At 56.9% G+C, this 114,315-nt stretch carries 109 protein-coding genes and 6 pseudogenes (1 of these 115 running past the window's edge); 42 read left to right on the top strand and 73 right to left on the bottom strand.

Annotated features, from left to right (window positions below; genetic code table 11):
- From CPJ18_RS06830 to CPJ18_RS27600, 9 genes and pseudogenes are all read left to right on the top strand, one after another.
- Nucleotides 1–2: a 2-nt sliver of a hypothetical protein gene (locus CPJ18_RS06830; protein WP_103657497.1), read on the top strand. Its footprint begins 190 nt before the window's first position; only 2 of the gene's 192 nt are visible here; its start codon lies off the left edge, out of view; only part of the stop codon is in view: it crosses the left edge, with 2 bases visible at nt 1–2.
- A 180-nt stretch (nt 3–182) separates the two neighbouring features.
- On the top strand, nt 183–467 hold the full coding sequence (locus CPJ18_RS06825) for a hypothetical protein (protein ID WP_103657496.1): 285 nt from the start codon (nt 183–185) through the stop codon (nt 465–467).
- Between the two features lie 274 nt (nt 468–741).
- The gene (locus tag CPJ18_RS06820; RefSeq protein WP_103657495.1) at nt 742–1,101 is read left to right on the top strand and encodes an ArsR/SmtB family transcription factor; all 360 of its coding nucleotides are present in this window, start codon (nt 742–744) and stop codon (nt 1,099–1,101) included.
- A complete protein-coding gene (locus CPJ18_RS06815; protein ID WP_103657494.1) occupies nt 1,098–1,628 on the top strand; it encodes an arsenate reductase ArsC in 531 nt (176 codons plus the stop codon). Before CPJ18_RS06820 ends, CPJ18_RS06815 begins: the two co-directional genes overlap by 4 nt.
- Entirely contained in the window at nt 1,628–2,668 is a 1,041-nt protein-coding gene (gene arsB, locus CPJ18_RS06810; RefSeq protein WP_103587753.1) for an ACR3 family arsenite efflux transporter, read from the top strand. Before CPJ18_RS06815 ends, arsB begins: the two co-directional genes overlap by 1 nt.
- A gap of 4 nt (nt 2,669–2,672) precedes the next feature.
- Nucleotides 2,673–3,095 (top strand): arsenate reductase (glutaredoxin), encoded by a 423-nt coding sequence (gene arsC, locus CPJ18_RS06805; protein WP_103587754.1) that lies wholly within the window; start codon nt 2,673–2,675, stop codon nt 3,093–3,095.
- Nucleotides 3,070–3,795 carry an arsenical resistance protein ArsH gene (gene arsH, locus CPJ18_RS06800; protein ID WP_103587755.1) on the top strand — a complete coding sequence of 242 codons (726 nt, stop codon included), beginning with the start codon at nt 3,070–3,072 and terminating at the stop codon, nt 3,793–3,795. Before arsC ends, arsH begins: the two co-directional genes overlap by 26 nt.
- A pseudogene (locus tag CPJ18_RS06795) lies at nt 3,792–4,259 on the top strand (MFS transporter); the annotation flags it as partial. The gene arsH and the pseudogene CPJ18_RS06795, both read left to right, overlap by 4 nt.
- 205 nt (nt 4,260–4,464) lie before the next feature.
- Nucleotides 4,465–4,770: a glyoxalase superfamily protein gene (locus CPJ18_RS27600; RefSeq protein WP_407026695.1), complete on the top strand. Its 306-nt coding sequence runs from the start codon at nt 4,465–4,467 to the stop codon at nt 4,768–4,770.
- A 227-nt stretch (nt 4,771–4,997) separates the two neighbouring features.
- On the opposite strand, the gene CPJ18_RS06790 is transcribed toward CPJ18_RS27600, so the two are convergent.
- The 6 genes from CPJ18_RS06790 to CPJ18_RS06770 form a co-directional block, all read right to left on the bottom strand.
- Nucleotides 4,998–6,005: a TRAP transporter substrate-binding protein gene (locus tag CPJ18_RS06790; RefSeq protein WP_103587756.1), complete on the bottom strand. Its 1,008-nt coding sequence runs from the start codon at nt 6,003–6,005 to the stop codon at nt 4,998–5,000.
- Between the two features lie 52 nt (nt 6,006–6,057).
- A complete protein-coding gene (locus CPJ18_RS06785; protein WP_103587757.1) occupies nt 6,058–7,335 on the bottom strand; it encodes a TRAP transporter large permease in 1,278 nt (425 codons plus the stop codon).
- Nucleotides 7,335–7,868, bottom strand: a complete 534-nt coding sequence (locus CPJ18_RS06780) for a TRAP transporter small permease (protein ID WP_103657493.1) — start codon at nt 7,866–7,868, stop codon at nt 7,335–7,337. Before CPJ18_RS06780 ends, CPJ18_RS06785 begins: the two co-directional genes overlap by 1 nt.
- A gap of 22 nt (nt 7,869–7,890) precedes the next feature.
- Nucleotides 7,891–8,157 (bottom strand): hypothetical protein, encoded by a 267-nt coding sequence (locus CPJ18_RS26555; RefSeq protein WP_146258654.1) that lies wholly within the window; start codon nt 8,155–8,157, stop codon nt 7,891–7,893.
- A 132-nt stretch (nt 8,158–8,289) separates the two neighbouring features.
- The gene (locus CPJ18_RS06775; RefSeq protein ID WP_103657492.1) at nt 8,290–9,012 is read right to left on the bottom strand and encodes a FadR/GntR family transcriptional regulator; all 723 of its coding nucleotides are present in this window, start codon (nt 9,010–9,012) and stop codon (nt 8,290–8,292) included.
- Nucleotides 9,013–9,026: 14 nt separating this feature from the next.
- Nucleotides 9,027–10,481: an FAD-binding oxidoreductase gene (locus CPJ18_RS06770; RefSeq protein WP_245445353.1), complete on the bottom strand. Its 1,455-nt coding sequence runs from the start codon at nt 10,479–10,481 to the stop codon at nt 9,027–9,029.
- A gap of 197 nt (nt 10,482–10,678) precedes the next feature.
- Between CPJ18_RS06770 and denD the strand changes: the two genes are divergently transcribed.
- From denD to CPJ18_RS27590, 3 genes and pseudogenes are all read left to right on the top strand, one after another.
- Nucleotides 10,679–11,665: a D-erythronate dehydrogenase gene (denD, locus tag CPJ18_RS06765; protein ID WP_103657491.1), complete on the top strand. Its 987-nt coding sequence runs from the start codon at nt 10,679–10,681 to the stop codon at nt 11,663–11,665.
- A 267-nt stretch (nt 11,666–11,932) separates the two neighbouring features.
- Nucleotides 11,933–12,088 (top strand): annotated as a pseudogene (locus tag CPJ18_RS27595) (pentapeptide repeat-containing protein); the annotation flags it as partial.
- On the top strand, nt 12,049–12,156 hold the full coding sequence (locus tag CPJ18_RS27590) for a hypothetical protein (protein WP_407026462.1): 108 nt from the start codon (nt 12,049–12,051) through the stop codon (nt 12,154–12,156). The pseudogene CPJ18_RS27595 and the gene CPJ18_RS27590, both read left to right, overlap by 40 nt.
- 39 nt (nt 12,157–12,195) lie before the next feature.
- Here the strand turns inward: CPJ18_RS27590 and bioD are convergent.
- The 8 genes and pseudogenes from bioD to CPJ18_RS06720 all read right to left on the bottom strand — a co-directional run.
- Nucleotides 12,196–12,685, bottom strand: a pseudogene (gene bioD / locus CPJ18_RS06755) (dethiobiotin synthase); the annotation flags it as partial.
- Nucleotides 12,682–12,931: pseudogene (locus CPJ18_RS27120) on the bottom strand (8-amino-7-oxononanoate synthase); the annotation flags it as partial. The pseudogenes CPJ18_RS27120 and bioD, both read right to left, overlap by 4 nt.
- A 755-nt stretch (nt 12,932–13,686) precedes the next feature.
- Complete coding sequence (locus CPJ18_RS06745) at nt 13,687–14,418, bottom strand: amino acid ABC transporter ATP-binding protein (protein ID WP_103657571.1); 732 nt, start codon at nt 14,416–14,418, stop codon at nt 13,687–13,689.
- Complete coding sequence (locus CPJ18_RS06740) at nt 14,399–15,052, bottom strand: amino acid ABC transporter permease (RefSeq protein WP_103657489.1); 654 nt, start codon at nt 15,050–15,052, stop codon at nt 14,399–14,401. Before CPJ18_RS06740 ends, CPJ18_RS06745 begins: the two co-directional genes overlap by 20 nt.
- Nucleotides 15,052–15,762 (bottom strand): amino acid ABC transporter permease, encoded by a 711-nt coding sequence (locus CPJ18_RS06735; protein WP_103657488.1) that lies wholly within the window; start codon nt 15,760–15,762, stop codon nt 15,052–15,054. Before CPJ18_RS06735 ends, CPJ18_RS06740 begins: the two co-directional genes overlap by 1 nt.
- A 70-nt stretch (nt 15,763–15,832) precedes the next feature.
- Entirely contained in the window at nt 15,833–16,636 is an 804-nt protein-coding gene (locus CPJ18_RS06730) for a transporter substrate-binding domain-containing protein (RefSeq protein ID WP_103657487.1), read from the bottom strand.
- Nucleotides 16,637–16,707: 71 nt separating this feature from the next.
- A complete protein-coding gene (locus CPJ18_RS06725; protein ID WP_103657486.1) occupies nt 16,708–17,694 on the bottom strand; it encodes a 2-hydroxyacid dehydrogenase in 987 nt (328 codons plus the stop codon).
- Nucleotides 17,691–18,458, bottom strand: a complete 768-nt coding sequence (locus tag CPJ18_RS06720) for a GntR family transcriptional regulator (RefSeq protein WP_103657485.1) — start codon at nt 18,456–18,458, stop codon at nt 17,691–17,693. The genes CPJ18_RS06725 and CPJ18_RS06720 overlap by 4 nt, the downstream gene beginning before the upstream one ends.
- A gap of 157 nt (nt 18,459–18,615) precedes the next feature.
- Between CPJ18_RS06720 and CPJ18_RS06715 the strand changes: the two genes are divergently transcribed.
- The 4 genes and pseudogenes from CPJ18_RS06715 to CPJ18_RS06700 all read left to right on the top strand — a co-directional run bounded on the left by CPJ18_RS06715 (nt 18,616) and on the right by CPJ18_RS06700 (nt 22,146).
- The gene (locus CPJ18_RS06715) at nt 18,616–19,815 is read left to right on the top strand and encodes a mandelate racemase/muconate lactonizing enzyme family protein (RefSeq protein WP_103657570.1); all 1,200 of its coding nucleotides are present in this window, start codon (nt 18,616–18,618) and stop codon (nt 19,813–19,815) included.
- Between the two features lie 8 nt (nt 19,816–19,823).
- The gene (locus CPJ18_RS06710) at nt 19,824–20,591 is read left to right on the top strand and encodes an SDR family oxidoreductase (protein ID WP_103657484.1); all 768 of its coding nucleotides are present in this window, start codon (nt 19,824–19,826) and stop codon (nt 20,589–20,591) included.
- Nucleotides 20,592–20,625: 34 nt separating this feature from the next.
- Nucleotides 20,626–21,673: pseudogene (locus tag CPJ18_RS06705) on the top strand (L-idonate 5-dehydrogenase).
- The gene (locus CPJ18_RS06700; RefSeq protein WP_103657483.1) at nt 21,670–22,146 is read left to right on the top strand and encodes an ureidoglycolate lyase; all 477 of its coding nucleotides are present in this window, start codon (nt 21,670–21,672) and stop codon (nt 22,144–22,146) included. Before CPJ18_RS06705 ends, CPJ18_RS06700 begins: the two are co-directional and overlap by 4 nt.
- Before the next feature lie 1,031 nt (nt 22,147–23,177).
- On the opposite strand, the gene CPJ18_RS26760 is transcribed toward CPJ18_RS06700, so the two are convergent.
- Nucleotides 23,178–23,318, bottom strand: coding sequence for a hypothetical protein (locus CPJ18_RS26760; protein ID WP_153366937.1), 141 nt, complete (start codon nt 23,316–23,318; stop codon nt 23,178–23,180).
- Nucleotides 23,319–23,994: 676 nt separating this feature from the next.
- On the opposite strand from CPJ18_RS26760, the gene CPJ18_RS06690 reads away from it, so the two are divergent.
- Nucleotides 23,995–24,420, top strand: a complete 426-nt coding sequence (locus CPJ18_RS06690) for a hypothetical protein (RefSeq protein ID WP_103657481.1) — start codon at nt 23,995–23,997, stop codon at nt 24,418–24,420.
- Nucleotides 24,421–24,664: 244 nt separating this feature from the next.
- On the opposite strand, the gene CPJ18_RS06685 is transcribed toward CPJ18_RS06690, so the two are convergent.
- From CPJ18_RS06685 to CPJ18_RS06650, 7 genes are all read right to left on the bottom strand, one after another.
- A complete protein-coding gene (locus tag CPJ18_RS06685) occupies nt 24,665–26,464 on the bottom strand; it encodes a bifunctional diguanylate cyclase/phosphodiesterase (protein WP_103657480.1) in 1,800 nt (599 codons plus the stop codon).
- 458 nt (nt 26,465–26,922) lie between these two features.
- Entirely contained in the window at nt 26,923–27,975 is a 1,053-nt protein-coding gene (locus tag CPJ18_RS06675; protein ID WP_077121696.1) for an ABC transporter ATP-binding protein, read from the bottom strand.
- Nucleotides 27,976–27,991: 16 nt separating this feature from the next.
- On the bottom strand, nt 27,992–28,834 hold the full coding sequence (locus tag CPJ18_RS06670) for a carbohydrate ABC transporter permease (protein WP_103657479.1): 843 nt from the start codon (nt 28,832–28,834) through the stop codon (nt 27,992–27,994).
- A complete protein-coding gene (locus CPJ18_RS06665; protein WP_077105555.1) occupies nt 28,824–29,759 on the bottom strand; it encodes a carbohydrate ABC transporter permease in 936 nt (311 codons plus the stop codon). Before CPJ18_RS06665 ends, CPJ18_RS06670 begins: the two co-directional genes overlap by 11 nt.
- A gap of 10 nt (nt 29,760–29,769) precedes the next feature.
- A complete protein-coding gene (locus tag CPJ18_RS06660; protein ID WP_103657478.1) occupies nt 29,770–31,032 on the bottom strand; it encodes an ABC transporter substrate-binding protein in 1,263 nt (420 codons plus the stop codon).
- A gap of 49 nt (nt 31,033–31,081) precedes the next feature.
- The gene (locus tag CPJ18_RS06655; protein WP_077105557.1) at nt 31,082–32,683 is read right to left on the bottom strand and encodes an FAD-dependent oxidoreductase; all 1,602 of its coding nucleotides are present in this window, start codon (nt 32,681–32,683) and stop codon (nt 31,082–31,084) included.
- 5 nt (nt 32,684–32,688) lie between these two features.
- A complete protein-coding gene (locus tag CPJ18_RS06650; RefSeq protein WP_103657477.1) occupies nt 32,689–33,747 on the bottom strand; it encodes a LacI family DNA-binding transcriptional regulator in 1,059 nt (352 codons plus the stop codon).
- A gap of 478 nt (nt 33,748–34,225) precedes the next feature.
- Here CPJ18_RS06650 and CPJ18_RS06645 point away from each other — a divergent pair, with 478 nt between their 5' ends.
- Together CPJ18_RS06645 and CPJ18_RS06640 are read left to right on the top strand one after the other, a co-directional pair.
- Nucleotides 34,226–34,813, top strand: coding sequence for a DUF6088 family protein (locus tag CPJ18_RS06645; protein WP_103657476.1), 588 nt, complete (start codon nt 34,226–34,228; stop codon nt 34,811–34,813).
- Nucleotides 34,803–35,747 carry a nucleotidyl transferase AbiEii/AbiGii toxin family protein gene (locus tag CPJ18_RS06640; protein ID WP_103657569.1) on the top strand — a complete coding sequence of 315 codons (945 nt, stop codon included), beginning with the start codon at nt 34,803–34,805 and terminating at the stop codon, nt 35,745–35,747. Before CPJ18_RS06645 ends, CPJ18_RS06640 begins: the two co-directional genes overlap by 11 nt.
- Nucleotides 35,748–36,120: 373 nt before the next feature.
- Here CPJ18_RS06640 and CPJ18_RS06635 read toward each other — a convergent pair whose 3' ends face one another.
- From CPJ18_RS06635 to CPJ18_RS06595, 9 genes are all read right to left on the bottom strand, one after another.
- Complete coding sequence (locus CPJ18_RS06635) at nt 36,121–36,882, bottom strand: SDR family NAD(P)-dependent oxidoreductase (RefSeq protein WP_103657475.1); 762 nt, start codon at nt 36,880–36,882, stop codon at nt 36,121–36,123.
- Between the two features lie 4 nt (nt 36,883–36,886).
- Complete coding sequence (locus CPJ18_RS06630; RefSeq protein ID WP_103657568.1) at nt 36,887–38,569, bottom strand: SMP-30/gluconolactonase/LRE family protein; 1,683 nt, start codon at nt 38,567–38,569, stop codon at nt 36,887–36,889.
- Nucleotides 38,566–39,549, bottom strand: coding sequence for an NAD-dependent epimerase/dehydratase family protein (locus CPJ18_RS06625; RefSeq protein WP_103657474.1), 984 nt, complete (start codon nt 39,547–39,549; stop codon nt 38,566–38,568). The genes CPJ18_RS06630 and CPJ18_RS06625 overlap by 4 nt, the downstream gene beginning before the upstream one ends.
- Nucleotides 39,546–40,628, bottom strand: a complete 1,083-nt coding sequence (locus tag CPJ18_RS06620) for an ABC transporter ATP-binding protein (RefSeq protein WP_103657473.1) — start codon at nt 40,626–40,628, stop codon at nt 39,546–39,548. Before CPJ18_RS06620 ends, CPJ18_RS06625 begins: the two co-directional genes overlap by 4 nt.
- Before the next feature lie 2 nt (nt 40,629–40,630).
- Nucleotides 40,631–41,461, bottom strand: a complete 831-nt coding sequence (locus CPJ18_RS06615) for a carbohydrate ABC transporter permease (protein ID WP_062451857.1) — start codon at nt 41,459–41,461, stop codon at nt 40,631–40,633.
- Between the two features lie 10 nt (nt 41,462–41,471).
- Nucleotides 41,472–42,398 carry a carbohydrate ABC transporter permease gene (locus CPJ18_RS06610; RefSeq protein ID WP_062451856.1) on the bottom strand — a complete coding sequence of 309 codons (927 nt, stop codon included), beginning with the start codon at nt 42,396–42,398 and terminating at the stop codon, nt 41,472–41,474.
- 69 nt (nt 42,399–42,467) lie between these two features.
- Nucleotides 42,468–43,739 carry an ABC transporter substrate-binding protein gene (locus CPJ18_RS06605; protein WP_062451855.1) on the bottom strand — a complete coding sequence of 424 codons (1,272 nt, stop codon included), beginning with the start codon at nt 43,737–43,739 and terminating at the stop codon, nt 42,468–42,470.
- Nucleotides 43,740–43,763: 24 nt separating this feature from the next.
- Nucleotides 43,764–44,930, bottom strand: a complete 1,167-nt coding sequence (locus tag CPJ18_RS06600) for a mandelate racemase/muconate lactonizing enzyme family protein (RefSeq protein WP_103657472.1) — start codon at nt 44,928–44,930, stop codon at nt 43,764–43,766.
- A complete protein-coding gene (locus tag CPJ18_RS06595) occupies nt 44,927–45,835 on the bottom strand; it encodes a dihydrodipicolinate synthase family protein (RefSeq protein WP_103657567.1) in 909 nt (302 codons plus the stop codon). Before CPJ18_RS06595 ends, CPJ18_RS06600 begins: the two co-directional genes overlap by 4 nt.
- Before the next feature lie 113 nt (nt 45,836–45,948).
- Between CPJ18_RS06595 and CPJ18_RS06590 the strand changes: the two genes are divergently transcribed.
- The 7 genes from CPJ18_RS06590 (at nt 45,949) to CPJ18_RS06560 (ending at nt 55,577) form a co-directional block, all read left to right on the top strand.
- Nucleotides 45,949–46,860 (top strand): 2-dehydro-3-deoxygalactonokinase, encoded by a 912-nt coding sequence (locus tag CPJ18_RS06590; RefSeq protein ID WP_062451852.1) that lies wholly within the window; start codon nt 45,949–45,951, stop codon nt 46,858–46,860.
- A 66-nt stretch (nt 46,861–46,926) separates the two neighbouring features.
- Nucleotides 46,927–47,553 carry a GDSL-type esterase/lipase family protein gene (locus CPJ18_RS06585; RefSeq protein WP_103657471.1) on the top strand — a complete coding sequence of 209 codons (627 nt, stop codon included), beginning with the start codon at nt 46,927–46,929 and terminating at the stop codon, nt 47,551–47,553.
- Between the two features lie 190 nt (nt 47,554–47,743).
- Nucleotides 47,744–48,268: an RNA polymerase sigma factor gene (locus tag CPJ18_RS06580; protein ID WP_245445352.1), complete on the top strand. Its 525-nt coding sequence runs from the start codon at nt 47,744–47,746 to the stop codon at nt 48,266–48,268.
- 94 nt (nt 48,269–48,362) lie between these two features.
- On the top strand, nt 48,363–49,382 hold the full coding sequence (locus CPJ18_RS06575; RefSeq protein WP_167397850.1) for a FecR family protein: 1,020 nt from the start codon (nt 48,363–48,365) through the stop codon (nt 49,380–49,382).
- 242 nt (nt 49,383–49,624) lie between these two features.
- Entirely contained in the window at nt 49,625–52,375 is a 2,751-nt protein-coding gene (locus tag CPJ18_RS06570; protein ID WP_167397849.1) for a TonB-dependent receptor, read from the top strand.
- The gene (locus tag CPJ18_RS06565) at nt 52,375–55,131 is read left to right on the top strand and encodes a M16 family metallopeptidase (RefSeq protein WP_103657468.1); all 2,757 of its coding nucleotides are present in this window, start codon (nt 52,375–52,377) and stop codon (nt 55,129–55,131) included. Before CPJ18_RS06570 ends, CPJ18_RS06565 begins: the two co-directional genes overlap by 1 nt.
- Nucleotides 55,132–55,160: 29 nt before the next feature.
- A complete protein-coding gene (locus CPJ18_RS06560; protein ID WP_103657467.1) occupies nt 55,161–55,577 on the top strand; it encodes a hypothetical protein in 417 nt (138 codons plus the stop codon).
- A 255-nt stretch (nt 55,578–55,832) separates the two neighbouring features.
- Here CPJ18_RS06560 and CPJ18_RS06555 read toward each other — a convergent pair whose 3' ends face one another.
- The 5 genes from CPJ18_RS06555 to CPJ18_RS06535 form a co-directional block, all read right to left on the bottom strand.
- On the bottom strand, nt 55,833–57,464 hold the full coding sequence (locus CPJ18_RS06555) for an ABC transporter ATP-binding protein (protein ID WP_103657466.1): 1,632 nt from the start codon (nt 57,462–57,464) through the stop codon (nt 55,833–55,835).
- Nucleotides 57,457–58,269: an ABC transporter permease gene (locus CPJ18_RS06550; RefSeq protein WP_245445363.1), complete on the bottom strand. Its 813-nt coding sequence runs from the start codon at nt 58,267–58,269 to the stop codon at nt 57,457–57,459. Before CPJ18_RS06550 ends, CPJ18_RS06555 begins: the two co-directional genes overlap by 8 nt.
- 112 nt (nt 58,270–58,381) lie before the next feature.
- On the bottom strand, nt 58,382–59,299 hold the full coding sequence (locus CPJ18_RS06545) for an ABC transporter permease (protein ID WP_103657565.1): 918 nt from the start codon (nt 59,297–59,299) through the stop codon (nt 58,382–58,384).
- A 106-nt stretch (nt 59,300–59,405) separates the two neighbouring features.
- Nucleotides 59,406–60,920, bottom strand: a complete 1,515-nt coding sequence (locus CPJ18_RS06540) for an ABC transporter substrate-binding protein (RefSeq protein ID WP_245445351.1) — start codon at nt 60,918–60,920, stop codon at nt 59,406–59,408.
- Between the two features lie 43 nt (nt 60,921–60,963).
- A complete protein-coding gene (locus CPJ18_RS06535; RefSeq protein ID WP_103657463.1) occupies nt 60,964–61,593 on the bottom strand; it encodes an RraA family protein in 630 nt (209 codons plus the stop codon).
- A gap of 132 nt (nt 61,594–61,725) precedes the next feature.
- Between CPJ18_RS06535 and CPJ18_RS06530 the strand changes: the two genes are divergently transcribed.
- Together CPJ18_RS06530 and CPJ18_RS27050 are read left to right on the top strand one after the other, a co-directional pair.
- Nucleotides 61,726–62,619, top strand: coding sequence for a LysR family transcriptional regulator (locus CPJ18_RS06530; protein ID WP_167397848.1), 894 nt, complete (start codon nt 61,726–61,728; stop codon nt 62,617–62,619).
- A 575-nt stretch (nt 62,620–63,194) separates the two neighbouring features.
- A complete protein-coding gene (locus tag CPJ18_RS27050) occupies nt 63,195–63,371 on the top strand; it encodes a hypothetical protein (RefSeq protein WP_194287484.1) in 177 nt (58 codons plus the stop codon).
- A 250-nt stretch (nt 63,372–63,621) separates the two neighbouring features.
- On the opposite strand, the gene CPJ18_RS06520 is transcribed toward CPJ18_RS27050, so the two are convergent.
- Nucleotides 63,622–64,593, bottom strand: a complete 972-nt coding sequence (locus tag CPJ18_RS06520; protein WP_103657460.1) for a DUF808 domain-containing protein — start codon at nt 64,591–64,593, stop codon at nt 63,622–63,624.
- A gap of 51 nt (nt 64,594–64,644) precedes the next feature.
- On the bottom strand, nt 64,645–65,517 hold the full coding sequence (locus CPJ18_RS06515) for a lipid kinase (RefSeq protein WP_103657459.1): 873 nt from the start codon (nt 65,515–65,517) through the stop codon (nt 64,645–64,647).
- A 435-nt stretch (nt 65,518–65,952) separates the two neighbouring features.
- On the opposite strand from CPJ18_RS06515, the gene CPJ18_RS06510 reads away from it, so the two are divergent.
- Genes CPJ18_RS06510 through CPJ18_RS06490 form a run of 5 tightly spaced genes read left to right on the top strand, consistent with a single transcriptional unit; the run spans nt 65,953 to nt 68,464 of the window.
- Nucleotides 65,953–66,240, top strand: coding sequence for a type II toxin-antitoxin system Phd/YefM family antitoxin (locus tag CPJ18_RS06510; protein ID WP_103657564.1), 288 nt, complete (start codon nt 65,953–65,955; stop codon nt 66,238–66,240).
- A complete protein-coding gene (locus CPJ18_RS06505; protein ID WP_103587495.1) occupies nt 66,237–66,614 on the top strand; it encodes a type II toxin-antitoxin system VapC family toxin in 378 nt (125 codons plus the stop codon). Before CPJ18_RS06510 ends, CPJ18_RS06505 begins: the two co-directional genes overlap by 4 nt.
- Nucleotides 66,598–66,870, top strand: a complete 273-nt coding sequence (locus CPJ18_RS06500) for a type II toxin-antitoxin system Phd/YefM family antitoxin (protein WP_245445350.1) — start codon at nt 66,598–66,600, stop codon at nt 66,868–66,870. Before CPJ18_RS06505 ends, CPJ18_RS06500 begins: the two co-directional genes overlap by 17 nt.
- Nucleotides 66,867–67,994 carry a tyrosine-type recombinase/integrase gene (locus tag CPJ18_RS06495; RefSeq protein ID WP_103657458.1) on the top strand — a complete coding sequence of 376 codons (1,128 nt, stop codon included), beginning with the start codon at nt 66,867–66,869 and terminating at the stop codon, nt 67,992–67,994. The genes CPJ18_RS06500 and CPJ18_RS06495 overlap by 4 nt, the downstream gene beginning before the upstream one ends.
- A gap of 23 nt (nt 67,995–68,017) precedes the next feature.
- Complete coding sequence (locus tag CPJ18_RS06490; protein WP_103657457.1) at nt 68,018–68,464, top strand: hypothetical protein; 447 nt, start codon at nt 68,018–68,020, stop codon at nt 68,462–68,464.
- A 21-nt stretch (nt 68,465–68,485) separates the two neighbouring features.
- On the opposite strand, the gene CPJ18_RS06485 is transcribed toward CPJ18_RS06490, so the two are convergent.
- From CPJ18_RS06485 to CPJ18_RS06475, 3 genes are all read right to left on the bottom strand, one after another.
- Entirely contained in the window at nt 68,486–68,938 is a 453-nt protein-coding gene (locus tag CPJ18_RS06485) for a hypothetical protein (protein WP_146258653.1), read from the bottom strand.
- A gap of 226 nt (nt 68,939–69,164) precedes the next feature.
- A complete protein-coding gene (locus tag CPJ18_RS06480) occupies nt 69,165–69,452 on the bottom strand; it encodes an addiction module antidote protein (RefSeq protein ID WP_197710892.1) in 288 nt (95 codons plus the stop codon).
- Nucleotides 69,449–69,739 (bottom strand): type II toxin-antitoxin system RelE/ParE family toxin, encoded by a 291-nt coding sequence (locus CPJ18_RS06475; RefSeq protein WP_103657455.1) that lies wholly within the window; start codon nt 69,737–69,739, stop codon nt 69,449–69,451. The genes CPJ18_RS06480 and CPJ18_RS06475 overlap by 4 nt, the downstream gene beginning before the upstream one ends.
- Nucleotides 69,740–69,937: 198 nt before the next feature.
- On the opposite strand from CPJ18_RS06475, the gene CPJ18_RS06470 reads away from it, so the two are divergent.
- On the top strand, nt 69,938–70,513 hold the full coding sequence (locus tag CPJ18_RS06470; RefSeq protein WP_146258652.1) for a hypothetical protein: 576 nt from the start codon (nt 69,938–69,940) through the stop codon (nt 70,511–70,513).
- Here CPJ18_RS06470 and CPJ18_RS27115 read toward each other — a convergent pair.
- From CPJ18_RS27115 to CPJ18_RS06415, 11 genes are all read right to left on the bottom strand, one after another.
- Nucleotides 70,496–70,693, bottom strand: a complete 198-nt coding sequence (locus CPJ18_RS27115; protein ID WP_245445349.1) for a hypothetical protein — start codon at nt 70,691–70,693, stop codon at nt 70,496–70,498. The genes CPJ18_RS06470 and CPJ18_RS27115 overlap by 18 nt on opposite strands.
- Before the next feature lie 289 nt (nt 70,694–70,982).
- Complete coding sequence (locus tag CPJ18_RS06460) at nt 70,983–72,176, bottom strand: ABC transporter substrate-binding protein (RefSeq protein WP_103657452.1); 1,194 nt, start codon at nt 72,174–72,176, stop codon at nt 70,983–70,985.
- Nucleotides 72,177–72,216: 40 nt separating this feature from the next.
- The gene (locus tag CPJ18_RS06455) at nt 72,217–73,299 is read right to left on the bottom strand and encodes a branched-chain amino acid ABC transporter permease (RefSeq protein ID WP_103657451.1); all 1,083 of its coding nucleotides are present in this window, start codon (nt 73,297–73,299) and stop codon (nt 72,217–72,219) included.
- Nucleotides 73,300–73,303: 4 nt separating this feature from the next.
- Nucleotides 73,304–74,209 (bottom strand): branched-chain amino acid ABC transporter permease, encoded by a 906-nt coding sequence (locus CPJ18_RS06450; protein WP_103657450.1) that lies wholly within the window; start codon nt 74,207–74,209, stop codon nt 73,304–73,306.
- A 1-nt stretch (nt 74,210) separates the two neighbouring features.
- The gene (locus CPJ18_RS06445; RefSeq protein ID WP_103657449.1) at nt 74,211–74,945 is read right to left on the bottom strand and encodes an ABC transporter ATP-binding protein; all 735 of its coding nucleotides are present in this window, start codon (nt 74,943–74,945) and stop codon (nt 74,211–74,213) included.
- Nucleotides 74,942–75,694, bottom strand: a complete 753-nt coding sequence (locus CPJ18_RS06440) for an ABC transporter ATP-binding protein (protein WP_103657448.1) — start codon at nt 75,692–75,694, stop codon at nt 74,942–74,944. Before CPJ18_RS06440 ends, CPJ18_RS06445 begins: the two co-directional genes overlap by 4 nt.
- Before the next feature lie 258 nt (nt 75,695–75,952).
- Nucleotides 75,953–76,924, bottom strand: a complete 972-nt coding sequence (locus tag CPJ18_RS06435; protein WP_103657447.1) for a 5-oxoprolinase subunit C family protein — start codon at nt 76,922–76,924, stop codon at nt 75,953–75,955.
- Nucleotides 76,914–77,789 carry a 5-oxoprolinase subunit B family protein gene (locus tag CPJ18_RS06430; protein WP_103657446.1) on the bottom strand — a complete coding sequence of 292 codons (876 nt, stop codon included), beginning with the start codon at nt 77,787–77,789 and terminating at the stop codon, nt 76,914–76,916. The genes CPJ18_RS06435 and CPJ18_RS06430 overlap by 11 nt, the downstream gene beginning before the upstream one ends.
- A gap of 12 nt (nt 77,790–77,801) precedes the next feature.
- The gene (locus CPJ18_RS06425) at nt 77,802–79,166 is read right to left on the bottom strand and encodes an acetyl-CoA carboxylase biotin carboxylase subunit (protein WP_103657445.1); all 1,365 of its coding nucleotides are present in this window, start codon (nt 79,164–79,166) and stop codon (nt 77,802–77,804) included.
- Nucleotides 79,166–79,399 carry an acetyl-CoA carboxylase gene (locus CPJ18_RS06420; protein WP_103657561.1) on the bottom strand — a complete coding sequence of 78 codons (234 nt, stop codon included), beginning with the start codon at nt 79,397–79,399 and terminating at the stop codon, nt 79,166–79,168. Before CPJ18_RS06420 ends, CPJ18_RS06425 begins: the two co-directional genes overlap by 1 nt.
- Nucleotides 79,400–79,472: 73 nt before the next feature.
- The gene (locus tag CPJ18_RS06415) at nt 79,473–80,195 is read right to left on the bottom strand and encodes a LamB/YcsF family protein (RefSeq protein ID WP_103587467.1); all 723 of its coding nucleotides are present in this window, start codon (nt 80,193–80,195) and stop codon (nt 79,473–79,475) included.
- Nucleotides 80,196–80,331: 136 nt separating this feature from the next.
- On the opposite strand from CPJ18_RS06415, the gene CPJ18_RS06410 reads away from it, so the two are divergent.
- Nucleotides 80,332–81,237, top strand: a complete 906-nt coding sequence (locus CPJ18_RS06410) for a LysR family transcriptional regulator (RefSeq protein WP_103587465.1) — start codon at nt 80,332–80,334, stop codon at nt 81,235–81,237.
- Between the two features lie 12 nt (nt 81,238–81,249).
- Here CPJ18_RS06410 and CPJ18_RS27520 read toward each other — a convergent pair.
- The 14 genes and pseudogenes from CPJ18_RS27520 to CPJ18_RS06340 all read right to left on the bottom strand — a co-directional run bounded on the left by CPJ18_RS27520 (nt 81,250) and on the right by CPJ18_RS06340 (nt 99,357).
- A pseudogene (locus CPJ18_RS27520) lies at nt 81,250–81,657 on the bottom strand (nuclear transport factor 2 family protein).
- Nucleotides 81,657–83,039 carry an aspartate aminotransferase family protein gene (locus CPJ18_RS06400; RefSeq protein WP_103657444.1) on the bottom strand — a complete coding sequence of 461 codons (1,383 nt, stop codon included), beginning with the start codon at nt 83,037–83,039 and terminating at the stop codon, nt 81,657–81,659. Before CPJ18_RS06400 ends, CPJ18_RS27520 begins: the two are co-directional and overlap by 1 nt.
- Nucleotides 83,040–83,103: 64 nt before the next feature.
- The gene (locus tag CPJ18_RS06395; RefSeq protein ID WP_103657443.1) at nt 83,104–85,452 is read right to left on the bottom strand and encodes a xanthine dehydrogenase family protein molybdopterin-binding subunit; all 2,349 of its coding nucleotides are present in this window, start codon (nt 85,450–85,452) and stop codon (nt 83,104–83,106) included.
- Entirely contained in the window at nt 85,445–85,918 is a 474-nt protein-coding gene (locus tag CPJ18_RS06390; protein ID WP_103657442.1) for a (2Fe-2S)-binding protein, read from the bottom strand. The genes CPJ18_RS06395 and CPJ18_RS06390 overlap by 8 nt, the downstream gene beginning before the upstream one ends.
- Nucleotides 85,915–86,769 carry an FAD binding domain-containing protein gene (locus tag CPJ18_RS06385; RefSeq protein ID WP_103657441.1) on the bottom strand — a complete coding sequence of 285 codons (855 nt, stop codon included), beginning with the start codon at nt 86,767–86,769 and terminating at the stop codon, nt 85,915–85,917. The genes CPJ18_RS06390 and CPJ18_RS06385 overlap by 4 nt, the downstream gene beginning before the upstream one ends.
- 167 nt (nt 86,770–86,936) lie before the next feature.
- Nucleotides 86,937–88,904 (bottom strand): hydantoinase B/oxoprolinase family protein, encoded by a 1,968-nt coding sequence (locus CPJ18_RS06380; RefSeq protein WP_103587454.1) that lies wholly within the window; start codon nt 88,902–88,904, stop codon nt 86,937–86,939.
- 3 nt (nt 88,905–88,907) lie between these two features.
- On the bottom strand, nt 88,908–90,935 hold the full coding sequence (locus tag CPJ18_RS06375) for a hydantoinase/oxoprolinase family protein (protein ID WP_103657440.1): 2,028 nt from the start codon (nt 90,933–90,935) through the stop codon (nt 88,908–88,910).
- A 181-nt stretch (nt 90,936–91,116) separates the two neighbouring features.
- Nucleotides 91,117–92,097 carry an AraC-like ligand-binding domain-containing protein gene (locus tag CPJ18_RS06370; protein ID WP_103657439.1) on the bottom strand — a complete coding sequence of 327 codons (981 nt, stop codon included), beginning with the start codon at nt 92,095–92,097 and terminating at the stop codon, nt 91,117–91,119.
- A gap of 1,140 nt (nt 92,098–93,237) precedes the next feature.
- Nucleotides 93,238–94,308 (bottom strand): ABC transporter ATP-binding protein, encoded by a 1,071-nt coding sequence (locus CPJ18_RS06365; RefSeq protein WP_103657438.1) that lies wholly within the window; start codon nt 94,306–94,308, stop codon nt 93,238–93,240.
- A 4-nt stretch (nt 94,309–94,312) separates the two neighbouring features.
- On the bottom strand, nt 94,313–95,143 hold the full coding sequence (locus CPJ18_RS06360) for a carbohydrate ABC transporter permease (RefSeq protein WP_077106373.1): 831 nt from the start codon (nt 95,141–95,143) through the stop codon (nt 94,313–94,315).
- Between the two features lie 3 nt (nt 95,144–95,146).
- Nucleotides 95,147–96,079: a carbohydrate ABC transporter permease gene (locus tag CPJ18_RS06355; RefSeq protein ID WP_077106374.1), complete on the bottom strand. Its 933-nt coding sequence runs from the start codon at nt 96,077–96,079 to the stop codon at nt 95,147–95,149.
- 115 nt (nt 96,080–96,194) lie between these two features.
- Entirely contained in the window at nt 96,195–97,454 is a 1,260-nt protein-coding gene (locus CPJ18_RS06350; RefSeq protein ID WP_077106375.1) for an ABC transporter substrate-binding protein, read from the bottom strand.
- Between the two features lie 38 nt (nt 97,455–97,492).
- Nucleotides 97,493–98,668, bottom strand: coding sequence for a PLP-dependent transferase (locus CPJ18_RS06345; RefSeq protein WP_103657437.1), 1,176 nt, complete (start codon nt 98,666–98,668; stop codon nt 97,493–97,495).
- On the bottom strand, nt 98,665–99,357 hold the full coding sequence (locus CPJ18_RS06340) for a FadR/GntR family transcriptional regulator (RefSeq protein ID WP_077106437.1): 693 nt from the start codon (nt 99,355–99,357) through the stop codon (nt 98,665–98,667). The genes CPJ18_RS06345 and CPJ18_RS06340 overlap by 4 nt, the downstream gene beginning before the upstream one ends.
- 317 nt (nt 99,358–99,674) lie before the next feature.
- On the opposite strand from CPJ18_RS06340, the gene CPJ18_RS06335 reads away from it, so the two are divergent.
- The gene (locus CPJ18_RS06335; RefSeq protein WP_077106377.1) at nt 99,675–100,001 is read left to right on the top strand and encodes a hypothetical protein; all 327 of its coding nucleotides are present in this window, start codon (nt 99,675–99,677) and stop codon (nt 99,999–100,001) included.
- Nucleotides 100,002–100,282: 281 nt separating this feature from the next.
- Here CPJ18_RS06335 and CPJ18_RS06330 read toward each other — a convergent pair whose 3' ends face one another.
- Nucleotides 100,283–101,014 carry an SDR family NAD(P)-dependent oxidoreductase gene (locus CPJ18_RS06330; protein ID WP_077122096.1) on the bottom strand — a complete coding sequence of 244 codons (732 nt, stop codon included), beginning with the start codon at nt 101,012–101,014 and terminating at the stop codon, nt 100,283–100,285.
- An 81-nt stretch (nt 101,015–101,095) separates the two neighbouring features.
- On the opposite strand from CPJ18_RS06330, the gene CPJ18_RS06325 reads away from it, so the two are divergent.
- Nucleotides 101,096–101,488: a winged helix-turn-helix transcriptional regulator gene (locus tag CPJ18_RS06325; protein WP_077122095.1), complete on the top strand. Its 393-nt coding sequence runs from the start codon at nt 101,096–101,098 to the stop codon at nt 101,486–101,488.
- A 362-nt stretch (nt 101,489–101,850) separates the two neighbouring features.
- Here CPJ18_RS06325 and CPJ18_RS06320 read toward each other — a convergent pair whose 3' ends face one another.
- The 5 genes from CPJ18_RS06320 to CPJ18_RS06300 form a co-directional block, all read right to left on the bottom strand.
- The gene (locus CPJ18_RS06320) at nt 101,851–102,894 is read right to left on the bottom strand and encodes an alpha/beta hydrolase (RefSeq protein ID WP_181013840.1); all 1,044 of its coding nucleotides are present in this window, start codon (nt 102,892–102,894) and stop codon (nt 101,851–101,853) included.
- A 108-nt stretch (nt 102,895–103,002) separates the two neighbouring features.
- Entirely contained in the window at nt 103,003–104,340 is a 1,338-nt protein-coding gene (locus tag CPJ18_RS06315; protein WP_103587443.1) for an MFS transporter, read from the bottom strand.
- Between the two features lie 135 nt (nt 104,341–104,475).
- Nucleotides 104,476–106,602 (bottom strand): acetate--CoA ligase family protein, encoded by a 2,127-nt coding sequence (locus CPJ18_RS06310; protein WP_245445346.1) that lies wholly within the window; start codon nt 106,600–106,602, stop codon nt 104,476–104,478.
- A gap of 105 nt (nt 106,603–106,707) precedes the next feature.
- Entirely contained in the window at nt 106,708–107,553 is an 846-nt protein-coding gene (locus CPJ18_RS06305) for a p-hydroxycinnamoyl CoA hydratase/lyase (protein ID WP_103657436.1), read from the bottom strand.
- A 134-nt stretch (nt 107,554–107,687) separates the two neighbouring features.
- On the bottom strand, nt 107,688–109,121 hold the full coding sequence (locus CPJ18_RS06300) for an aldehyde dehydrogenase (RefSeq protein ID WP_077106384.1): 1,434 nt from the start codon (nt 109,119–109,121) through the stop codon (nt 107,688–107,690).
- An 87-nt stretch (nt 109,122–109,208) separates the two neighbouring features.
- Between CPJ18_RS06300 and CPJ18_RS06295 the strand changes: the two genes are divergently transcribed.
- Nucleotides 109,209–109,667: a MarR family winged helix-turn-helix transcriptional regulator gene (locus CPJ18_RS06295; protein WP_103657435.1), complete on the top strand. Its 459-nt coding sequence runs from the start codon at nt 109,209–109,211 to the stop codon at nt 109,665–109,667.
- A gap of 39 nt (nt 109,668–109,706) precedes the next feature.
- On the opposite strand, the gene CPJ18_RS06290 is transcribed toward CPJ18_RS06295, so the two are convergent.
- Nucleotides 109,707–110,621: a LysR substrate-binding domain-containing protein gene (locus CPJ18_RS06290; protein ID WP_245445345.1), complete on the bottom strand. Its 915-nt coding sequence runs from the start codon at nt 110,619–110,621 to the stop codon at nt 109,707–109,709.
- Nucleotides 110,622–110,829: 208 nt separating this feature from the next.
- Here CPJ18_RS06290 and CPJ18_RS06285 point away from each other — a divergent pair, with 208 nt between their 5' ends.
- The 4 genes from CPJ18_RS06285 to CPJ18_RS06270 all read left to right on the top strand — a co-directional run bounded on the left by CPJ18_RS06285 (nt 110,830) and on the right by CPJ18_RS06270 (nt 114,306).
- Nucleotides 110,830–111,657, top strand: a complete 828-nt coding sequence (locus CPJ18_RS06285) for a transporter substrate-binding domain-containing protein (RefSeq protein WP_077106386.1) — start codon at nt 110,830–110,832, stop codon at nt 111,655–111,657.
- Between the two features lie 61 nt (nt 111,658–111,718).
- A complete protein-coding gene (locus CPJ18_RS06280; RefSeq protein ID WP_077106387.1) occupies nt 111,719–112,381 on the top strand; it encodes an amino acid ABC transporter permease in 663 nt (220 codons plus the stop codon).
- Nucleotides 112,378–113,157, top strand: a complete 780-nt coding sequence (locus CPJ18_RS06275) for an amino acid ABC transporter ATP-binding protein (RefSeq protein ID WP_077106388.1) — start codon at nt 112,378–112,380, stop codon at nt 113,155–113,157. Before CPJ18_RS06280 ends, CPJ18_RS06275 begins: the two co-directional genes overlap by 4 nt.
- 27 nt (nt 113,158–113,184) lie before the next feature.
- A complete protein-coding gene (locus CPJ18_RS06270; RefSeq protein ID WP_077106389.1) occupies nt 113,185–114,306 on the top strand; it encodes an enolase C-terminal domain-like protein in 1,122 nt (373 codons plus the stop codon).
- Nucleotides 114,307–114,315 lie beyond the last annotated feature (9 nt).

Genomic DNA, 114,315 nt, shown 5'->3' with positions numbered 1-114,315 from the left:
GATGACAAGTTAAATGAGGAAACCCATCGATGGTTTTCTAAATCATTGGCATGTGACGTAGGACTGCCGGGGCTTACATTATCAGGCTGTTAACGCGGATCACATATTCTTTAGAGTGTCCACTTCTCGCAGCAGCTACGGAAGCCGCGCTGGACGGTTATCCGTCAGTCCGAGAAAGACCTATGTTCAGTATTGTCTATCTTATAGTTGTGACTTTCGCTTTGATCGTAGCGATGGCTTCGGGTGCCGTGATCAGTCTCCTGCTGACCCTTGCAGCCTCCGTGGTGGGAGCCATATTTGCTGCGTGTCTGCAATGGCCAGAGCCGATGATTTGGTTAGCGCAGCTGGCCGCTCCCGTCCTTCTGCTGATTGGGTTGACGGCGGCGCGGCTCTTCGACCGGCTAGGCAAAGAAGCCAACTTTCGCCACCGCCGACGGTCAGTGGAAGATTTCTGGCCAGAGGCGTAATCAATTTGAGCAAGACACGAAGTAGCGTCACCTTGAATTGGCTCGAACCTCCGACCCCCAGTTCAGTGGTTCTGTCTGTGTCAAATTCTCAAGCTAGGCATCTGTTTGCTCTGCCGAATGGCCGGTTTGGGTCGGCGAGTTCGGCGGCTTTGCGCCAACAGCGGTGATGTCACCCTGGATTTTATGCTGAAAGTACAAGCTTACCAATATGAGGTCGTACCGCAAACGAGCTGAAGATGCTTGACAATAGCCATATATCCAATAATCTGGATGCATGGAATCAGATGATGCTATCGCGGCGCTTGCCGCCCTTGCCCAATCCACCCGTCTGGACACCTTCCGACTGCTGGTCCGTCACGAACCGGAGGGCGTGCCCGCGGGTGAACTCGCCCGCCTGCTCGGGGTGCCACAGAACACTATGTCAGCCCACCTTGCGATCCTGTCGCGCGCCGGTCTGATTAGAGGCGAGCGCCACAGCCGCTCGATCATCTACCGCGCCGAGATCGATGCGCTGCGCGACCTGACCCTGTACCTTGTCAAGGACTGCTGCGGCGGCAGCGCCGAACTCTGTGTGCCCCTGATTACCGCTCTCACCCCCTGCTGCGACCTGTCCACTTCGGAGAACCTGCGATGATCAGCGACCGCATCTTTAGTGTCCTGTTCCTATGCACCGGCAATTCCGCCCGCTCGATCCTTGCCGAGTCCATCCTCAACGGCGAAGGAAAGGGGCGCTTCAAGGCCTATTCGGCAGGTCGCCGACCCAAGGGGCAAGTGCACCCGCTGGCCCTCGATACGCTGCGCGCCCTCGGTTACGAGTCCACCGGCTTTCGCTCAAAAACCTGGGATGAGTTCGCCGAACCCGGCGCCCCGCAAATGGATTTCATTTTCACGGTCTGCGACAACGCCGCTGGCGAAGCCCGCCCTGTGTGGCTTGGCCACCCGATGGCCGCTCACTGGGGTGTCGAGGACCCGGCCGCCGTTGAAGGCACAGAGATCGAGAAGGACCGAGCATTCTCCAAGACCGCGCGCTTCCTCAAAAACCGGATCTCCGCGTTTCTCAGTCTGCCACTGACGTCGATCGACAAGCTGGCGCTGGAAACCCGCCTTCGCGAGATTGGCGCGCTTGAAGGCGGCACCCGCCCGCAGGGGCAGGTCGCCTGATGTCCACGTTCGAGCGTTACCTAACCGTATGGGTCGCCCTGTGCATCGTTGTCGGAATTGGGCTCGGGCACCTGATGCCGAACGTGTTCCAAGCCATCGGTGCGGTGGAAGTCGCCAAGGTCAACCTGCCAGTAGCGGTGCTGATCTGGCTGATGATCATCCCGATGCTGCTCAAGATCGATTTTACATCTCTGGCCCAGGTCGGTCGCCACTGGCGCGGTATCGGCGTCACCCTGTTCATCAACTGGGCGGTCAAGCCATTCTCCATGGCGCTGCTTGGCTGGCTGTTCATCGGCTGGCTGTTCCGACCGTATCTGCCGGAAACCCAGATCGACAGCTACATCGCAGGCCTGATCATTCTTGCGGCGGCACCCTGCACGGCTATGGTGTTCGTCTGGTCCAACCTGACCAAAGGCGAGCCACACTTCACGCTGAGCCAGGTGGCGCTCAACGACGCGATCATGGTAGTGGCGTTTGCGCCAATCGTAGCCCTCCTGTTGGGACTTTCCGCCATCACCGTGCCGTGGGATACGCTCATCCTCTCGGTGGTGCTCTATATCGTCCTGCCCGTGATCGTCGCCCAGGTTCTGCGCCGGAGCACGGACGTCGAACGCATGGCCGGTCGTCTGCAGCCGGTCTCGCTGGTGGCACTGCTCACAACCCTCGTGCTGCTGTTCGGCTTCCAGGGTGAGCAGATCATTGCGCAACCGATGGTCATCGCGCTCCTTGCCGTGCCGATCCTGATCCAGGTCTATTTCAACTCAGGCCTCGCCTATGTGCTGAACCGCGTCAGCGGCGAGGAGCATTGCGTGGCCGGTCCCTCGGCGCTGATCGGCGCCTCGAACTTCTTCGAGCTGGCCGTGGCTGCCGCCATCAGCCTGTTCGGGTTTACCTCCGGCGCGGCGCTGGCCACTGTCGTCGGCGTCCTTGTCGAGGTGCCGGTGATGCTGTCGGTAGTCTGGATCGTCAACCGCAGCAAGGGCTGGTACGAGCGCGGCGCTGCCGTCCGGACAAACGCTGCCACCATCAGAAAGGCCTGAGATCATGGACGTCACCATCTACCACAATCCCGCTTGCGGCACGTCGCGCAACACCTTGGAGCTGATCCGTAATGCCGGCATCGAGCCGACCGTTGTCGAGTACCTGACTTCCCCGCCGAGCCGTAGTCAGCTTCAAAAGATGATCGCCGACGCAGGCCTCACGGTGCGCGAAGCCATTCGCGAGAAGGGCACGCCCTATGCCGAGCTTGGTCTCAACAATCCTGACCTTTCCGATAACCAATTGCTCGACGCCATGCTGAAGGCCCCGATCCTGATCAACCGCCCCTTCGTGGTGACACCACTTGGAACGCGGCTGTCACGCCCGTCCGAAGTCGTACTCGACATCCTGCCGGAGACGCACAAGGGTGCGTTTACCAAGGAAGACGGCGAGCAGGTTCTCGATGGGGAGGGCAAGCGCATTGGCTGATCTGTCTGCTCTCGACTGCGACCACCTGCGCCAGCCGGACCTCGACGCGCTGCGGCCGGCATTTTCGACCCACAAGCCGCGCATCCTGATCCTTTACGGCTCGCTGCGCACGGTATCGTACAGTCGCTTGCTCGCGTTCGAGGCGGGCAGGTTGCTGGAAGAACTGGGCTGTGAGGTGAAGATCTTCGATCCCACAGATTTGCCGTTGCCTGATGCCGCACCGATCACCCACCCCAAAGTCCAAGAACTGCGCGACCTGGCGCAATGGTCGGAAGGCCATGTCTGGATCTCGCCGGAGCGTCACGGCGCGATGACCGGTATCATGAAGGCGCAGATCGATTGGATTCCGCTGGCCGTGGGCTCGATCCGCCCAACGCAGGGCAAGACGCTGGCGGTGATGCAGGTGTCCGGCGGCTCCCAGTCATTCAACACGGTGAACCACCTGCGCGTACTTGGCCGCTGGATGCGAATGATCACCATCCCCAACCAGTCCTCGGTTGCGAAGGCCTTTCAGGAATTCGATGCAGACGGGCGTATGAAGCCCTCGTCCTATTACGACCGGGTCGTCGACGTTTGCGAGGAGCTGGTAAAGTTCACGCTGCTGACGCGGGACGCATCTAGCTACCTGACCGATCGCTACAGCGAGCGGAAGGAAGACGCTGAGAAGCTGGAGCAGCGCGTGAGCCTCAAGTCCATATGATCGCAAGACTTCCAATCGCGGCCATCCTGGCACTCGGTGTCACCCAGATCATCGGTAACGGCACCCTCTATTACAGCTTCAGCATCCTGGCACCGGATATGGGCGCAAGCCTCGGCTGGTCGCAGGAATGGGTCTTCGGCGCACTTTCAGTTGCCCTGCTGATCGGCGGCTTCACCGCGTCGTGGCTCGGCAGCCTCATTGACCGCGTCGGCGCAGGCGTGATGATGAGCATTGGCTCCGCCGTAGCTGCCGCAGCACTGATCGCCTGCGCATATGCGCCCGGCAGAATCACCTATGTCGCCGCCCTAATCGGCATCGGGGTCGCCGCCAACCTTGTGCAGTACGGGGCCACCTTTGTGCTCTTGGTTCAGCTTCAGCCGACGGTGGCCAAGCGCAACATCACCTATCTGACCCTGATCGCGGGTTTCGCCTCCACACTGTTCTGGCCCCTCACCTCGAGCCTGTAGGAATTGTGTTCGCGAGCGCTGGCTCACAGAAAGAAGCCTCCCCTGCCGTTCAGCGATAATGGCTAATTTGTCCAACGCTAATGCTGCTGCTGCGTTAACGTTGCATATGCGCATCCGAACGTCGACAACGATCGCAAGGTCGTCGCCCCTGTTAGCCAATGCAGCGCGTGCTATCTGACGTTCGGTCTCCTGCTGGAGATGACTGGCTTCCAACCACCGCTCCTGGCCGCGTCAAGAACGTTGGCGACCGCATCCCAAGCCGGATAGGCGATCACGGTACTACGGAAGCGCGCCTGGCAAAAACGGCTCAGTTCTGCGTGGAACCCAACAGCTTGCGAAAGCCCTGCGACAGGCTCTTAGTGATCGCAAGATCGACCGTTCTCACAGCAATCACCTCGAATTACTCGCGAAGCAATTCGGCGTGAAAGATTGGAACGCCCTTGCGGCTGCGGCGGGACAGGATTCAGGCGACAAGCCGCTTCTTTTCTCCGTCATGGCGATGAGATAACTCTCCATCGAACGACGGAAAGCGACTGTCACAGGCATATGCGAAGGAGCTATAATTCTCTCCAAGTTGTTCGCCAAATTCGAAGACAGTGCGAATTTGGTCTCCCCGAGGGCCAGAAGCCAATCAGCCCGACACATGTTTGGCTTTTGAAGGTAGCGGCGTAAAACGAATGGGCCCGCATCACATCCGACGCGGGCCTGTTAAATTTCCATATTGGCGTGCGCGCCCTATTTTGCGCGGATCGTCTTCAGCTCTGCCAAGATACCATCAACGACGTCAGCGCCGATCTGCTCCTTGTGCTTCTCATACACCACCATTGACTTCTCGCGGATACGGACTTGCTCCTCCGCTGAGAGCTGGTTCACCTCAAGGCCTGCTTCCTTGATCTTTTCCAGCGACTTCTTGTTCAGTTCCGCGATGACCTGACGCTCGACATCACGGCCGACGACCGCGCATTCACGCAACGCCGCCTGCTCATCCGGAGTATAGGTATTAAAGATTGGCTTGGAGAAAAGGAACAAGAACGGCGTGTAGGCGTGATTGGTCTCGGTGATGTACTTCTGCACTTCGAAGAATTTTGAGGTGTCGATGGTCACGTAGGGATTTTCTTGCGCGTCGATCGCCTTGGTTTCCAGTGCCGAGTAAACTTCGCCGAACGCCATGGGTGTAGCGTTGGCCCCAAGATTCTGGAAGGTGTCGAGGAAAATGTTGTTCTGCATGACCCTGACCTTCAGGCCTGAAAAGTCTTCCCACTTCTTCACTGGTCGCTGTGAATTGGAGAGATTACGGAAACCATTTTCCCAATAGGCCAGATTGATTAGACCGGCGGCATCGAGCTTCTCGTTCATGTTGTCGCCGAACTTGCCGTCGAGAACCTTATACGCCTCGTCGGGGCTTGCAAAAAGGAATGGCAGATCAAAAACGCCGAGTGCAGGAATGATGCCAACGAGCGGCGAGGACGAGGTTACCACGGCTTCCTGGACGCCGGAACGCAGCGCCTGTGTTGCCTGAAGGTCGCCGCCCAGAGCGCCACCCCAAAAGGCCGTCAATTTGAGCTTGCCGCCGGACTTTTCATCCAGGCATTGCTGCATGGCCTTGATGCCGTTGCCGACCGGGTGATCGGAGTTTATGCCGTTTGAAACGCGAATGGTTCGGCTATTGAACTCGGCAAAGGCCGGAACCGAGCCCGATATTGCCATGGCGATGGCGGTCGTCGCAAAAAGTAGCTTCTTCATGATTTATTCCTCCCAGTTTGAACGTTAATTGGCACGGTTTGTAGCGAGACAGTCAGTACAACCATCTGGCCGGGACGATCACGAGATCGGGAAACAGAACGAGCAGGAAAAGCACGAGCGTTTCGGCGATCAGGAACGGCAGAACGCCGACCGTGACCTTGCCAAGCGGAATTCTCCCAACTCCACTGACAACGTTTAGAACGACGCCCACGGGCGGCGTGATAAGGCCGATACAGTTGTTCATGATGAACATGACTCCGAAATAGACGGGGTCGATGCCCGCCTGCTTGATGATCGGCATCAGGACCGGCGTCAGAATGAGGATTGTCGGCGTCAAGTCCAGCGCTGTGCCGACGATCAGGACCAGGACCATGATGGCGAACATAAGCAGGATTGGACGGTCGATCAGAGGCTCTATGTAACCAGTGATTTCGGCAGGAATGTTCGCTGCCGTAATCAGCCACGCCGAGACAAGCGCTGCGCAAACCAGGAACATGATGACCGATGTCGTTTTGGCCGCTCGCAATATGACGTGTGGCAGGTCGCGAGGCTTGAGTTCGCGATAGACGAACATTCCGACGAAAAGTGCGTAGATCGCCGCAATAACGGCTGCTTCAGTAGGTGTCACGACGCCGGCCTTGATGCCGCCGAGGATGATCACCGGCATTCCCAGTGCCCATAAGGCGCGGCCTGTGGCCTGTAGGCGCTCTTTGCCGGACGTTTTCGGCAGTGCCTTAACCTTGTCCTTGCGCACGACGATCAGCCAGGTAATGACGAGAGAAACACCCATCAGTATACCAGGAAATATGCCCGCCATGAAAAGTTGGGTGATCGACACATTGGCGGCGACACCAAACACAATGAAGGCCATGGACGGAGGAATGACGGGTGCGATAATGCCACCCGCAGCAATCAAGCCACCCGAGCGGGGAACATTGTAGCCAGCTTTGGCCATCATCGGGATGAGGATGGCGGCAAGGGCCGCCGTGTCAGCCGCGGCCGAACCAGAAATTGACGCCATGATGAGGGCGGCAACAATGGCGACGATTCCGAGACCACCACGGATGTGGCCGACAAGTGCAATTGCAAATTCGATAATACGCTTTGACAGTCCGCCGGAGTTCATCAGTTCGCCTGCAAGGATGAAAAACGGAATTGCCAGCAATGTGAATGTGTCGGCACCCGCAATCATGTTTTGGGCAATGATCTGGCTGTTGAACATTCCCATGTACCACATGAGGATGACGCCGCAGAACATCAGGGAAAAAGCGACTGGTACGCCGATGGCCATGGCGCCAAGCAAGGAGCCGATAAAGACGAGGAGTGTCATCAGGTGCGCTCCGCCATCTGTTCGATTGACAGATTTTCACCTGTAAAGGCCGCAATTTCATCTTCGGTGACACGGCCGGTCAGGAGGCGAAAGAGGCGTTCGAGCGAAATCAGCACGCAGCCAGCGCCTGTGAAAAATCCGATGCCATAGACCCAGGCCATCGAAAGCCCGGTCACCGGAGCGACCATGCTGGAATTGATCGGAAGCTGGACCCAAGTGCCCCAGAAAAAAATGGCGGAGCACAGGATAATGACCATGTTGGTGAGGATCATGCAGGCGATGCGACCCTTGCGCCCGAGGATGGCCACTAAAGATTCGACGCCGAGATGGGAATGTTCACGAAATGCCACCACTGCACCGATGAAGGTGAGCCAAACGAAAAAGTAGCGCGACATCTCGTCTGATACGTTTATGCCCTGATTAAAGCCGTAGCGCAGCACGACATTTCCGAACACCATCAGCGCCATGCCTGCCAGAAGAAGGATCAGCAGTATTTCAAGGAACTTGTAAAATAGATCGTTTAGCTTTTGCATTTTCCCCTCCCCCCGAGGTCTGTTACAAACGCCCAAGCCGCGCTTGTTCCCGACCCGAGTGAGCATAGTGCCATTCGGGTGTGGTGATTTCTGTTGAGTGGTGCGAGCTCAGGTTTTGCGATGAACGGCTGATCACCAGTACAGGGCTGATACCGGTCATCTCGCCTCCGTCACCACTTTTTAAATTAAGGCTGATTTTGGCATATCGTGCAGCCATGAGCGTAAAGCCACCACTCGCAATGTGGTTCGGCACGATGGTAGTGGCAGATACTGTCACCGAATTTGCCAAGAAACCCTCCAATTTCTCAAGGGAGAGCCTCCACTCTCCCCATGTTGTCGGATGTCCGACAACATGGTGTTGTCTTAGTCCGCCTTTTTGCATCTGTCTAGACGATCGTAGAACTAATCCAAAAAGTGACCGCTAGTATATGTGTCGCGGCCCCAATTCCAGATTCAATCGTCCAGCCGCGCCCTCCAAATGGTCAGTCATTGCAGTCTTGGCTTTGTCAGGATCGCCGCTCGCAATCGAATCCCTGATCGCCACATGTTCGGCGATTGTTATCTCGACGATCTTTTCAAGCACTGCCGATGCTCGCGCTGCGTTGATGGCGATATGCGTTTTTTCGGCAATGAAACTTATGAATTGAAGAAAATACTCATTATGAGTTGCTCCGGCGACCGCCTTGTGAAAGGCCAGATCTGCGACGATGCCCTGCTCGGTCCATTTTTCAGCGCCGGTCATTTGCGCTAGTGCCACGTCGAGTTTAGCGATGTCCTCGCGTTTGTGATGAAGTGCGGCCAACCGCGCAGCCTCTATCTCCAAAGCGAACCGGATGTGGAACAGGCTGCGGAAGTTTTCGCGGTCGTCCAGTTGGCTCGCTCCGATGCGGATTGACTGCCGATGCTGGATTTCCGTTGCGAAGGCACCCACGCCTTGCCGCGACTCTACCAGTCCCTCGTTGCGAAGGTGAGCGATCGCCTCGCGCACAACCGAGCGGCTGACGCCAAATGTTTGCGCTAGGCTATGTTCCGTTGGCAGCTTCTGGCCGGGAAGGATACGGCGTTCGTCAATCTCACGACCGATGTCGGCAGCGATGCGCGTTGGCAGGTGCTCACTTCGTTTGATATGGGTGAAGTCTGACATGGCAGGTCCCTATGTTAATCCGACTCGTCGATAACCGCGCTAAGGTGGATCTGGCAATGGGGATTGAAAAGCAAGTCCGGGTCTATCGCCCGCTTGATGGCGATCAGCAGGCGTCGCTTGGTATCCGACAAGCGTTCCTCGAAGTCTTTGCGTTTCAAGCGACCAATACCGTGTTCAGCGCTAATGCTGCCCTGATATGTGTCGACGACGGCATTGACGACATTCTTCGCCTTATAGATCCGATCATGCCGCTCTTCCGGTGTTGCGCCATTTGGCGGCATTACATTCAGATGCACGTTGCCATCTCCGACATGGCCATATGAAACACTGATACAATCAGGCAGTGCCTGTTTGACGGCGGCTTCGGCATCCGCCACGAACGAGGCGAGCTGTGACAGCGAGACCGAAATATCGGTGCGCATATGGGTGCCGCGCTTGGCTTGGCCCTCATTCATACCTTCACGGATGAGCCAGAGGTTGCGGGCTTGCGAGCGGGATGACGCAATGGTTCCATTGACAACAAGCCCACTCTCCATGACGCCTTCCAGAAAGCGCTGCATCAGATCGTCGATATCGACCAAGCCAGAGCCTGAAATCTCGATCAGGACATAGGCGGGGTAATCGGCACGAAGCGGGATTGGAAGGTCTGGAATTGCCTCCTTCGCAAGCGTGAACGCGAGTGGCGGCAAGAATTCGAAAGCCGACATCAGGTCGCAGCAGTCCCTTCGCGCGCGGCGGTATAGCGTGATTGCGTCATTCAGCGAATTGAGGGCCAAAAGGGCGGTAGCGACATGGTCAGGGTACGGCGTAAGTTTGACGGATACAGCTGTGATAATGCCGAGTGTACCTTCGGCACCGATGAACAGTTGCTTGAGATCAACGCCCCTATTGTCCTTGCGCAGCGTTGACAGGCCATCAAAAACGCTGCCGTCCGGCAAGACGACTTCCAGGCCAAGCACCAGTTCACGGGTCATGCCGTACCGCAGAACGTTGATGCCGCCAGCGTTGGTAGAGACGTTTCCACCAATGTGGCAACTGCCTTGCGCGCCGAGTGCCAGTGGGAAAAACATTCCTTTTTCGGCGATCGCGTCCTTCAATTGCGTCAATATACAGCCTGCTTCGACCACGGCGGAAAAATCGTCAGAGTCGATATTGCGGATGCGGGACATCCGCTCAAGGCTGAGAACGACCTGGCTTTCCCGCTCGTCGGGTGTCCCGCCCAGCACCAGCCCGGTGTTGCCGCCCTGCGGCACGATAGAGAGGCCAAGCGTGCGGCAGGTTCTGATCGCTGCCTGCACGTCTGCTGTCGACCTTGGCCGGATCACGGCAACCGCGCCACTGGTAACATCGCCATGCCAGTCCGTGCAGTAACGCAACATATCGTCTGCTTCGGTCAGGACAAGGTCATCACCTAGGGCGGCGCTCAGCGCGTCGCGCTTGTCAGCAATAGATGCTTTTGTCTCTGTCACGCGCTTCTCTCCTGCGGCTAGAACCGGTCAGAAACTGTGCTGGCAGTCCCCGGACCGTATTCGCTTTTTAACAGAGCTTGCCGTTAGCTTTTTGCCGATGACAAACTCTTCTGTTTTAAAATTGACTATAGAAGGTTATCAGACAACCTTACAAGATGAATTGCTTTAGGCTATCGAAGATTGAATGGAGGAAAGACATGCATGTTTTGATCATCGGAGCGGCTGGTATGGTTGGCCGCAAGCTCACACAGCGCCTCGTGTTAGAGGGAGAGCTGAAAGGCACGCCGATAAGCGCGCTGACGCTGGTTGATGTGGTCAAGCCCGATGCACCAACCGGGTTTTCCGGTCGAGTCGTTTCCCGTGAGTGCGACTTCAGCTCCCCTGGTGAGGCCAAGGTGTTGATTGGCTCTCGGCCCGACGTGATCTTCCATCTGGCCGCCATCGTTTCCGGCGAGGCAGAACTCGACTTCGATAAGGGATATCGGATCAATCTCGATGGAACTCGTTACCTCTTCGATGCAATCCGTGTCGCAAACCAGAATGAAGGTTACTTTCCAAGAGTCGTCTTCACGTCATCGATCGCCGTCGTCGGCGCACCTTTGCCATTTCCCATCCCGGATGAGTACCATCTGACGCCGTTGACCAGCTATGGCACGCAGAAGGCGATGAGCGAACTATTGCTTGCCGATTACAGCCGCCGCGGCTTCTTTGACGGCATCGGAATTCGTCTGCCAACGGTGTGCATCCGCCCTGGCAAGCCAAACAAGGCGGCTTCGGGCTTCTTCTCCAGCATTCTTCGCGAGCCACTCGTCGGCCAAGAGGCGGTTCTTCCTGTGTCCGATGACGTTCGTCACTGGCATACTTCGCCGCGATCTGCTGTTGGTTTTCTGTTGCACGCCACAGGTCTTGACCTGTCGAAGCTTGGCTGGTGCCGTAGCCTTGCCATGCCGGGGGTGAGCGCGACCGTCGGCGAGCAGATAGAAGCTCTAAGACGAGTGGCTGGCGACGATGCGGTCAAGCTCATCCGACGAGAACCAGATGAAATGATCATGAAAATGGTCGCAGGCTGGGCTGCAGGCTTCGAAGCCAAACGCGCTACCAAACTGGGGTTTACTTCGGAGAAGAATTTCGAGGAAATCATACAGGTTCATATTCAGGATGAACTGGATGCCAAGACCACCTAACCTGTTCTCCTCGTATTGTAGGTTTTCAACCTGTTCAACAATAGATCCTAACTCTGGATCGGTAGGTTGCAGCTTACAGGCACAGAGTAACAATTATCCATGTCACGACCGCCGGCGAACACAAGCTTTCAAGCGGATATGGTCACTTCACTTGAATGATTGTCAAAGCGGAGCTGGCAATTTCCAAATGTGCATCGAGCGTACAAACAGGGATTTTGTGGCAAACGCTTATTGAGCAGTTCTTGAAGCCATTGATGCCGAGACGCCAATCTTTCAGGAACACGGTTCAATCAGATCAACTTCTCAGGTGCCAAGTTTAACGACAGCAACATGACCGGCTGGCGCGTGACGACCTCAATTTGTCCAGCTCGCAATTTCAGAACATCAATCTATCTGGTGTCACCTTTTCCAACTGCCGCCTAAGCGGTGCTACCCTCGGCGGGGTTCCGCTCGAAATAGTTGCAGCCTATAGAAAATCGCAGATTGCCTGATTGAGCCATTAAAAAAGGATTCCCTGCCATGATGATAGTTTCTGCCTGATCATTACCGATGAAGGCAATTCCGAAAATCCGAATCGCGCGGTGGCGTAGAGCTTCGAGCGACAGTAGCGTGTGGTTGCTCGTGCCGAGCCCTGTGCGGGCGCAGAAGATGACGGCGAACTGCCAGCGTGCGAAGACATCGGCAAAGACATCCGTTTCTGTGAGCGCAATCAGCAAGCCGCCAGCACCCTCAATGACGAGCGGCGCGTCTGTGGCTGGCGGCGTCAATTGCTCGGTATCGATCGCCACATGATCTATCCGCGCAGCAAGATGCGGCGGAGCCGGTGTCCGCAAACGATAGGTTTCGGGAAGGATCCGATGCGGCACCTGGCGGCCAAGCCGGTGAACAGCCTGACTGTCGTTTCCTCATCCAGCCCCGATTGCACCGGTTTCCAGTAATATCCGCCAAGCGCGGCGAGGGCAGCGAAAAAGATCCTTTTCCAATGCCGGTATCTGTGCCCGTTACCACTAAGCGCATCATGGTTTTTCCTCAGTGAGAATGGTGGCCAGCCAGGAGAACATGCGGGATATCGTTGAACGATCGACATTCGACGTGATGGCGATCCGCAACCTCGCAGTGACTACAGGCACCGTTGGCGGCCGGATGGCGCGGATATCGAAGCCTTCCGCACGCATGCGCTGCAATCCGCACGGCCCGGCCATTATCGCCGATCAGCACCGGCAGGATCTGTGATCCGCTGCCTGCCACGCCGAGCTTTTCTGCAATAAAGGCCTGCGAGATCGCGACCAGCTTCTTGCTGCGGCCTTGCTTCTACTAAAGTGATGAAACGTTAAATGAGAAAACCCGTTGATGGTGTTCTAAATCCTTGGCATGTGACGTAGGACTGCCGGGGCTCACAGTATCAGGATGTTAACGCAGAGCACATATCTGTGAGTGCCCGCTGCCGCAGCAGCTACGAAAGCCGCGCTGGACGGTTAGCCGTCAGTCCGAGAAAGACCTATGTTAAGTATTGTCTATCTTATAGTTGTGACTGTCGCTTTGATCGTAGCTATCTCTTCAGGTGCCGTGTTCAGTCTCTTGCTGGCCCTTGCAGCCTCCGTGGTGGGAGCCACATTTGCTGCGTGTCTGCGATGGCCAGAGCCGATGATTTGGTTAGCGCAACTGGCCGCCCCCGTCCTTCTGCTGTTTGGGTTGACGGCGGCGCGGCTCTTCGACCGGCTAGGCAGAGAAGCCAACTTTCGCCGCAGCCGACCGTCAGCGGAAGATTTTTGGTCAGACACGTAATCAATTGAGCAAAAGACGTAATAGCCTGCTCTTGAGCGGATATGACCCGCCGATCTATTAACTGAAACGCGACCTGCTTGAGTCCGGATTGTTGCCCGGGGTGTTTAGACGAGTGTAACGGAGTCGGCACAACCTACGTATTTCTGGTGATTAATAACATCTATCGAGACAAGTATCGGCCGTGCCTCCCACCAACCTAGCGCGGTTCACTCTGTCCAATGTTGAAACTCACGCGCTCATTTCACACCGTTCGACAGGAATCCCTGAAGCTCTGGCGTCTTTGGATTTCCGAACAATTCTGGAGAAGGACCGGCCTCCCAGATCTTGCCCTGATGCATGAAGACCGTGATATTGGCGACGCTACGGGCGAAATTCATTTCATGGGTCACTAGCAGCATGGTCATGCCTTCACGAGCCAGCTCTTCAATCACGAGAAGAACTTCACCGGTCAGTTCTGGGTCGAGAGCCGATGTGACCTCATCGAATAGCATCACCTTGGGTCGCATTGCCAAAGATCGGGCAATGGCAACGCGCTGCTGCTGGCCGCCAGACAGCATTTCTGGATAGACTTGGAATTTGTCGGCAAGGCCAACGCGCTCTAATGCCTTTCGGGCCAAAGCGTCAGCGTCGGCTTTTGACACCCCTTGAGTGATGCGCGGCGACAGCATGATGTTTTCGCCAACAGTTAGATGTGGAAACAGGTTATAGCTTTGAAAGACGATGCCGACATCCTTGCGCAAGGCCCGCAGCTTGGCCTGATCCTGCTCCACATTATGGCCAGCCGCTTGGATGCTTCCAGACTGGAACGCCTCCAGCCCGTTGATGCAGCGCAACATCGTGCTTTTTCCCGAACCGCTGCGGCCTATGAGTGCGACGACCTGTCCCGTTTCCACCCGCATCGAGACGCCCTTGAGAACTTCCAGCGCACCGTAACGTTTGTGAACCTGATTAATGGCTACGACCGACATGGAGAACCCTTTCGAGATAACGGCTTAAGCGCGACAGCGGAAAGCAGATAAAGAAATAGATGAGCGCAACCACCATGAAGACCTTGAACGGTTCGAAGGTGGCGTTGTTGATCAACTGACCAGCCCGCGACAGCTCTATGAAACCGACGACCGAGACGATGGACGTATTCTTGACCAGTTGAACGAGAAACCCGACCGTTGGTGGCAAGGATATCCTCAGCGCCTGGGGCAGGATGATATAGCGATATTGCTGGGTGCGAGTTAGCGCCAGCGAAGCCGAAGCTTCCCATTGCTGTAACGGGACCGCCTGGATCGATCCACGCCAAATCTCTGCCAGATAGGCCGAAACATAGATCGCCAGCGACGCAGATGCCGCCAACAGAGGCGGGATATCAAAGCCGATCAGCGTCAGGCCGTAATAGGACATGAACAGGATCATCAAGACTGGAATGGCCTGGATGACCAGAATATAGCCGATAGCGATGGCACGAAGAACGCCGTTTTGCGCCAGGCGCATGATGGCAATAGCGCCACCGAACGCGGCGCCGATGCTGAAGGCGACCGCTGTCAAAACGACGGTCCATCCAGCCGAGCGCAGCAGGAAAAGAAATTCAGGCCAACCGAAAGAGGTCATCAAGCGGTACTCCCTTTGCTGGCGATTGCGGGAATGACATCTGGCTTGACACGCTTGCCGAAGAGGACGTGACCCAACCCGATCAAACCGAGCTTCAACGTCAGCGCAATGACCAGATAGGCAATGGTCACGATGATGTAGCTTTCGAAGCTGCGGAACGTGCGCTGCTCCACGATGGCAGCGGAACCGGAAAGTTCCGGCACGGAAATGAAAGAGCAAATACTGGAGGCCAAAAGCATCAGGACGAACTGACTGGACAGTGCTGGCCAGACCTTAGCAAACGCTGGCTTCAGCACGATGTAGCGGAACACTTGCAGCCTGCTGAGTGCCAGTGACAGGCCTGCCTCAAGTTGGGACTTGTGGGTGGAATCGACACCTGCCCGGATGATTTCGGTCGAATAGGCCGAGAGGTTGAGCGTCATGGCAAGCAGCCCCGCCTCTATACCCGACATCCGCAGACCCAAGAGGGGAAGTCCGAAAAATATCATGAACAGTTGCACAAGAAACGGCGTGTTGCGGAGAAGCTCGACATAAGTGTCAACACAAAAGGCAACGATGCCACCAGCCAGACTGCGAAGCCCGACGAGCAGAATAGCCAGAGCCGTTCCCAGAATAATAGCGCCGGCGGAAAGCAAGATGGTTAGCTTGATCCCGTTCAGGATCAGGTCGGTTTCAGCCAACACGGGTTCGAACTGAAGTGTGAAGCTCATGATCTATGTCCTTGATCTGGCCGCTCGCCATAGAAGGCCCTGGTGCCGCCAACGCGCCACCAGAATCACCTTAGTAAGTCGGCAGCTTCGGGAGAGGCGATCCGACCCATTTCTTGGAGATCGCGTCGAGCTCGCCACTGGCTTTCATCTTCTCGATGGTGCCGTTCAACCATTGCTGAAGCTCCACGGCATCCTTTCGAACAGCCATCGAGTTGGGCTGCATGGAGAAAAAGAACTTCGCTTCGATGGTGGTCTCGTCGCGTGCCTTCATCGCAGCATTGGATTGCGCTTCAGGACTGGCAACAGCCTTGACCTGATGCGAGAACAAAGCCTGCATAGTTGTCGCATCATCATCGAAACGCAAAACCGTCAACCCAAGCTCCCGTTCGCGATCAACCAGTTGATGTTCGACGCTGGAGCCGCGGTTGACGCCAACCATCATGCCCTTCAGGCCCGCCCAGTCAGTGATTTTCTCGTCCTTGCTGGCATAAATACCAACCTGGAACGCGCTGTAGGGATTGGTGAATGTAACGGCTTTCTCACGTTCCGGGGTTTTGGCAAGCGTTGCGACCAGAAAATCAACCTTGCGTGCCTCAAGTGCAGGAATACGCGACGGTGGCGTCAGTTGCACCATCTCGACCGGGACACCCATATATTTGCCGACCAGTGCCGCGACGTCGGCGTCATATCCGATGGCGTTACCCATGGCGTCTACAGATCCAAACGGTGGAGCACCTACCAGCACGCCGATCTTCACCTTACCCCGTTTGACGATTTCATCGACGCTTTGCGCATGCGTCACAGTGGCTGTCAGTACGCTGGCGCAAATTGCGACCATGGCACCGGCCAGTTTAAATGATTTAGAAATGCTCATCACTCTCTCCCTTGTTGATTGAGCTTACGGTCTTGTCGTCCTGTCGAATCCGGCCTCCCCGCCGGATGTCGTCAGCTGTCCTTTCTGACGATGTTGATACAGGGTGAGCCTGCCAAACGATGTGCGATATTGTCCGCGATCGTTTGCTGGCGTCGGCGCACCGTGCCGTGGGTCCATCCCGACATGTGCGGCGTCATGATCAAATTTTTCAACGTATGGAACGGCAGACTGGACGGCAACTGTGTCGGCTTGCCGGGACCTGGATAGGTGTACCAGGTGTCGATAACCGCGCCGCCGATCTTTCCTTCATTCAGCGCATCGTAAAGCGCTTGTTCATCGATGGTCGGGCCGCGACCAACGTTGAAAATGACCGCACCGGGCTTCATTTTGCTGAAGGAGTCAGCGTCGACGATCCCGGTCGTCGAAGGCGTCATCGGCACTGAAATCACGATGTAGTCAGCCGTCGGCCAGAAGTCGGCCAGTTCATTCAGCGTAAAGGATTGGTCCACCATATCAGATTTCGCAACGGGGCTACGGTTAGCGACGCTGACCTGCATACCAAACGCCTTGGCGCGCCGGGCAATGGCTTGGCCGATGTGGCCAAAGCCCAGCAGACCAATCGTCTTGCCACAGATTTCGTCATGGAGACGGTCTCGCGAGCCGGATGAATAGGCCCAGTTGCCCTGTCGCAGCTTCGTATCGGCATCGTCCAGCGGTACATGACGGTTGAGGATGCCAGCGAAAACATATTCCGCAATCGCCGGGTCATGCCCGAAGCAGTTGCAAACCACGGCACTTGCAGGCAGCAAGTCCAAATTGACGGCGTCATATCCAGCACCCGGGACATGGAACAGCGCCAGGTTCTCGGGCTGCGGCAGGGTGGCATCGAACTTAACGCCGACGATCATGTCGGCTGTGGCATAGGTCTTCTTCTGCTGGTCCGTTTCCAGCACATCCGGCAACAGGGTGATCTGTGCATCTTTCGGTGCCAGGTCGGCAAAACCATGACTGAAGCAGGCTGCATTTTCACCGTGAAACACGATGCGTGGCATTGTCATTCCCTCCCCTGAATTCTGAAAATTGGCTCGATACTGCAATCCAGCAGACGCGGGTCCAGGCCTGATTCCATCGTATCGAACATCGAATCCACGAATGCTATGAGCTGGTTTGAGGCGGAGACCGCCGCATCCATATGCCGGTTGGCGACAGCGCTCAGCACCGCAAGATGGCAATCGATTGTCGGCGTGAGATCGATCTGCACCGAGCAATGGGTGTGATGGATGAAGCCGATGCGACGGAAGATGGTATGGAGTGGGCGCAGTGTGTGTTCGAGGAACGGTTCGCTTGCGGCAGCAAGCAGGATCTGATCGATCCGCCGGTCGATATCATTGAAATCCGCCAGCGTGATCTCGTCACGTTTGGCCTTCAGTGCCCGCTCGATATGCAGCATTTGATTGCGATGCGAGAGACTGGCGCGCTCGATTGCAAGTTTGACGACGAAGCGCTCCATGTCGCCGCGCAGTTGCAGAAGCATCCGCTCCCGCGCAAGGTCGATCGGGGCAACTTTCAGTCCATGGCGAGGGACGATGGTAAAAAGCGTATCTGCGGCGAGACGATTCACGGCGTTATGAACCGGGGTGCGCCCCAGACCCGTCAAGTCCTGCAACTCCTGCACGGTCAAGGATTGACCGGGCTTCAGCTCGCACTTGATCAGCATTTCTTCGATGCGCTGGTAAGCAAGCTCGAAGAAATTCACGCGGTTGCGCCGCGGCAAGGCCTCACCTTCCACCACCAGGGATGGAGCCGTCCGTTTTTTCGCCATGAACGATTTCCTCCCGTCACGACAAAGCCCACTTGGCTCATCTATAGAAATGGTTAAAACATGTTGTGAAATATTACAAGCATGATTATTGTCTGCATCCAAGGGAGAGGTGCAACAGGCAACAGGGCCGGCATCGCAGCGGGTAGGAGAAAACACCGTGAAGATCACGCAGATCGAGACGCTGAAAACCGAAGAGTTTTCCAATGTCCTATGGGTTCGCATACACACAGATGCCGGGATCATCGGGCTCGGGGAGACGTTTTATGGTGCGGGAGCCGTCGAAGCGCATATCCACGACACATTGGCGATGCGCCTGTTAGGCAAAAACCCACTCCATATCGAGGCGCTGCACAGGGAGATGACCAATCTTCCCATGGCGCAGGCTTCGACCGGGGCGGAATCCCGTGCAACATCGGCGATCGACATTGGCCTGTGGGATATCTTCGGCAAGGTCTGTGATCAGCCCGTCCATCAGATGTTGGGCGGTTTGTGCCGCGATAAGCAGCGTGTCTATAACACCTGCGCTGGCTACAAATATGTGCGGTCCCACAACATCAAGCCGGTTTCCACCTGGAACCTTGGCGATGCGAACGGTCCCTACGAAGATCTCGACGGGTTTATGAACCGCGCCGACGCCGTGGCTGAAAGCTTACTGGAAAGCGGCATCACGGCCATGAAAATCTGGCCATTTGATCCGGCCGCCATCGAGAACCACGGCGTGCACATCACCCCTGAGCAGATGAAGAAAGCGGTCGAGCCGTTCGAGAAAATCCGCAAGGCGGTGGGTGACAAGATAGAGATTATGGTCGAATTCCACTCGCTGTGGAACCTGCCGACAGCGATCAAGATCGCGCGCGTGTTAGAGCAATATCAGCCGACTTGGTACGAAGATCCCATCCGCATGAATTCACCGCAGGCACTGAGCGAGTTTGCACGCTCCACGACCGTTCCCGTCTGCGCAAGCGAAACGCTCGGTTCGCGTTTTCCCTACAAGGATATGCTCGACCGCGATGCGATGCAAATCGTGATGGCCGATCTCTGCTGGACCGGTGGCCTAACGGAGGGGCGGAAGATCGCCGCACTAGCCGACACCTATCATCGCCCCTTCGCCCCACATGATTGCATCGGCCCTGTCGGCTTCATCGCCGCGATCCACGCGTCATTCAGCCAGCCCAACACGCTGATCCAGGAATCCGTGCGTGCCTTCTATACCGGATGGTACAAGGAACTTGTCGACAATGTCCCGGTCATAAAGGATGGCTACGTCCTGCCTATGGAAGGTCCAGGACTGGGTGTCGATCTTCTTCCTGCCGTTTATGAACGTTCGGACCTCAGCGTCCGTCGCAGCACATTGTGAGGCCCATCATGACTAATCCACTTTTCGATCTCAAGGGGCGCAACGCGCTCGTTACCGGGTCTTCACGCGGCCTTGGTCGTGCCATGGCGGAAGGCTTCGCTGCTGCCGGTGCGCATGTCATTCTTAACGGCACAAACGGCGAACGCGTCGCAACTGCCGTGGCCGACTTTACTGCAAACGGCTATCACGCCAGCGCCTCCGTCTTTGATGTCACCTCGGAAGAGGCCATCAAAGCGGCCTTTGCTGATTTCGACGCACAAGGTTTAGACATCGATATTCTCGTCAACAATGCCGGCATTCAGTTCCGCAAACCGATGGTCGACCTGGAAACGGCAGACTGGCAACGGGTGATTGACAACAACTTGACCAGCGCCTTCATGCTGGGCCGCGAGGCGGCGCGCCGCATGATACCGCGCGGCCGCGGCAAGATAATCAATATCGGCTCACTGACCAGCGAACTAGCACGCGCCACCGTGGCACCCTACACGGTTGCCAAGGGCGGCATCAAAATGCTGACCCGCGCCATGGCCGCCGAATGGGCGCAGTTCGGCATCCAGGCCAACGCCATCGGACCGGGATACATGATCACGGACATGAACCAAGCCCTGATCGACAATCCTGAATTCGACGCATGGGTCAAAGGCCGCACACCCGCGAAACGTTGGGGCAAACCAGAGGAACTGGCAGGAACCGCGGTTTTCCTGGCATCGTCGGCATCGGACTATGTCAACGGCCAGATCATCTACGTCGATGGCGGGATGCTTTCGGTGCTGTGACTCAGCAAAAACGAATACGGGAGGAGACAAGACTATGCGAGGGATCATCATCCACGCATCCAAAGACCTGCGTGTCGAAGAGCTGGAGGAACCGGAACTGGCTTCGAACGAGGTCCGTGTCCAGGTTTCGACAGGTGGCATCTGCGGGTCGGACTTGCACTATTATCACCATGGCGGGTTCGGAACGATCCGCGTTTTGCAGCCGATGGCACTCGGCCATGAGTTTGCTGGCGTCGTGGCCCAGGTCGCCGCCGGCGTGTCGCATCTCGCTCCGGGCATGCGCGTCGCCGTAAACCCCAGCCGGGCCTGTGGACACTGCCGCTTTTGTGCTGAAGGCATGCAGAACCAGTGCCTCGATATGCGCTTCATGGGCAGCGCCATGCGCGTTCCCCACGTGCAGGGGGGGCTTTCGCGAAACCGTGACGGTCGATGCGTCACAATGCGTGCCGATTGCCGACAGTCTGTCCATGGGCGAGGCTGCGATGGCTGAACCCTTGGCTGTCTGCCTTCATGCGGCAAAACCGGCGGGCTCATTGCTGGGCAAACAGGTACTGATTACCGGTGCAGGGCCAATCGGCGCACTCTGCGTTCTCGTGGCGCGTTTTGCCGGTGCAGCCTGCATCGTGGTCACAGATGTGGCCGACGAACCACTGGTCATCGCAACAAAAATCGGTGCCGACGAGGTCATCAATGTTGTTAAAAACAGCAGGACCCTTCAAGTTTACGGCAAGGAAAAGGGAACATACGATGTGCTCTTTGAGGCGTCGGGCAATCAGGCCGCACTTGCATCGGCGTTGGATGTGTTGCGACCCGGCGCCGTGATCGTGCAGCTTGGGCTGGGCGGGCAGATGACACTTCCGGTCAACACGATCGTCACCAAGGAACTTCAGCTTCGTGGCACGTTCCGTTTCCACACCGAATTCGCTGAAGCCGTCGATCTGATGAGCAAAGGCGTCATCGATGTAAAACCACTTATCTCGGCAACCTTGCCATTTACATCAGCAACAGAAGCCTTCGACTTGGCCAGTGACCGGTCACGCAGCATGAAGGTTCAGCTTGATTTTACGCGGAGCAATCCATGATTTCGATTGTCCCCCAAGCCTTGACGCAGAAAAAATTTGCGCCTTACGGATTGGTTTCCGGTCTGACGGCGGCAGGTTCCCTGCTCATCGAAGGCGCTTTTGAGGCTACGGAAAACGCGCAACGACCGATGCTTCAAATCGTCAAAATCACCTCGGTTCATGAGCCTGTTGTCATCAAGCAACTTGAGGCGCACCCATTTTCGGCGCAAACCTTTCTACCCCTGGACATGGCGCCGTCTTTGATCGTTGTATGTGACTTGAGTGAAGCCGAAGTGCCTGATGTGGCGACGCTCAAAGCCTTCATCGCCCTGCCAGATCAGATCGTTACCTACCATCGGGGCGTCCTGCATCACAAAATCACGCCACTCGCACCATCCTCGACATTCGCCATGACGATGCGCCAAACGGGTAGCGGCGACGACACGATGCTTTACGCCCTTGCTGAACCGGTGAGTGTCAATCTAGTTGTCTAGAGAACTGGCTCCTACCGAATTCTTGAGGCATAAATGCTCCGAATATAAGCGTGGGTAGCTAGCGCTGCTTCTCGCGGGGCTTCCATATTGCGCGACTGAATTCTGGTTCACATGCCACAAATGGTCTCGCGAAATTGCCGCTTTGGACATTGGCATCCAAAGTGAATAGGCCGAGGCGTGGCAGATCTCCGAGAATTCAAAGCCCTGCATCGGACATTGATTTGCCTCCCAGATATCGCTGTCCCTCGCCTTGAAGGGATTGGAACCGTCGACCTGTCCACGTGCGCCCGAAAAACGTAGGCAGGTCACCGCATTAATCCTTTGCTAAACCTGAATTGTCCACCTCAAGATCACTAGGCAATTTGTGCGAGGGAATTTACACAGCACGATGATTGCTGAGGCGGGCTGCCTTTTAGATGTGTAAGAAGAGTGAAATAGGTAAACCTTTCCGCGTGTTTGATCAATCGTCATCTGTTCGGCTAGTAGCCCTCGATTAGGCCTAACGCCCCCCTTAAACCGCCCACCAATAGCCACTCTTGCGCCAGCCGATTGCCAACCATCGCCCTCGATGTTGAACAGCAAGCCGAAGTCATCGAACTCCTGGCTTGTTTGCATGGACAGTCCTGCGGACACCTGTTTGACTGCACCGGAGCCGTCGAGCCGGAGAAACCGGCTGTGGCACCGATCTTCGGCGTCAGAAGTTGCTGGCTGGTGAAGCTGTCGAGATCAAGGATATCGCCAGTGCCGTTCGTAACCTCGTAGTCATCGAAAGTGTCCGACATGACGACTGCTCAGAGCTTTGGTGTGAGCACTGTCACCTCATCGAGTTCAACTGCCCGTTGATGGAGGTATCGACCAGCCAGCGGATGGTATTGAAGACACCGTCCCAGAACTATTGCCGGCCTGGTTTGCGTCTTTATTAGACGAGTCTGCCATTCGCTTATGGTGGAAATAGACACCAATCAGCACCTTGTCTTAAAGCATGTAGTCTGAGTTCGAAAAGCACGACTTCGCCGGTTCAGTTTCCAGCTCTAAGCGTCCTTTTTTGGAATGTCAGCGGTCGCTTTTTTCAGGCCTTTAGCCGCTTCCTCAATCAGCTGCTCGCGGTTCCCTTCAGCATTTTTCCCAGTCCGTTCTGCGTCGCTCGTTAAATCCGTTTTTTTATCGGTCATGGTGGTCTCCTTTACTCCACAACATGGCGCACGCGGCATAGTTCCATGGCGCATGATATCGATCGTGGCGGAACTTTATGATCATTGAGCGAGCTTGTCTCCACGCAACTCAAGACAACGACGACTCCTTTTTCAAACCAAACGTAAGCTATAATTCCACCCAACTGTACAGATACTCTCCGCTTGGGCAGTTTGCTACCGTAGCCTTTAGCGCCATTTGGAGGCTCCACAGCAGGCCCGCCGCGCTCGGTCCACGTTAACGTCACTTCGTCATCGTTTGGGACACCTGACAGATCAAGGGTACTGGTCTCTAAGGACAGAGCGGCGTACTTCATCGAGTTGGTCGCCAGTTCATAAAATACTAGCGATAAAGCAGTCGCTGCGACTTCGCCTATAGTGGTAGCTACCGCTGTGGTTACGCTTGAATATCGATTGCATTTTTTATGCAAGAGCTCTTAACAATCGGCGCAGTTTGGCCCCTGCCATCATGTTCCTTCAACTGACAGATCGCGATGATGAAGGCTCCTCGCCAACGTCTACTGTGTATGACGTCGAAGGAACTTCTGCGGAGCGCACTTGTTACCAATTAGTACCGATGCTGGTGCGATCGCAGTCACGGCTTTGCTGTCTCGAAAGTCACAATCTAGGGCAGAAGCCTAACAAATTGGAGATAAAGATGACTAATGTGACAAGACGAGGCGACGGCGAAAAGACGAGTGGCACAAATTTCGGAAAATCTGTTGAAAGCCAAGCCCAAATCCACGACAGCGCCCCCAAGGTTGAGGTTGCTGGCGAACTGCTTAACATCTACCGCCTGGAGGCAACTGCGGCCATTGATGATCCAAGATGGCAAGGCAATCGACCAGGTGGCCCGATAACGGTTGCTGCTCGTACGTCTGGAGACGCGCGAGTTGTCGCATCAGATCGCGAAGTCGACTTCATGGAAATCGATTCCGCGCCTGCGGAAGATGTAACAACTGTCAACGCCAGCGCATTTCGCGACGAGAAGCTCTATACCGTGATCGAGATCGAACACGGTCGATCGGATGTGACCAGAGGCGTACTCGATGGTGTAGTCGAAAGCGGTGTCATTCGGTCGTAGCGGATCCAAGTCCGGTAATGCGTTGCGTTGCATCAGATGAATACAGCCCATCCAAACGAGGAGAGGCTTGTCGGCGGGACCAGATGGTATCCACACGTGCAAAATTCGAGCCGAGATGCTTCACCGCGAGGCGTGAGCTCGTAGCGCATCTAGCATGGTGTCGCTGCACGGCTTCCGACGGATTTGCCGAAAGATATGAACTTTCAGCGCGGTAAACTGACAGCCTTGCGGCGCCGCCCCGGCATCAAGCCCTGAGCGGACTACGTTCGATCTCCGCATGCTGACCGTAGCGCGTTAGCAAGGATGTTGCAGCATCTCGATCGACGACTTTCGAGAACAGATAGCCTTGCCCGAGCCTGCAACCAAACGACAAGAGTTGGTCAAGCTGAGCGTCGGTCTCGATGCCTTCTGCCACAACCCGCAGGCCCAGCTTCGCGGCGATGCTGAGCAATCCCTCGACGATGATCACGGCAACATTGCCTGAAACCAGCTGATCGACGAAGGATTTGTCGATTTTGATGATATCGACCGGGACCGTCAGAAGATGTGTAAGCGACGCGAACCCCGTTCCGAAGTCGTCGAGCGCGACACGCATTCCTAGTTTGCGTAGGGACCTGATCTCGTCGGCGACCACGTCATCGCGCTGGCTGAGATAAACGGACTCCGTCACCTCGAGAATAACGTGGTTCAGCGGGACGCCGGCATCCGCAAAGATCGTACAGAGCCGCTCTCGCAGATGTCCGGCGTGAAAGTCCGCCGCCGAAAGATTGATGCCGACGTGCTGGAAGGGCAACCCGCCGTCGAGCCAGGCGCGCATGTCCCTTGCGACACACGAGAGCATGCATTCTGTCAGCTTGGCAGCAACATGGGCGTCTTTGGTCGCTTCGTGAAAGTTGGCAGCAGCTATTATTTCCCCAGACGTGGCTGTCATGCGGCACAGTGCCTCGAATCCCACCATCTCACCCGTATCAAGCCGTACGATCGGCTGATAATGAGCGTGTATCCGGTTTTCGGCCAGCGCGAGGCTGACATCACGTATAGCTCTCAACCGCCTCGTTAACGTGGTGCCGAGCCCCGCGCTGTATTCGATGAAAGTACCCCGACTGCGTTCCTTTGCGTGGTACAACGCCACATCAGCGCAATGGCGAACCTGTTCGGGAGTTTCTCCCGGACCTGCGAGGCACCCCCCTAATGTGGCGCCAGGAGTTAGAACATGGCTGGCACAGTTCGCGTGTTCCTTCATAACCTCAATGATTTCTGCCGCTAGCATTACCAGAGGAGATCCTACGCTGTTTTCAACTACGACCGCAAATTCGTCGCCACCAACTCTAAACGCTCGATCTTTTCCGGCCACTGCGGCTATTCTCGTTGCCGCGATCTGGATGAGTTCGTCACCTGCGCGATGTCCGAATGTGTCATTGACAACCTTCAAATTGTCCAGATCAACGAGGATAACTCCCCAGCCGCCCTCTTCGTGCTCAGCTTGCTCGGATAGAACCTGAATGAACTTTGCAAGGTTCGGGAGCCCTGTCAGTATATCGATGTACGTTAGGCGCTCGCGCTCGTCCCGCTCGATCGCGATGGCGCAAAGGTGGACGCACGCATCGACGATCCGCCGTTCGAGGTCGTTTGGCCCCCTGCACTCTGAGAAGTAAAATGCAAAGGTCGCGACGACGCGGTTGCCACTGCAAATTGGAGTAGACCAGCAAGCCTTGAAGCCGAGCGGCAGAGCCAAATGCCTAAAATTGACCCAACGAGGATCGTGCTCGATATCCTTCACGGTGACGGTTTCCGCTTGATAGGCCGCAGCGCCACACGAACCCATCAGCGCTCCGATGGCCATATTATCGAGCGCATCAGAATAGGAAGGCGGCAGTGACGGACCGGCGAGGGGATGAAGGTGACCATCTTCAACGGATAACACCGAACACACTGTGCCCCGGGCCAAAGCCTCGACCTCAACGCACAGCCGTTCGATTGTCACTCGCAACGTTTCGCCGCGGGCGATCATCTCCAGAATGGCGTTCTGCAGTTCAAGAGTCATGGCAAGGAGTTCTTTTCGGAAAGCGCGACTTTACTAACGCAACGGTGTTGCTGACGTACGTAAAGGTTTAGTAAGCCTGCTTGTTCCCGAGGCTTATAAGAGTCAATCGAAACTGCTCCTTAGCAACGAAGTTGCCCGTACCCGCCTTGACCGGAATAGAACCGTGGACACCTTCAGGAGAACCGGAAAATTGCAGCGGATCGGCATGACTTATAGACGCGCGTGCCTGCCTCGTGTTCCGTCATTATGCCGATAATCTGTTGGACCGTGAAACGGTTGCGCTTAATTCTCTCGTCCTCTCAATGAGCCGGAGCTTACTTCAAATGGATTAGTTCTGCGGGGCAAGGTCAAAAGGCCCGGTTCTGCCTTGAAGTGCGACTTCTGCCCGTGATTCATGCTTGTTCGCGCACGGAACTCAGACTGTCGTGCTTCGTCCGGATATCATGATGGGCGCTGGGCTATTCGAGGCGCTGACGGCCATCCGCATCGAACAGATGGATCGCCGCAGCGTCGGGCATTACCTTGATTACAGCACCTGGCGACAGGGCCACGCGCTCGCGAAACACGCCGATGACCTTGGTGTCGCCAAGCCGCATCGCGACCTGCGTTTCGGCACCCATCGGCTCGACCAGCAATACCTCGGCCGGGGCGCCTGCCGGATCCAGCCTGAGATGTTCGGGCCGGATGCCGAAGATCGCCGGGCGGCCGACATGGCGTTGCGCTTTAATCGGCAATGGCACGGTCAAGCCCGCCGTGGCAAAGCCATCCGGGGTGATCGTTCCTTCAAAGAAATTCATCGAAGGCGAGCCGATGAAACCGGCGACGAAGCGGTTGGCGGGGCGATCGTAGAGATCGAGTGGCGCACCGATCTGCTCCACCCGTCCGCCGTTGAGGACGACGATGCGGTCGGCCATGGTCATCGCCTCGACCTGGTCGTGGGTGACATAGACGGTGGTGGTCTTCAGCTTCTGGTGCAGCGACTTGATCTCGCCGCGCATGACGACGCGCAGTTTTGCGTCGAGGTTCGACAGCGGTTCGTCGAACAGGAATACCTGCGGATTGCGGACGATAGCCCGGCCCATTGCCACGCGCTGGCGCTGGCCGCCGGACAGCTGACGCGGGTAGCGGTCGAGCAGGGCTTCGAGGCCGAGAATGCCGGCCGCCCAGTTCACCCGCTCCTCGATCTCGGCCTTGCTCCCGCCGCGGTGCTCGAGCGAGAAGCCCATGTTGGTGGCGACCGTCATGTGCGGATAGAGCGCATAGCTCTGGAACACCATGGCGATATCGCGATCCTTCGGATCGAGATCGTTGACGATGCGACCGCCGATATCGAGCGTGCCGCCGGTAATGGTTTCAAGCCCGGCGATCATCCGCAGCAGGGTGGACTTGCCGCAGCCGGACGGACCGACCAGCACAACGAACTCTCCGTCCTTGATGCCGAGATCGACACCATGGATGACGTTGACGGAGCCATAGCTCTTGCGGATATCGGAAAGGTTGACCTGAGCCATAATGGGATCCCGTTGTTCAGCCCTTCAGGCCGGTGTGCGCCAGTCCTTCGACGAACTGCTTCTGGGCGATAATGAAGACGATGAGGACGGGCAGCGCCGTCAGCGTGGCGGCGGCGAGCTGGATGTTCCACATCGGCCCCCCATAGGCATCGGTGTATTGCGTCAGTGCCTGCGGCAGGGTGAACTTGTCGGCACTCGACAGGAACACAATCGGTTCGAGAAACAGGTTCCACGAGTGAAGGAAGGTGAAGATCGCGACCGAGGCGAGCGCCGGCTTTGCCAGCGGCAGCGCGATCTTGCGGAAGATCTTGAAGCGGCCGAGGCCATCGACGCGGGCGGCCTCCTCCAGTTCGGCCGGCAGCGTCACGTAGAACTGCCGCATCACGAAGGTCGCGAACACGCTTGGTGCGCCGAAGATCGGCACCAGGATCAGCGGCCAATGGGTGTTGACCATCCCGGCCTTCAGGAAAATCTGGAAGAGTGGCACGATTGTCACCTCCGAAGGGATCAGGAGGCCGAGCAGGACGATCATGAAGATCGTATCTGCGTAGGGAAATCTGATCCGCGCGAAGGCGTAGCCGGCCATCGACGACACGACCATCGTACCGATTGTGACGACAGCGGCGATATAGGCCGAATTCCAGTACTGCTGTACGAAAGGCTGCAGCTCAAAGACTTTCGAGTATGTCGTCCAGTCGTAGGTCTGCGGGATCAACTGCGGCGGGAAGGCAAAGATGTCGCTTATCGGCTTGATCGACGAGGTGACCATCCACCAGGTCGGAAAGACGAACGGAATAAGCAGCACGCACATCAGGCCGTAGAGCGCCACCCGCAGGCGCGGCGAAAGGTCAGTTTTCATAGAACACGATCCTCTTGCGCATCTGCCACTGGGCAAAGGTCAGGACGGCGACGATGACGAAAAGCAGGATGGAGAGCGTCGAGCCGTAGCCGAAATAGTGAAACTGGAAAGCCTGCTGGTAAAGGTAGTAGACAAGTACCGTGGTCGAAACACCGGGGCCGCCCTGGGTGAGTACCGCGATCTGCGCAAACACCTGCAGCGAACCAACGATAGTGATGATCGAGGTCAAGAGGATAGTCGGGCTGATCAGCGGCAGGGTGATCCGGCGGAACTGTTTGAAGGCCGGTGCGCCATCGATGCGGGCCGCCTCGTAAAGCTCCTTCGGCACGCCCTGCAGGGCGGCGAGGAACAGGATCATGTTGAGTCCCACATTCTTGAACACCTGCACGACGATGACCGAGATCATCGCGCTCACGTCCTCGCGCAGCCAGTTCGGGCCCTCGACCCCAATCATCAGCAGCATGCCGTTGATGCCACCGTTCTTCTGCAGCAGAAAGCCCCAGACGATCGTCCAGGCGACCAGCGAGACCACGACCGGCGAGAAGAACAGCGTGCGGAAGACGGCGATGCCGGCGAGCTTCTGGTTGAGCAGAACGGCGAGCAGCAGCGCCAGCGACATGTTGAATACGACGAGACCAACCGAGAAGATGGCCGTAGCGCCGAGCACCTCGAGAAGGTTGGTATCTTCAAGCACCATCCGGTAGTTCTGGCTGCCGGTGAAGGTGAATGTGTTGGCCAGCACATTCCACTCATGCAGCGAATACCAAAACACCAGGCCGAGTGGCACCAGCACGAAGGTGATGATGCCGATCAGTTGCGGCGCGATGAACAGGAAGCCGGCGAGGCTGTCGCGCCGCGCGATCGTCCAAAACGGCGGCGGTGCGCCGGTCTTGGATGTTTCGTGATGATGCTGCGCGACAGCCATGGCGATCTCCTCAGCGCTTCAAGAGCGGGCCGATCTGGCCGCAGATCTTATGCAACGTGCCGGGCACGTCCGCTTCCGGGCGCCAGACGGCGTCGAGGTTCGAGCGCACCATCTGCTGGATCTGGGCAAAGCCGCTATGACCGGGCATGACCTTGCCGGTGGCGATGCCGTTGATCACGACCTTTTCGATCTGCTCTTGGCTCAGCAGCGGATTGGTCTTCTTCAGCACCTCGGCATTCAGCAGCGACTTGCGTGCCGACGGGAAGAACTGGCTGAGCTTCGCCGAGTTTTCCGGGTTGGTCATGTAGGCGACGAACTCCGCCGCCTTCTTGGCATTCTTGCCCGATTGCATGACGCCGATGCCGGCCTGACCGATCAGCGCATACTCCCCGGCAGAACCCTTGGGTAACGGCACGAGATCCCAGGAGAACGGCTTGTCCTTGGGCAGCAGCGAGGCCCGGCTGATCTGCGTGATTGTCAACGCCGCATTGCCAGCAAAGAAGTCGACGGTTTCGCCGGGGCCGGGCATTGCCTTTTTGGTGAAGATGGCATCGTGGATAAATGACAGAGCATCCGCCATCGGCTTCTCGGCCATGCTGCAAGTCTTGCCATCCTCGCTCCAGGGCGACGCGCCCCAGCCGTTCCAGACCGAGGTTAGATACTGCCAATTCTGGTAGTTGAAATCGCGCACGACCAGGCCGCCCTTCCCGGATTTTCCAACGGCTGAAGCGGTCGCGATGGCGTTCTCCCAGGTCCATTCGCCGCTGGCAATCATCTCTGCCGGCGTCTTGGCACCGACGGCCTTGATGACGTCGTTGTTGACGAACATCGCAAATGGCGAAGTCGAGAACGGATAGGCATAGAGCGCGCCATCCTGCGTCCAGCGTTCGGTCGCACCGGCGCTGACTTCCTCGATATTATAGTCTTTGGCCGCCTTCAGCGTGTCCGTTAGCGGATAGAGCGCTCCCGACTTGACGAAGTCGTAGGCCGAGGTCTCGAAAATCCAGGCCATGTCGGGGGCGTTGCCACCGGCAATCTGGGTGGTCAGTGCTGTCGTGTAGGTATCGAACGGCAGTGACTCGTAGGCCACTGTGACGTTCGGATGCTCTTTCTTGAAGCCGGCGGCGATGTCATTGAACAGTTTCAGATGTGCCTCGTTGGCACTCCAGATGGTCATCCGAAGGTTCACGGCGTCCTGAGCCTGGGCAATGCCGCCCAGCCCCAGAACACCGAGCGCGAAGACAGTCGATTTCAACGTCAGGTGATAGGGCATTCCCAGTCCTCCTCCAAAGATGGGTTCGAGCTACAGATGGTAGTTTGGCTTAATAGGCCGCGACCTCGGGCCAGCGGATCTCGATGCCCTCGCGGGTGAGTGCTACTTGGAAATCGTGAAGGTGCTTGTCGTCAGCCTGCACTTGATGCGGCGTCAGGCCCTTTTCGAGACTGAAGGCGGCCAGCATTCCGGCAACCTCGCCGATATTCCACTCGACCGGATGCAGGCGGTAGCAACCGTTGGTGATATGGGTGGTGCCGATGTTCTTGCCGGCCGGGATCAGGTTTTTCATCCGTTGCGGCAGAAGTGCGCCGAGTGGGATCTCGAACGGGCAGGACGGCACGTCGACATAGTTGTCACCACCGGTCGAGGGGTGCAAATCGATTCGGTACATGCCGATGCCGATGCTGTCGCGGTAATGGACAGCACCCTTTTCACCGCGCACCGTGAAGGACAGATCCTGCTCGACGATGCGGGTGACGGGCTTGATGCGACGGCTTTCACGCACATAGGGCGCCATGGCAAGGCCGTGCTCGGTGCCAGTGATGTCGCCACGCAGACGCAGGCCGCGATAACCCACTCCGCCATCGAGCCGCGGCGCTTCCGTCTGCAGCCAGTAGAAGACCGAATAGGACAGATCGGCGGCCGACTTTAGGTGCCGTGCCTTGTCCTCTTCGGAAACGTCGATGATGGTGCCATCCATGTAGTCGATCATCGGCCAGTTCACGAGGCAGATGTCGGACGGGTAGAAGCCCGGCGCGAAATTCTTGCGCGCGGCGATGCGCCGGAAGATCCAGAGGTTCTCGTCACCGCCACCCTTGCGCTGGTCGGCATCGACGAGAAGCGGATCGTCATCGGGATTGGGTGTGAAGGAGCGGGTCGTGTGCTCCAGGGTGCGCGGATGCGGCGCGGTCAGGCCCAGCATCGGGCCACCCCAGAAATGCGGCTGGTACTGTTTCCAATAGTCGTAGTTCTCCGGCTTGTCGATCGTCTGGTCGCCATCTACGTGGTCGATGGCAAAGCAGATCGACACGGCCTGGACATTGTCCGGCTGCGCTTCTGCCGGGGCACTCGGCTCGCCGGTATCAGACTGGGCCTCGAAGCCCTTGGCGTATTCGGTGCCGGTCATCGGCAGGAGATCGCCAAGTTCGGTAGCATCGAGGATGTAATCGGCAAATATCACGATCTCGTTGCCGCTATCGCGGTGGCGGACGGTGATCGAACGGACGGTATCGCCGTCAAAATCGGCTGCCACAGGCCGATAGGGTTGCAGCACCGTCAGGCGGTCAGCGCCGCGATAGGGTGCGAGCATGCTTTCCATGACAGCAAGGCTGACGCGTGGCTCGGCACAGATGCGGCTGACCCAGCCGGCACCGGGATTGAGGTCGCCCCAGGCATGGGCACCTTCGGTTAGCGGATAGTGATCGCGGTAATACTGGCGCACGCCATGGCGCAGCTTGCGATAGGATCGGGTGATGCCGAACTGCTCGACCCATGTGTGTTCGTCGGAGGGCACGGCCTGGCTGGTGAGCTGACCGCCGATCCAGTCATACTCCTCCGTCATGATGACGCGTTTGCCGGACCGCGCAGCACCGAGTGCTGCCGCAACCCCACCAAGACCGCCACCCACGACAAGAATATCTGCTCGCATCTCTTTCACGTCTCACCATCCGTTTTTTGTGCTGGATCTGAAGGACAGGGTCCTAAAGTCTCTCCCTCGACGGGCTCGCAGGGAAGAAGGATCTGGGTGCCGATGCTGCCGGTCTCGATACGGGTCACCAGCATGGCTGTCGCCTGCCGCCCCATCTCCTCCCGCGGGATCTCGTAGGAGGTGAAGCGCACCGCGCTGCGTCCGGCGCGGATGTGACTGCCGAGCACGATCATCGACAGATCGCCGGGCACCGAGACTCCACGATCGCGCGCCAAGATCTCCACCCGGACAGCGTCGGCCAGTTCGATGAAGAAGGCTGCCGTTGCGCCCGAGGCTAAGATCGCATTGAGGATCTCTTCGGCCGGGCGATTGACAGTGGCGATATGTAACGCCAGTTGCGCACCGGTGGCCGAAAGCGCCGCCTGGTATCCAAGCCAGCGGTCGGCAACGGATTCCGCCGGGCCCTGCGGCCCGACATAGGCCAGTCTCGAATGCCCGAGCAAACAAGCCTTCTCCACCAGCGCGCGGGTGCCAGCGGCATAATCGCCACCGACGTAAGGAACGGCTCCGCCAGCGTCCTCACGTCGGCCGATCGCGACGAATGGATAATCATCGGCCACCAGACGGGCGAGTTCCGCACGATCAAATTCGCGCCCAAGAACCAGGCAGCCATCGGCAATGCGCAGTCGGTTGTTTTCCGAAAAGATCTTGCGGTTGTTGCCAACGCCGGCGCTGGTTAAAAGCAAAAGGTCGTAGTTCTGCTGCTGCGCTTCTTCCTCGATGCCGAGCAGGAAGGGCGTGAAGAAATCCGCCTGGGCGCTCGGAAAGGCCGGCTCGTACGTAAAGACGCCCAGGATGCGGTTCAGGCCCTTGGCCATCCGCCGGGCAATAGGGTCTGCGACATAACCGGTGGTCTGGATGACCTTCTGGACCCGCTCGCGGGTTTCCGCCGGAATACGTGCCACAGCTGTTGGCGCACCATTCAGGACAAGCGAAACTGTGGCCTGGCTGACGCCTGCGAGCTTGGCGATGTCGATCTGGGTCAGTCGTTTGGTTGCCGCCACGTTGTTGCTTCCATAAGCCGAAAATCTGCTAATACGTATTATCTGCTAATGCGCATTAGCAATTTTTGGACATCTTATGTCAAGAGAAAAATGAACCACGCAGCCAAGTTCGGCATCGACCAACCGCAGCTTGGAGGAAAGGGCGCTTTGAAGCGCGACAGAGATGCTCTGGGAAGGGCCTGCTTTGCAACGCGTCTGACGCTCCAGTCGCGGAAAGCCGCGAGAGCTCGAAGCCCGCAAGACTTGGCACATCGAATTACGCGGCAAGCAAACGGTCGGCGGTCACTCGCAATCTTTAGGAGAGCAAGTCAGTTCCGGGATTTTCGATATTCAAATAGTGGAGATTTTCGGAAAGTCCCCTACGTAGCTCAATGATTTCAGTAATCCAGATGCTAGGCCGCCGCCAAATTTTGCATGAAATTTGAAAAAAATTGCATTCATGACCATATGTCGCTATAGTGAGTGCAGGAGCTAACCCATGACGAAGTTGCAGGAATTGAAAAAGCATCTGCGATCCGGCAAGGTCTACCGTCGGGAGGATCTCGCCCAGTGGTCGTCGTCTGTCGATCGGCATCTTCAGCAGCTGCTGGCAGAAGGATACCTGACCAAGCTATCGACAGGCGTCTATCACCGGCCGAAGCTGACCGCGTTCGGCAAAGCCCCCCCCGAGGATGACGCGCTCGTCGAGGCTTTTCTGAAGGATGACCGTTACCTCGTCACCTCGCCCAATGCCTATAACAGCCTGGGTGTCGGAGCGACGCAGCTGTATAACAAGACCGTTGTCTATAACCATAAGCGCCACGGCAACTTCATGCTGGGCGGTCGAGAGTTCGAGTTCCGCAGAAAGCCAGCCTTCCCCAAAACCCTGACCAAAGAATTCCTACTGGTCGACCTGGTCAACAATCTTGACCAGTTGGCCGAGGACCGCGATCAGGTGCTGGCCCGCGTGAGAGAGCGTGCCCTACAAGGCAATCGCACAGCCCTCAGCCGTGCCGCCAACGAATACGGCGTGGTCCGCACGCGAAAATTCTTCAACGCCATCGCTGCAGATGCGCATGCCAACTGATTTCCTACATAGACACAAGGATTTTGCATCCCTACTGCGCATCGTCGCGGAGCAGATGAAGGTGCAGCCGGTGCTGGTCGAGAAAGACTACTGGATCATGCACTGCCTGTACGGCCTGCAGCAGCTTGAGATGGCGTTCGAACTCAAGGGCGGTACCTCGCTCTCGAAAGGATATCGCATCATCAACCGCTTCTCGGAGGATATCGATATCCGTGTAGAACCCCCGAAGGCAATGGATGTGAAAACAGGCCCCAACCACGACAAGGCCGCGCACCGTAATAGCCGCAAGGCCTTCTATGGCTGGCTGGCTGAGAAGATCACGATCGACGGTATCCAAAAGATCGAGCGCGATACCGAATTCGACAATGAGACGTATCGTAGCGGCGGCATCCGCCTCTACTACCCCGAGACGACCAGCACGAAATCAGATCTCAAGAGCGGCGTGTTGCTCGAAGCCGGCTTCGACACGGTGGCTCCCAATATCGGCAAGGATATCGGCTCCTGGGCCTATGATTACGCTGCATCGCGCGTCGAGCTGATCGATAATCGCGCACTGGCCGTTCCCTGCTACGAGCCCGGCTACACGCTGGTCGAGAAGCTCCAGACCATCTCCACCAAATATCGCAAGCAGCAGGAAACCGGCCAGTTCCCCGCCAATTTCCTCCGGCATTATTACGACGTCTTCTGCCTACTGGACCAGCCGGAAGTGCAAGACTTCATCGGTACGGAAGCCTATCTCGCGCACAAGGACCGACGTTTCCCGAAGGCTGACGATCAGAACATAAGCAGCAATCCCGCTTTCAGCCTTTCCGACCCCGGGACGTTCGGGCTTTACGAGCGCGCATATGAGCGGACCTCGGCGCTCTATTATCATGGCCGGCCCAGCCTGAAAGAGATTCTTGCCCGCATCACCATCTACGCGGAGCGTCTCTAAAGAGCTCATGCGCCGGGTCCGCCGGTGAACGCAGTTTACAAACCAGGATCGACACCTTTGCAAATCGATTATCTTACCTCGCCTTGATGGGAGCCGAACCGGCGACGACGACAAAACAACATCTGCAAGGTTAGATCACTGATTGTTTGGCAGGATTTGACTCACTGGTGGTCCAAGTTATCGTCCGCACCCCCACTTTGCCATTCGCGCTGAACCGCGTAAAGCAGCTCAAGCTATTGGTCCGATGAATTACAATGTCGCGCCGAGATCATGATAAGAGCTGCGGCATTTCCTATTCAGGCAATCAAGGCTGGAGCGTCAGCACCCCAATTCCAATAAAACCTCGTGCTTGCTAAGCGTTCGCAGCAACCCTTCAATATCCACCGGTCAAGAGAATGTTCTCTCCTGTCATGAAACTGCACGCCTGAGATGAAAGGAAGATGGCGGCACCCACCATTTCTTCCGGTTGCCCGGCCCGGCCCATCCAGTTTAGCGTACGGACGTAATTTTCCCAGCCCTCGGGATCGTCGTCACGACGGTGGGCGTTGCGGTCGGTATCTATGAGGCCGGGAGCAAGCGTGTTGAGCAAGACATTCTCACGCGCATAATCCCGCGCCTGACTTTGAATCAGATTATGCTGCGCAGCCTTGGTCGCGGCATAGGCGGTGACGATGCCCTTCGGTCGCAACTGATTGACCGAGCCGATAGATACCACCCTGCCCCACTTGCGGGCCGCCATGCGCGGGAGAGCCGCTTGCAGCATATCCACGGTCGAGCCCAGATTGACCGCCAGCTGAAACGCCAGGTCGTCCGGCGTCAGTTCTGACAGCACAGCGTTGATCTGTACGCTGGCATTGATGACAAGAATGTCAACTGCGGCAATTGTCTCGGCTCGCTCGATGAGATCGCGGCCGGCACCTGGTTCGGAAAGATCGCCCGCCAATTCTTGCGCTTTGCCACCGCTTGCGACGATCTGTCGCTGAACGGCTGCAGCGGCTCCAGGCTTCACGCCATGCAAAATAACACGGGCCCCTGCGCCCGCTAGCCCCTGCGCGATTGCGGCACCTATGCCGCGGCTGGAACCTGTGACGAGCGCAGTCCGGCCCGTCAGTCCAAACACACTTTCGAGACGCATGCGTTTATCCTTTAAACACGGAAATGCGCGCGCCGGCGGTTCCGGGACGGCAGGAAAACAGGCCGCCCGAGAGCGGTGCCTCGGCAAGCGTGGACGCCGGCAGGCGCGTCCTGGCGCTGGTGATGAACAGCGTCGACAGATCCGGCCCGCCAAAGGCAATGCTGGAAGGGCGCGGCACCGGCATGTCGATAACGTGGTCTAGCTTGCCGTCCGGAAGATAACGGCGCACGCACCAGCCGTCCCAGATTGCACACCAGACCCCTCCCTCCACATCCACGGCTAGGCCATCAGGCCGACCGTCAGCGACGGGGATGCGCGCGAACTCGCGCCGGTTCGACAGCGTTCCATTTACGGTGTCGCAATCATAGGCGTGGATGAGACCAGGCACCGTGTCAACGAAGTAGAACGTTTTCCCATCTGGGCTCCAGCCGAGTCCATTGGAGACGATGATGCCACCCTCCTTGCGCTCGAAAGTGCCATTGGCGTTGATGCGATAAAGCGCACCTGTGGGCTTGGATGCATCAATCCTCATCGATCCGACCCATATCGCCCCATCAGGCCCACATTTGGCATCGTTAAGGCGATTATCGGCGATGCCTGCCTCTGGACTCACAAATGGGGTGAGGCGTCCGGACAAAAAATCAAGCCATTCGATCCCATCCTGAGACGCGACGAGCAGACGCCCACCGCGAACCGGAATGACCGCACTGACCAACTTGCCGGTCTCGCAGGTCTCGTTACGCCCTGTCGCCGGATCGAAGCGATGAACAGCGGGGTGGAGGATGTCCACCCAGTAGAGAGCGTTCTCGCCGTCATGCCACACGGGGCTCTCGCCGAGCTGTGCACCCCATGGAAGGATACAACTCAAATCGGCGCTCGGTCGGCCCGTTGCCGATCGCGGCCTTGGTCTGGAACTGATAGCGACGGCCCCGGCGGCACCAGTGATGCGACGCGCGGCGGCAATCAGTTCACGTCCGGCAGGATGAATGTTGGAAGTATCAAGCCGCGATGAGGGTCCAAGCGCGACCAGCACGCCCATCGGCGTATTGTCACGGCCTATTACAGGGGCCGCAACCGAATTCACGCCCGGCAGATGCTCCTCATAAGAAATCGAATAACCACGCGCTCGCGTCAATGTAAGGTCGGCCTGGAGCGCATCAAGCGTGGTGATGGTTTTGGCTGTCTGCAGGTCGAGCGGCAGGCGGTCCAGCAGGGCCCGGCCGACGGCGGGGTCCTGAAAGGCGAGTAGCGCCTTGCCGGGTGCCGTGCAATGCAGGGGGACGCGGCGCCCTACCTCGACGCGCACGGAGAGACCATTCGGCGAACGCTCGGCCAGATATTGCGTCATCGTGCCGTCAAGCCGGCACAGCGCAACTGTCTCGCCCAGTTCGGCCGCCAGCCGCTCGAGTTCCGGGGTCGCCGCCGAGAGGAGATCGAAGCTCTCCCAGACCTTGTGGGACATTTCCAGAAAACGCTGGCCCAGAACATAAGTGCCACGGGCCGCATCCTGCCGGACAAGACCGTAGGCGATAAGGGTACGCAGGATGCGTGCAAAGGTCGGCTTCGGCAGGCCGGAAGCGCGCAATAACTCAGCAAAACGTGGCGGTTCGGGCGCATCGGCAACCATGTCGAGCAGGGTTAGCCCCTTGGCCAGCGCCGCCGTGCCGCCAGGCGTCTCGGGCTTCATAGACTCTGCTCCTTCGCGCACCGCCTCCGCCTTGCGGCCGCCGCGTCGTCCAGCATCCGGTCCATCGTCCATTCTGCTTCAAACCCCAATTTGTTTCTGATCCGCTCGTTAGACGTATGGTAATAAACGCCATCGCCGGGAAAATCGACTGTGACGATGGGAAGGCCGGTCAGCGCTGAAATCTTCGGCAGAAGTGCAGCGAAATCGACTGGTTCGTCAGCACCTAGATTGAAGGTACCTCCAGCCGCCTCGGGGTGATCGAGAGCGAGCAGAATGCCTGCCACCATGTCGCGCGTATCGGTGATGTGCATACGGAACGGTCGGCCGTTTTCATTGCGCGCCAGAATGTGCGAGGGCTCATCAATGTCTTTGGACTGAAGCAGTTCGGCGATAGCCGTGTTTCCGAAATTCTGCTGCTGGCGAATGCGCGGCCGTAGGAAAAAGCGAGGACCGGAAAAGAAACTGTCTTCATCCAGAAGTTCCGCCGCATCCTGCGTATGTGAGAACCTCAGGATCACCGTTTCCATGGAGCTAGTCCGTTGATAAAATCCTACCAGCTCTTCGCCCAGCAGCTTCGTCAAACCATAGGGCGAATTGGGACGACGCGGATGGTCTTCGGTGACCGGCAGGAACTCCGGGCGGTTTTCAGGATACACTTCACCAGAAGATGCAAAGACGAACCGGCGAACTCCAGCCGCCGAGGCCGCGTCCAAAAGCCGACGCGTGCCCTCGACATTGGCAGCGAACATGCGGTCGCGATCAGCGGGTACCCAGGACATGAAGGCTCCCAGATGCAGGACCGCACTCACGCCGACCATGGCTTTGGAAATGGCCTGGGCATCCTCCAGCGACCCGACAGTTTCCTCGCCACCGGTTCCTGACGGCTTCAGATCGAGGCCACGAACGGTGCGGCCACCAGCGCGCAACGCGGCAACCACGGCGCGGCCGACACGGCCTGCCGATCCGGTGACCAGGATCATAGCCGTGCTCCGGTCTTTGCATCAAAGAGATAGAGCTGAGCTGGATCGAAACCGAGCCGCAGCGCCTCATCGCCAGCAAGGCTGCCGGTATGGGAGACGCGGGCGATCAGCCCCTTGGACTTGCCCTCTTCGCCATCGGCCACCCTTGCGCCGCCATCATCGAAATAGACGTATTTCTCCGATCCCAGACTTTCCACCAGCGTCGGACGGACGTTGAACATCACGGGCGCATCGCCCAGCGTCAGATGCTCCGGTCGCAGGCCGACAACGAAATTTCCTTCATGGGCTCGGGCTTTAGGCATCGTTACCGTTTGGCCAAACAGTGTCAGCGCACCGTTGCGCAGTTCCGCATTGAGGAAATTCATGCCCGGCGAGCCGATGAAACCAGCAACGAAAAGATTGGCCGGATTATTGAAGAGCTCGTCCGGTGCAGCGATTTGCTGGATGACGCCACCCTGCATGATAACCACCCGGTCCGCCATGGTCATGGCTTCCACCTGGTCATGCGTTACATAAACGGTGGTGACACCGATACGTTTGTGCAGGGCGCCGATTTCGGCGCGCATATGGACACGCAGCTTGGCGTCGAGGTTGGAAAGCGGCTCATCCATCAGGAAGGCCTGCGGCTGGCGCACGATGGCGCGGCCCAGCGCGACGCGCTGCCGCTGGCCGCCCGACAGATCCTTGGGCTTGCGGTCGAGATAGGGTGTCACTTCTAGGATGCGCGCCGCATCGTTGACCCGGCGGTCGAGCTCGGCCTTGTCGGTGCCGCGCATCTTTAGGCCGAAGCCGATATTCTGGCGAACGGTCAGGTGCGGATAAAGCGCATAGTTCTGGAAGACCATGGCGATGTCGCGGTCACCCGGTGCCAGATCCGTGACCTCATTGTCGCCGATGAATATCTGCCCGTCGCTTGCCGGTTCGAGACCGGCAAGGATTTTCAACATCGTCGACTTGCCGCAGCCGGAAGGCCCGACCAGAACCACGAACTCGCCGTTCTCGATCTCAAGCGAAAAGGGCCTGAGTACATTGAGCGCGCCATAAGATTTGCTGACATTGTGAATGGATATATTGGCCATGCTTATTTCTCCGCGCCAGCGGTGAGGCCGCCGACCAAATAACGTTCCAGGAACAGGTAGATTGCGATGATCGGCAGCGCGATGAACACCGATGCGGCGGATATGTCATTCCAGTAGGTGACGTATTCGCCCTGCATCGTGGTGATGCCGAGATTGGCCGTCCAATTGTCCGGCGAGTTGACGAGGAAGGTGCGCGCATAGGCATAATCTGCCCAGCTGAGCACAAAGGCATAAAGGGCTGTGGCTGCAAGACCGGGTGTGGCGATCGGAAGCACGACGCGCACCATCGCGCCGATCGGCGAGCAACCGTCCACCATGGCGGCCTGTTCCAGTTCTTTGGGAATGGTGTCGAAATAGCCCTTTAGCATCCACGTGGCGAACGGAATGATCATCGTCGAATGCGCCAGCACCAGCGTCCACAGGCTGCCGATCAGGCCGAAGCTGGAAAAGATGGAAAACAGTGGAATGACCAGCAGCGTCGCAGGCAGCATCTTCGCCGTCAGTACGAAGAGACCCATGGTCGCGCCGCCCCTCATGGAGTAGCGCGAGAGCGCATAACCGGCGCTGACCGAAACCAGCATCGACAGCGCCACAGAACCGATGGCCGCCAGCATCGAATTCCAGAGCCAGAGCAGGATCGGTTTTGCCGCCCAGACGCGGGCGAAAATATCCCACTGCGCGTCTTCCGGCCAGAAGGTCGGCGGCAGCCGGTACAGCTCATCGGTGGTGGAAAGTGCTGTGACAAGAAGCCAGTAAACCGGGAAGAGGATCATCACCAGCGTGAAGATGACGGTCGCGTAAAGAGCAAGGCTCTGCAAAAATGTTCGCTTCATCAAAGCCTCCTCAATAGATCGATTTAGAACGCCGGCCGAGCATCAACAGGCTCGCGACGATGCAGATCGCCAGTGTCAGCACGCCGACGGCGGCGGCACGGCCGAAATTGTGGTACTGGAAGGCCTGGTCATAGGTCATGATCGACAATGTCTGGGTCGAACGCAGCGGCCCGCCGCCGGTCAAAACCTTGATGATCGAAAAGTCGCGGAACACCCAAAGCAGCGTCAGCACCAGCGTCACGCCCAGAACCGGCATCAACAGCGGCATAGTGATCCAGCGGAAACGCTGCCAGACACTTGCGCCATCCACCTTTGCGGCCGCGTAATAATCGGCGGGAATGGACTGCAGGCCGGCGAGACACATGATCGACACGAATGGAAAGCCCTTCCACACCATGGTGATGGCAACGGCCCAGAAGGCGGCCGTGGAACTGCTGACCCAGGGTATCATCTGGTCAGTGAAACCGAGCTGGATCGCCAGCCAGCCGAACAGGCCAAAGGAGGTGTCAAACATCCATGCAAAAATGACGACCGCGATGATTTCCGGGACAGCCCAGGGCAGCGCCATTCCCAGCCGCGCGACGGTGCGGCCCTTAAAGCGGTTGTTGGCGAGAAGCGCCGTGCTGAGGCCAACGGCAACACTGCCGACGGTGACAACTATAACCAGCTTCAACGTCACCCAGCAGGCCAGCCAGAATTCCGGTGACGAAAACAGCCAGTTGTAATTGGCCAATGAGAATGGTCGGCTGGCGCCACCGAGCCTTGGAATCTTGACCTGCTGGAACGACAGGTCGATGGCCAAAACGAGCGGCCAGACGATGATGGCGGCAACCATCAGGACCGCGGGTGCGATCAGAATATAGCCGAGAAGATGTTGCCGGCTGGGACGCGCAAGATCGAAAAACTTGCGACGCCCAGCCCGAACGGATTCGGTCATGGATAGTCCTCCTGCCGGATGCGGATGATGGCCATGGCCCTTTAAGAGGGCCATGGCGAGACATTGGGATTAACCCTTGATGGCTTCCGCCTTTGCCTGCATGGTCTTCGCCACCTCTGCCGGATCGAGATCCTGTATGATCATCCGCTGGCTTTCTTCCATCACCATCTTGCTGAACTCATTGTAGAAGAGCTCAAGTCCGGTCGGAACGCGGTCGATACCCGCCTCGGATGCCGCCTTCATCGTGGCGATGAGTACGGGAAAATGCGGGATGGTCTTTTCGACACCCGAGACGTCGGCCTTCGGGCTTGGCGGAGTGTTGCCGCCAAGGGTGGCATAGCTGCGCTGGAATTCCGGCGACATCGTCAGCTTGATGAAATCCCAGACCAATGCCTTCTGGTCGTCGGGAATATCAGCCGGCATGGCCAGCACGTTGGACGATCCACCGAGCGGCGGATGAAACGGCGGTGCTGCGTAAACAATGTCATTTTTGGCCGAACCCTTTTCGGTCGTGCCGTACAGCCAGGGCCCATCGAAGCGCATCGCCATTTTGCCGTCGGCAAAGAGCTTGCGTACGTCGCTGGCGCTCATGTCAACCGGGCTGATGCCGCTTTTCATGACGGTTTTCCACCGGCTCAAGCCTTCCGCCATCTGCGGCGTATCGATGGTGATGTTGCCGTCCTTGTCGGTCCAGTAGGCGCCTGCATCAAGGATGTAGTTCAGCATTTCCGTCAGATATTGCCCCGGACCGCCTTTGGTTTCATGGCCGGTGCCAAACTGGTCGATGATGCCATCACCATTGAGATCCTTGGTCGTCGCCTTTGCTGCGGCCAGGAACTCGTCGTAGGTCTTCGGAACCGCGACGCCCGCCTCTTCCAAAATCTTCTTGTTATAGGCCATGACGAAGCCGAAATAGTTGGTCATGATGCAGACAGTTTCGCCGTTCCACTCGCATTTCTGCTGGCCGGCCCAACCGGTCATGTCGATGGTGTCTTTCTTGAGCCACGGGTCGAGAGGTTCGAGCCAGCCGCTATCTGCAAACATCTGAAATTCGAATGACGCCAAATGCACGATCTGCGGCGGCTGGTTGGCCGCGAAAAGCGTTGTCATCGTGTCGGCATAGGAACTACGCTCCGCTTTGGTGAATTCGATTTTCACGCCCGGATGCTGTTTTTCAAAGGTAGCAATGGCAGAGCGCCACCATTCGCCCGTGCCGGCATCGTCCGTTTGCCAGGAGATGAACTTCAGCACAGTATCGGCCATGGCGGGAGCAAATCCGCCCAGCGTCATCAACAATGCGGTCGCTGTGCCAAGCGCCAGAGTTCTCATTCTTTTGGTCATGGGTTCCTCCTCCAAAAAACCAATTCAGATACGTTCAAGAAGGGCGAGCGCCGCCTCCGACGGCTTGACGCCAAGTCCCGGGCCGGCCGGCAGGTAATATCTTCCTTCCCGGCAATCCATGTCACCGGTAAGCAGGCGACGGTTGGGCTCGAAAATCGAGTGCTGGAACTCGTGGCTGTTTAAAGTCGGCAATGTCGATGATGCCTGCAGGCTGGCGGCAAGGAAGATGCCGGCACCGACTGTCGCGTGCGGAATGACGTCAATGCCATGCTCGGCAGCAAGAACGCCGATGCGGATAAAATTGGTGATGCCCTTGTGCCCCATTTCCGGCTGCACGATCGCGATGCGGCAGCGCTCGACGCGGGCGCGCATGTCCCAATAGGTGCGCCATTCCTCGCCAACGGCGATCGGTACATCTGTTCCTTTCGATACCTTTTCCAATCCGGCAATATCCTCCGTCCAGACCGGCGCCTCAGCGAACCACGGATCGAACAATTTCATCTCGGCAATCAGTTCCAGCGCGCGTTCCGGCGTCTGGTTCCAGTGCATGTCGGCGGCAATTTTTGCCTGTGGGCCAAGGACGTGCCGAAGATTGGCGATTTCCGCCGCCGGGCCATCGTCAGCCACCGGCGTTGCGAATTTGAAGGCGTTGAAACCACGGTCCTGCCAGTATTTAGCCAACTCCCCCCGCTCTCTCAACGTCTTTTCCGGCAGCCCGGAAACATAGGCCGAGAAGCTGTCCAGGCCGCCGCCGAGAAGGTCGCGAACCGATTTTCCGGCTTCCTGGCCGGCGATATCCCAGAGCGCAATATCGAGTGCGGCCAGCGCATCAACGTAAAAGCCCCCGGTGTAACCGCGCACGCGCATCATGTCGTAAAGATCGTCATAGATCGCAGAGGGATCGGAGGCGTCGCGGCCGATCACGAAACCGGCCAGCAGATCGTTGATGATGGCCGCCACCGCACCCGGCGCGACGATACCATAGGTCTCGCCCCAGCCGACAACGCCGGCCTTGGTCGTCATCCGCACCAGCACGCTGCGGTCAAAGGTAGGATAGACCGTTCGATTGCCCTTGCGCACGATATAACCGTTTGGATTGACGACCTCGCCTTCCCTGAGTGCGCCAAGATACGGAACCTTACGTGGCTGTGTCAGCGTAAAGACTTCGACGGTTGCGACAGGGCTGTTCATGCGGCCTCCGGGGCCGCAAGGCCCAGCTCAACCAGATTGGCGTCGATATCGGCAATGGCCGCCGCATCAAGCTCGGGTGTCGGCGCACGCACACTCACGCCTTCGATTACGCCACGACGCGCCAGCACATATTTGGTCAACCGCATGCGATAAACCGCCTGTAACACCAGAAGCGGCAAGGTGCGGACATAGATCTTGCGAGCCTCCTCCCGTCGCCCCGCGACAAGTGCCCGGTCGATGGCCACATGTTGCTCAGCGATCTCCAGCGCCGGCATGGCCGCCGTGGCACCACGGGCATATTCGTCGAGAATGTAGCGCGCGCCACCACCGCCGATGACGCCCTTCAGCGTCGCAGGCGCTTGGGCGATGATGTGGCTGATGGCGGGGCCAGCGGGGAGCGTCTCTTCCTTTACATAGGTGACCTTAGGCAAGGCACGCACGATCTCCACGATCGCCTGCGGCGAGAGGTCGGAGCCGCGCGGCGCAGGCGCGTTCTGCAGGATGATTTCAACTTCGGGAAGTGCTTCGACAACCCTGCCAAGGAATTCGATCAGCGCCGGTGCATCCGTGCCGACCGATTTGGGCGGCTGCACCATCAGGTGATGAATGCCAAGCGCCGATGCCGCCCGTCCATGCTCGACCACGTCACGCCAGTCGGCAGCACTGGCACCGGCGACGACCGGCACCCGCCCAGCCGCAGCATCCACGACGATCTTCAGCAGGGTTGCGCGCTCGGCGGCGCTCAAAGTCTCCACTTCGCTAGCGAAACCGGGAAAGACGATTCCATCCACGCCCTTGTCGAGCGCAAAGACCACAAGCCGCTTCATGCCTGCTTCGTCAATGCCGCCATCAGCCAGAAACGGCGTGGGCAGAACGGGCAAAATCCCCCTGAGGTCAACCACCATCTTATCCTCCAAAATTAGTATCATATATTGACACCTTGAATTCACTAATTGACACTATCCAGTCTTCCGACTTATGACAAGCCCACAAATGAAATGAATGAGGAGGTCAAGACATGGCAGCACTGCCGACATCGATCATCGTTGACTGGGGTACGACATCACTACGAGCGACGCTGGCTGGTGAAGGCGGCGAAGAGCTCGATCATCTTGAAACTGCCGACGGCATTACAAGCCTTGATAAGGGTAAGCATGAGGCGGCGCTGATGGCTGCGCTTGCACCCTGGTTCTCACTTCACGGGGCCTTGCCCGTTGCCGCACTCGGTATGATCACCAGCCGCAATGGCTGGGTAGAGGTCGCTTATGTTCCGTGCCCGGCAGGCCCTGCAGAACTTGCCGCCGGCACGGTGCGAGGCTTGCTGCCGAACGGGTCCGATCTCGTTTTCCTGCCCGGTTTGAACGACCCCGCGCGCCAGCCCTTCCCGGACGTGATGCGCGGTGAGGAAACCCAGATCGTTGGCCACGGCCTCGGCGGAGACGCCACCCTTATCGTCCCCGGCACCCACAGCAAGTGGGCGCGCATTAAGGGGGGACGAATCGATGGCTTTCAGACATTCGTGACTGGTGAAATTTTCAACCTTCTCATCAATCACTCCTTCATTGCGCGAGGTTCCGCGCAGCCGCCGGTCGATGATCCGGAAGCCTATCGCTGGGGTTTGAGAGAGGCAAAGCAATCTGCCGCCATGCTGTCGCTGCTGTTTTCATCGCGAACCGGCGGCCTCGTCGGCCACCTATCGTCGGAGCAGCTGCGTTCCTATGTGCGGGGACTGGTCATCGGGCAGGAGTTTCGGCAAGCCCGAGAAGCCGGATGGTATGCTGAAGGAGAAGACGCAGCTATCGTCGGTAATGACGGGCTCAACGATCTCTACGTGGTTGCCGCAGATATATTCGGTCTCAAGACATCCGTGGCTGTGGATGACACCCTGACGAAAGGGGCGCTGGCTATCCTTAAGCAAACACTATCTTAACCTCGATTTTCCGCCGAGCCCCAGATTGCGTCATTCGTCTTTCAAGCCAGATGTTTCAGGACTGCCATGTACGACTTCCCAGCTAATATCGGCACCAGTCGACACGAAAACGATATCATTGCCATTCTTGCCCGCCTTCAGCGCATCGGTCTTCCAGACAACCCGATCGCCTTGTATGGATCCTCCTCATTTCGGATCTGGAGCTCAGTCGCCGAGGATCTTGGCTCGCTGGATATCGTCAATCTCGGATTTGGCGGCGGCACGTACCTTTCTGCCAGCCACTACCTGCACCAAGTCCTTGTTCCACTGAAGCCAGCCAAAGTGCTGCTTTATTTCGGTGAGAACGATATTGCTAGCGACGGCCTCAAGGCTGAAACAACTCTTCGGCACCTGCAGGATTTGCGTGATCGCATCTCTCAAGCGTTACCACGCGCGGATGTGGTTGTTCTGGCGATCAAGCAAAGTCCAGCGCGCTGGATTTACCGCCATGAATTCGATCTCTTTAACCAAGAGGCGCGCGACTGGTGTAACAGTTGCGAACACACGACGTGGTTTGACCCGAACGTCGGCCTCATCGGGGAAAACGGACTGCCCATGTTCCGTTATTATTTGCCAGATCTGGTTCATCTAAATGGAGCAGGATATGCGGTTTGGTCGGAAGCGCTCAGAACAACCTCGGGTCTGCTGAACTGAGGCAAGCGGCAAACCTCTTGTAGCTCTTGAAGGGACTCGAACCTGAGACACGCAAAGCGCAAATCTCCCAGTCTTGATAGTGTGCACACATTATCCTTGAAATCTTTTTCGGCCCAAACTAATAACATGACAAATTTTGTATAGATTACTATCCATTCTTTAGTTTGCAGGACCGAAAGATCGAAGGCGAATGGGCGATACCACCGATCAGTTGGATACCGCATTCATTCGAATGCAAGACATACTTCGTCATCGCATTGTCCGCATCGTCCACGAGCATGCTCTGGCTGAAGAGATCGTTCAAAACGCTTACCTGCGCGCCCGGACGGCCTCGGTAGTGCATCCACTGGAAAACCCAGAGGCATTTTTGTGGCAGACAGCGAAAAATTTGGCCATTGATCATTGGCGTAAGGCCAAGGTCAGGTCGATTTACGAAGCCCGGAATCTTGAGGAAAATGAGCTAAACAATATTGCCTCCACAGACCCATCTCCCGAGGCCTTAGTGATTCAACGAGATTTGCTCCGCGCATTTTCTCAGGCCCTGCTAAAACTCCCGCCTCGCACCCAGCAGGTCTGGATATTGAGCAGGATCGATGGAATTTCCTATCCGGAAATCGCAAAACTGCTGAGCGTTTCACCGAACACCGTATTCAACGACATCAAGCTGGCGATGGGCGTGTTACTCGATCTAAAATCACAGATCGATCCTCCTTGAAGATGGCGTCAAACCTGTTGGTGTATTTTTTTGTGAGATCGCCAGATATGAAACGTCTAGGTACATGTGGGAACGTCCGGTTCGGAAGGCACAGATGGTTTCGATGAATGACACCCTGTCGGAAGAAGAAAACTACAAGCACTCCGACCCCGTCACGGATCAGGCGCTGGAGTGGTTCATAATTATTCACGCCGGTGGTCCACCGTCGGCTGCCGAACGTGAAGCGTTCCAGGAATGGTTAGCTGCTTGTCCCAATCACGCTGAAGCTTTAGAGCGGGTAAAAAATCTCTGGAGCTGTCCTGAAACACTTGTTGTTTCAAAAAAACTGCAGGACGCCAACGAAACCGTTCCTTCGACGTCCAACAAACCCAAAAACCCGGCAAATGATGCCGGCGTACGACGTCGGTATGCCCTCGCAGCTGTTGCTTCTATTGTGATGGTCGCAGGGACAAGCCAGATGATACTGGCATTTAATGGATCGCCGAAAGCTGACTTCACCACGCAAGTCGGGCAGATCAGCACCGTCAAACTTCCCGATGGTACGACTATGCAACTCAATTCGGACAGTGCAGTTGCGCTTGACTTTTCTGCGACAAAGCGTGGGGTGCGGATCATTCAAGGTGAGGCTTGGTTCGATGTCGTCCACAATCAATCTGTGCCGTTTCGTGTGACCGGACAATTCACCACGACAACGGTTGTCGGCACGGCTTTCGATGTGCGGTTAGGAAAGAATGATGATACCGTAACGCTCGAGCGAGGATCGGTGTATCTCGCCCATCAACGCGAAAACATACGCCCGGTCTATCTGGCACCTGGACAAACAGCACGCGCTACGGACCAACATATTTTGGATCCATTGCCCACCGATAAAGACGAGGCATTGGCATGGCGCGAAGGTCGAATTGTCTTCACCGAAAAGCCACTTCGTCAGGCTCTGGACGAAATCTCCCGATACTGGAATTCACAGGTCTTCGTTTTGAACAGATCAATCCTGGATATACCTGTCAGCGGGAACTACAGGGTCGATAGCGCGAAAGAAGCTCTCAACGGAATTGTCAGCGCTGTCGGTGGCAAGGTCACCTACCTTCCTGGTGGCATCACAATCATTCGTTAAACACTCAACTTTTTTTGTGAGATCCATTCTCCTCTTTCGTCAATTCCATTGAGGCGTCGTGATCAGCGGCGCAGACGTGGTTTTGTAAGGGCGCGCCTAGCGCTCTGGACATGGGGACGACAGTGCATACAGGGTCGAAGCGCGGACAGAGTTTCGCTGCGTTACTGGTTACGACAGCGGTTACATCTACCTATCTGATCCCCAAAAGTTCTCATGCGCAGGAAATCTTTGTAGAGAATACAGTGACGTTCGCGATAGAGGCGCAGCCACTGAACGCAGCCATCAACAGTTTCATCCGGCAGAGCGGGTGGCAGGTTGGTTATGCGGCGGCTGTTGTCAGCGGCAAGCGATCAAACCCCGTATCAGGCAAAATGGCACCACTTAGAGCCCTTGAGGCTATGTTGTCTGGCTCAAACGTTACGATCCGTTTGTCCGGTTCCAACGCGGTTTCGCTTGTCGGGGCATCCACAACCGAGCAGGCAACTGACGGTACAACCGTCCTTGAAACAATTGTGGTCAAAGGCGCGCGTGGTGGCGTGGGTCTCGGTACAGATCGTGTCGCTGACACCGGCACAAGTACGCTTCACGGTGGACAGATCACAGTCCGTGCGGAAGGTAACGATGCCAACGGTATTCTGCGCAACCTTCCCAATGTGCAATACCAGAACGATGTTGACGACGACGCCGGCATCACGGCCCAAAGCGTGATCGACCTTAAGCCCCGTGAAGTCTCGATCTCAGGTGCGCGAGTCTATGAGAACAACTTCATGATCAACGGCATGGAGATCAACAATGTGACCGGCAGTCAAGAGCGCTACGGGTCAGAAGAGCCCTCGTCTGCAGAAGGAGCGGCTCCAAACGCTGACCGGGTCTTCGGGCTTCATTCGCAAACAGTCTATGTTCCCACTGATTTCATAGAAGAGGCTACTGTCATCGACAGCAACGCTTCTGCCAAATACGGAAATTTCCAGGGTGGCGTTGTTTCTTACAAGTTGATGGATGCCCAGAAGGACCGTTGGACAACAAGTGTCACGACCGACTATACGTCTAGCGACTGGACGACTTTTAACCTCGCTACGAAAGACGGATTGAACCCGAATGACGTCGCACCCAACGACTTCAGGAAACGGCGGTCGTCCATTTCGGTCAGCGGTCCGGTAACGGACAACGTCTCGGTGCTGGGACAATACAGCACGTCCACCGCTTCCACCGAAAAGGACAAGAGCTACCGTTACACGGAAAATCGGCGGGTGGAACAGGATTCCGAGAACAAATTTTATCGCTCGCAGATGACAGCGGAAACCGATCTCGGCGATTTCACACTTGAGGGCGCCTACACAGACTATACCCAACTCTTTGAAAACGCCACGTGGAGGAACATGGCGATGGATGTGCAAACCAAAAGCCTCACCTCCAAGCTTCAACATGACTATGAATTTAACGATTTCAGCCTTGGTGGCGTAGCGCTTACAAATGTCAAATTGCGGTCCAAGTTGACCTATGGCAAGTCGGTTACAATAAACGACATGAACGGGAATGTTGCCAAAGCCTTTGTGCAACAGACTACACGTGCCGTCAAAAATGGCGGCGGTATCTTCACCTCGACTGAACTATCCGAATGGTGCCGCACCGACCCCACCAAAACCACCACTCGCTGCTACGACGGCGCAACCGGAGACAAGGAGCAAGGTCAGGAGCAACTCGGATGGTCGGAAGAACTGACGGGTGATATCTGGAATGGTTCGTTCACCGTTGGCACAGAATATACACACACCAACGCTTATCGCAGGCGCCCAGAGGACGCTTTATACTATGGCGCTTATACCTCGCTTGGCGACGTTTCGAGCACGATCACCGCGTTTAATTGCAACACGACTGAAGAGTGCAGCAGCGAACAATTCGCAAGTACCAAGATTATTTACAAGGCGTTCGACATCAAAGCTGAACTGAACGCCTTCAATACCTACGCAGAGATCGATCAAACCTGGGATTGGCTGAACGTACGGGCTGGTGCGAGACTTTCATACGACGACTACATGAAAAACCTCGATGTCTCGCCTCGTCTTGTCGCAACCGTGACGCCTTGGGATGACCTTTCGGTCTCGGCAGGTGTCAACCGGTACTACAACGCACAAAGCCTTGCTTTCGCAATTCGGGATCAGCAGCCACGAGCACAAACATACACACGTGGTCAAACCGGTGGAGTTGTCGGTGATACTTGGACGTCCGCTGTTATTACGGGGAATTATGCCAACAGCGCTTCCGATCTCAACACACCATACACCGACGAGATCACCTTTGGTCTCTCCGGCAAGGATCCAGTTTTCGATGGAGATTGGAGGCTGCGTTTTCTTGATCGCCGATCGAAAGATCAGTTCGCTTCGCAGACAAGCGGTCAAGGCCGTATCCTCACCAACGACGCTCATGGTGCATATCAGTCTGCGACCGCCGAGTATTCCAAAGAGATCGACGTGACCTCTATTGATCGTCTCGAACAGCTTCTCTTTAACGCCTCGATAACGTGGTCCAAAAGCAAGGTGTCCAATGACAGCTACTTCGAAGACAATTTTGAGGACGATTATATCTGGTACAAGGGCAAGTCATACACTCAGGCCGGCTTCGCTGTCGTAACCGGCAACATGGATATTCCGCTCCGCCTCCAGACCGGGCTTTCCAGCACGTGGTTAGATGACAGCCTGCACGTAGATGTTTCGGCCAATTACAATCTTCGCTATACCGGCGCAAAAAATACCGATGCAACAATAATCGTCGATGGAGTTTCTCACGAAATTTACGAAGACTTCGACTTCGACGCAGCTTTGACCGTCGATTTGTCGGCCGACTACACAGTCTATAAAAAAGCCGATGCCAGCCTCGCATTTAATGTCAAAGTCAACAATCTGTTCGACGAAACAGGGAACGCAACTAGCTCAACATCAAACCCCTGGATAATCGGCCGCACAGTCTGGGTCGGCGCCAAGGCAACGTTCTAATGATGAAATTTTTTTGTCTCGTCACCATGTCCATCGGCCTTATCCTCTTTTGCGCGCAGACCAGTTTTGCAGGCGAAGCAACATGGGATCCTCGGCTTACACGGGGAACGCTCGATAACGGACTGTCCTACATCATCTATGATAGCGAAAAGTCGGAAGATCCGTTCAACATCCGTTTGATCGTGCATGCGGGTTCTGTCGACGAGGAAACGCCAAGCGGCGTTGCGCACATACTCGAACACATGGTTTTCCAGTCAAGCGAGGCACATCCTGAAACCTTACACCGCTATTTCCAGCATATCGGATGGCGGACCGGCGTTCAAATCAATGCCGTCACCCGCGAAACCGAGACTCAATTCATGGTGCGTACGCGTCCAAACGATGCGCTCGATCTCGAAGGTTCTCTGGCGCTTATGTCTGACCTCGCATTTGGTTCGAAACTGCTGGAAGCAGACTGGGAAAAAGAACGATCCGTCATCCTTGAAGAGTTGCGCCAAGGAAATAGCGTCGCCGACCGCATAAGCCGTCAGAAGAAAGCTGTCTTGCGCGTCGGATCACGTTATGTGGACCGCCCGACGATCGGCACGCGTGACGGCATAGAGAAGGTTACCATTGCCGACATTCGTGCATTTCACGAGCGATTTTATGTACCCGCCAACATGACCCTCATCCTGTCCGGTCGCATCGACAAGCAGATCGCCGTGAACGCCATCCAGCGGCTTTTCGGCTCCCCGCCGAAGCAGCCACGCCCGGATCGCTCATATATCAAGCTTCCGCTGAGGAACGGTATAACGACGGGACTGGTTCAGGATGAAAAAGGCTCCTCGTCTCAGGTCACCTACGCACTGCGCATACCCATGCCAGATCGCAAAAGTGAAGATGGCCAGTTCGCGTATCTACAAAATTATTTTCTGACACGCCTCATACGAGACGCCGTTCAAAGCCAAGCCCTTCACTTCCGTCAGAAAGTCGATGCTCTCACATTTGTCGCGCAGGAGACGACCGAGGAACGGGTGATATTCGCTTTCAATGCACGCACGCACAATCATGCAAAAGCTTGGCCAATACTGCTGGAGACGGTCGAGCGCCTGCGCCGAAACGGGATTTCCGAGGATGGCTTCCATTCATTGATAGCCAATGCGCGGCGCATCAACACAAACAACGTTGAAGCCGCGCAAAAAAGAACGTTCGCCGAATGGGAGGACAAAATCGCCTCCGCTGTCCTTACTAGCTCCGTGGTCGAAGACCCGCAGGCGCGCGCAGAGAAAACGACTGCTTTGCTGGATCGCATAACGTTTGAGGGTCTCAATCAACGGATGCGGGACATGCTATCCTCGCCCGATAAGATTCTGTTCTATCAGCTTGAAGGCAACGTCACGAGGGTGCTGCCCACTGTTGACGAAATCAACATTGCGAATGCGAGGTTACGAGCGCGCGATATACTTCCTGCGTTGCCAGAGATCGTCGGGACACCGCGCGCTGCCAAAGAAGAAGAGCCGCCGAATTGGCCACGAGATGCTCAGCTGTCGTCACGTACCGGCAAAATCATCTCGGAGACCCACAACAAGGATCCATCGATCATAGAATGGCACCTTTCGAATGGCGATCATGTCGTATGGCTGGAGCGACAAACTCCGGATGACAAGATCTATGTGTCGGCGCAGTCCCATCCTGGTTACATGAACGCCGAATTCGGCAGCATCCTCTCCCAAACCGCTATCCAGCTATGGCAGCAGAGCGGCTTCCGCTTCTGGTCACAAAATGAATTTGATCGCTGGCAACAGTCACAGAAGCAACGCTGGAGTTGGGTTCTCAAAAAAGGATCACTGGATATCGCCGTCGCCGCTCACGCGGATCAATTGCCATCGCTTCTCGAGCAATATGCTTCGAGTGTTGCATTCGGTATGGTTCGAGAGGAAGCATTGGACGAGTTCCGGATACAGGCAGCATCCATCGAACACACCGACGACTACACGCAGCTTTTATATGGTTCCGTTGCTAAAGAGCTGTCCACCATCGACACCAGTCGCGTTACGATAGACAGCCTGTCTACTGCAGCACGGGGATTACTGTCTGCACCTGTCACTTGGTTCGTGGTCGGATCGTCTCCGGACGGCATCATCAAGACGGCCTTCACTGAGGTGATTGGCGGAGTTTCCCGCAAAAAAAAGCTTTCCAAGAAACCCGTGCTTCAACGCAATGGTATCCATAAGGCCAATATCGAAACATTTGATACCGACAAGGCACGCGTGAAAATGTCTTTTTTTTCACCGATGAACTGGACACCAGAGGGTGCATTCATTGTATCGACGCTGACGCCAATGACTCAGCAAGCGCTCAAGAACAAACTGAGGCTGGAACTGGGCGGCATTTATTCCGTGCAGTTCGAACTTGAACTTGATCCAGACTCGAACCGGATTATTGGCAATCTGTCGTTCGAATGTGCACCTGAAAAAGCCAGTGGACTGGCGAACGCGGCTATTGGTGTGCTTGAGAGAATGCCAGAGTTGGCGTTTAAGGCAGATGTTTACCGACTTCAGGCTGACATTGAGTTTGCTGAAAATGGCCGGCTCGCCGATCCGAATACATGGTTACGTAGGCTAGCGGTCAGCTATCTCCGATACGGTAATGGGGGATATCTAAACCGCGTGAATAGCCTTGGTAAGCGCCTCACCCCGTCTTTGCTAGCATCCCACGCGCGTGCCGCATTCCGTACGGACAATATCGCAGTGTTGGTTCAAATGCCAAAACGATAGGGCATGTTAGTGGCTGGATGGGGACCTGCATGGAATTAGAAATGACATTGCTGCGGTATGCGGGCGCATCGGTGATCTTTGCGATTTTTATCGTCTCTTATTTTATGTTGATGCATGCGCGCAGGGCATCTGGTTTATGGCGACGTTGTGCGATTATTCTACTGACATATACCGCTTGTGTCGGATTAGCGATCGCTGGTGCCACAGCCGTGAGTTGGTACATTGAGTGGCGAATTGCGTCATATAATCCAAAAGAGCCGTGGTGGATGAACTCAACCGTACCGCCAGGCTACGAATACCTCCTAGACATGTGGATCCGGGACACCGGACGAGCAATGGTGTTTATCACAGCGCCGGTATTCACTCCGCCGGTCATGTTGTCGGTGTACATCTTTATTGTGCTTCAGGGTTGGTTCTGCAAGCTAATTAATCGGACTTACAAGTAACTTAATGATCTGCGCAATTTCAATTCCAAAATCGTGCGCGCCCTGAACTGTTTACATCGCCTTGATGGGACACGAACCTTTATGCCCGCTATTATAGTGCAGTAGCAGTTAAAAGGAATCGAGATTTCACCTACATAGTCACTGATACCGAGCGTTAACGTATGCTTGGGTTACAAGCACACGACAATTCAGACAAACCGCTAAGGCGCAGCATTCGCTAGACTGCCAAATGACATAGGGTCCAAACTAAATCGATCACGCCGCAGATGGCAAGTGTTCACCGCTGGCGGCCAACAGGCGCTTTGTGTACGCGTGTTGCGGATCTGTATAGACCTTGCTCGTCAGCCCTTGCTCAACGATCTCACCTCGATACATCACGATCACGGACGTTGCGAAATCGCGCACCAACGCAAGATCATGGGCGATGAAGATATAGGACAGGCCGAAATCCCGCCGTAGCGTCTTCAAAAGATCGATGACTTGCGCCTGGATCGAGACATCGAGCGCAGATACCGCCTCATCGCATACGATCACCTCCGGCTGGAGCGCAAGCGCTCTGGCAATGGCGATACGCTGGCGCTGCCCGCCCGAAAACTGATGCGGATGGCGATCGATGTGGTCGGCGGACAGGCCGACGCGCTCCAGCAATTCAATCGAGCGCTCGCGCCATTTGTCTTTTGGCAGTACATCCGGGTGGATGGCAAAAGGCTCGGATATGATCTGGCCCACCGTCATACGGGGGTTGAGAGAAGCCGTCGGGTCCTGGAAAACGAACTGCATTCGACGGCGCACTTTGTAGGTTTCCGATGCCGACATGCCATTCAGATCGTGTCCATCAAAGCGGATGGTGCCGGATGTCGGGACATCCAAACCCAGCAACATACGGGCCAGCGTCGATTTCCCGGAACCAGATTCGCCTACGATCCCCAGCGTCTCGCCGCTTTTCAGGGTAAAGCTGGCATCATTGACAGCGCGCACGCCGGTTTCACCGGCTTTCATCTTGCCGGGGGCAACACCATAGATACGCGAGACATGATCGACCTCCAGCAGCGGGCGCTCCGCACTGGTCGCAATGGCAAGCTGCGGGGTGATACCATGGCGGCCCGGCATCGCATCCAGCAGTTTGCGGGTATAGGGGTGTTCGGGCGCGTTCATGATAGTGGCGGCATCGCCGCTTTCCACCACGCGCCCGTGCTGCATCACCACCACGCGGTCGGCGACCTTTTCGACAACGCCGAGATCGTGGGTAATCAGCACCATGCCCATGCCGCTTTCGGCCTGAAGCTTTTTCAGCAAGGTCAGAACCTGGGCCTGAACCGTGACGTCGAGCGCGCTGGTCGGCTCATCGGCAATGAGCAGATCCGGTTCCAGCGCAATCGCCGAGGCGATCATGATGCGCTGGCGCTGGCCGCCAGAAAACTGGTGCGGATACTGCTTCGCCCGTCGCTCGGGGTGATCGATACCCACACGCGCCAGAAGATCGATGACTCGCGCGTGGGCGGTCTCGCGATCGACGCCGTGAACGCGCAGTGTTTCAGCAATCTGCCAGCCGATGGGGTAGACGGGGTTGAGGGCTGCCAGCGGGTCCTGGAAGATCATCGAGATGTTCTTGCCATTGATCTTGCGGCGCTCATCCTTCGGCGTCAGAAGCAAATCCTTGCCACGATAGAGAATTTCACCCTTCGAGATGACGGCTGGTGGCGCATCGACCAGATCGAGAATGGCCGAGGCGCTGACGCTCTTGCCAGAGCCGCTTTCGCCGAGAATGGCGAGTGTTTCTCCCCGGCGTACCGACCAGCTAACATCGCTGACGGCGTGAACCGTGCCGCGTCTGGAGGGAAAATGGATGCTGAGATTCTTGATTTCCAGAAGAGGTTTATCAGTCATTTTTTCCCACCGTTGTTTGCAGGCGCCAGCGTTCGACCGGGTCGGTCGCAATTCGCAGCCAGTTGGAAAGAAGGTTTAGCGCCATGGTCACCAGCATGATGGCGACACCTGGCCAGAAGGATAACCACCAGGCGGAACCGAGATAGTTGCGGCCATCGGCCACCATCAGACCCCAGGTGACTTCGGGCGGCTGGATGCCGATGCCCAGAAAGCTGAGGCCCGATTCGACCAACATCACGAAGGCCATTTCAAGGGCCGCGAGATTGATCAGCGTCGGCATGACCATCGGCGCGATATGGCGCAGCAGGATACGGTCCGTCTGCGCACCCATGGCACGCGCTGCGGTGACGAACATGCGCTCCTTGATCTCCAGAACTTCGGCACGCACCGTGCGCAGAAAGATCGGGATACGCGATACCGCCAAGACCAGAATAACATTGGTCACGCCGGGATCGAACACGAAGAGCACGATGACCGCGAGCAGCATGGACGGAAAGCTCATGATCGCATCCGCCAACCGCAGCAGAACCGCGCTGACCCAGCCACCCTTGTAACCGGCCACCAGACCCAGCAGACCGCCCATGATCATAGAGATCAGCACGGCGCTTCCGGCAATCAGCATGGTGTTTTGGCTGGCGACGATGATGCGCGCTAACAGACTGCGCCCCAGCGCATCGGCGCCCAGAATGAACATCCAGCCCTTGCCGAGCGAAAATGGCGGCGCGTTACGCGCCATGAGATTAACGGCACGGGCCTGATCGGCCAGCAACCATGGTCCAACGACGACACAAACCAGCACAATCATTAAAAGGATTGCTGAGAGGGTGGCGACCTTGTCGTGCCAGAGCACGGACAATATCTCGCGAAAAGCGGAGATCTTTTTCGAACGTGAGGCGGGAGAGAGCGCGCGGGTCACGTCAGCTGTACCGGATACGGGGATCGACGAGGGCATAGGTGATATCCACAACGATGTTGATGATGAACACGGCAAGCGCTGTGACAAGCACGGCGGCCTGGATGACGGCGAAATCGCGCAGCATGACGGAATCGATCATCAGCTTGCCGATGCCGGGAAAGCCGAACACGGTTTCGACAATCACCGCGCCATTGACGATGCCTGCCGCCTGATCGCTGGCGACAGTGATGACCGGCAACAAAGCGTTGCGCAGTGCGTGCACGAAAATGATTGCGCGCGAACCCACACCTTTGGCCTTGGCGGTTTTGACGTAAGCGGAAGACAATGCGGTTATCATTGAACTGCGCACCACCTGAACCAGCACCCCGGTCGGCCTTAGTGTCAGCACGGCCACGGGGAGAACCCAGTGCAATGGCGTTCCAGTGCCCGATGTTGGAAGGATGCGCAGTGTCACTGCAAAAACCAGAACGCCGACGATTGCCACCCAGAAGTTTGGCGTACTCGCACCGATCAGCGATAGCAGGCTGGCGAGGCGGTCAAAGACACCGCCGGGACGGAATGCGGCTAGCGAGCCCGTGATAACAGCCACGACAATCACCAGCGGCATGGTGATCGCCGCCAGCATCAATGTGGTCGGGAAGGCCTGCAACACGACATCCACGGCGGGACGAGAAAATTGCAGGGATTCACCCATATCGAAATGCAGCAGGCCGATGAAGAAGCGACCGAACTGTACATAGAGCGGATCGTTGAAACCAAGGCGCTCATTGAACTGGTGGCGCACTTCCAGCGACGCATCCTGCGGAAGATAGAGATCGGCGGGCGAGCCGGTCAGCCTTGCCAGAAAGAAGACGAGTATGATCAGGGCAATCAGCGAAAACACGCTCTGCAATGACCGTTTGAATATGAAATTGCCCAAATCAGCCTCCTCCGCCGGATGTGGGAAACGCACCATATGCGTCACAAAAGGATATCAGTGCCAGACTGTGGCATCCCGGTTCCTTGGCCAGGATGCCACAGGGCAATCATTTCAGCTTCAATCGTGCAAGCTGAAGTTCGACCGCATTGGCAATGGTCGGCGTGAAATCGATGCGCGAACCAACCCGCATATAGTTGACCATGTAAAAAAGCGGCACGTCGGAAACGATGTCCTCGTAGATACGGCGGAAGACCTCGTTATATTCAGCAACACGCTTGTCACCGGATTGCGTTCCAGCATCGACAATCAACGCATCCAGTTGTGGGTCGTGCAACTCGCTCTGGCGGCCATTCGAATGATATTTGAAGAAGGCCGTGAACGCGGCATCGCCACTATTGTTGTCATGCATGGTCAGGAACACATTGGGCTGGCGCTCTGCAGCAAAAGGCTTGTTGGCCATTTGCAGCCATTGCGACATTTCCAGGTTGTCCAGCTTGATGTTGAGGCCAACGCCGCGCAGCATTTCAGCGGCAGCTTCCACGAATTCGTTGCTGTTAGCAAACATCGCGGGCCTTCCGACCATGCGGATTTCCTTGGTGACATCGACGCCTGCGGCCTTCGCTTCGGCCAGCAGCTTCATTGCCTGTTCAGGATCGTAGGGCCATGGCTTGAGCGCAGTATTGAAGCCTAGAACGCTGGGACCGATCTGCTGGGTTGCCAGTTCAGCCTTGTCGCTGATGATGCTGCCCAGAAACGCCTTACGGTCGATGGCCAGATTGATGGCTTTTCTGACCCTTATGTCATTGAGCGGCGGAATATCCACCGACAGACGAAACATGGCGCTATCTGAATTGGGATAGACCTTGTCTGTCTCAGGGTTGGTGGCATCCTGAGGGGCGATCGAGAATGCCAGATCTGCCTCGCCGGTTTCAACCATGGCAGCGGCAACAGACGACTCTGTGCGCCAGACGTAGGTCGCTTGGTCGATCAGCGGCTTTTCGCCCCAATAGGCATCGTTACGCTTGAGGACGACTTTTTCGCCCTGGGTCCAGCTATCGAACTTGTAGGGACCGGTGCCAATCGGCTCGGTGGTATATTTGCCCTTCGGCGTATTCGGCGACGCAATGGCAAGCTGAGCCAGAAGCGTCGGCAGGATTGGCACGGGGTTTTTGGTGGTGAATTTGACGGTATGAGCATCGATCTCGGTTGCCGTGATATCCGTGCCATCGAAATATTTGGTGCGCGTGATACAGGTCAGCGCCGGATCGGTGGTCCGCTCGACGGAGTAGATCACCGATTTCGCATCAAATGGTGCACCGTCATGGAAATTGATACCCTGGTGCAGCTTGAACACCCACTCATTTGGAGAGGTCTGCTCCCAGCTTTCCGCAAGGCGCGGCAAGGTTGTGCGCTTTGCGTAGTCGAGTTCGACCAGCGTTTCCACGACATTCTGTTTGATGATACGCCCGATTACCGAACGCGGTGTTTCGCAAGGGTCAAGCCTGTCCGGCCCTGCGGGCAGTACAATCTTGACTGTCTTGGATTGCTGGGCTGCCACCTGCCCTGCGGAAAGCAGAAGGGCAGCAGAAAGCCCCATGATGATAGATGTCCTGATGGTCACAGACGGTCTCCTCCCTGTCTGTCAGATGAATATTTTCGACGTCTCAGCCGTTGACGCGCCTGAGACGCGCCTCCTGATATCCCGCAATCTTGATGCGTTCTTTTTCTTCCTGGGCGCGAATGCCCGGCAAAAGGCCGGCGGCTAGATCGGCGGGAACGGCAACGATACCGTCGTCGTCACCGAGGATCAGATCACCCGGATTGACCACCATGCCACCGATAGAGACCTGAACGTTGATGGCGCCCGGTCCGTTTTTGTATGGACCTTTGTGCGTGACACCCCGCGCATAGCATGGCAAATCCGAAGCGCGGATCGCCGCGACATCGCGGATCGCACCATCGATGACGAAACCGGCGACACCAATGGACTGCGCATGGGTGAGAATGATTTCGCCGATCAGCGCCTGGCTGATATCACCACCGCCATCGATGACGATGACATCGCCCGGCCGTGCAACCTTGAGGGCCGCATGGATGGCGAGATTATCGCCATGCCGTGTTCTCACCGTCAATGCGGTGCCGACAAGAGAACCGCCAGAATGATAGGGCATAATGCCATTGGCCCCTGGCAAACGCGCCATGTTATCGCTCACGATGGATGTAGGGACGCCTATGAACTCGGCGATAATATCACCTGCTACCGGTGCGGGCGTGGGGAACTCTTCAATCGTCATGATAACCTCCTGAATGCAGCGGTTTCTCCTCAAACCATGTCCTGCTATCTCCAGCGGTAATCTAAGCTTGCGTTTTTACTAAAAAAAGCGATATTTTGCGATATCAGTAAATCGCTTTTCCGAATGAAATCGATGTTCACGATAAAACAGATGGAAGCCCTTTACTGGGTCACAACACTTGGTGGTTTCGAGGCGGCGGCCTCGTATCTCAACGTCACGCAATCGACAATTTCCAAACGCATCGGAGAACTTGAGAGCCAGTTCTCGACACCTTTGTTTGACCGGAAGGGTCGCCACGCCACGCTGACCGGCAAGGGCGAGGACATTAGGGAGATCGCAGAACAGATCTTGCGCCTGAATGATCGACTGGCCATCACGGCCCGCTCGGCCAATGCGGCTCCCTTCCGGTTCCGCCTTGGCGTGACTGACCTCGTCGCGCTCTCATGGTTGCCCGAATTGCTGGCGAGGATTCTAGAACGCAATCCGGATATGCGACTGGAGCCAGAGATCGATCTGACCTCTGGGCTATTGGCGCGGCTTATCGAACGCAAGATCGATTTCGTCATATGCCCACGCGTGAGCCAGCATCCGCAATTCGTCAATTCTCCTCTCGGTGAAATCGAACTGGTATGGATGTGCAGCCCGAAACTGTACGATCAAGGCAATACGTTACAAACCGAAGATCTGATAAAACTGCCTTTGCTGATCCAATCTCCCGGCTCTATTCTCCGACCGATCCTGCACGATGTCATCGACAATCCGAAATTGCCGTTCACGAAGACGATCTCATGCAACAATATGATGGCGCTGGCAGAACTGGCCGCGTTCGGCATGGGTATTACTATATTGCCGAAAGCTTTTTTTAGTCGTCACGTCAATGAAGGACGGCTGCGTATCGTGAAGACGAATATTCCCCTGCCGAAGCTTGAATATTTCATCACATACCGCAACGATTACAATGGTGCATTCTTTGAGGAGATCGCTAACCTGTGCCGCCAAATTTGCGATTTTACAGCTCGCGAGTGACCTCACAAGCCGAGAAGCATGTTTACTGCTCTTGAACGGATACGAACCAGCCTCCCGTAGAGGTTAGTTAACTACTTGAAATATCGAAGACACAACGCCCGGCTGCGAGACCGTACGTTTCATTCGTGGAGGCAGCATTATCGAATTTTCATTTTGCCTGCCGGAAAAGACATTTTGGCTAAGGTAAACTAGAATTTTGCGAGCTGCCGTTGATTCAAACCAGCGTTACAGACATACCGGAAGAGACGTGGCGAGCAGTGATCGCGTGGCTGATTTTGGCTGGTTGGTCTGCGCGAACCGGCGGTGGCTTCGATTTTTCATGGGCGTCGCTCACACTTCACGGAATACAAATAGACAAGGAATTCGACAATTGGCATGGTGGCGATATGGCGTTTGAGAACCGTCACGCATCCAAAATCATCTGCTCCCTTCCTGCAGACCTTCTTGACCGGCTCAAAATGTAGAAAACATCTGCCAGCTAGTCGAGGCACGGAGCTGCATGCTTCCCATGCAAAGCGGACGATCGATAGTCAGCCCGACCCAACCCTGTACCGACTATCGGCAGGGAGTGATATTTGAGAAACGCAATCGCAACCTCGTTCGGTATCGCCTCCATCCTCGTGGTGAGCTTTTCTTTCCTCATCGGCTGTTTTCTTTTTCTGGCTCCATCGGGAGGCGGATTTTTCCCGGATCTCGGTTTGGTGGTCGGCCTCATGGGAATAGCCACTGGATCTGATTTCCTGGATTTGTAACGGTATTTGCTGGTTAGCTGGTAAACGCGTGCGCTGGCTCGCAGCCGTGCTAGTTTCCAGGGGTTGTTGACACTGCTCATAGCGAGCTGGATCGTACGGGCCGCATGACATTGCCGGTGGCAGGCGTGGTCTTAAAGCGAAGATCACACGAACGATCCAGCCCGACTCTGTTGATTAGATGTGAAGGCGCGAACCGGCATCACCAGTGTCGTAGCGCAACTGGTGGACTGTTACTCTCGAAATCGATTCCTCAATTATGATCGCGACTGCGCATTTTTCTCCACATTGGCGCGATCACAGTTCCCATGGCAGCCACGGCAACCGCACCAATGATGATGGCGAGCACAGCCTGCTGGGCAGATGTTGCGAGCCAACCGACGACGGATGGAGCGAAGGAGATGGCAGAAACGACCACAGTGGAAACATCGTTGATGAGGTGTTCGGGACCAGCATAACTAAGCTGGGCAAGCCCGTGCACCAAGATACTGCCTCCGACCCACAGCATCGCCGCAGTGCCGGCGGCTGCAAGCACTTTGAGGAAGATAGGCATGCCGTAGACGAGACCGCGACCGATGACCTGAAGGACCGAAGAGGAGGTCTTGGCCATCGCAATGCCAACGTCATCTGCCTTCACGATAAGCGCGACAAAACCGTAAACGGCAAGCGTGATCAGAATACCCACGGCAGCGAGCACGAAGCCCTGCATATAGACACTGGACTGCGAAACATCGGCCAGCGTCAGCGCCATGATTTCTGCTGAAAGGATGAAATCGGTGCGAACGGCGCCGCTGACCTTCTGGTTTTCAAGAGCGACCGGATCGAGCTCTTCACCCAGAACCTGCTTTTCGTGACCGTGCGCAGCATGCGGGAAGAAAACCGCATAGAGCTTTTCGGCCCCTTCGTAGCATAGGTAGACCCCACCGACCATGAGCAGCGGTGTAATAACCCACGGCGCAAAATAGCCGAGAAGGAGCGCGGCCGGCAGAAGAAACAAGAGTTTGTTCTTCAACGAACCCAGTGCGATGCGGGCGATGATCGGGAGCTCCCGGGCAGGACTTAGCCCCACCACATATCGCGGCGTGACCGCAGCATCATCGATGACGACGCCTGCTGCTTTACCGGTGGCTTTGACCGTTTGCGCCGCAACGTCGTCGAGTGACGCAGCGGCCAGCTTTGCGATTGCCGCGACATCATCGAGAAGCGCTATCAGACCTGTTGCCATGAAAAATGGAGCCTTTGTATTTTGAAATAAATGAACATGAATTCGCGTCCATCACGGAACGAAGACCGAGATCGCCTTTTCCCTGATATGAAACGTCACGGGTGTGTTGGTCTTTAACTCGCCGTCGAGATTGACTGCGCGCGGCTTGCTGGTGCGAATCGTTAGATGCTTTGTCGAGAACGACCGGACATCGCTCCAGTCGCCATGCGTACCCTTGCGCAAGCTTGGCAAAAGCGCCAGCAGCCTCCACCAATGGTCAACCTCGAGACTGTAGAAATCCAGCATGCCGTCTGTTGCCGTGGCATCTGAATGCACGGTCATGCCACCACCATAAAAGCGCCCATTGCCGACAGCCACCTGCAAGGTTCGCAGTTCTTCGGTCTGTCCGTCATGCTCGAGCGTTGCGGTGAACAGTCGTGAACTGGCGAGCAATCGAGCAGCGACAATGCCGTAACCCAGTTTGCCCCAATGCTTCTTGGCTTTCTCAGTCAGCGACATTGCCAGATCGGCACTGAAGCCGACACTCGCCACATTGAAGAATGGATGCCCGTTCGCTTCGCCGAGGTCGATCCTAGTCGTGTTGCCTTTAGCGATGACATCCACCGCCTGGGCGAGATCGGAGGGCAGACCGATGGTGCGGGCAAAATCATTTGCCGTTCCAAGCGGCAGAACGCCTAAGGGAAGCCCCGCTTTCAAAAGCCCGCCCACCGCCCCGTTCAGGCTACCGTCGCCACCGCCGACGATGACACGATCTACCAAGCCAATATGCTCTTCTATCGCCTGGGACGTCGTACTCGTATAATCGGCGGGTAGCTCGGTGAAACGGATTTCAGCTTGCTGCAGCAACCGTCGCACCTCGGGCAGACTGTCTTTTCCTCTGCGGGAATTCGGGTTGACCAGCAACAAGGCTGCTTGTGACGTCATACTCTCAGTTTCTGCGCGCGTTTGCGAAGGTTAGAATAATAGCTGGTTGTTCACTTTCAAAAAATCGACCGCTTTTTATATGTGCACTGCAGCATCCGTCGTCAATGGCGTGCTTGTGAGTCACACCCCGCATATCGAATTACAGAAAAAATGAGTGTTGATTTTCAGCAAGATTTAATCAGCGTTCCCATTTCGCGTAAGCCACAAGATCCGGTGTAGTGAATTGTGCAACACCAATTTTCTCCGGTGTAGGTGGATCAACGCGAAACGGAAAACTGGTTTAAATGCAGCTGGAAAACCGACAATATGTTTGCTTGAAGCTGGCTGTGTTCGCGCTGCGCTAGGTACTCCTTATCGAGTCTTATGCGTACGTTCTAATGGTACGGTTTGGTAACCTATGATATCGTCGCGCCGATGATGAATTCGGAGCTCACAATGCCCCAGACCAGCTACAAGATCAGCGAAGCCCGTAAGAATTTTGCGGAAGTGCTCGAGCGTGCCAACCAAGGCGAGGAAATCGTGATTATGCGCGGCAATGAGGTCTATGCCCGCATTGGACCCGCCACCGATGGCAATAAGCGTCCTTTTGGCCTTTTGCGCCATCGTGGCCTTCCTGACGATTTGTTCGATGCCGTGGACGCCGAGCAGGCCGCGATCGATGCGGGCGACTGGAACGACGAGGCCGGTGTCTGGCAGGGCAAGCCTGGCGAAGCCGGGCAATGAAGATTCTTCTCGATAGTCATGCGATCTACTGGTGGGCAATCGGCAGCGAAAGGCTTTCTGCGCGGGCACGCGCACTAATCGAGGACAAGACGAATGTCGTTCTGGTCAGTGCCGTTTCGTTCTATGAGCTCGATAACAAGATGCGGCTGAACAAGCTCGACCTGAAGCCACAGGAGTTGCGAGCAGCCGTGACAGCCAGTGGCCTGCAAACTCTTGCCATAACCGATCTGCACGCTGAACTGGCAGCAAGCTTTGACTGGGACCATCGCGATCCCTGGGATCGCATTCTTGCAGCACAGACGAGACTGGAACATTGCGTGCTGATCTCAACGGATGTCGTGTTCGACACTGTGCTGAATGAGCGGATCTGGTGAGGCAGGGATGAAAGTATTTGTCGAGATAGCGGAGGCCGCAGAACGGCTTGAGGATTTGATTGAGCTGGCGCTCCTCGGTGATGAGATCGTAATCTGTAGAGACGGGACGCCGGCTGCATCCTTGACCCCGATCGAGAAAAAAGAAGAGGCGATGGACAAGTTCATGGCTCTTGCTGCAGAAGGCCGCAAGAATGTTCCAGTCGGCACCACATCCAACCACGACGACTTTTATGATGAGCATGGATTGCCGATATGAGTGGTCTTGATCGCCGCTTGCGTGAGCTCGACACGATTGCAGCGGTCTTGCCGCTCGAACGCCGGGACGAACTTGCGGAGCTTTTGACCGATCAAGATATCGAAACGCTTCGACATCTGGTCAATGAAGGCATGGGTGCCAACACGCTGCGCGCGTTGACATCAGACCTTGCCTATCTGCAGGCCTGGTCCATTGCAGCGACCGGAGCCTCCCTCCCCTGGCCTGCACCTGAAGCTCTGCTGCTCAAATTCGTTGCCCATCATCTGTGGGATCCCGAAAAGCGCATTAGCGATCTGGGTCACGGCATGCCGCAGAACGTCGATCGTCTCCTGCGCGAGCAAGGGCTTTTGAAATCTATCGGTCCTCACGCACCCGACACGGTAAGGCGTAGGCTTGCATCTTGGTCGACACTGACGAAATGGCGCGGCCATCAAGGGGTATTCTCCTCCCCTGCCCTCAAACAAGCGATACGCCTGGCCGTCCGTGCCACCCCGCGTCCACGAAAACGCAAAAGCGCCAAGGCTGTGACCGGTGACGTCCTGGCAAAGCTTCTTGCGACCTGTAGCACCGATAGCCTGCGCGATGTCCGTGACCGGGCAATTTTGATGGTGGCGTTTGCCTCCGGCGGTCGTCGCCGCAGCGAAATCGCCGGGCTGCGCAAAGAGCAGTTGACTGTTGAGGTGCCGATTGCGGTCGACAACGCCCCTCCCCTCCCCTCGCTTTCCATTCACCTTGGCCGCACAAAAACATCCGGAAGTGAAAACGACGACGTTGTTTATCTAACGGGGCGGCCCGTCGATGCATTGAATGCATGGATGACGGCCGCGCGCATCGATAGCGGAAGCATTTTTCGCAAGATTGATCGGTGGGGAAATCTGTCGAAGCATGCTCTGGAACCGGGTGCCATCAACGCGATCCTGAAACAGCGTGTGGTTATGGCCGGGTTGGAGCCTGGGGAGTTTTCCGCTCACGGCCTGCGATCCGGATATCTGACGGAGGCCGCGAACCGGGGCATTCCCCTCCCCGAGGCTATGGAGCAATCACGCCATCGTTCCGTTCAGCAGGCATCCAGCTACTACAACAATGCCACACGGCGCAGCGGTCGAGCCGCGAGAATGCTGTGACGGAAAGGCTCGGAACTTAGTCCATGACAATCTTGTTCAAAACGACGATTACTGAAGACAAGGCATTTGCAAAAATCGAGGAGGCGCTGAACACCGGTCGCGAATACGACGGCTATTTCAGTGTTGCGGACGATGATGGCGAGACGCCTTTATCCTGGGGACCCTCGATGAGCGGCGAAGAATTTCTCGCGAAAGTGAGAGAAATGCTGGAAGTGACGTGGAAAGCAGCCCGGTTTTGGGTTGTCTATGACCGTCGAGAGGATCGTGGAGATTCTGACGCCATCACGATGCGCAATGCAGCGTTTCGTATCACTCGCGGATATAACGGCGTCATCATAGCTTCGTTAAGCCTCTTGGGACGCAAAGACGCCTTGCAAGATCTCGAACTGATTTTTGTCTGTTTCAAAGAAGATTTCCAACGTCGAAACTTTAGAATTCGCTTTGAGAACAAACCCATTACATCTCCATGAGGCCGGGTCAGCTTTGCGTCCTTAGTGGTCATTGAAACTGATGCTCGTGAAGTCAGCGGTCTTGCCGTTCCATGTGCCGGATGCAAAGGCGGTTACCGAATGCCCTGTGGGCGGACCTTCATCCAGACGGCCCACCGTTAAACCGAGCTTGTCAAACAGTATGATCCCAACAGAAATCGCAGCGTCCCCATTTAGCTCCTCCAATGCGCGGAGTACCTCCAATCCATTCGTTCCGAAAACAGATATTCCTCGAAACATAACTACCCCAATATCGTAGAAGGCTTCGATCTCTCTAACGCGATTTCCTCGATAACGTACGACTGGCGCTTTGGTACCGCGATGCTCACTGAACGTATCAGGACGAAGGCCTCGTCTCGACCCGTCTGGTGCTCCGATATGTATGGCGACATCCTCTGGAGTCATGCCGAATTTTATGGGCCCAATTCCTGAGAAAGAGTCGATAAGCCATGTCATATCAGTCTTCTCCATAACCGATTGAGAAATTAAAGGATGCGCACATTTGAGCAACCTCACTGACCGCTTCGGGCCAACAGGTGACCATCTCCGTTAGAGTGTCATTTTGCCTTCTACCGGAACCACATTGGCTTTGTCTCGAATGCCGTATTCTCCGGCACATTATTGAGACGGCACAGAGCGCGGGTGGCGTGTTCGCGTGGTGATTGACTGGCACGCGTGGTTCTTATGCTGCGCTTAAGGCCAGCCGGAAGCCAAGCGCATGAATGATTTTGTGCATCGTTTCATAGCGAAGCTTCGATCCGGGTTTCAGGGCCTTGTATAAGCTTTCGCGACCGAGGCCGGAAACCTCCGCGATCTTCGCAATTCCGCGTGCCTTGGCGACATGGCCCAGCGCTGCAATGAAAACGTCCGGGTTTTCGTCTTCCATGGCAACGATCAAATATTCCATCGTGGTTTCTTCGCTATCCAGATACTCCGAAGCATCGAACTTGCTGAATTCCGTCATGGTCATTCCTTTCCGATTGTACGGGCCATTTCGATGGCCTTTTGAATATCGCGCTTTTGGGTGGACTTGTCGCCGCCGATCAGCAGCAGGTAAACCGTTTCGCCTCTGCGCGTGTAATACAGGCGATATCCCGGTCCGAAATTAATGCGCATTTCTGAAACGCCCGGCTTCCAGTCGCCAAGGTTTCCATTCTCTGCCGCAGTGATGCGATGAAGGATGCGAACCTTGCCCTTGGTATCTTTCAGGGCTTTCAACCATCTGTCGAACTGATGTGATTTCTCGAAGGTGCTCATGAGTTTTTGTATCCAATTGGATACGACTTTGCAAGAAAAAAGTTAGCGGACAAAGCCAGTGGATGAGCCTGTCTGGCGCTTAAGAGTGGTGCGGTTACTCTCCATTTCCGGCAGTATGAGGACAAGATCTATCGGCTGGAAAGGATAACCGATCTCAACGGTTCCCATCCAGTCTTGCACCGCGCGCCGGAAGGATGGTTGGAGTGGGTCGAGGGGTCGGACGGGCTTTCACTCGATTTCGTCAATGACGGAGTAGGACAACGTCTGCGCATTACGCTGATCGGGACAGACGGAACCAGGCTGGAGCTAGCCCGCTACGCGTATGACAGCGCGGGACGCATGGTGAGTTCCGATTGCGCAGTCGGCATGTCTGTTCGGTATATGTGGCAAGAGCGGCAGAACCTGCTTACAAGCTGGCGGAATATTACCGGGGCCTCAACGACGCGATTCACCTACGACACATTGGGTCGGGTGATTCATACCGCAACCAACGGCATCTGGAACCATGACAGATTTCACTACGATGTCGGAGAGACTGTCTGCATGCCGGGCGGCATGGAGGCAGCAGCACAGCGCTTTCGCTATGACGAGAACGACAAGATCGTCGAGGAGATCGATGCTCTTGGAGGGTGTGTCGCTCACAGCTATGACCGCGCCGGTTTTCGTGTGGCGACAAGGGATCAAACCGGCCATGAAAACCGGACGCGCTATGACATTCATGGCAATGTCAAAGAGCAGGTGGATGGTGAGGGCCGCTCAACGAACTACGTCTAGGGCGACGACGGCGAATTGCTGATGGTGCTTGACGGCGCGGGCAATCGCAAGACGTATGCCCACGATGCGAATGCGAATGTCATCGCCGAAACGGATAGCGAAGGGAGTGTCACGCCTCTGACACGCGACCAGAACGGTCGCGTCACCGCAACCGAATTTGCTGATGGTACGGTCGAACATCGCAATTGGGACAGCTTTAATAGGCTAATTATTCGCCGTCACGCTACGCGCCATCGTGCGCCGGTTTGGACTGAAAGCCTTCAGTGTCGATTCCGTGGACTTCATGAGCCGCATCGTCGGTGATGGCTTCCAGCGCCAGCCAAAGACCACAATCGCCATTCCACTTCTGCAGTCGGGAGGCAAAATATTCAGTCTATGCAAACACTCGACCGGTAGCTGCGAAAAAATACAACGCGCAATGACCAGCCGGGTGAGCATCGACTGAAAAGCAGCCGATGCCCAAGACATTTTACTTAACCAATGCACTGACCGGAACTGGTTCAGAAATCGTCCAATTGCCGACGACGCCTGGCTTGCCGTTTTTCGTTTCCACGATCAGATATCGGGCCTGATTTTGGTGGTGCAGTTCTGGTGTAAAGGTGCGTGGCCCAAACAGCGTCGGTTCATTCTTCATCTTTTCCAATTCGGCAACGACTGCGTCTGCATCGGTGGTCCCTGCCCGCTCTACGGCCTTTGCCCATACATCGATCATGGAATAGCCGGGATAGACATACTGGCTGGATGGATCGGAGCCGGTCTTCTTCTTGTAGGTTGCATTGAACGTCTGGACGGCCGGGTTGGGGTCGTCACCATAGATGGAGCCCTGAACCGGTGTGAAGAAGTTGGACAGATCAGGCACCGCCGACAGCCAGTAGCTTCCGTCCACGCCGGAACCATTGAGGATCATCGTGTTGATACCGGCGGCACGGATCTGTTTGATGGCCGAAACGGCACCCGGCATCATTGTGCACAGCATGATCGCATCAGGCTCCTGCGGCAGCGCCTTGATACGGCTGATCTGCGCGGCGATCGAAGCGTCCTCGTTCTTGAACGTGTCCTTGCCCACGAGCTTCGCGCCCTTGGCCTCAAGCTTCGGCATCATCCAGTCGAAACCATCGCAAATACCCTTGTTATATTCCGTCCAGGTGTCGAGAAGGCGGTAATAGGTCTTAGCCTTCTTTTCGTTGAAGGCCCATTCCGCCATCGTGGCACCCTGCACGGCAGCCAGCACCGACGCCGAGAAACTGTGCGGGCCGACGCCCTGAATGCCTGCCTTCACGGATTCTGCGCAGAGGAAGAACGAGACCAGTCCCGCATCTTCCGCCGCCAGCGCTGCCGGGGAACCGAAGTCGTAGTCGCAGGACACCACGACGAGGTCAGCGCCCTGATCGATGACAGAGAGACCGGCTTTGGCACCTTCTGCGCGGTCGGACTTCGTATCGGCGCTGACCACCTCGATCTTCTTGCCGAGCAGGCCGCCAGCCGCATTGATCTCATCGATGCGGATCATCGCCGCATCCTGCGCCGGTTTGTCATAAGCTTCCATGAAACCGGAAGCGCCGGTGGCAAAGCCGACGACGATTTTGTCGTCGTCCGCCCAGGCAGGCAAGGTGGTTAAGGCTGTGGCCAGAACCGCAGAAAGCATTCTTGTCATGTAAGCCATTGCGTTCTCCTTTATTGCCGTGCGGTTTCCTCTCCGCCGGCTATTTGTTTTGACTGCGACGGAATAAGGTGATCTCGCAGTTGCCGATCAAACCGGCAGGCCGAAGCGCGAGGATCACAATCATGATGACACCGAGGGCGATCTCCTGAAGCCCCTTGGGAAGGGCAAGGGTGACAGCCCCGACGGGGACACCGGCCTCAAGCATGCGAAGGGCCTGAATGAGGGTAGAGAGAAGGACCACACCGATGACAGCGCCCGAAAGGCTGCTCATGCCGCCAACCACAAGCATGGAAAGCGTGATGAAGGTGAGGCCGAGATAGAAGGTATCGGGTGTGACGACGCCGATGGAATGCGCCATCATCGCACCGCCCAGCCCCATGACGACACCGGAGATGGTGAAGGCGACGAGGCGCTCCTTGGGAATATCCACGCCCGATGCCGCAGCAGCCGTCGGTTCGTCACGCGCGGCACGGAGCGCGAGGCCAGAACGGGAGATGGCATGGGCCCAGGCGATGAAAACCGCGATAACGGCGGCTATCACATAGGGCCAGATGGTTCTGACGATGGGAATGCCGACCACAGAGGACGTTGCCCCGGTGACATCTTCCCAATTGGAGTAGACCGTGTTGATCATCGCCAGCACGGCGAATGTCGCAATCGACGCGGCAATGCCGGAAAGTCGCATCAACACCTTGCCGAAGACGAGCGCGATGACACCTGCGAAGAGTGCCGCCAGCACAGCCGATTCCCAATAGGGCAACCGCGTATCCAGCAGCCATTGTGGCAGGCCCGGAAGCGCGCTTTTCTTCATGATCGGGTTGATGGTGAGCCAGGCTGCGGCATAGGCCCCGAGGCAGGTGAAACCGATATGCCCGAAGCTGAGAACGCCTGAATTGCCGATGAAGATATAGAGCCCGACGACCAGCGTGACACGCACGAAAACATCGATGACGGCCTGATTGAACGGTTTGGAGCCTGTCATCACCGTCAGCATCGCAATTGCCAGAAGCAGAAGCGACAACAGGATAGGCGTCATGATGGTGCGGCGCGCCAGTGCAAAAGGCGCTGGTTTCTTCGGTGATGCCAGTTCGACGGGAAGGTCTGGCATGGTTGCGATGGTCATGGCGTCAGACCCTTTCCTTGGTGCCGCGCGCGGCGATCAGGCCCTGCGGGCGAAACAGAAGCACGAGGATGACCGCGCCGTAGACGAAGGCATCGCGAAACGGGCGGGCATCGACCGGCAGCACGACCTGCATGACGACGGAGGCTGCCCCCAACAGAAAGCCAGCGAGGACTGCACCTGCAAGGCTACCTAGCCCACCGATGACGGTGGCAATGAAGGCCATCAGCATGATCGACGCACCCATCTGGATATCCGCCGTGCCAGTCTGGCTGCCGAAGATCAGGGCGATGGCACCGGCCAGAGCGCCTGATAATGCAAAGGCACCCATGATGACGCGGTTGGCGCGAACGCCGAGCATGCGGGCCATGGAGAAGTTTTCCGCGGCAGCCCGCATTTCCAGCCCAAAGCGGGTGCGTCGCAGGAAGAGCGACAGGCCGATGAGGATCAGCACCGTTGCGATGATGGTGATCAACTGCAGAAGCGGTAGCCGCGCGCCGAAGATTTCCACGGGCTGTGACAGCATCGGCAGAAGCGAGATGGATTTCGGACGGCTGGTAAACAGCATGAGCAGGAAGTAGCGAATGACGAAGCCGAGTGCGAAGGAGGCAATCATCATGGTCGCCGGATTGGCCCGCCGGAAGCGTCGGAACACCACGATCTCGCACAGAACCGACAAGCCTGCGCCTGTGATCAACACCAGCGGCACCAGCAGATACCAGGGCAGTTGACCGGCAAAGACGATGGCCATGGCATCGGTCGATGGCCACAACAATGCGAAGATGCAAAAGGCGATGACATCGCCATGGGCGAAATTGACTAGTCGCATGACACCGAAAATCAGGGCAATGCCGAGGGCACCGAGTGCATAGAGCGAACCGAGGGACAGCGAGTCGAAGACGATCTGTAACATCTCAATGATCCTCGTAACCGAAATAGGCGGCCTGGATGGCCTCACTGTTGCCGAGTGTCCGTGCATCGCCATCCAGCACGATTTCGCCACCGCGCATGAGGATCATCCGCCCACCCACCATGACGGCGCGGGCTGAGCTTTGCTCCACGATCAGAAGCGTCAGCCGACGTTCGGTTTGCAGCGCAATCAGGCGCTCATAGACTTGGTCGGTGATGTTGGGGGCGAGACCCAGCGAGGGCTCATCGATGGCGATGAGGCGTGGATTGGTCATCAGCGCCCGGCCGATCACCAGCATCTGCTGCTGACCACCCGACAAAAGACCCGCCTGCCCGTTGCGACGATCCTTGAGGATCGGAAACGTCGCGTAGACCGCCTCCATCTCCGCGGCGGCGCGAGCGCGCCAGCCACGATCACGGGCATGCATGCCGGTGCCGACAAGGAGGTTCTCTTCCACGGTGAGCGAGCCAAAAACCTCCCGGCCCTCGGGCACCAGGGAAAAGCCGAGGCGGGCAATATCTTCCGGTGCCTTGCCGGTGATATCGCTACCATGAAAATCGATGCGGCCGGCAGATGCCGGGGTCACACCCGCGATCGCCCGCATCAGCGAGGACTTTCCAGCGCCGTTCGGGCCTGTGATAAAGAGAATTTCGCCCTTCCCCATGGAGAACGACACACCGCGCACGGCGGTCAGTCGGCCATAGCGTATCTCGACATCGGAAACCGCAAGAATACTCATTGCAGCGCCTCCACGACGGGCAAGTCCATGTCGGCAGCCGTTCCCATATAGGCGTGGCGGACTTTCTCACTGCCGCGAATAGCGGCAGGCGTGCCTTCTTCGATAACGGCACCGGAATCGAGAACCACGATATGATCGCAGAGGCCCAGCACCAGACCGACATTGTGTTCGATGATCAGAACCCCACAACCGAGATCGCGGGCGATGCGCTTGACCAGCGCTGATAAATCTTTCGCCTCGTGACTGCTCATCCCGGCAGCGGGCTCATCGAGAAGAATGTAGGATGGGCGTCCCATCAGGGCACGACCGATGGCAACGCGACGCTCATCCGTATAGGGCAACGTTCCGGCGATGCGCGATCCCAGCGCACCGATGCCCATCCAGTCCAGCATCGCCTGCGCTTCGGCAACGGCTGCACGGCGGCTCATGCCAAGGCCGACACCTGTAACTTCGAGATTATCGATAACGGCCAGATCCCGAAACAGGCGTCCGCCCTGAAAGGTCCTGGCGATGCCACGGCGGCGTACCATGTGCGGCTTAAGCCCGCCCAGCGATGAGCCGTCGAGATTGATGGCCCCTTCTGTCGGAGCCTGAAAACCCGTGAGAACATTGACCAGCGTCGTCTTGCCGGCACCATTGGGGCCGATCAGACCGCTGATATGTCCGGGCGTGATGTCCAGCGTCACCGACGACAGTGCCTTCAGCCCGGCAAAGGCGACGGAAACATTTTCTGCACTCAGTTGACCCATTCCCCTGTTCCTTATGTTCTCAGGAAAGGGCATGCCGGAACGGGCCGTGCGACGGCCTGAAAATTCCAGCGATGTTCCCCTTTATTCGTCCGGCAATCTCTGCGGATCGCTCGGCTTGTAAATTCTCGCCGTTTGTCGGCTTCGTCTTGTCGTTGCGCGCGCCGGATTTAGTGATCTGGCGCGGCGGAGAGCCAGCATTGGCTGACCAGTTCCTCCGCTTTACATCTCCGGCTCCTCGTCCGGAGACACCCAACCGCATCAGACGGTCAGGAATTCCTCTGCCTTCGCAAGGGCGGCCTGCCGGTCAGCCCGTGCCTCCAGCGCCTCCTCAAGCGTGACCGGCACGAATTGCGCCGGGGTGTGCGGCTGCAATTGCGCGATGCGGTCCATATCTGCGGAGATAACCACACCCAGCATCATATAGCCGCCGCCCGAGACGGCATCGCGGTGAAGCACGATCGGTTCCGTACCGCTCGGGACCTGCACCGAGCCATAGGGATAGCAGGCATCGACGATGTTGGATGGGTCGGAGCCTGCACCGAAGGGCTGTCGCCGCTCCACGAACTCCAGCGGGGTGCCGCCGCGAAAACGATACCCGATGCGATCAGCCTCCGGTGCGACTTTCCAGGTGTCCTCGAAGAAGCGCTTTCCAGCCGCTTCCGTGATGCGGTGCCAGTAGATACCGGGCAACATCCGCAGTTCGGCAGGCATGGCGCTCAGACCACGCAGATGCGACGGAAGCGAAACCCCTGCCTTGCCTGAACCTTCGCCGGTAGGAAGCTCGTCACCTGCTTTTAGGACACGCCCTTCAAAACCGCCGAGTGCACCGAGCACATAGGTCGAGCGAGAGCCCAGCACCACGGGAACGTCGATGCCGCCAGAAATGGCTATATAAGCGCGGGCCCCTGCTTTAAGATAACCGAACGACAGGCGGTCACCCGCCTTGACTTCAAAGCTTTCCCATGTGGGCTGTTCGACTCCATTGACCTTGGGTGGCAGTTCGCCACCGGTGACGGCCACGATTGCGGGTTTGGTGAATTCCAGTTCCGGCCCCATGAAGGTGACCTCCAGCACAGCGGCGCCGGGATCGTTACCCACCAGAAGATTGGCGATGCGGGTGGAAAAGCGGTCCATACCGCCGCCTTCGGGAATACCGGAATGATAGTAGCCCGGGCGACCGAGATCCTGAACCGAGGTGGAAAGGCCGGGCGTGATGACTTTAACGGCCATTGAGACGCTCCATCAGTTTGGCATTGGTGCCGTAAATGTCGCTGTTGAAACTGGTGAGGCTGAAGGTGCAATCACGCACCGTCGGGTGCCATCTGTTGGCCTCGATCTCCTCGAGCGTCGCATCGTATTCATCGCGGCCAATCGACTTGAACTTGACGATATCGCCGGGTTTGAACAGGCACATCTCGTCGGTCAGGTAACGCACCTTGCGGGTCGGATCATAAATCGGCGCAGGCGTGACGCCATACATCTGGTAACCACCGGCACCGCGCACGGAATAGATCGCCGCAAAGCAACCGCCATGGCCCACCGTTAGCTTGGGTGTATCGGTGCGCGGGCGCAGATATTTCGGGGCTTCGATCTGCTTTTTGTGCTCGACCATTTGATAGAGCCACGGCAGACCGGCAACGAAACCTACCATGGACACGAACCATGGCTGTCCCGAATAGGCCGCAATGAATTCCTCAATCGTACCGTAGCCATTGATGCGCGCCGAATATTCCAGATCGGTCGAGCTTGGGTCCTGATGCCGTTCGCGAAACCGCATGCCGGTCTCGTGTGTCCACGGGTCCTGGAAATAGACCGGTAATTCGATGATGCGTGTTTTGAGCACCGCATCGGATTTGGATGCCGCGTTCTCCATGGATTTCAGTTCTTTGAGCAAATCCTGTGGTGAAATGACATCCGGGTTGAAACGAATCTGAAAGCTGGCATTGGCTGGGCATGTCTCGGTGACGCCGCGAATATCGGCCTCACGAACCGCGTTGATCATCGACAGGCCGGTGAAAAACGAGGCAAGCGACATTTCTTCGGACACTTCTCCGAAGATGTGTTCGTCGCCGCCGAAATTGAATCGTATCGACATCGCTTCTCCTTTTCAGCCGGCCAGCGCCGCTGCGTTTTCGGTAAGCCAGCCTTCCAGCCAGCGCGTGTGCACGTCTCCAGCCTGTACGGATGGATCAGCAGCAAGCGCCAGGAACAGCAGCTTGGTCGTTTTCACTCCGGTAATTTCAAGTTCGTTCAGGGCTCTTTTCAGACGTGCGATAGCCGCATCACGCGTTTCCGCATGTACGATCAGCTTGGCCAGAAGGGAGTCGTAAAAGGGCGGTATCTGGTAGCCGTTATACAGCATTGAATCGAACCGCACGCCCGGCCCGCCGGGGATGCGAAGATTATCGACCTTGCCGGGAAACGGCGCAAAATCCTTGGCCGGGTCCTCGGCATTCAGCCGTACCTCGATGGCATGTCCCTTGACCTTGATGTCTTCCTGCGAAAGCCGCAATGGCTCACCGCCCGCAATCCGCAGCATTTCTGCGACGAGGTCGATACCAGTGATCGCTTCGGTGACAGGGTGCTCGACCTGAATACGTGTGTTCATTTCGATAAAATAGAAACGGTCAGCTGCATCGTCGTAGAGATATTCGACGGTGCCTGCACCGGAGTAGGACACCGCCTTTGCCAGAGCCACGGCGGACGCACAAAGCTCTTCACGCAGAGCATCAGACAGCGCCCTGGAAGGACTTTCCTCCCACACTTTCTGGCGTCTGCGCTGAAGCGAGCATTCCCGCTCGTAGCAATGGACCGCATCACGACCGTCAGCCAGAACCTGCACTTCGATATGGCGCGCCTGACCGATGACCTTTTCCATATAGAGGCCGCCGTCGCCGAACGCGGCCAAGGCTTCGGCCTGCGCCTGTGGATAGGCCTGCTCGAATTCGGCAACCGAGTTGGCGATGCGAATGCCGCGCCCGCCGCCACCGGCTGCTGCCTTGATCATGACAGGAAAGCCGGTTTCAACGAGCACATCGCGTGCTGCCTCGATGCTCTCGACGCGACCGGCAGAACCCGGAACAACGGGAACACCCGCCGCCGCCGCCGCAACGCGCGCCGACACCTTGTCCCCCATGAGGCGGATCGCGTTGCCGGATGGACCGACAAAGACGAGACCAGCTGCCGTGACAGCATCCGAAAACGTTGCATTTTCCGCCAGAAACCCATAACCGGGATGTACGCTGTCGCAACCAGTGCTGCGGGCCGCATCGAGAATGGCGTCGATGTTGAGATAGGATTTTTTCGCAGCGGGAGGACCAATATTCACCGCTTCATCGGCAAGCTGCACATGCAAGGCTTCGGCATCGGCTGCGGAATAAACGGCAACAGTCGCAATGCCTAGGTCCTGCGCTGCACGAATAACCCGCACCGCAATTTCCCCACGATTGGCGATCAGCAGCTTTTTCAACATCAGCCGAGTTCCGCAAGCGCTGCACCGGCCATGACCGGATCTTCGTTATCAACGAGGAAGGTGACGCTGCTGCCAGCAACCTCGGAGCGGACTTCATGGAAGGATTTCATCACTTCGATGAGGCCGATCACATCACCGATGGCGACGTCCTCGCCATCTGCCTTGAGCGGCGGCTGGCCGGGTGCTGCACTACGGTAAAATGTTCCGGGTAGAGGTGAAAGAATCTGTGTCATGGCAAGGGTCTCCGGTTGCGACGATGCGAGAAGGCTGCAAGCATAAAACCGCCGTTCATGGCGATTGTCGATCTCAATGCCAGGGCGCGATGGCTTCACGCACGGCCTTGGCAATGTCGATGGCGTTCGGCGTGTCGGAGTGAACGCAGATCGTCTCACAGGCGACCGGGAAGAAGCTTCCGTCATTTGCCGTACCCTGGCTTTCCTTAAGCGCCCGTACGCAACGCTCTGCCATCAGATCAGGATCTTTGGCATCGTGTTCGCGCGTTACGATCAGGGTACCACCGGGCGCGTATTCCAGATCGGCGTAAAACTCGGGAATGAAAGCGATGCCGCGCTGCTGATAGATTTTCTCGTGCATCGTATTGGTCATGCCGAACAGAGGCACGCCGAAGATTTCAGCCGCATCGCAAATGCCGTGGGCAATTTCTTCCTGCCGTGCCGCCATGCCATAGAGGCTGCCATGCGGCTTGATGTGATGAAGCGGCATGTTCTCGGCCTTGAGGAAGCCCATCAAAGCGCCGACCTGATAGATAACGCTGTTGGCGATTTCCTCGCGGCTCATCTTCATCTCACGACGACCGAAGCCCTGGAGATCGGGAAGCGATGGGTGTGCACCGACCTTCACGCCATTTTCTTTGGCGCGCCGAACGGTAGAGCGCATATGATCAGGATCAGATGCGTGAAAACCGCAGGCGACGTTCGCAGCATCGATGAGCGGCATCATTCCCGCATCATCACCCAGTCGGTAGAGGCCAAAGCTCTCCCCCATGTCACAGTTTAGCGTGACGCTCATGATCGAAATTCCCCTTGTTATGCTGCCGTCTTTGCGGCGTTGCACAAATCTTGTCTGAGGATTTTCTTCTTGTGAAATAGTAATTTTTTTAATGTAATATTAAAAAAAGAGATAATCATTCAGAGGGTGAACTGTAATGAGCATCACATTGAAACAGCTCGATTATTTCATCGCATCGGCTGAAAGCGGCCAGGTCAGCCATGCCGCCGTCAACCTCAACATCTCCCAATCTGCAGTAACAGCAGCCATAAAAGCGCTAGAGGAAGAGCTTGGCGTCAAGCTCTTGGAGCGCACCCATGCCGGGGTGCGCCTGACCATGGAGGGGTCGCGCTTTCTGGAACATGCCCGCATCATCACCGGTGCCGTCGCTGCTGCGGTGCACAGTCCGCTACGCGGGCGCGAGGGATATTCCGGCAAATTGACGCTTGGGATGACCTATACGGTCACCGGCTATTTCATGTCCAAATATTATGCCCGGTTTCGAAAAACCTATCCGCAAATCTCCGTCGAACTGAAAGAGTTGCCTCGCACCGAACTTGAGCGGCAACTGGCCTGTGGCGACATCGACATCGCGCTGATGCTGGTATCAAATCTGGGGAATATGGAGGAGCTGGAGCAGGAGGTCCTGATGCGATCCAGCCGTCGCCTCTGGCTTTCGGCAGATCATCACCTGCTGCTGCGCAACGACATCAGTCTGGCGGATATCGCACAAGAAGACTACGTTATGCTGACGGTCGATGAAGCCAGCGAAACCGCCGCACGATACTGGGATCAAGCCGGGTTGAAACCCCGCACGGTTCTGACCACAAGCTCCGTAGAAGCGGTCCGCTCGCTCGTGGCAGCAGGTGTGGGCGTGACGATACTGTCGGACATGGTTTATCGTCCGTGGTCGCTCGAAGGGCAACGCATCGAACTCAAGCGGCTGGTGGAGCAGATTCCCAGCATGGATGTCGGCCTTGCCTGGGCAAGAGCACGTCCTATCGCCTCTGCCGCAGCAACATTTCGCGGATTTATGTCCGTTACCATGGGCGGCGGTGGTTGACCGCCAACTCGATCAGGTGCGGTTTTTGCGATAAGAGTCTTTCAGGGCGATGAGGTCGCCGGAAAAGGTGAAGACATCGCATCCGTCGACATCCACGGTCTGACCCGTTGTCGTCGTGCCGATAAAGCGCCACGTCGAAAGACCATGCTCGTCCATCACCTGATGTTTGCCGTTTGTCCAGCTTGCTTGCGGGAATGTAGAAAACAGAGCGTCTTAGGCTGCACGCACCGCATCGCGTCCCACATAGCGGCCCCCCTCAGCGTCAGGACCGGCCGAGGCGTGAAATGCACAGTCCTTGGCCATGCACGTCATCAACGCATCGACATCGCGGGCATTCCAGGCATCCAGAAATTGCTGCAGTGTCGCCAAGCGGCGGCTGCGAATATCCCATCCCGTCGAGGTCGTTGCGTTGTCTTCCATCAGACAAGACCTTCCGCTGCCATTGCTGCGAGCAGCCGCTCAAGCGTGCGGCCCATGCGCGTCATGATCTCGGTAACGTCGTCCGCCGTCACGATGAGCGGTGGGCAAAGGGCAAGCTGGTCCCCAATGGAGCGGAAAATCAGCCCTTCCTCATGGCCTATCGTCGATGCGAGAGCACCGGCTTTGCCGATTTTTTCGAAAGGTCTGCGCGTCTTCTTGTCCGCCACCAGTTCCACGGCACCGATCAGCCCGGCACCGCGCGCTTCGCCAACGAGCGGGTGATCTGCGAAGGATTGCAAGCCAGCCTGGAACTGCGCCTCCAGCCGCGCCGCATTGCCCATAAGGTCGCGCTCCTCGATGATGGCGAGATTTTCAAGCGCAACGGCTGAGGCGACCGGATGACCGGACGCGGTGAAGCCGTGACCAAAGGCACCGATTTTCTCCGAATTATCCGCGATGGCCTGATAGATGGCATCGGAAAACATGACAGCCGCAAACGGCATGTAAGACGAGGTGATCTGCTTGGATAATGTCATGATATCAGGCGTGAAGCCGTATTTCTGGCATCCGAATGGTGTCCCCAAACGACCGAAGCCGCAGATGACTTCATCCGACACGATCAGAATATCATTGGCGCGGCATATCCGCTCGACACCCTCCCAATAGCCCGCCGGTGGAGGCAGCACACCGCCTGCTGACATCAGTGGCTCGCCTATGAAGGCGGCAATCGTATCAGCGCCTTCCGTCGCGATGACCGTTTCCAACTCGGCTAACAGCCGGGCCGTGAAAGCCGCCTCGTCCTCACCCTCCGCACCGAAACGGTAGAAATGCGGGCATGTCAGGTGGTGAACGGGAATGGCGGGAAGATCGAAATCACGGTGGTTGATCGGCAGGCCGGTGAGACTGCCCGACGCGATGGTAATGCCGTGATATCCCTTGATGCGCGACAGGAATTTCTTCTTCCTGGGCCGCCCCATGGCATTGTTCATATACCAGACCATCTTGACGATGGTATCGTTGGCTTCGGAGCCCGACGAGGTGAAGAATGCCCGCGTGATATTCTCGGGCGTCATCTCCACCAGCTTCTCAGCCAGACGAATGGATGGCTCATGGGATTTGGACGAGAAGGTGTGATAGTAGGGCAGCTTCAGCATCTGCTTATAAGCTGCTTCGGCCAACCGGGTTTCCGAAAAGCCGACAGCAACGGACCAAAGCCCGGCAAGACCTTCGATATATTCCTTGCCACGGTCGTCATAGACCCGAATTCCGTCCCCACGCTCCATCACCAACGGACCCGTGCGTTCGTGCTGACGCAGATTGGTGTTCGGATGCATCACAGAAGCGATGTCGGCGGCGGCGAGCGAATTGGAAATAACGGTCATGTGACACTCATTTGCTGGAGCTGATGGTGCTGGGCTAAATTGTCGTCATGCTTTCGCAAGCGTCTCAGACAAGCGTATTTGCAGCCCAACACTGCGCTATGTGTGAATGAAGGGTTGGTGGTTCGAGATCATGAAGCAGGCGTAAGACACGCGGCGGCGTTAGCGGCAGGCGCGATACGGGCTTACCGATGGCGCGCGACACCGCACAGGCGATGGCGGAGCCAACAGCAAGAATGGGAACTTCGCCCGCCCCTTTGGTCCCGAGCGGCCCGATGGACGGCGCGCCCTCATAAAGATCGGCGTCGACGGGAACGACATCCTGCGCCAGAGGGACACGGTAGGTTTCAAAGCCATCCTGCGCGATACGGCCATCCTCGGTGATCGTGACCTCTTCATGCAAGGCGTAACCGAGGCCCTGTACCACGCCACCTTGAATTTGCCCCATGATGGCACGTCGATTGAGCGCCCGTCCTACGTCCTGCACAACGCGATATGCCAGCACTTCGACATGCCCCGTCTCAGGGTCGACTGCGACCTCCGCTTCGTGCACGACGAACACCGGAATATCGAGCGCGTCGATAAAATGCCCCATGGCGCAACCGGCCATCGCAGGGGTATTTTTCGCGGTGAAGCTGCCAGTGCCGGTAATCGGACCCGTTGTTGCCTGCGCATGCGCGACAACCGCCGGGATCGTGATGCCAGAGCTCGGTCGATCAACGATTTCCACTCGGCCTTCACGCAACACCAGATGATCAGCAGCCGTTTGCAGCAATTCACCTGCGGCATGCAACAGCTTATCTTTAACCTCGGCAGCCGCAGCAACGCTGGCCGCACCGATGGAAACCGTCGTTCTGCCTCCGCCCACGCCGACATCTAGGCCCGCTGCGTCCGTATCCGCTTCCTTGACCACCACCTGATCTGGACGCAGACCCAGCTGCCCCGCAACGATTTGCGGCAGCGACTGCATCATCGTGCCGGAACCGATTTCGACACCTGATGTCACCAGCGTAACGCTGCCATCCGCATTCATGTTGATGGTGGCGGCGGAAGGCCCGACGAAGATGAACCACGTCCCAACCGTGGTGGCACGACCGTAAAGGCGACCATCGGCCTTGCACTCCAGCGTCCCAGTTTTTTCGGTCAGCGCTTCCATTCGTTCCAGCATGGGCCGCAGCACATCGCCTTCAAAAACCTGGCCTGTCGGCCCCAGATCACCGTTACCCAGAACATTGCGCTTGCGAAACGCCATCGGGTCCATGCCCATAGCAGCACAAATCTCGTCCGTGTGCCGCTCCAGTGCAAAGCCGTTATAGACCCCGTTGCAAGCGCGAAACGCACCGTTTGGCGGTGTGTTGGTATAGATGGCGCGGCTGACGAGCCGTGCGGCACCGAGCCTGTAGCTGCCACCCAATGTGTGGGATGTCATGGTGGTCAGAAAGACCTGCTCACCACCATAGGCACCGCAATCCATCAAGACGACCGCCTCACGCCCAACAATCTCGCCATCCGCCGTGACAGCCGAACGAATGGTGATATCGGCATTTTCCCGGCAAAGGCAGGTCGCCATTTCCTCTTGCCTGGTGTTTTCGAGGATTACGCTGCGCCCGGTCATGCGGGCCAGGAGTGCGGTTATCGGTTCTATCGACGCATCGAATTTGAGGCCGAAGGCGCCACCGACCGGCGGCACAGTGACGCGAACATGGCCGGGCGGCAATTGCATGACACGCCCGGTAACATTACGCACCGTCCACGGCACCTGCGTGGAGGTCTGGATATGCGCACGACCATCCTCCCAACTGCCGATTGCCACACGCGGCTCGAACGGCACATGGCTTTGCCTGCCAACCGTGAAGCTGCTTTCAACTATGGTAACGTCAGCACGCGCAAAGGCAGCGTCCACGTTACCGCGCATGGATTTGGCTTCCCAGGCGATATTACCGGAGCGTGCGCCGCCTTCGGTCAGGACCTCATAGTCCCGCCAGTTTTCATGCACGAGGCGCGCATCCGGCGATAGCGCGTCCGCCATGGTCCGCACCGGATCGAGTGGTTCTACCTCGAGGATGATCGCCTGCATCGCCGCACGTGCCTCTTCCTCTGTCTCCGCAGCAATGGCGGCTATCGGCTCTCCATGGTAGCGGATCATATCGATGGCAAATAGCGGATGGTCGGCGATGCCTATACCGTAATGGCCGGGCGCATCCGCCGCCGTGGCGATGGCCAAAACACCCGGGCACTGCAAAGCAGGCGTTACATCAAGCCGGATAATGCGACCGCACGAGACGGAGGAGCGCAAAAGGACGGCATGAAGCGTATCGGGCCGCGCACGGTCATTGGTGTATCGGGTGCGGCCACGCAGCTTGTCGCGAGCATCACGGCGGGGCAGATCCATGACGGTCGTCGAAACATCAGTCATAACGACCGGCTCCTTCCATAACGCCCATGACCGCATCGATAATCCGCTCATAGCCCGTACACCGACAGATATTACCCACCATCGCCGCCTTCACCTCCGTGCGGTTCGCATCTGGCTTCTCACGCAGGAAGTGGGACAGGCTCATGACCATGCCAGGAAAACACATGCCGCACTGCACGGCATCGGCAGCTTCAAACGCTGCCTGAAGCGGATGAAGTGGTCCGTCACCTGTCGACATCGCCTCAATGGAGGTGACCGTTGCGCCTTCCAGCAGACCAACGGGCTGAAGGCATGACATCACAGCCTCCCCATCGACATGGACCGTGCAAGCACCGCAAAATCCCTCCCGACAGACGGCCTTGGTGCCGGTCAGAAACCGATCGCTTCGCAGCAAATCGACCAATGGCGTCATCGGATCACCATTGAAACGGAAGGACGACCCGTTGATACACAGTGTGACCGTCATCGGGCAGCATCCTTTTCCAAGAGCGCTTTGACAGTTCGGCGAACAAGTGCTGGCAGGACCTCACGGCGATACCAGCCATCCGCTTCGATACCGTCTCGACCGTCAAAATCATTGCAGTCGCGGGCAATAGACGCTGCGATGTCCGCACTGGCTGGGCGCCCGCCCGTCTCCCGGGAAAAGGCCTCCTCAAGCCGCGTCCAACGCCGCGGCACCGTTTCAACCGAACCGACGGCGATGTTTATGCGCCCCTCGGCAGACAGTGCGCCCGAAACGATGGCGACCGGATAATCCCCCGCGCGCCGCAGAGGCAGACGCACATGGGCGCTGGCAACAGCATCTCTAGGGACGATGACACGGGTCAGGATCGCGTCAGCCAGCAGCAAAGGCCTGTTGGCGAGAAATGTCGCTGTTGGCAGCCGAACGGGGGCATGATCTGCACGCAGTTCCACGATGGCATCAACGGCAAGAAGGGCAGGCAGAAGATCGGCAGCGGCAAAATCGATGGAACACAGGTTACCACCCACCGTCGCTGCCCGACGAATAGCGGGGTTGGCAGAGCCGGAGGCAGCAGCGGCAACGGCTTCAAGACCGGGGACACCGGCAAGTGCCCGATCGAGAGCATCATGCGTGACGGCTGCACCGATGGTGACCTGATGCGCTTCTATGTCGATGGTCTTCAAACCGGGAAGCGCGTGCAGCGATATCAGCGCTTGCGGCAGTGCAATTCCCCGTCGCGGGTTGCGCATGAGCCATGTGCCGCCTGCCAAAACGACAGCACCCCAACGTTGCGCGGCAAGTGCTTCCTCGAACGTACCGGCAACGGTCAAGACCCGGCCCAGAATATCGGACATTACTCGTTCCCTTCAGATGCCGTCTGTTGCGGCTTTCCGGCATAGTGTCTGAGCCGCGACCCCTTGTGAAATAGGAGTTTCTTGAAAGTGATATCGATAAAACCGATAGGACAAAGCCTCGGTTGATCGCCGGGTATCGCATGGACTGCGGCACCCGGCGATAATGTCTAAGACCAATGGGCGACGCTGCGTTTTTCAAAACTCTCGCGGAATTGCGCCGTTGTTTTTTCAAGTACGTCGCCGCTCTCCCAGTCGAGAATGACCGCGAAACGGCGAACGGCGTCCAGCGAGTTGATCTCTCCCGCCTTGTAGCGCGCCGAAACCGCATGCGGGTCCATCCGCGCCCATTCCTTGCGTTTTGCGCGGATTTCCGAACGGGCAGCTTCGGTGCCCGGAACGTCGATCTCATATTGGCAAAGATCACGATCTATGGTTTTCACGACGACCCCGTAGTCGCTCTTTGCGCGTTCGATGGAGACATATTCATCGATCACGTCTTCCATGACGTGGGCAGGATCACGATCCAGAGGATCACCAAAGCCGCCGCCGCCTGCGGTGGGCCTGGCAAATTCATCACCCGTATAGACGGGATAATCTGAAAAGACGGAGCCGAGCCATTTGTGGGCCTCGTCACCGGCGCGGCGTATGGTCAGCCCGTGCGGCATGGAGGGAAGACCTCCCTCGACACCCCAGACAACCGCACGCTCACGGTCGCAGATGTAAGACATCACTGCCCCTTCCGCTTCCAGCAATAGCGAGGTTTTCTGGACGCCGACACCACCGCGCCATTTGCCCGGACCTGCGGAATCCTGCTTGATCTGGAACTCGCTAGTACGGGTGGGATTGACACGCTCGTTGCCCTCATTGGGTTGCGACATCAGGCCAGTTCCGAAACAGGCGGTGGTGACATCGGCCCCATCTTTGCCGTTGCGACCGCCCCAACCACCGGGCAACCACTCATAGAACATGAAGATCGGCTTTTCCGGCTTGCGCGCATCCCGGCCACCGGCCAGCAGATATTCGAGGTTGAAAGCACAGGCGATGGCGCGGTCCGGCATGATCTGCGACCACATCTCGAAGATGGCATTCATGATTTTTTCAAACGGCATCAGAAAGCCGGTAACGGCGACAGGCCATTCGGCGCTGACGACACTGTTTTTCGGCGCCGTTACCTGGATCATCCGGTAAAAACCGCTGTTGAGCGGAAGATCGGGAAAGAAGGTCTTCATGCCTGCAACCACCGCCGAGAAGGTCGCGCCGGGTGCGGAATTATACATGGAGGCGATGGTCGAATGACTTCCGGTAAAGTCATAATGCACCGTATCGCCCTTGATCGTCATCTTGATGCGGATCGGGATCATGCCTTCGCCGCCACCCAGATCACGGTCGATATAATCGACGGTTTCCCATGTCCCATCTGGAAGTTCGGCAAGCCGCTTGCGCACGGCCCGCTCGACGTAATCCTGAACTTCCTCCATGCCGCGCGTCACTTTGTTGCGGCCATATTTCTTGACGAGCCGCAGAAGCTCACGCTCGGCTGCCTGCGTCGCCTGCGCCTGCGAATGGATATCTCCGATGATGGAGGCGGGATCACGCGTGTTGGCGGCAATCATATTGGCGACATCGGAACAAAAGCGCCCCTGACGGAAAAGCCGGATCGGCGTTATGCGCAGCCCTTCGCGGAACATGTCACGCGCCGTCACATCAAAGGAGCCAGGAACCGAGCCGCCCAGATCCGACCAGTGGCCATTCGATTGGGAAAACCCGATCAGCGTATCTTCATCAAAGATCGGACGCACGAGGCGCACATCGCTGAAGTGCGTACCGCCGGCATAAGGGTCGTTGATCGCATAGACATCACCGGGCGACATGTCGCCTTCGAAGACGCGAATCACCTCTTTGCAGGTGTTATGCAACGTCCCGACGTGAACGGCGATGTCGTAATTGCCCTGCGCCACGGAATTTCCATCCGCATCATGCAGCGCGTTGGAAAAATCGCGATTATAGATGACGAAGGAATAGCAGGTGCGCAGCATCTGTTCCGCCATCTGATCCACCGTGGTGATGAACGAATTTTTGAGTACCTCGAATGTAACAGGATCGAGACCGTTTTCCGTTTCCGCAAACTTGTTCATGTCTCAGCCTTGCGTCGCGATCAGGATGTTCAAAAATGCGTCTACACTCGCGCTCATGCCCGGCGGCACGACGGTGGTGGAATCGAACTGTTCGACGATTGCAGGACCGGCAAACCTTGCTCCCGCTTCAAGAGCCTCACGCTGATAGATTGCAGCGTCGTGGGAAATGCCGTCGAACCAGACTGCACGGCGCGCGATTGGTTCCGCGCTATGCTCCCTCACCTCATATTTGGGCAGATCGGCCTTCGGGACGATGCCGACAGCCTTTATCGCAATACGGAATATGGAGACCGGGGCTTCATCGCGGCGATAGTTGAATTCCCGCTCATGCTCACCGTGGAAGGCTTCGATCAAGGAGCCGATGCTCCCGATTTTCGCTGGCGCATTCACGGCGAGAGAACGCCATTGGCCCTGATACATCATTTCGACCGTGCGCTGCAGAGCCATGTCTGCGGGGGCAATGCCTTCATTCGACAGCCGGTCGGTGGCCTGTACCTCCATACGTTGAAACGCGGATTCCATTTCTTCAGGCGATACGGCGGATGCATCTGCCATAAAGCTTTCGGAGAAATCATGCTGCACATCGACCAGCAGGCAGCCCAGCGCGGATGTTACGCCGGGGTTGGGTGGCACGATGACGGTTGGGATGGCGAGTTCCCTGGCGACAGCCGCACCGTGCAACGCCCCTGCTCCACCGAAAGCCACCAGAGCGAAATCGCGCGGATCGTAACCACGGCTGACGGACAGAAGACGCACGGCATTGGCCATATTGGCATTGGCAACGGCAATGATGGCTTCGGCAGCGCGGTGCAGTCCCATTCCGAAAGGCGTGGCAACGGTGTCTTGAACGGCCTTAGTGGCAAGGCCGGGATCGAGCGTGATCTTGCCGCCCGCAAGGCTTGTGCCCAGGCGCCCGAGAACCACATTCGCATCCGTATTGGTCGCAACCGGATTGCCATTGCTATAGCAGGCTGGCCCCGGATGGGCGCCTGCCGACTGCGGACCGTTGCGAAGCGATCCGCCTTCGTCCTGCCAGGCGAGAGAGCCACCCCCTGCGCCGATCGTCAGCACCTCTATGGAGGGGAATCGGATCGGATACCCATATTCGATATACCAATCCTTGGTGATGCGTGACTGGCCGTTCCAAGCCAGCGAAACGTCAGTGCTGGTGCCACCCATATCGAAGCCAATCGAATTGGGAAAACCGCAAAGATTGCCGATGAACCGGCTGGCAATGGCACCCGCTGCAATGCCCGATCCGGCAAGGCGCGCGGAAAAGTCCCTGACACTAGCGGGTGTCATCACGCCGCCGCCGGAATGAAGCAACAGGAGATCGCGACGATAGCCGCCTGCGGCGAGCTTATCGCTGAGGCGCGACACATAATCCACCACCACAGGGGCACAGACGGCGTTCGCCATCGTGGTGGAAAACCGTTCATGCTCGAAAATTTCGGGCATCACCTCGGAGGAGATAGAAACCGGAATATCCGGCATCACCTCTTTCAAGATATCACGCATGCGCCGTTCATTGGCGCCACTGACATAGGAATTCATGAAGCAGACAGCGACCGACTTGACCTCGCGCTTTTTGAGAACCTCAGCGACACGGCGTGCGTCATCCTCATTCAACGCCTCGAGAACAGAACCCTCGGCATCCACCCGCTCACGAACCGTCAGACGGTCACGTCGCGGAATATAGGGTTTGGCGACATCCTTGTAGGTATCCCAAAGATCTTCCTTGTTGGCTCGACGGATTTCGACCACATCGCGAAACCCTTCGGTGCAAACCATTGCCGTGCGGGGCAAACGGCGGGTGATCAGGGCGTTCGTCGCAACCGTGGTGCCATGAGAAAACATCGTGACATCAGACAGATCGACGCGAGCTTGTTCTACTCCGTTCAGGATTGCGCGCATGGGATCGTCAGGGGTCGAGCCGGTTTTCTCGATACGGATGGCTCCCGTTTCCTCGTCCATGATACAGATGTCCGTAAAGGTTCCGCCCACATCCACGGCAACTCTCGTCTTGGTCATGCTCTGTCCTCTACTGGCTGGTCGGCTGGGACAATGTCTCGCCTTCGCCCGCCCCGGATGGGGCAGCGTGTCTGATGTCTCGAAATGAAGAATTCCCGGGTAAAGCGCCCGGAAGGCATTGCTATCCCGCACCGCCCTCAATCACTTGGGCAGAGCCGACATGGTTTAAGATCGAAGCGCGTCAGTGACGCTGGTGAGTTTCTGGTGACAAACGCGCCCGAAGCACGGCTTCCCGGCGTGTGTCGCTTGGCGAACAACCAAATCTGGTTCTGTAGTGCCGACAAAACTGCGACTGGTCCGTGAAGCCCCAACGATAGGCGATTTCCGCAATGGTCTTCGTGTTTGTCAGCGACATGAGGTCTTCAGCACAGTGATCAAGGCGGCTATCGCGTATGAAGCCATTGATAGACTTGCTACTTTCCTGGAACAGTCCCTGAAGGTAGCGAAGCGAAATTCCACCCGCCTCTGCCACAGCCTGCGGGCCAAGCGAAGGGCTCTTGATGTTGTCACGAATATACTGTTCGGCCCGGTGAAGATGTCCGGCGCGAATGGAGGAGATGCTGCTATCGAGAACGCGGTCGTCGCTGACAATCGATAAACACAGCATTTCCAGAATATGCCGACCGGTCATCTCGCGCGCCGCATCGCTGATATCATCGACATGGCCGATGGTCGTGCGGACGGTGTCGAGAAACAGCGCAGCGACACCGCTCGTGCCGTCGAAGCTCAAAGCGCTGAACCTGTCCGTCGAGCCTATGCGTGACCGGACACTCGCAGACGGAACTTTCAGGACCCATAGGGCATTTGGGCGACCATGCCAGAATTCATAGGGAGCATCCCCACGCTCTAAAAGGAAACCGCCAGGATTGCATTTGACACTGCGTGATCCCTGCGAAAAATTGACTTCGCTCATCTCAGGGATGGAAACCAGCAGACTAGCATCACGCTCGTTCAGAAAGTGACGGCGATGCCTTCTGTAGCTCACGCCATCGCACTGCATCCGTGAGACGCCGACAATTCCTACCGACCATGTCTCCAGTTGCCCGGTGAATTCACGCCGGTTGCGATACTCGGTATCGAGCGGAAAATAGGTTTCCGTAACTGCGGCCTGCCAGGCATCGCCTCCAGCAAGACCGCCGACATTATCGACGACGTATCTCATTCTTCGATATTCCCCTGTGGCCCGACTTAGCCGGTTCCTCGTTATTGACCCCAAGATACATCAATTCCGAAGAGCGTATTGGTAAAAAACGCATAAATTTATGAACCAAGCCGCACTTCGATCCGAAACGACCGGAACTTCTTAAGGCGTATGGTGTGTTGGGAAGTCAGTCTGGCAAAGCATACTCAGGCGTTGATCACGAGATCGCTCAAATGGTATCGCCTGCCAGGTCAAACACCTTCCCGGCTCCAATTCGGAAGTTCCGGTCAGGTGATGCACGCGCCAGACCACAAATAACTGCACAGATTTCACATCGGCCACCGCTGGTATCGCTGCCAATCTGACGACTATGGTCAATGAGATTTGTGATAAGATTTTAGCCGAAGCAAAGTATTCTTGGCACCCTGAGAGATTGAGCTCTGCGGTTCGGTGATCGAAATACGGTTGCTCGCTTGCGAAAAAGACATTGTCGACAGAAGGATGCGCGCCCCCGGCACGTAGTCGATAGGTGGGGCCGCCTGCTAGTTAGACTTCGCCTAAAAACATACAAGCAGATGATAGGCGCTTTAGATTTTAGCTTATTAAATTGGGCATTACGATAGAAGTAGGCTTTGGGATGGCTGATCAAAAACGATACAGTCCGAGAATCGTTGGCCAAAGTAATACGGCAATGTCCTGTCTCGGGAGTTGGCGAGCGCAAGCCGATTGGCCGAAGTGGTCGGCGCGTGAAGCCGTCGTTAAGCGTGAACCGCAGAGGGCATCGCATTAGCACCTTGACCGGCTTCTTTCGCCTTGAACCAATTCGAACTTACGACCCGATGTTCACTAAATCCGCAGAACAGACACCAACTCACCAACCTAGCGATTTCGATCAAACCCGTTCATCGGCAGATCAGCCTTTGGCATCGAAACGAAAAAGTGTGCGGTCCGCATAGTTGCGTATGACGTCCTTGTGCGGCGAATTCACTGTGACCGACAAATCGAAAGGTAGTCGCCGAGGATCGAAACTAAGCGGTCTTTCGAAACTGTCGCGCTCAAACCTCGAAAATTGCACCATTAAAGCCCGTGATCAAACCTCTAGACCCGCCCTCGCTTTGCGCGACGTAATGGACCGGGAAGAAACCGGATCGGCCTTAAGAATCAATCGATACGGTCACCCTTTGCGTCGAAGACATGTAACTTATCAGTCGGTAGCCCGACAGTGATGGACTTGCCCGGCTGTAAAAGAGCACGGTCTGATGAAAACAGCTTGAACGGGAGACCATGAACGGCCAGGTGCAGGATGATACCGAGCCCAGTTGGCTCGACAAGTTCTACCTTCGCCTCAATACCCTCTGCGTCTGGAGAAACGACAACGTGTTCGGGTCGAATTCCAAGTGTTATCGTGTCGCCGTTTTGAACCGCAACCTGCCGCCCCAGTGGTAACACGCTGCCATCCGTCAGTGCCATTCCGCTTCCATCTGCATTTTGCACGCATCGGCCCCCAAGAAAGTTCATTCCGGGTGAACCAATAAAGCCTGCGACGAAAAGATTTGCTGGACGATCATAAAGATCAAGCGGTGCGCCGATCTGCTGCACGTAACCGTCATTCATGGCAACGATCCGGGAGGCGAGCGTCATCGCTTCAATCTGGTCGTGCGTCACGTAAACGGAGGTGGCGCGCAAATCAGCCTGCATACGCTTGATTTCCGCCCGCATGTGCTCACGCAGGCGCGCGTCAAGGTTCGAAAGCGGCTCGTCGAAGAGGAAGGCTTTCGGCTGGCGGACAATCGCTCGGCCCATGGCGACGCGCTGGCGCTGCCCGCCGGAGAGCGCCTTTGGCCGCCTTGCAAGATAAGGGTCCAGCCCTAGCTTGCTGGATGCCGACGCTAACGCAGCAGCTATCACCTCCTTGGGACTTTTCCGCAAACGCAGACTGTAGCTCATGTTGTCGGCAACACTCATATGCGGATAAAGCGCATAGGACTGGAAGACCATGGCGATATCCCGGTCCTTCGGCTTGAGATCGTTGACGAGTTGTCCGTCTATAGAGAGCGTACCGGACGTGATCTCCTCAAGACCGGCGATCATGCGCAGCAAAGTAGATTTTCCGCATCCAGACGGACCAACAAGGACAACAAATTCGCCATCTGCAATGGAAAGATCGACGCCGTGCAGCACAGGATGATCACCATAGGATTTGGCGACGCGATTGAGCTCGATGGAAGCCATGGATTTATCCTTTCACCGCACCGGCCGTCAGGCCCTGCACGAGATATCGTTGAATGAGCAGGAAGAAGAGGCATGCGGGAATCAAAGCCAAAACCCCTGCCGCCATCATCTGCCCGAAATCGACCGAGAATTTCGATACGAAGGTCAGCAGACCTACCGGGAACGTCGCGCTTTCATTTCCCGAAATCAGCATCAGGGCAAACAGCAGTTCGCTCCAGGCTGCCGTGAAGACGAAGCCGAGCGTTGCGGCGATACCGGGCAGGGTTAGCGGCAGAATGATCTGCCTGAACGCCATGAAGCGGGTAGCACCGTCAATCATCGCAGCTTCCTCGAGGTCTTTTGGAATGCCGTCGAAAAACGACTGCATCAGGAACGTCGCGAAGGGGACGTTGAACGCTGTGTACACGATAACGAGGCCGGTCAGGCTGTTCGTCAACCCAAGAGGCGAGAGCATTTTGAAGATAGGTGCCACAAGCATCACAAGGGGGAACATCTGCGTCACCAGCATCAAACCAATGATCCAGAATTTCCCGCGAAAGCGGAAGCGTGACAGTGCATAACCGGCAAGCGAAGACAGTATGGTGACAGCAACGGCTGTCGAGCCTGCGACGATGACGCTGTTTTTGAAAAACGTGGGAAAAGCGCTGTTTTCGATAACATAACGATAGTGATCGAGCGTCGCGTGCGAAGGCCACATCCGCACGCCTTCACTGTAAAGCAGGTCGTTGGGGGTGACCGACACTTTGAGGAGCCAGAAAAGCGGGAAAAGCGCAAAAACTATATAGAGAAGAAGCGCCATGCGATGCGTGATAGTGAGAAAAATCCTGCTGGTCATGGATCAATCTTTCTCGATAAGGCGCTGGCGCATGATGACGATGACCATGGAATAGGCGAGCAGAAGCACAAGCAGAGCCAACGCAATGGCGGATGCGTAACCGAAGTCCAGCCGCTTGAAGGCTTGCGTGAAGATGTAGCTCGCAACGATCTGCGTCCGGTCTGCCGGTCCGCCATTGGTCATGACGATGATGAGATCGGCGAAATTGGCAATCCAGACCGTGCGCAGCAAAACCGTAATCGCGATGGTTGGCGCAAGAAACGGCAGAGTGATGGACGTGAAGCGCTGGAGCGGCGTTGCACCGTCGATCGATGCGGCCTCATAGAGATCACGCGGAATGGCCTGAAGGGCGGCCAGCAGCGTGATCGCAAAAAAAGGGATGCCCCACCAGACATTGGCGATGATCGGTCCCCACATTGCCAGATGCGGGTCTGCGAGAATGTTGTTAGGCGCGGAGAGCAGCCCGAGCGACGTCATCCAATGCGGCAGCGGACCAATGACAGGGTTGAACAGCCACGCCCAGTTAAGCCCAGCAAGAAAAGTGGGCACGGCCCAGGGCAGGAATACGAGCGCCTGCACCACGCCACGGCCCGCAAACGGCTTGTCCAGAAGCAGGGCGAGAATAAGCCCGAAAAAGAATTGCAGAAAAACCGAAGCTCCGGTCCACCAAAGCGTGTTCTTCAGCGCGCGATAAAAAGCTACGTCCTGCGAAAGCTCTCTGAAATGGTCGAGCCCGATGAACCCGCCAGAGAACGGGTTGAGCAATTGAACGTCGCGAAAGGCGTAAGACAACCCCAAAACCAGCGGCACCATCATGATGGTGACGATGAGGACGAGGACCGGCGCACTGTACAGCCACGGTTCAGCCGACCGGGCCAGACGCTGTAATGCGGGTTTACGCGGAGCCAGAGGCCGGGCGCTTTGGGTGTAGGACATCGAATGCTCCCCAGCGAAAAACACGGCGAACGGATGCGCCATTCGCTAATCTGGACTGTTTCTGAATCAAACAAGCGATTAGGCGGCGCGCGTTGCGACACGCCGCCTTTCTCGTTTATTTCGATTTCAGGAACTTCTGCTGAGCCTTCGTCAGATAGTCAGCCCATTGCTTGGCGAGTTCTTCCGGGGTGATGTCGCCCAGAAGTGCTTCCTGCGAAGTCTTGATCACCAGCGAATCCTTGAAGAACGCGAATTCTTCGAGATACGTCGGCATGGTGGTCGGGACGGCATTCTGGTCGGCCAATTCCTCAAACCAGCCCTTGAACTGCTCACTAGCGTAAAACGGGTCTTTTTCCGCTGACGTGTGAACTGGAAGCGCTCCTGTCTTCTTGTTCCACTCGATGTTGCCTTCTGGACCTTCAAGCGTTTCGATCAGCTTCCAGGACAAGTCCTTGCTCTTGGACGACGCCATCATGGACCAGCCAGCGAAACCGATTGTCGGGAACGTCTTGCCATCCGGCCCCTTTGGCATCGTCATGACGCCGAAATCTTCGGCTTTCATGCGCTGCGCAATGGCAATCAGCGCATCAGGATCCTGATCGAGGAAGGCGCATGTACCTGAATAGAAGCCAGCTACGATCTCGTTGAATCCCCAGTTGACGCTGTCTTTCGGCGCGTAACCGTTCTTGTAGAGATCGACAACATAGGTCAGGCCCTTTACCCAACCGGGGCTGTCAAAGGTAGATATTCCATCCTTGGTGAAAAACTCGTTGGAGCCAGCCATGGATGCGCCGAACATAACCCAGCCGTTCAACCCGCCCGGGCCGCCGCGCAGGCAATATCCATATTTTCCAGGGATAGCGGCAATCTTCTTGGACGCATCCGCGAATTCCTCGAGCGTCTTCGGCGGTTCCTTCACTCCTGCCTGCTCGAGCAGCTTCTTGTTGTAGAACATGGCGCGGAGGTAAAAACCGTAGGGGAGCATATAGGCGGTGTTCTTGACGTCGCGACCAAGCTCCAGCGTGCGCGCGCTCAAACCGGCAGTGTGTTCCCATTTCGCCAGATAAGGTTCAAGGCTTTCGAGCATGCCGTTATTGGCATAGAGCGACAGCCACGTATCGGGCATTTCAAGCACATCGGGAACGTCGCCCGCCGAAACCATCGTGGCGAACTTCTGGAATGCCTCGCTCCATGGAAGCGAGATGATCTCGACCTTGGTACCGGGATTGGCGGCTTCGAATTTGGAAACCAGGCCCTTCAGGGTCTCGGTGCGTTCGGGGCTCGTGATGACTTCCACGAGTTTCAAGGTGGTGTCCGCCAGTGCCGTTCCGGCCATCAAGACGGTGAGAAGTGTTGCTACTACCAGTTTTTTCATTGCGTTCTCCCAGTTTTTTGTCGTCGTTTTTTAAAGCATCAGGCGGCGGCGGATGCCCCCCTGATCGCAGGTTCGAGATCGTTCCAGAGCGCTTCAGTACCCTCAAGACCGACATGCAAGCGCACGGAGCGCGGGCTGATACCGAACGTATGCGCTGAATTCGGCTGCGCCTTCTGTTCGAGCACCACTTCGCCAGGGACGATCAGGCTTTCATGTCCTCCCCAGGAAACACCAAGTTTGAAAAGTTCGAGACGGTCGGCAAAGGCCCTGACATCCACACCCTCGCGGAAGATGAATGAAAACAGGCCGGATGTGCCGTTAAGGCCCGGCGGCAGGCGGTTAACCAGACCGGGATGGCAAACGGTTTCCACGACATCGAGGGCCTGCAAACGCGAGGCGATTTCAAGCGCCGATTCCTGATGCGCTTTCATACGAATGGGCAGGGTGCGCAACCCGCGGATTAAAAGCCATGCATCGAAGGGAGACATCTTGCCACCCAGATACGGATAGGCCTCAGCACGGATGGTATTGATCATTGCTTTCGAGCCCGCAACGATACCAGACACGACGTCGCTATGGCCGCCGAGATATTTGGAAGCGGAATGCACGACCAGATCAACGCCGAGAGAGAGGGGCTGCTGAAAGATCGGGCTTGCCCAAGAATTGTCGATTACCGAAATAGCGCCGTGCCGCCGGGCAATTTCTGCCAGCGAGCCAACATCATGCGCTTCCATGACCCAGCTCGTCGGGCTTTCCATATAGAAAAGCTTCGCACCGGGCATCGCTTTTTCGACCGCGGCCTCATCACGACCGTCGACATAGGTCACGCCAATGTTCATACGCTTCATCAACGTCCCGAAAAGACGGAAGGCATCCGGATAGACGTGACGCACGGCGACGATACGGTCCCCCGGCGAAACAAAAGATATAACCGTGGAGGAAATTGCTGCCATGCCACTGGCAAAGCCAAGTGCATCCTCGGCACCTTCGAGCTTCGCCAGCATTTCCTCGAACATCCGAACTGTAGGGTTCAATCCGCGCGTATAAACAGGACGACTTTTCTCGCCGCGATAGGTGGCGACCATTTCGTCATAGCTTGAGAAAGTGAAAAGCGAGGTCTGGACGATGGGCGGCACCACAGCCTCGAAGGCATGCGTTGCATCATGGGCAACGATGAGAGATGCGGGATCATAGAGATCATTGCCTTGGCTCATTTGGACATGTCCTTGATATCTTCCTCGACAATGGCGAGGATTTTCAGCGTTTCTTCACGCGCAGCCACCGCATCTGCTGCGACAATCGCGTTGAAAAGCGTGCGGTGGAAAGGGAAGGAGCGCGCTGCGAAATCTGGCCTGTCAAAAGGTTTCAACCAGAACCGCTCAAAACCTTCACGCATCTGCTCCAGAAGCTGTTTGAAGAGCGAATTATGGGTCGCGTCATAAATAGAGAGGTGAAAGGCAAGATCGGCCTTGCCCGACGTGCCCTCTGCAAGGTGGACACGCTCCATTTCCTCCAGTCGCAGGCGCATGGTCTCCACATCGTCTTCTGTTCTGCGCCGCGCGGCAGCCATGGAAGCCTCGACCTCTATTCCGCGGCGCACCTCCAGCGTCATCAACAGTACATCGCGCTGGCTTGCCGCCTCAATGGAAATGGGCATATGCACGGTTGCACCCGAAATCGGCTTGAGCAGATAGTTACCGCTCCCCTTTCGGCTATCGATCACGCCGAGGGCCTGAAATTTGCGTATCACCTCACGGACGGTGGAACGGCCGACACCGAGAGCCGCCATAAGCTCGCGCTCGGCTGGCAGGCGACTGCCAGCTTTTAGGCCTGCCGTGTTAACGAACTCAGCAAGTGCTGCCTCGACCTGACGTACCCGGTCAATCGCAGGCAAGGGTGTCATCAGATGATTGTCCACCGATTTCTCCACTCAGAAATCCTAACTCAAACACGTTTAATTGGTCTGACATCTTACCGATTATCATAAGTTAAGGTTTTATCAAGACGGTGTTCGATGCGAAATACGTTGGACTCCTCCACTGCGAGTACATCGCATAACACTCAACCGAAAACCGCCGGATCAACGCCAAGGGTTACTTCGTCGCTTTCTGACCATGTTGGTGGGGATGCACAAGAATCTCGAAGGCGCTTCCAAACGCCACGAACGTGGGCGACACCCTCGTCGACCTTATGGGCGAAAACGGCTAGAAGGGCGCGAAAGTGTGGCTGCAATCGATCAAACAACGCAATCACCGGGCGGACACGATCCGAGGATATCAGGGCAGCGCACATGAGGGAGAACTGACACGCTCCAAGCATCAGCAGTTTCTCGACGCGCTTCCGGCTAAAGCTGCGCCGACGGAGGATGAAGACCGGCTGAACCGATTCGTACCCGACCTAACGAGCCGCATAGGCGCTAAGTTGCAGGGTTTTGCGGACAAATGTGAGTTTGTCGGCGGGCTTGGGGCGGTGGCAGACCAGATTGGAAAAGCAGTCGTGCCAGTGATGGCGCAGGCGATGATATATAGTTTTCGTCCGTCGCGCTGAGAAATCGTCATTATGCCCCTGCTCGAGTCGGGTGCTGAAGTAGCCGGCTCAAATCATTTGTTGGAAATAGAAGCACAGACGTGATGGGGACAAGAGAAACTGGTCGCCATCGTTTGCAGATGCATGATGCTGGCGCTTTTATTGCTCAGTAAGGTCACGAGACCATGACCCTTCACATGACGCAGGCTCTTCCAAGGTTTCGATTTGAGGTCGTTCTGTCAATAGCCACGTTTTGCCGTACCCGATCTACTGAAGATCGGGTACAATGTATCGTCAGCCCGTCAGACTTGCAGCAAGCCACCGTCAACGCATAATTCGGCACCGGCGATGTAGCTGGCGTCGTCGCTCAACAAAAATATGGCAGCCGCAGCCACTTCTGAAGGCCGTGCCATACGACCCATGGGAATCGGAGCAACAATTGCCGCGCGCGTGTCTTCCGCGACAGCAGCCATCATCTTCGTATCCGTTGGGCCAGGCGCAACGACGTTGACGCGTATGCCTTTGGGTGCGAGTTCTGCCGTCCAGGTTCTGGCGTAGGATCGAACGGCCGCCTTGGTTGCGCCGTAGGTTCCGTAAGCCGCGTAGCCCGCGCTCCCGGCTATGGACCCGACGAGGACGACCGAGCCGCCTTCTGTCATTGCTGGGAGAGCTGCCTGAAGGCCAAAAACCATCCCTCGGACGTTGACGCCGAAGTGGCGGTCGAAGTGCTCCGGCGTCATCTCGGCGATCTGCGAAGGCTCCGCAAGACCTGCATTCAAAACAAGCGAGTCGATACGGCCATATGCTTTGCGGACAGTTTCGACAGCCGTGATCATGTCTTCCGGAGAGCTTGCGTCAGCGGGAATACCAACCGCACCATTGCCGATGTCTTTAGCCGCCTTTTCAGCATCTTCACCTCTACGACTGGTGATGAAGACATTTGCGCCTTCGGCAGAAAGTCGCTCTGCAATCGCCAGTCCAATACCCTTCGCGCCGCCAACGACCAAAGCGACCTTGTTATTCATTCGAGCCATCGTAAATCCTTTCACTGAATGGTCTCGACATGATATACGTTGGATATCTGATATCAATTACGCACCTGGAATAGCCTAGATATGGACGAGTATACCGACCTGGAAGCCCTCTCTCACAGCGCGCTCTGCAACATGCCGCAGGTTCGCCCGGTGCTGGACAAGATTGCTGACAAATGGACGATCATGATCCTGACAGTCATCTGTCCCAAACCTTCGCGCTTCAACGAACTCAAGCGGCGTCTCGATGGGATCACGCACAAGGCTCTGGCCGATGCCCTGAAGAGACTCGAGCGAAACGGCCTTGTGACGAGGACGGTGCTCCCAACGCAGCCGATTGGCGTAGAATACGCAATAACTCCGCTCGGCCATTCCTTGCGGGAGCCGTTTGAAGCACTGTGTGCGTGGGCAGCGGCAAACGGCGACAAGATCGAAGCAGCCACACTGACCTATGACAACGCGGGAAATCGACGTTGACGACGTCACTGGGGTCCGTCTCCGGCGCGCGCTATTCGTAATGACAGTCAACCTGCACCCCGCATTTGGCCGACCAATGCAATCGTTATGCCCCCAACATTCCTCGTTGGCGGAGCCGACATTCACCACAATTGCATTGAAGCTTGTTGCTCGAATCCGTACACGCTGATCGCGCAAATTTTTAATGTTAGCTATAGCCTCTCCCTTTTATTGGGTGGTGTGTAAAGCAAGCATGGAAGCTGACAAAGGAACGCAAATGTCTTTCACCGTAGAGAAAATAATTCCTGCTGCGCGTATGCGCCAGTTCCACCAGACGGTTGAACGCTGCAAAGTGTTTCCCTCTGTGAGGGCGCGACAGCTACCTAGAGTTTTCCGCTCTTGGAGCCCGATGCATCACTTTTTCCCTTGAGAGGGCTGCCCAGAACGTCCTTGTACCAGTTGACCACCCGGTCGATGATGGGTGGCTGGTACCAGGTGATATCGCCATGGGCGGCACCTTCCACAAGTAAGTAATCGACCTTGCTGCCTTTGTTCTTCAAGGCCTTGTAGAGCTGTGCGCTCTGCTTTGGCGAAACGAGAGTATCTGCAGTTCCGTGCATGATGAGGAAAGGCGGCTTGCTACCTTCGACATGACCCATGGGACTGGCCTGCAAGGCTTTTTTGGGATCACTGGTGATGGATGCGCCGGCAAAATCGGCAAATGCCGGGCCGTTGACCAGCAGGGTCTCGGTGACCGCCGGCGATTCATGGACCTTTGCGATTGGCTCAGGAAAGCCATCGCCGATATCAAGAAGATTGGAGAGCCCGTAGAGCGTCACGACCGCTTGAACATCGGAGGATTTGTCGAGGAACTGGCCAGCGTCGAATGCTGTCTCGCCATTCGTCATGCCAAGCATCTGCGACACATATCCACCGGCTGAATCGCCCAGCACGCCGATGCGGGTGGGGTCGATACCATATTCGCTTGCATGTTCGCGCAGATAACGAACGGCAGCCTTGCCGTCCTGGACCAATGCCGGGAACTTGTTGGGAACCGTGCGGTATTGCGCGGCTGCGACCACGAAACCGGCTTTGGCAAGCGCCATCCGCAGATCGATATATTTCTCATGTTCCGCAGAGGTGAATCCGCCGCCCGGAAAATAGATGATCGCTGGCTTCAGATCATCGCTGCGAGGCACGAGGAGAGACATTTCAAGCTGAGTGATGGACCGCAATTGTTTGATCTGCGTGTAGACCACACCGCTCATCGCATCGATCTGGCCTTGCGTCTTTTCCACGCGAACGACCTGCGCACCTTCTGTGTAACCGGGTAGCGACGTTTTATCGTCAGCCTGGGCCGAACCGTTGATGATCATTGCTGCTCCAAAAAATATGGTGCCAAGAAAAACCGTGCGCGTGGTCTTCATGTCTACGTCTCCCAAATCGTGTTGGATTGCTTAAAGGTCAAAATGTGGACGGCCAGGGACTGCCAGGCAAAGAGCGAACTGGCGGCTTGAGGCCGCCAGTTGTTTGCATCAGCCCTGCTCTTTGAGAGCCGTCTTCGGTGCTGCCGATCCGATGGATCGCAGTCCCAGCACCAAGATTGCGATGGCGGCGACGGTGGAGCCGAAACCCATCAGAAGGGCGACGGTTGGGAGGGACGCGCCGTTGGCAAACAGCATGCCGGCAAGGATCGGGCTGAGTGCCGCACCACCGCGACCGATGCCGATGACGAAGCCGGTGCCGCTTGCGCGGACCTCTGTCGGAAATGCTTCGGCAAAGATTGCGTAAAGGCCAACCACGGCAGCGTTTGTGGCGCATCCGGCAATGGCTGCCAAAAGGGACAGTTGCACGAGATCCGGTGCGCTGCACCCGAAAAGGGCAACGAGAGCTGTCGCGATCACCATCACGCCGATTGTCAGGTTTCGCACCGCGAAACGCTGGCTGAGCAGGCTGATGACGACAGATCCGACGATACCGCCAATATTGGCCCAGACAAGAACGTTACCGGCAGCCGATGGTATGAAGCCCATATCTGCTACGATTTTCGGTGCCCATTTCAGGATGAAATAGAAGGTCATGATGTGGAAGAAATAGGCAAGGGTCAGGCACACCGTCGCCACGATCAATGCCGGGGCGAACAATTGCATGATGCCGGGTTTCAGGCGTGCCGCATCCGGTTCCGGCAGGGCGGGAATGCTTTTGCGACCCATGCGTTTCAGGACGCCGTTGACGCGTTCAAGCGCACCCGCCGGACGGCGCTGGATGAGCCATGGAACGGTTTCCGGCAGGGTGAAATAGACGAGCGGAATGCAGAACGCAGTCACGATTGCCCCGCTGGCAAAGACGGCTCTCCAGCTGTAATCCACCAGAAAATGGGAGACGAGCGCGCCACCGACGACGGCACCGATCGGATAGCCGGTCGCCATCAGCGCAATCGAGAAATTGCGGCGTTTCGCATTGGCATGTTCTGCCGCAACCGCATTGGTTGCCGCCAGCATGCCGCCGATACCAAGACCCGTCAGCAGCCGCCATGCCGACAGCGGCACGATGCCCGAGGCTGTTGCCGCCAGGAACATTCCGCTGGCCATCAGGACCAGGCTGGACAGTACGGCGGCGCGACGGCCGATCCGGTCACAAAGGCTTCCCAGCCAGACGGAGCCAATTGCCATGCCGATGAGTTCCATCGACAGAACGATGCCGAGCGCACCCCTGTCGATGCCCCAATCCTTGGCGATGCCGGGCGAGGCAAAGCTGATGGAAAGGACATCGAATCCATCGAGCGCGTTCAGCAGGACACACAGACCGATGGCCCAGATCTGCATCCGGCTCATCGGCGTATCCGCGATGATATGTTTCGGATCTTCGTTCATGAATTCTCCTCCCTCAAGGTTGAAATCAAATGCCCTGCCCCCTCCCGGAACACAGGACCCTGCCATCACGGCCGCGAAAGCTTCCGCGGCGTTGGGGCGATAAGGATCGTTCGCCGCACGGGCAGACCATTCACCTCAGTCGCCCACCATCATCAGCGCATCGAGAATGATCGCGCCCTTGCGTCCGGGATAGACGACGACCGGATTGAGGTCGATTTCGCGGATCGACGGTTCAGCCCGGAGAATATTACCGAGACGGCTGACGATGTCGGCGACGGCCTCGACGTCGCAGGGCCCAGCCCCGCGAAAGCCATCCAGCAGGGCCGCGCATTTCAGCCGCCTGATTTCGTCGATGATTGCCTCCGGCGTCAGGTCCGGCGCGAGCAGACGGACGTCTTTAAGGACTTCCGCCTGAACACCGCCAAAGCCGGCCAGAATGACCGGACCCCATTCGGGATCGTTTCGCGCGCCGATGATCAGTTCAATGCCGCGTGGGCTCATCGTTTCCACAAGAACGCCATCCAGCACGAGCCCCGGCCTGTGGGCGGCAATATTGGCCGCCAGTTCCGCCCAACCTTTGGCCACAGCCGCATCGTCGGACAAGCCAACAATAACCCCGCCCGCATCGCTCTTGTGAGACAGATCGGCAGACTGGGCTTTCAGGACGACGGGATAGCCGATTTCCGTTGCGATGCGGCATGCATCGTCCGGCGTCGTGGCAAGCGCGCCTTCTGGGAAAACGAACCCGGCCGACCTCAAAATGTCCTTGGCTTTGTATTCCGGAACTATAGCCGTGCCACCGGGCGATCCGTCCAGAGTCACGGACGCGGAGCTACTTGCGTCGAGATTGCGGCGGGCGCGTTCATCTATCCTGGAAACCGCGCGCATCACCCGGTCGGTGGATGGGAAATAGGCGATGCCGCGCTCGCGAAGACCATCCACATAGGCCGTCTGGATCGGCGCGCCCTCATCCAGACCGGCGACGATGACGGGTTTTTCAGGCTTCAGCTCTTCGATGGCTCGCAGAATGGAGGGAAACTTCAATGTGCAGGTCGCCGCATCCGTCTGGATGATGCCGAGCACGATGGTCTGGACGCGGTCGTCGGCGAGAAGGGCGGCGAGCGTGCGCCGGTACAGGTCCGGATCGACCAGCGACTGCGCCGTCAGATCGACAGGATTGCTGACCGGCACGAAGGGTGGAAGGGCCGCCCGGAGATCCGGGCTGTCCTCGTCAGTCATGGTCGGCAGCGGCAAGTTGAGAGCCTCGGCCATATCGAGCGTCAATGCCTTGAAAGCACCGGATTCACCCACAACAGCCGTGCCACCGCCACCGATCCTGCCATAGCGGGCGGTGAGTTCGAGGCAATCGCCGAATTCCTCGAGCGTTTCAACAAGAATGACGCCGATCCGTTCGATGCTGGTTTTCATGACCTGATAATCGCCGACCATGGCACCGGTGTGGGTGGCGGCCGATTCCCGTGCGGCGCTGCTGCGGCCGGGATGCAGGAGAACGATGGGCTTGCCGGCTGCGATACAGCGCCGTGCGGCTTTCAGGAAGCGTGCCGGCTTGCGGAACTGTTCCACCACCATGCCGATGACGTGGGTGTTGGGATCGTCAATCAGATATTCGACATAATCCTCAACGCCACTAGCCGCTTCGTTTCCGGTGGAGATCGAAAAGGATAGGCCAAGCCCTCGTGCGAGCAAGGTCGTATCGACAACGGCGGCAATCGCACCGGACTGGGAAACGATGCCGATGCCTGGACGTCCGTCGAGCCGGATGTCGGGCGTCTCGATGAATGTCAGAGGAATGCCATCAACGAAATTGACGAGACCGAGGCAGTTCGGTCCCTCGACGATCATGCCGCTACGCGCGGCAATGGCGGCGATTTCCTGCTGTTCGGCCAGTCCTTCAGGCCCGCCTTCCGCAAAGCCGGCAGAAAAAATCACCACCGATCCGGTCTTGCGCAATGCCAGCGCGTTCACAGCCTCCAGCACGGAGACGCGCGGGATTGCGAGGATTGCAACATCGACACCCTCTGGAAGATCGCTGATGGCTTTCAGGCAGGCGCGACCGCCGATTTCCGCCCGGTTGGGATTGACGAGAAAGATTTCGCCAGGAAACCGGAGGCGGTCGAGATTGGAAAGAACCGACGCGCCAAGCGCGCCGGGCTTGTCGGATGCGCCGATGATTGCCACGGAAGCAGGCCGAAGCAGGCGGCCTATGGCATGGGCAGGCAGGAACCGGATGTCTTGATCCACAGTCGTTTCTCCTCCGCAGCACCGCGCGTCAACAGGGACGGCGATCGTTGCTGCACTCAGTTGATGGTCTGCATCGCCTCCCGGTGCGATGCATCTTCGGTCTGTCTATGCTTTCGACTTCGACCGATCATAGGCACCAAGGCCCGGCTTGTAGCTTTTCTCATCGATGAACTGCCGAATGCCTTCCTTGCGACCTTCATTGTCGTAGCTGTTGGCGGCTTCCTGCGCGCGGACCAGATAGTCTTCCGCTTCCTCGTAGGTCATCACACCGACACGTCGCACGGCATCCTTGGTGGCCTTCAGGGCGACCGGGTTCTTCTTCAAAAGCACCTGCGCCACCTCGGTGACACGGGCCTTCAACTGGTCGAGCGGCAAGGCCTCGTTGACGAAGCCCCACTCGGCAGCCTTGCGGCCATCGATGTTTTCGCCCGTCAGCGCGTGATACATCGCGTTGCGGAAACCCGTGAGTTCAAGCGCCACCTTGGTGGCCCCGCCACCCGGCAGGATGCCCCAGTTGATTTCGGACAGGCCGAACTTGGCCTCTTCCGCCGCGAATGCCAGATCGCAGGCAAAGAGCGGACCATAGCCCCCGCCAAAGCACCAGCCATTGACCATGGCGATGGTGGGTTTCTGGTACCACCGCAGACGACGCCACCAGCCGTAGCTTTCGCGCTGCGCCTTGCGTGTGCCGCGGAGGCCCTGGCTTTCGGTTTCGCGAAAATACTCCTTGAGGTCCATGCCAGCCGACCAGGCGGTTCCCTCGCCTGTCAAAACGAGAATGCCGACATCCTCGGAAAATTCGAGCTCATCGAGGACTTCGAGCATCCGACGGTTGAGCGCTGGGTTCATGGCGTTGCGCTTGTCGGGACGATTGAAGCTGACCCAGGCCACGCGGTCGATGATTTCGAAGGTGACGGTGTCCTTGTCCTTGTCCTGGCTATGCAGATCCATGGTGTTCTCCTTGCTTGGTAAATGATCGTGAAGACAATCGATCCCGTTGAGGCAGGCCGGTTCTCAACCAAACCCACACTCTCTGGAGCCGTTTTTTTTGTAGCTATGTCGTGCGCGGGCTTTCCCGGATGGCGTCAGATCGGGAAGTGGCCGCCTTGAGTTTCCATCGTGATCCAGCGCAGCTCCGTGAAGGCGTCGATACCGGCCTTGCCGCCGAAGCGGCCATAGCCCGAATTCTTGACGCCGCCGAAGGGCATTTGCGCTTCATCATGGACCGTTGGTCCATTGATGTGGCAGATTCCGGATTTGATCCGCCGGGCAACACGCAGGCCACGGGCGGTATCGCGTGTGAACACCGCCGACGACAGACCGTATTCGGTGTCATTCGCCAGTTCGATGGCATGATCCTCATCGCGCGCCCTGACGACGGCGACCACCGGGCCAAAGCTCTCTTCACGAAACAGCCGCATGCCTGTTGTCACATGGTCCACGACATGGGCCGGCATGAGAACACCCTGAGCAGAACCGCCATTCACGAGCGTGGCACCGGCTGCGATGGCATCATCGACCAGCGACTGCACGTGGTGGACGGTCTTGATATCCGCGACGGCACCGAGTGGCGCTGTTCCCTGGCGTGGATCGCCGACGGCAAGCGTTGCGACTTTTGCCTGGAAGCGGGAAATGAAGGCCTCGGCCACCGCATCCTGAACGATGATTCGCTCCGTCGACATGCAGATCTGGCCTTGGTTCATAAAAGCACCAAAGGCCGCGGCCTTCACCGCCTCATCCAGATCGGCGTCATCAAGCACGATGAAAGGCGCTTTGCCGCCCAGTTCCAGCAGAACCGGCTTGAGATTTTCCGCCGCCCGTTTTGCGATGATGCGTCCGACCGCTGTCGATCCGGTGAAGTTAATACGGCGAATGGCGGGGTGATCGATCAGCGCTCCGACGATTGCCCCAGCATCAGCAGGTGCATGGGTGACGATGTTGACCGTCCCGTCCGGCAGCCCGGCGTCCATGAAGGTTTCCACGATGAGGCTGTGCGTTCTGGGGCAAAGCTCCGATGCCTTGAGGATGACCGAGTTGCCGCAGGCGAGCGGCATGGCAATCGCCCGGACGCCGAGGATGATCGGTGCGTTCCAGGGGGCGATGCCGAGAATGACGCCCACCGGTTCCCGAATGGTCATGGCCAGACAACCGGGCTTGTCCGAGGGAATAACCTCGCCGCCGATCTGCGTTGTCATCGCAGCTGCCTCGCGGATCATTCCGGCGGCAAGCATGATATTGAACCGTGCCCAGCCCTCGGTAGCCCCAATTTCAGACTTCATGGCTTCGACGAATTCGGCAGCTCTGCCTTCCAGTGCCGCCGCCGCCTTCCACAGTGCCGCGCGGCGAGCATTTGGCCCAAGGCTGCTCCAGATGGAAAATGCGGCATCTGCTTTCTCAGCGATATGGCCGACATCCTCGATACCGAATGCATTCGCGACGGTTGCCACGGTGCCATCGAGTGGATTCATCCGCTCGAATGTGTCATGAGTGCCTTCACGTGGATTGGGAACAATATTCATAACCGTTGAGCCTCCCGCCTCATTGCTATGTTATATAGCATGACATTTTTGTTTGAGTTGGCAAGAGAAATTTTCTAAAATCGAAAGATGACAATCATCGAACCCGAAACGCCAACCCAGGCCACCGCCACCAATCCACTTGAAGATCACCTCGGGTACCAGCTTCGCAGGACTTCGAGTTACCTGATGGGTGTGCTTGCTCAAAGGCTTACGCAGATAGAGCTTACGCCGAGCGAGGCATCCGTCGTTATCCTGATTGCCGGAAACGAGCGTATCACCCAAAGCGAGATCGGCCGGATTCTCGGCATAAAACGCGCCAACATGACGCCCCTTACGGCATCACTGGAACGGCGTGGACTGCTGGAGCGGGAAGCGATCGGCGGAAAATCCTTCGGGTTGACAGTCACCGCAAGCGGCAGAAAAGCTGCCGATGACGCCGAAAGGCTGATGCTGGACCACGACCGGGAATTCTTCGGCTCCTTGTCGCCGCAAGCCCGCAAGCTGCTGACCGATCTGCTGGGTCAATACTGGAAGAATGCGGACTGACGTTCCCCCCTATCGGTAACCTTTGCCCATACCTCCGGTTTACAGGGATTTTCTGCTCTCCCTTATCAGCCAATCCCTGAACAGGATAATATTGGGGTTGTGGGCTTTTCGCTCCGGATAAACCACAAAATAGGAATCGTTTGAGCGGATCGGTGCTCCGAACGGCATATGCAGCTGGCCGCTTTTCAATTCGCGTTCAATGTAAAAAGCCGGAATTACCGCGATACCCATACCGTTTATCGCTGCGTTAATGATCATCTCGTGATGTGAGAAGCGTACCCCGTGGATTCTTCCAGTATAGGATAAGCCGGCAAGGCGGAGCCAGTTCAGCCACAGACTTGGCCGCGTGGAATTCTGCAGCATCGGAAAGTTGGAGAACGCCAGGGGTTGCAACTTTTGACCCAGAGGAATGAGATCCGGCGATGCGACGACGGCCAGCGTTTCCGGGAACAATTCGATGGCGCGGGCATGCAACCATGTCCCGGCACCTCTCAGGACGGCAACATCCAGACGTGTCGTTTCAAACTCAGTCGCCGGTGTCGCTGGCATGACCTCAAGAGGGATATCTGGATTTGACTTGATAAAAGAGGAAAGCCGTGGTGGCAGCCATCGAGCAGCGAATGTCGGATGCGCACCCACCACGAGCGAACTGTCCACAGCGCGGCCCCTGACGGCATCGATCGATATCTCCTGAAGCTTATCGAGCGTCAGTGCGACATCCCGGTAATAGTTGGCCCCGATCTCGGTCAGAACCAGCCTGGGGCCTGAGCGATGAAACAGCGTAACGCCCAAAAAATCCTCAAGATTCTTGATCTGACGGCTGATGCCGCTTTGCGTCAGGCCCAAATCTTCGGCCGCCTTTGTAAAACTCATGTAGCGCGCAGCCGCCTCAAAAGAATGCAGGGCGGAAAGTGACGGAAGATATCGTCTCATGAAGACCTCGATAATGATCATGAATAAAAGTCATGAAAGAAATATTTTTCAACATTTTTATTTTCATCCCCGCTGGTTCAACAATCGCATTGCGGCAAGGCTTGAGCGCTTCACGATAACCAGGACGAACCTGGAGGGTGACATGTTTGCAGCCAAATGGGAGCGCCGTATGACGCGGCAATGATGAAGGCTTCTGGCTTTTATCGCCTGTCCAACAAAGGGGAACGACATGAAGAGACGTCAATTTACAAAAGTTTTAGGCCTTGGCGCGGTTGCAGCCGGTGTGGGCATGAGTAGGCCTCTGTTCGCAGCCAGCTCCCTCGAACGTATCAAAGCCTCCGGCACATTGAGAATTGGTGGTGTGGCCGATGGAGCGCCATATTATCAAAAGAGTTTGACGGATGGATCATGGCGAGGTTTCTATATCGATATCTGCCAAAAGCTGGCCGATGATCTCGGTGTGAAACTCTCCATTCTAGAAACGACGTGGGGCAATTCCGTTCTGGATCTTCAGGCAGACAAGATCGACGTTTTCTTCGGCCTTAACCCGACACCCGAGCGCAAGAAGGTCATCGATTTCTCCGGTCCGGTTTTCAAGAACGCATTCACGATGATTGTGCGCAAAAAATCAGGTGGAGCCGCTTGGGAAGACTTCAACAAACCAGACTTGCGCATTGCCGTCGACGCTGGCTCATCCCATGACGCCGCAATTTCCCGCCATGCCCCACTGGCAGAGGTCTCGCGCCTGAAAACGGCAAGCGACGCGACTGCGGCACTGCAATCCGGGCGCGCGGACGCGCAGTGCCTCGTTATGGTCCTTGCGCTGACACTCCGCGCGAAAAACCCGTCGATCGGAGAGTTGGTGATGCCGACGCCTGCCGATTTTACCACGTCCAATGCCGGGTTCCGGCGTGAAGAAGATCAATCCTGGAGAGAGTATACGGACCAGTGGATCACGAAAGAACGTGACGCTGGTTTCGTGAAAGAAGCGATCATCCGCAACATGGGCCTCGTTGGCGTGAAAGAAAGCGATTTTCCGCCGGGTTTCGAAATCTAGTTGTAGATTGGCAGGCTCTGCCTCCCACCTCCCCTCACTTCCACAAGTGGATATCTAGACGATGTATGAATGGGATTTCTCCATCCTCTGGGGATATCGCTGGTTGCTCCTGCAGGGGCTCGGCATAACGGTCGGCTTTACCGCGGCAACGATCGTATGCGGCATGACCATAGGCCTGACAGCAGCGATATGTCTCCTGTCGCGCTTCAGGGTATTGAGAGGCTTTTCTCTCGCGTTCATAGAAGTGTTTCGATGCACGCCGGTGCTGGTGCAGTTGATTTGGTGCTACTACGCCCTGCCGATGATTGCCGGTATCGATATGACGCCGATAACTGCCTCGCTGCTTGCACTGTCATGTTATGGCGGTGCCTTCTTCGCAGAAATCATTCGCGGCGGCATCGTTTCGATTGATGCGGGTCAATCGGAGGCAGCCTCGGCTCTTGGAATGACGCCGTCTCTTGCCATGCGCCGCATCATATTACCCCAAGCACTGCATCGCATGCTGCCTGCACTGATGAACCAGTCGATCATGATGTTCAAGAACACGTCTCTTGTTTCCGTTCTGGCCGTTCCCGATCTTGTCTATCAGGGGCAAATGGCGGCCCATGACAGTTTCCGCCCTTTGGAAACCTATACGGCGGTGGCAGTCATGTACTTCGTCATCCTCTTCCCGTTGACGCTCTATGTCCGCAATCGCGAACGCAAGTTGGGAGAAGGTCGATGATCCCGACAACACCGATGATCGAAGTTTCCGGGCTTCGGAAGTCTTTTGGCCCGCTGGAAGTTCTCAAGGATATCCATCTTCAGGTCGAACACGGCGGCGTGGTCGCCTTGCTGGGACCGTCGGGTTCTGGAAAATCCACCCTCTTGCGCTGTATAAACCTCCTCGTTGTTCCTGATGACGGTCGCATCCGCGTCGGCGAAACCGTATTCGAATTCGGAAAATCCGTTCAGCCGCCCAAAACCCGGCCGCTTGCAGCATTCCGGTCCCGTACGGGCATGGTATTCCAGAATTTCAATCTCTTCCCGCATATGTCGGTCCTAGAAAACGTCATGGAAGCGCCCGTTCACGTCAAGGGTATAAACAAGAAGACAGCGACAGATCTGGCGATGTTCCAACTCGAAAAAGTCGGGCTTTCCGACCGCGCGCGGCAGATGCCGCAGACACTTTCCGGGGGCCAGAAACAGCGCGTGGCGATTGCCCGAGCCTTGGCGATGGAGCCGGAGGTGATGCTCTTCGATGAAGCAACATCCGCGCTTGATCCCGAGCTTGTCGGCGAGGTCCTCCAGACCATCCAGAAGCTTGCGGCTGACGGGATGACAATGGTGATCGTAACCCATGAGATTGCTTTCGCACGAGACGTCGCAGACCGGGTCGTCTTCATGAGGGACGGTTATGTGGTGGAGGAAGGTACCCCGAGCGAGGTGATCGATACGCCTAAAATGGAGGCGACGAAGACCTTCCTCAACCACTTCCACAAGGGCGTTTCAGCTCATTGACAACCAGCATTCAAAGGCCCGCACTTCATGGAAACAATCACGAATATCCGCGTCTTCCTCATCGAGAGCCCAATCAAGATGGCGCGCCAGCAGGGCGTAGGCAACGTCAAGGGAACCGTGAAGCGCGTTCTGGTCGAGCTGACCTCGTCTTCCGGCATTATCGGCTGGGGTGAAGCGGCACCCTGGGAGGTGTTCACCGGTACCGCCGAAGCGGCATTTGCGGCAATCGACATCTACCTGCGACCGCTCGTCATCGGCGCACGGATCGATCGTATTCGTGAACTGACACTCAAGATGAAAAAGGCATTGGTGGGACACGGCGAAGCGAAACTTGCCATCGAAACCGCCATGTTCGATATTCTCGGCAAATCGTCCGGCTTGTCCATCGCAGATCTTCTCGGTGGCAGAGTGCGGGACACAATCCCCCTTTCCTTCTCCATCGCTGATCCCGATTTCGACGCGGATATGCGCCGCATGGAACAGATGGTTCCACAGGGCAATCGCATCTTCAAGGTGAAGACAGGCGTCAAGTCTCATCAGGAAGACGTCGACCATCTGGAGGCGATGCGCAATGCCTTCGGCGACCAGATCGACCTGCGTATCGACTATAATCAGGCACTTCGGCCATTCGGTGCCATAGCGACCTTGCGTGATGTCGATCACTTCAAGCCGACATTCATCGAACAACCGGTTCCGCGCGATTGTCTTGCATCGATGGCGTCACTGACCGCTGCACTCGATACTCCCATACTGGCGGATGAAAGCTGTTTCGATGCCCGTGACCTGATGGACATCATCAGGCTTCAGGCCGCAAAGGCCATCTCCGTGAAGCTGATGAAAACCGGCGGACTGCTCGATGCACAGGCCTTGATGGCCATTGCCGATGTCGCTCATCTGCCCGGTTATGGTGGAACACTTTGGGAGGGTGGTGTGGCGCTGGCAGCGGGCACGCAGTTCATCGCCGCGACACCTGGAGTTTCCCTCGGGTGTGAATTCTACATGCCACATCATGTGCTGACAGAAGATGTGCTGGAGGAAAAGATTGAAAACCGCAGTGGCGAAGTAGTGGTGCCGGATGGACCCGGCCTCGGCATCAAGGTTTCTGACCATTCGTTAAAATCGAATGCCCGGATACTCGCCGAGCGCTGAAAACGAAAC

Origin of the sequence: Agrobacterium rosae (genome assembly GCF_002915175.1) — a bacterium.
Taxonomy (GTDB): Bacteria; Pseudomonadota; Alphaproteobacteria; order Rhizobiales; family Rhizobiaceae; genus Agrobacterium; species Agrobacterium rosae.
Note: the sequence above shows the minus strand (reverse complement) of the source record. Positions and strands in the feature narration are given on the sequence as shown.

Excerpts from the sequence above, each read along its gene's own strand:
- CPJ18_RS06460 (WP_103657452.1), bottom strand. The coding sequence starts at position 72,176 with ATGGCTTACATGACAAGAATGCTTTCTGCGGTTCTGGCCACAGCCTTA.
- CPJ18_RS06290 (WP_245445345.1), bottom strand. The coding sequence starts at position 110,621 with ATGATCATTATCGAGGTCTTCATGAGACGATATCTTCCGTCACTTTCC.
- CPJ18_RS06320 (WP_181013840.1), bottom strand. The coding sequence starts at position 102,894 with ATGAAGACCACGCGCACGGTTTTTCTTGGCACCATATTTTTTGGAGCA.
- CPJ18_RS06430 (WP_103657446.1), bottom strand. The coding sequence starts at position 77,789 with ATGTCGATACGATTCAATTTCGGCGGCGACGAACACATCTTCGGAGAA.
- CPJ18_RS06520 (WP_103657460.1), bottom strand. The coding sequence starts at position 64,593 with ATGGCAACAGGTCTGATAGCGCTTCTCGATGATGTCGCGGCAATCGCA.
- CPJ18_RS06300 (WP_077106384.1), bottom strand. The coding sequence starts at position 109,121 with ATGAATATTGTTCCCAATCCACGTGAAGGCACTCATGACACATTCGAG.
- CPJ18_RS06425 (WP_103657445.1), bottom strand. The coding sequence starts at position 79,166 with ATGTTGAAAAAGCTGCTGATCGCCAATCGTGGGGAAATTGCGGTGCGG.
- CPJ18_RS06630 (WP_103657568.1), bottom strand. The coding sequence starts at position 38,569 with ATGAAGCCCGAGACGCCTGGCGGCACGGCGGCGCTGGCCAAGGGGCTA.
- CPJ18_RS06495 (WP_103657458.1), top strand. The coding sequence starts at position 66,867 with ATGAGTGGTCTTGATCGCCGCTTGCGTGAGCTCGACACGATTGCAGCG.
- CPJ18_RS06740 (WP_103657489.1), bottom strand. The coding sequence starts at position 15,052 with ATGACCTCTTTCGGTTGGCCTGAATTTCTTTTCCTGCTGCGCTCGGCT.
- CPJ18_RS06435 (WP_103657447.1), bottom strand. The coding sequence starts at position 76,924 with ATGGCCGTTAAAGTCATCACGCCCGGCCTTTCCACCTCGGTTCAGGAT.
- CPJ18_RS06660 (WP_103657478.1), bottom strand. The coding sequence starts at position 31,032 with ATGCCCTATCACCTGACGTTGAAATCGACTGTCTTCGCGCTCGGTGTT.
- CPJ18_RS06440 (WP_103657448.1), bottom strand. The coding sequence starts at position 75,694 with ATGGGTCAACTGAGTGCAGAAAATGTTTCCGTCGCCTTTGCCGGGCTG.
- CPJ18_RS06515 (WP_103657459.1), bottom strand. The coding sequence starts at position 65,517 with ATGACGTCACAAGCAGCCTTGTTGCTGGTCAACCCGAATTCCCGCAGA.
- CPJ18_RS06730 (WP_103657487.1), bottom strand. The coding sequence starts at position 16,636 with ATGAGCATTTCTAAATCATTTAAACTGGCCGGTGCCATGGTCGCAATT.
- CPJ18_RS06590 (WP_062451852.1), top strand. The coding sequence starts at position 45,949 with ATGGCAGCACTGCCGACATCGATCATCGTTGACTGGGGTACGACATCA.
- CPJ18_RS06710 (WP_103657484.1), top strand. The coding sequence starts at position 19,824 with ATGACTAATCCACTTTTCGATCTCAAGGGGCGCAACGCGCTCGTTACC.
- arsH (WP_103587755.1), top strand. The coding sequence starts at position 3,070 with ATGGGGAGGGCAAGCGCATTGGCTGATCTGTCTGCTCTCGACTGCGAC.
- CPJ18_RS06610 (WP_062451856.1), bottom strand. The coding sequence starts at position 42,398 with ATGACCGAATCCGTTCGGGCTGGGCGTCGCAAGTTTTTCGATCTTGCG.
- CPJ18_RS06745 (WP_103657571.1), bottom strand. The coding sequence starts at position 14,418 with ATGTCGGTCGTAGCCATTAATCAGGTTCACAAACGTTACGGTGCGCTG.
- CPJ18_RS06785 (WP_103587757.1), bottom strand. The coding sequence starts at position 7,335 with ATGACACTCCTCGTCTTTATCGGCTCCTTGCTTGGCGCCATGGCCATC.
- CPJ18_RS06490 (WP_103657457.1), top strand. The coding sequence starts at position 68,018 with ATGACAATCTTGTTCAAAACGACGATTACTGAAGACAAGGCATTTGCA.
- CPJ18_RS06345 (WP_103657437.1), bottom strand. The coding sequence starts at position 98,668 with ATGAGCCAAGGCAATGATCTCTATGATCCCGCATCTCTCATCGTTGCC.
- CPJ18_RS06385 (WP_103657441.1), bottom strand. The coding sequence starts at position 86,769 with ATGTCCGATATTCTGGGCCGGGTCTTGACCGTTGCCGGTACGTTCGAG.
- arsC (WP_103587754.1), top strand. The coding sequence starts at position 2,673 with ATGGACGTCACCATCTACCACAATCCCGCTTGCGGCACGTCGCGCAAC.
- CPJ18_RS06645 (WP_103657476.1), top strand. The coding sequence starts at position 34,226 with ATGACGAAGTTGCAGGAATTGAAAAAGCATCTGCGATCCGGCAAGGTC.
- CPJ18_RS06295 (WP_103657435.1), top strand. The coding sequence starts at position 109,209 with ATGACAATCATCGAACCCGAAACGCCAACCCAGGCCACCGCCACCAAT.
- CPJ18_RS06410 (WP_103587465.1), top strand. The coding sequence starts at position 80,332 with ATGAGCATCACATTGAAACAGCTCGATTATTTCATCGCATCGGCTGAA.
- denD (WP_103657491.1), top strand. The coding sequence starts at position 10,679 with ATGCATGTTTTGATCATCGGAGCGGCTGGTATGGTTGGCCGCAAGCTC.
- CPJ18_RS06550 (WP_245445363.1), bottom strand. The coding sequence starts at position 58,269 with ATGATTGTGCTGGTTTGTGTCGTCGTTGGACCATGGTTGCTGGCCGAT.
- CPJ18_RS06480 (WP_197710892.1), bottom strand. The coding sequence starts at position 69,452 with ATGACCATGACGGAATTCAGCAAGTTCGATGCTTCGGAGTATCTGGAT.
- CPJ18_RS06510 (WP_103657564.1), top strand. The coding sequence starts at position 65,953 with ATGCCCCAGACCAGCTACAAGATCAGCGAAGCCCGTAAGAATTTTGCG.
- CPJ18_RS06700 (WP_103657483.1), top strand. The coding sequence starts at position 21,670 with ATGATTTCGATTGTCCCCCAAGCCTTGACGCAGAAAAAATTTGCGCCT.
- CPJ18_RS26760 (WP_153366937.1), bottom strand. The coding sequence starts at position 23,318 with ATGACCGATAAAAAAACGGATTTAACGAGCGACGCAGAACGGACTGGG.
- CPJ18_RS06655 (WP_077105557.1), bottom strand. The coding sequence starts at position 32,683 with ATGCGAGCAGATATTCTTGTCGTGGGTGGCGGTCTTGGTGGGGTTGCG.
- CPJ18_RS06530 (WP_167397848.1), top strand. The coding sequence starts at position 61,726 with ATGTTCACGATAAAACAGATGGAAGCCCTTTACTGGGTCACAACACTT.
- CPJ18_RS06270 (WP_077106389.1), top strand. The coding sequence starts at position 113,185 with ATGGAAACAATCACGAATATCCGCGTCTTCCTCATCGAGAGCCCAATC.
- CPJ18_RS06535 (WP_103657463.1), bottom strand. The coding sequence starts at position 61,593 with ATGACGATTGAAGAGTTCCCCACGCCCGCACCGGTAGCAGGTGATATT.
- CPJ18_RS06500 (WP_245445350.1), top strand. The coding sequence starts at position 66,598 with ATGAGCGGATCTGGTGAGGCAGGGATGAAAGTATTTGTCGAGATAGCG.
- CPJ18_RS06670 (WP_103657479.1), bottom strand. The coding sequence starts at position 28,834 with ATGAAAACTGACCTTTCGCCGCGCCTGCGGGTGGCGCTCTACGGCCTG.
- CPJ18_RS06415 (WP_103587467.1), bottom strand. The coding sequence starts at position 80,195 with ATGAGCGTCACGCTAAACTGTGACATGGGGGAGAGCTTTGGCCTCTAC.
- CPJ18_RS06600 (WP_103657472.1), bottom strand. The coding sequence starts at position 44,930 with ATGAACAGCCCTGTCGCAACCGTCGAAGTCTTTACGCTGACACAGCCA.
- CPJ18_RS06565 (WP_103657468.1), top strand. The coding sequence starts at position 52,375 with ATGATGAAATTTTTTTGTCTCGTCACCATGTCCATCGGCCTTATCCTC.
- CPJ18_RS06315 (WP_103587443.1), bottom strand. The coding sequence starts at position 104,340 with ATGAACGAAGATCCGAAACATATCATCGCGGATACGCCGATGAGCCGG.
- CPJ18_RS06640 (WP_103657569.1), top strand. The coding sequence starts at position 34,803 with ATGCCAACTGATTTCCTACATAGACACAAGGATTTTGCATCCCTACTG.
- CPJ18_RS06780 (WP_103657493.1), bottom strand. The coding sequence starts at position 7,868 with ATGCAAAAGCTAAACGATCTATTTTACAAGTTCCTTGAAATACTGCTG.
- CPJ18_RS06555 (WP_103657466.1), bottom strand. The coding sequence starts at position 57,464 with ATGACTGATAAACCTCTTCTGGAAATCAAGAATCTCAGCATCCATTTT.
- CPJ18_RS06690 (WP_103657481.1), top strand. The coding sequence starts at position 23,995 with ATGACTAATGTGACAAGACGAGGCGACGGCGAAAAGACGAGTGGCACA.
- CPJ18_RS06455 (WP_103657451.1), bottom strand. The coding sequence starts at position 73,299 with ATGACCATCGCAACCATGCCAGACCTTCCCGTCGAACTGGCATCACCG.
- CPJ18_RS27115 (WP_245445349.1), bottom strand. The coding sequence starts at position 70,693 with ATGTTCGACCGTACCATCAGCAAATTCGGTTGCGGTGACGCGACCGTT.
- CPJ18_RS06620 (WP_103657473.1), bottom strand. The coding sequence starts at position 40,628 with ATGGCCAATATATCCATTCACAATGTCAGCAAATCTTATGGCGCGCTC.
- CPJ18_RS06625 (WP_103657474.1), bottom strand. The coding sequence starts at position 39,549 with ATGATCCTGGTCACCGGATCGGCAGGCCGTGTCGGCCGCGCCGTGGTT.
- CPJ18_RS06380 (WP_103587454.1), bottom strand. The coding sequence starts at position 88,904 with ATGAACAAGTTTGCGGAAACGGAAAACGGTCTCGATCCTGTTACATTC.
- CPJ18_RS06665 (WP_077105555.1), bottom strand. The coding sequence starts at position 29,759 with ATGGCTGTCGCGCAGCATCATCACGAAACATCCAAGACCGGCGCACCG.
- CPJ18_RS06685 (WP_103657480.1), bottom strand. The coding sequence starts at position 26,464 with ATGACTCTTGAACTGCAGAACGCCATTCTGGAGATGATCGCCCGCGGC.
- CPJ18_RS06790 (WP_103587756.1), bottom strand. The coding sequence starts at position 6,005 with ATGAAGAAGCTACTTTTTGCGACGACCGCCATCGCCATGGCAATATCG.
- CPJ18_RS06815 (WP_103657494.1), top strand. The coding sequence starts at position 1,098 with ATGATCAGCGACCGCATCTTTAGTGTCCTGTTCCTATGCACCGGCAAT.
- CPJ18_RS06585 (WP_103657471.1), top strand. The coding sequence starts at position 46,927 with ATGTACGACTTCCCAGCTAATATCGGCACCAGTCGACACGAAAACGAT.
- CPJ18_RS06720 (WP_103657485.1), bottom strand. The coding sequence starts at position 18,458 with ATGGCGAAAAAACGGACGGCTCCATCCCTGGTGGTGGAAGGTGAGGCC.
- CPJ18_RS06615 (WP_062451857.1), bottom strand. The coding sequence starts at position 41,461 with ATGAAGCGAACATTTTTGCAGAGCCTTGCTCTTTACGCGACCGTCATC.
- CPJ18_RS06605 (WP_062451855.1), bottom strand. The coding sequence starts at position 43,739 with ATGACCAAAAGAATGAGAACTCTGGCGCTTGGCACAGCGACCGCATTG.
- CPJ18_RS06325 (WP_077122095.1), top strand. The coding sequence starts at position 101,096 with ATGGACGAGTATACCGACCTGGAAGCCCTCTCTCACAGCGCGCTCTGC.
- CPJ18_RS06635 (WP_103657475.1), bottom strand. The coding sequence starts at position 36,882 with ATGCGTCTCGAAAGTGTGTTTGGACTGACGGGCCGGACTGCGCTCGTC.
- CPJ18_RS06820 (WP_103657495.1), top strand. The coding sequence starts at position 742 with ATGGAATCAGATGATGCTATCGCGGCGCTTGCCGCCCTTGCCCAATCC.
- CPJ18_RS06400 (WP_103657444.1), bottom strand. The coding sequence starts at position 83,039 with ATGACCGTTATTTCCAATTCGCTCGCCGCCGCCGACATCGCTTCTGTG.
- CPJ18_RS06365 (WP_103657438.1), bottom strand. The coding sequence starts at position 94,308 with ATGGCTTCCATCGAGCTCAATCGCGTCGCCAAATCCTATGGTGATCAT.
- CPJ18_RS06285 (WP_077106386.1), top strand. The coding sequence starts at position 110,830 with ATGAAGAGACGTCAATTTACAAAAGTTTTAGGCCTTGGCGCGGTTGCA.
- CPJ18_RS06395 (WP_103657443.1), bottom strand. The coding sequence starts at position 85,452 with ATGACTGATGTTTCGACGACCGTCATGGATCTGCCCCGCCGTGATGCT.
- CPJ18_RS06595 (WP_103657567.1), bottom strand. The coding sequence starts at position 45,835 with ATGGTGGTTGACCTCAGGGGGATTTTGCCCGTTCTGCCCACGCCGTTT.
- CPJ18_RS06375 (WP_103657440.1), bottom strand. The coding sequence starts at position 90,935 with ATGACCAAGACGAGAGTTGCCGTGGATGTGGGCGGAACCTTTACGGAC.
- CPJ18_RS06340 (WP_077106437.1), bottom strand. The coding sequence starts at position 99,357 with ATGACACCCTTGCCTGCGATTGACCGGGTACGTCAGGTCGAGGCAGCA.
- CPJ18_RS06370 (WP_103657439.1), bottom strand. The coding sequence starts at position 92,097 with ATGAGATACGTCGTCGATAATGTCGGCGGTCTTGCTGGAGGCGATGCC.
- CPJ18_RS06280 (WP_077106387.1), top strand. The coding sequence starts at position 111,719 with ATGTATGAATGGGATTTCTCCATCCTCTGGGGATATCGCTGGTTGCTC.
- CPJ18_RS06575 (WP_167397850.1), top strand. The coding sequence starts at position 48,363 with ATGGTTTCGATGAATGACACCCTGTCGGAAGAAGAAAACTACAAGCAC.
- CPJ18_RS06450 (WP_103657450.1), bottom strand. The coding sequence starts at position 74,209 with ATGTTACAGATCGTCTTCGACTCGCTGTCCCTCGGTTCGCTCTATGCA.
- CPJ18_RS06825 (WP_103657496.1), top strand. The coding sequence starts at position 183 with ATGTTCAGTATTGTCTATCTTATAGTTGTGACTTTCGCTTTGATCGTA.
- CPJ18_RS06275 (WP_077106388.1), top strand. The coding sequence starts at position 112,378 with ATGATCCCGACAACACCGATGATCGAAGTTTCCGGGCTTCGGAAGTCT.
- CPJ18_RS06580 (WP_245445352.1), top strand. The coding sequence starts at position 47,744 with ATGGGCGATACCACCGATCAGTTGGATACCGCATTCATTCGAATGCAA.
- CPJ18_RS06735 (WP_103657488.1), bottom strand. The coding sequence starts at position 15,762 with ATGAGCTTCACACTTCAGTTCGAACCCGTGTTGGCTGAAACCGACCTG.
- CPJ18_RS06350 (WP_077106375.1), bottom strand. The coding sequence starts at position 97,454 with ATGAAAAAACTGGTAGTAGCAACACTTCTCACCGTCTTGATGGCCGGA.
- CPJ18_RS06485 (WP_146258653.1), bottom strand. The coding sequence starts at position 68,938 with ATGACATGGCTTATCGACTCTTTCTCAGGAATTGGGCCCATAAAATTC.
- CPJ18_RS06390 (WP_103657442.1), bottom strand. The coding sequence starts at position 85,918 with ATGACGGTCACACTGTGTATCAACGGGTCGTCCTTCCGTTTCAATGGT.
- CPJ18_RS06475 (WP_103657455.1), bottom strand. The coding sequence starts at position 69,739 with ATGAGCACCTTCGAGAAATCACATCAGTTCGACAGATGGTTGAAAGCC.
- CPJ18_RS06445 (WP_103657449.1), bottom strand. The coding sequence starts at position 74,945 with ATGAGTATTCTTGCGGTTTCCGATGTCGAGATACGCTATGGCCGACTG.
- CPJ18_RS06305 (WP_103657436.1), bottom strand. The coding sequence starts at position 107,553 with ATGGATCTGCATAGCCAGGACAAGGACAAGGACACCGTCACCTTCGAA.
- arsB (WP_103587753.1), top strand. The coding sequence starts at position 1,628 with ATGTCCACGTTCGAGCGTTACCTAACCGTATGGGTCGCCCTGTGCATC.
- CPJ18_RS06725 (WP_103657486.1), bottom strand. The coding sequence starts at position 17,694 with ATGACAATGCCACGCATCGTGTTTCACGGTGAAAATGCAGCCTGCTTC.
- CPJ18_RS06360 (WP_077106373.1), bottom strand. The coding sequence starts at position 95,143 with ATGACCAGCAGGATTTTTCTCACTATCACGCATCGCATGGCGCTTCTT.
- CPJ18_RS06775 (WP_103657492.1), bottom strand. The coding sequence starts at position 9,012 with ATGTCAGACTTCACCCATATCAAACGAAGTGAGCACCTGCCAACGCGC.
- CPJ18_RS06355 (WP_077106374.1), bottom strand. The coding sequence starts at position 96,079 with ATGTCCTACACCCAAAGCGCCCGGCCTCTGGCTCCGCGTAAACCCGCA.
- CPJ18_RS06330 (WP_077122096.1), bottom strand. The coding sequence starts at position 101,014 with ATGGCTCGAATGAATAACAAGGTCGCTTTGGTCGTTGGCGGCGCGAAG.
- CPJ18_RS06675 (WP_077121696.1), bottom strand. The coding sequence starts at position 27,975 with ATGGCTCAGGTCAACCTTTCCGATATCCGCAAGAGCTATGGCTCCGTC.
- CPJ18_RS06420 (WP_103657561.1), bottom strand. The coding sequence starts at position 79,399 with ATGACACAGATTCTTTCACCTCTACCCGGAACATTTTACCGTAGTGCA.
- CPJ18_RS06560 (WP_103657467.1), top strand. The coding sequence starts at position 55,161 with ATGGAATTAGAAATGACATTGCTGCGGTATGCGGGCGCATCGGTGATC.
- CPJ18_RS06505 (WP_103587495.1), top strand. The coding sequence starts at position 66,237 with ATGAAGATTCTTCTCGATAGTCATGCGATCTACTGGTGGGCAATCGGC.